The organism is Haloferax sp. S2CR25 (genome assembly GCF_031624535.1).
GTDB lineage: Archaea > Halobacteriota > Halobacteria > Halobacteriales > Haloferacaceae > Haloferax > Haloferax massiliensis.
Window position 1 is genome coordinate 490934 of sequence record NZ_JAMQOO010000002.1, and the last position, 105435, is coordinate 596368.

Sequence of the window (105435 nt, forward strand, 5' to 3'; positions counted from 1 at the left end):
GGTCTTACAGCCGAGTCGCTGCGAGCCGTTGACGAACAGCGCGTCGGACCCGCAGATCGCCTGCCGGCAGGAGTGCCGGAAGGTAAGCGAGGAGTCGTAGTGGTCCCGCGCCCACATGAGGGCGTCGAGAATCGTCATCCCCTGTTTGTACGGGACGTGGAAGTCGTCGAAGCGGGGCTCCTGTTTCTCCGGCACCTCGGGGTCGTAACGGAAGACCTTGAGGTGGTAGGTGTCGTCCGCGGAGCGCGCTTTCTCGGCCGCCTCGGCCTCGCGCTGTTCTTGGACGCGCTCGGCGCGCTCGCGCTTTTTCGCGTCGCGCTTCTGCTTGCCGGCGGACGCGGTTTCGGTGGCCGATTCCTCTTCGACTGATTCGGGAACTTGCGTGCTCATTAGATGGGAACACCTCCGGCCCACGCGAGGGCCGTGCGGACGCCCTGCACGATGAGGAGGACGCTCGCGAGACCGAGAATCGCCTTGACCGCCGTCTTCCGGGTGCCCGAGAGGCCCTGGTTGACGAGGGCGTTGTAGACGCCGTTGACCCCGTGGAACGTCGCGGTGACGAGGAACAGGATCATCAGCGAGAAGTACGTCAGTCGCTCCATGCGCGCCTGCGAGAGCGCGAACGTCACTTCGTCTGCGTGGTTGAGGAAGTGGAGCAGGAAGAAGTGGAACGCCAGCACCACGACGAGGAACGCGGCGGTCAGCCGCTGCCAGAGCCACCGCCGGCCGCCGGGCTCGAAGGACGTGTATCGCTCCGCCATCAGAGGCTCACCCCCGAGAGGAACGTGGGGACGCTCGCGACGACGATGACACCCGTGAGGATGAGCGACGCGTAGAAGCTCCTGTCCTGTGCTTCCAGCCCGACGCCCAGGTCGACGAACAGCAGTCGCAGTCCGTTGAGGATGTGAAACACCGCCACAGCGAGCAGTCCGACTTCGAGAATACGCACGACCAAGAGGCTCTCCAGCGCCTGAATCGTGTTCGTGTACGCCGTCGCGCCCGAGAGGGCCGTCGACAACACGGCGATGTGGGTGAAGAGATACCCCACAAGCACCCAGCCGGTGAACTTGTGGAATATCCAGGCCCACATACCGGCCGAGAACTCCCGCCATCTGCTGAAGTCCTCGATGAGGCCCCGATTGTAAGACTGACTCATGCTCTTGTGAGTGTCGGGAAGGGGAGGGTATAGAACTTACGTGTATGGAGTTTCGTGAGGGTCGGCAAAAATCGCCGGACTCCGTGTGTCTCGGTTCGGGTCGAACGGTCTCACCGCGTCGTCTCGGGGGAGCCGGACTGCTCGCGCTCGACGACGCGCCGAACCTTGTCCTTCAGTTCGACGAGGTGGCAAAGCGGGTTGCCGGGGTAGACGACTGGGTTTTCGAGGACGCCGACGAGCAGGCCCGTGAAGGGGGCGACGACGGTCACGTTGTCGTCCTTGAACGGGTTCGTAATCGTACAGATGCGGTCGCCCTCGTGGACGAGCGCGCCGCGGTCGTGGTGCATGTCGACGATGCCGCCCGCGTCGGCGCGGAGCCACGTCTTTTCGTTTTCGTCCGAGATGACGGTCCGCCAGCCCGGCCAGTTGACCGTCGAGGTTCCCCGGAGGCCGTACTCGGCGAAGACGCTCTCGACGCCCGCGAGCGCCTCGTCGATGAGTTCGCGCTGGAAGCGGTGGGCCTCGCCCATCTCGACGGTTATCGCCGGCGTCCCGTTCGCCGACGACTCGGTTCGGAGCATCCCGCTGGACCCGGAACTGTCGATGATGACGTGCGAGCCGAAGGCGTTGGCGAGGCGCGCGACCGCGGGGTCGGACATGTCGGCGCGGACGTGGAGCATGTTGGTTCGCCCCCGCGTCGAGGTGTGGAAGTCGATGCCGAGGTCGCAGGGCGCGATGAAGTTCTGGTAGATGCGGTGGGCCATCCGCTTTGCCCCCGTCGAGGTCTCGGAGCCCGGAAACGACCGGTTCAGGTCGCGGTCGTAGATGGGGAGGTACCGCTGTTGGGCGAGGAAGGCGGGGACGTTCATCACCGGCATGCAGACGAGCGTGCCCGCGAGGTCCGCGAGGTCCCACTCGTAGGCCACCTCGCGGACGACCTCGATACCGTTCAGTTCGTCGCCGTGGGCGGCGGCGGAGAGGAACACGGTCGGCCCCGCCCGCTCCCCGTTGATGATGGTGACGGGGATGCGAACCGGGTCACCGAGATACGTCTCGGAGATGCCGTACCGGATGTCCTGTGTCTCGCCCGGCTCGACCTTCCCGCCGTTGTAGGTGAAGGCCTCGTTGTCGGCCATGTGATGCGATGGGAGGGCCGGGGTTATAAACGGTCGCGACGGACCGCCCGACGCCGTCCTCGCGGGGTCGAACCACGGAGGCGCGGGTCTCGACCGTCATGTCTTTGAAACCGGAAGGATATCAACTGAGTATGTCCACCACAGACGACGCCGTGCGTGTCGGCGTGCTTTCTCTGCACAACAGCAAGGAGACGAAGGCAATCCTCAACGCGGTCGAAGACCTCGGCCACGAGCCGGTGTGGCTCCGTCGGGAGAACGCGGCGGTCAGCATCGAAGACGGCGAGGTGACAGTCGAGCCTGAGGTGGACATCATCGCGAACCGACTGCTCCTGTCGAACACCGAGGAACCCGCGGAACTCCTCGGGCTGGCGACGACGTTCAACCGCATCCGACCGATGCTCAACGAGCCGGACGCGGTCCTCGCCGCCATCCACAAGTTCGCCACGGCCGCGACGCTCGCCAACTGGAACATCAAGGTGCCCGACGCGCTGCTCGCGCTCTCGAACGACCGGCTGAACAAGGGCCGCGAGCGCTTCGGCGACGTGGGCGTCTACAAGTCCGCCATCGGCACCCACGGCGGCGGGACGTGGAAGGTCGACCTGACCGAGCCCGTCAACCCGAAGGTCGGCAACCGGCAGGCGTTCCTCCAGAAGCTCATCGACCGCGACGGCGACCGCCACCGCGACCTGCGCGTCTACATCGTCGACGGCGAAATCGTCGGCGCGATGTACCGCTACGCCCCGGAGGGCGACTGGCGGACCAACGTCGCCCTCGGCGGCGACGTACTCGACGCGACCGACGAGATGCCCGAGGAGGCAAAGGAGACGGCGCTCTACGCCGCCGAAGTGATGGAGATGGACTACGTCGGCGTCGACCTCGTCGAGGGCGACGACGGCTGGTTCGTCCTCGAAGCCAACCCGACCGCCGGCTTCAAGGGCCTCTATCAGGCGACGGGCAAGAGCCCCGCGCCGCACATCGCCAAGCTCGCAATCGAGCGCGCGGGCGGCGAGGTCGACGAGACGCGCGTCGAGGAACTGTCGGCGACGCTCGACGACTCCGTCCCCTCGTGTGCCCCCAACGAGTCGCCCATCATCGACGGCGAAGCGCCCCTCATCGGCTACATCGAGGAGGTCGTCGTCAACGGGACCAGCGGCTCCCAGCAGACTCTCGCCAAGTCCGACACCGGCGCGACCCGGACGAGCATCGACACGAGCCTCGCCGCCGAAATCGGCGCGGGGCCGATTAAGAGCATGACGCGCGTGAAGTCCGGGAGCCTCAAGAGCGGGAAGGCCCGCCCCGTGGTCGACCTCGTCATCGGTATCGGCGGCACCCAGCACACCGTGACCGCCAGCGTCGAGGACCGCTCGCACATGGACTACCCGCTGCTGCTCGGCCGCGACATCCTCGAACACTACCGCGTGGACGTGCGCCGCCGCGCCAACGCCGACCGCAACGACAGCGACGACGAAGAAGAGGAACTCCTCGAAGAGTAAGTCGGTCCGCCACGCCGCGGCCACCGGCGCGGTCACCGCCGTCGAACCGACCGGCGCCGCATCCGAACAACCGAGACACGCGCACTTTTCTCCCCAACGGCCCAACCACGAGTCGATGAGCGACGACGCCTACCGCGAACTCCGGGCGGACCCCCACCTCGGCGACGTGGTCGACGAACACGGCCCGCTCTCGCTCGACCCGGCCGACGACCCCTTCGAGCGACTGGTCGTCTCGATTGTCAACCAACAGCTCTCGACGACCGCGGCGGCGACGATTCGGGACCGCCTGTTCGACCGCGTCGAGGTCACCCCCGAGGGGATACTGGCCGCCGACGAGGCCGTTCTGCGCGACTGCGGCCTCTCGAACCAGAAAGTGGGCTACGTCCGTAACGTCGCCGACGCGTTCCGAGACGGACTGTCGGCCGAATCGCTCCGGGCGATGGACGACGACGAAGTCGTCGCGGCGCTCACCGAGATTCGCGGGGTCGGCGACTGGACCGCGAAGATGTTTCTCATCTTCGTGCTCGCCCGCGAGGACGTGTTCCCGGTCGAAGACCTCGGGATTCGCCGCGGCATGGAACACGTCTTCGGGTTCGAACGCGACGCCGTCTCCCGCGGCGAGATGCGCGAGCGCGCCGAGCGATGGGCCCCCTATCGGAGCTACGCCAGCCGGTATCTCTGGCGGTGCGTCGACTAACCGTCAGTCGGTGGAAAGCCGACTCGACCGGAGTAATCGACAGACTGCGTCGGGGTTACCCACCGATAGAATAAACGCGAGTTTTGTTTATTTTTCCTGCGAGGGAAACGTTGAAACCGCGACGCAGTATAACGTTCTTCCATGAACGTAGATGACGTCGACAGCATCACCGTTCTCGGAGCGGGCAACATGGGCCACGGCATCGCGGAGGTCGCGGCACTCGCCGGCTACGACGTCGTGCTGCGCGACATCGAAGACGAGTTCGTCCGAAAGGGCTACGACCAAATCGAGTGGTCGCTGAACAAACTCGTCGAGAGAGACCGACTCTCGCAGGAGGACGCCGACGCCGCGCTCGCCCGCGTCTCGACTGCGGTCGACCTCGGCGAGGCCGTCGCCGACGCCGACGTCGTCATCGAGGCCGTCCCCGAGAAGATGGCCATCAAAAAGGAGGTGTACACCGAGTTGGAGGACCACGCCCCCGACCACGCGGTGTTCGCCACCAACACCTCCAGCCTCTCTATCACCGAACTCTCCGAGGTGACGGCGCGACCCGAGCGCTTCTGCGGGATGCACTTTTTCAACCCGCCGGTCCGCATGGACCTCGTCGAGGTCATCTCCGGCGCGCACACCGCCGACGAGACGCTCGACCTCGTCGAAGACCTCGCCGAGTCGATGGACAAGACGCCCGTCCGCGTCCGTAAGGACAGCCCCGGCTTCATCGTGAACCGCATCCTCGTCCCGCTGATGAACGAGGCCGCGTGGATCGTCCACGCCGGCGACGCGACGATGGCCGAAGTCGACGCCACGACGAAGTACGACATGGGCCTCCCGATGGGGAGCTTCGAACTCGCCGACTACGTCGGCATCGACGTGGGCTACCACGTTCTCGAATACATGCACGAGGTGCTCGGCGACGCCTACGAGCCGTGTCCGCTCCTCTCGGAGAAGGTCGAGGCGGGCGACCTCGGCCAGAAGACCGGCAAGGGCTTCTACGACTACGAGGACGGCGAGGGCGCTGAGGTCCCCCACGACGAGGGGAGCGAGGCCGTCAAGAACCGCCTGCTGGGCGTCATGGCGAACGAGGTCGCCGGTCTCGTCGAAAACGACGTGGCCGACCCGGCCGCCATCGACCGCGCGGTCAAACTCGGCGGGCGCTTCCCCGACGGCCCGGCGAAGATGGCCGACGGCGCCGGTATCGACGCCCTTGTCGACGCGCTCGACGACCTGCACGACGAGACCGGCGAAGAGCGTTACGAGGCCGTCGCGTACCTCCGCGACCTCGCGCAGTCCGGCGAGGGCTTCTACGGCGGCGAGGGGTCGTCCGACGACGCTCCCGCGTTCGACGACATCTCCGTCGAGGTTCGCGACGGTATCGGCCACATCACCCTCGACCGCCCGCACCGTCTCAACACGATTAGCATCGAACTGATGGACGAACTCTCCGAGGCGCTCGACGCCCTCGCCGACGACGACGAGGTCCGCGCCGTGCTTCTCACGGGGGCCGGCGACCGCGCGTTCTCCGCCGGGGCCGACGTGACGAGCATCGCCGCGGGCGGCGGCGACGCCGTCTCGGGCGTGGAAATCTCCCGGAAGGGCCAACAGACGTTCGGAAAGCTCGAAGCGCTCGACAAGCCGGTCATCGCCGGAATCGACGGCTTCTGTCTCGGCGGCGGAATGGAACTCGCCATGTGCGCCGACCTCCGCATCGCCACGGAGCGCTCCGAACTCGGCCAGCCAGAACACAACCTCGGGCTCCTCCCCGGCTGGGGCGGCACGGTCCGTCTCCAGCGCATCGTCGGTACCGGCCGCGCGAAGGAGATTATCTTCAGTGCCGACCGCTACGACGCCGAAACGATGGCCGATTACGGCTTCATCAACGAGGTCGTCGAGAACGACGGCTTCGAAGAACGGGCCTACGAGTACGCGAAGCGGTTCGCACAGGGACCGCCGGTCGCCCAGCGCTACACCAAGCGCGCCATGCACAACGGCTGGGAAGACACCGACTCCGGACTGGAAGTCGAAGCACAGGCGTTCGGCCTGCTGTTTACCACCTCCGACCTGATGGAGGGCATCGCGGCCTTCACGAGCGACCGCGACCCCGAGTTCACGGGCGAGTAAGCCGCCGTCGTGGGTGGGTTCCTCTCACTTACCCACGATGGAACGCAACGCTTAAAATAGTCCAACGACCACTCGTGAATGCAGACGCTCGGTTGGTGTAGTCCGGCCAATCATCTTGGCCTTTCGAGCCGAGGACCAGGGTTCAAATCCCTGACCGAGCACTTCTCTGAGGAACAATGTGACGAAGAAGAGCGCACAGTGTAGGGATTTGAATCAGGGAGCAGCTTGCTGCGACTGAGGTTCAAATCCCTGACCGAGCACTTCTCTGCTGAACTTCCTTTCAAGCGACCGCCATCTCCACGCCCAATTAGCTTACACGTTTTTAACGATAGCAATTAAAATACGAACGATAGCATGGAACACGAACGTCCCGAGACGAGGGGTCGGTGATGCTCGAAGAGTTCGTCTCGCAACTCGACCCCGTGGTCGTCCGCCTGTTCGTCGCGGCGGCGTTGGGTATGTTCCTCGGCTTGGAGCGCGAGCGGTCGAAAAAGAGCGCCGGCGTTCGGACGTTCACCCTGACGAGTCTCCTCGGAGGCATCGCCGTCGCGGTCGGGAGCGACGTGCTCCTCGCGGCCGGCGGGTTGTTGGTGGTCGTACAGGCGGTGTTGCTCGGGAGTCGCGGGCTGTTCGACCGCGGGCCCCACGAAAGCGACGCCGGCGGAGCCGACTCGCGGGACGACCGCGACGCCGTCGGTGCGTCCGATTCACACCGCGATGGGAACCACCGCGACGACGCCGAAGTCGCCCGGTTAGACGACCTCGGCGTGAGCCTCTCGCTCACCACGTCCACGTCGCTTCTGGTCGCGTACGCGGTCGGCGCGGCGGTCGTCAGCGGCTTCGTCATCGAGGGGGTCGTCGTCGCGCTCACCTCGTCGCTCCTGTTGGTCCTGCGGCGCGAACTCCACGGGTTCGCCCGGCGACTGACGGCGGACGAGGTCCGAAGCGCCGTCGAGTTCGCCATCATCGCGTTCGTCGTCTACCCGTTGCTCCCCGAGGGGCAGGTCGGCCCGTGGGACGCCGTCAGCCCCCGAACCGTCTGGCTACTCGTCGTCGCGGTGAGCGCCATCGGCTTCGTCAACTACGTCATCATCCGTCGGTACGGCGAGCGCGGCATCGCCATCACGGGGTTTTTCGGCGGGCTGGTGAACTCGACGGCCGTCATCGGCGAGATAGCCGGACGGACCAGTCGAAACCCGTCGATTCGGCCGCTCGCGGCCGGCGCGATTCTCATGGCCGACGCGGCGATGGCGCTCCGGAACCTCTCGCTCGTCGCCGTGTTCGTTCCGGAACTCGCGGTCGAGGTGGGCGTCCCCCTCGGACTCATCGCGCTCGTCGGGGTGAGCTACGCGCTGCACTCCCGGGAGTGGGGCGTCGACCTCGACGTGGCGTTCGAGTCGCCGTTCAGCCTCGAAAGCGCCCTCCGGTTCGGCGTCTTCTTCCTCCTCGTGTTGATCGCCTCCGCGGCCGCACAGGAGTACTTCGGCGCGACCGGGTTCGTCGTGACGAGTTTCCTCGGCGGACTCGTGTCGAGCGGGTCGGTCGTCACGACCGCCGTCACGCTCTACGGCGGCGGCACCATCGGCGAGACGACCGCCGTCGTCGGCGTCCTCGCCGGCACCGCCGCGAGCATCGCGGTCAAAGTCGCGCTCGCGGCGAGCGTCGACCGGGAGCTCCTCGGGCCGGTGGCCCGCCGGAGCGCGCTCCTCGTGGCCGCCGGCGTCGTCGGCGTCGTCATCGTCACCACCGTCGCCGTTCGCTAGGCGAGCCGATGGCTTGAGGTACGCCGGGGGCTATCGTCGCTCCACGTCCAACAAGCGATGATACTCGACTCGACTCGACGTGACCGTGGCGAACCGCGGGGGGAGCGACAGCTACCGGCTCCGGAGCCGAACGGAACGAGGCACGTCCTCGGGAGCGCCTGACCGTGTCGGACGCGACGCGCGCCGCGCTCGCCGCGGGAACCCTCGTCGCCCTCGCCGCGACGAGCGGGAGTCTGTACTTCAGCCTCGGCCTCGGACTGACGCCCTGCGACCTCTGTTGGTACCAGCGCATCCTGATGTACCCGCTCGTCGTGGTGCTCGGTGTCGCCGCGGTCGAGGACCGACCCGGCGTCTGGAAGACGGTACTGCCGCTCTCGCTCGGGGGCCTCGCGCTCTCGGGGTATCACTCCTATCTGCAGGTCGCGCCGGGCGCGACCTGTACCGTCGGCGGCCCGTGTACGTCTATCCAGTATCCCATGCTCGGCGGTCTCCTGACCATCCCGCGACTCGCGTTCATCGGGTTCGCGCTCGTGACGGTCCTCGCGGTCGCCGTCGCCCGCCTCGGCGGGGCCGACGACGCGTGGGGGATGTGACGTGACCGCGGTCGGCCGCACAGGCGGCCGCGAGCGCCGCGTTGTCGTGCAGGCGGAGGTCGCGGCGGAACCACGCGAGCGAAGTTGACTCGGACATCGTCGGCGGCGCTTAGGATGGGGGTGACTTGAGTCGAACGGCAGATTCGGGGCTGGTGGAATCGGGGCGGGTGGAATAGGACGGACCGCGACCGCGTCACCGACCTATGTCCGGCTTCGCGTCTGTAAGCCGAGTTCCGCGCCGGCGACGACCGCGACGGCGGTGAGCGCGAGGCCGGCGACGAGTCGCGGGTCCACGCCGTCGATGACGGGGACGCCCATCCACCCGGCGACGAGGAGCGCGAGGCCGGCGAGACACGTCGCCAGCGACAGGAGCGCCAGCGGCGGCTGTGTCGGCTCCGGGTCGGCCAAGAAGTGGTCGAGTTCCGCCGCGGCCGAGCCCAGCGAGACGGTCTTCGCCCGCGAGTCGTACGCGACGATTCGGAGCGAGTCGAGTTTGGGGAGGTGCGTCTGGTGCAGCGAGATGTAGACGCTCTGCCGGACGTTCTTGGGGGGCGGCGACTCGCCGGACTCTACCTCGGCGATGTACTCCGCGAGGTCGCCGACCGACTCCGGCCCCGGCGCGTCTCGCAGTCGGTCGAGCGCGAGCCGTCGCCGCTCGTTTCTGAGCACGTCGTGGATGTCGGCCTCGTCGAGCGAGTCGTCCGCCGGCTCGTCCACCGACGGCGGCTCAGCGTCGCCCATCGCCCCGCTCAGAGCCAGTCATCGGGCTTCGTGTCGTAGTCGACCTCGCCGGCGGCGATGCGCGCTTCCAGTTCGGCGTCGAGGTCGTGTTCCTCGAACGACTCGCCGTCGTACCGAATCCGGATGGCCCGCTCTTCGGGCGTCGGCTCGCGCCCCCGTCGCCGGGCGACTTCGACCTCGTGTTCGTCGAACTCCTTCGTGATGGTCATCAGGTTCACCGGGCGACCCCAGAGGTGGTAGACGCGCTCTAAGACGCCCTTCGCCTGCTTCATGTCGAGGATGACGCCGTTGTACTGGTGGCCCAAGAGGAGCTCCCCGCGGTTGTCGAAGTTGCCGTCGTACACCGCGATGGTCGGCTTCCCGAAGTTGGTGAACTGGAACAGGAGCTTCTTTTTCACGTCGCGGTACTCCGACGACGAGACGCGGAACTGCTGGGACGACTGGGAGTACTCGTAGGCGAAGTAGTGATTCGCGCGGACGAACTCCTCGGAGAGGAACGCGTCGAGGAACGTCACGTCGTTGTGGCTCTCGCGAATCTCGCGCATGCGGTCCCAGCCGGCGGTCTTGTCCACGTCGGCGACGGCGTCCGCGACGCTGTCGTACACCTCGTCGTCGAACATGTACCGCGAGAGCTGTTCGAGCTCGGAGCGCCGAATCCGGCTGAGGAACCCGCGGTTCTGCGCTTTGACCAGCGAGTAGTGTCGCTCCGCGAGCCCCTCGTAGGTGAGGAGCTTCCACGGGTACGCGTCGAGGTCGAGCGACTCGTCGCCCGACAGCGCCCTGTCGAGGGTCTCGTGGTCGACTCTCGGGTCGTCGGGGCCGAGTTCGGACAGTTCGTCGAGGGAGTCGGCGCTGACGCCGTCGATAGCTGGGTGTGCCCGGAGGAGTTCCTGCACCTCGTCGAAGTCGATCGTCTCGCGGAAGTTGCGCCACGTCACCCCCTTCACGCGCAGGAGCTTGTCGGCGACCGCCGCGCGGTTCGTCGAGTTCTCGATGTACTCCCACAGCTCCTTGCCGAGCTTGTAGGGGTTGAGCCCGGGCGACCCGAGGACGCGCGATTGGTGGTCGGCGTAGGTGATGAACTCGTCCGTGCCCGCGAAGCGCTCGTCGCCCATCATGAGCGACTCCCAGTAGGCCGCCCAGCCCTCGTTCATCACCTTCGTCATCTTCTGGGCGGCGAAGTAGTACGCCTCCTCGCGGAGCATGTCGAGGACGTCCTTCTGCCACGGCTCCATCTCCTCCGCCTTGCCCGTCTCCTCGTCGTACCGCATGCCGTGTTCGCGGACGTACGCGAGCACGTCCTTCCGGGGGTCGGTGAGCTTCGCGGCCTCGCGTTCGGCCTCTTCGACCCCTTCGAGCCACGCGTCGTCGAAGACCTCGCGGCGCACGTCGTCGGAGATGTCGAGGCTGTCCAGTTGGGCGCGGATGTCTCCGGGGATGCGGCCGTCCTCGTCGGCGGCGGCCTCGCGGATGGTCCGGTGCTGGTCGATGGTGTCTTCCAGACAGAGGACGGCGTCGATGAACTTCTCCACGTCGTCCCGGCTGATTTCGGGGTTTTCCACGTACCGCTCGATGGTCTGGGCGTGGCGTTCGAGCATCGCGGCCGCGGCGAACTGCCCCTCGTCCGAGAACAGCCCGAACCACTGGTTGTTCTTGAAGAAGTCCGAGTGCGCCTCGACGTGGGTGATGACGGCCTTCTGGTCGGCCAGCGAGTTCGACTCCTGCAGGAAGGCGTTCGCGGGGTCGTCGTTGTTGACGATTTCGAACGCCTTGCCCATGCCGAACTGGTCGGTCTTGCGCTGGCGGTCGTAGGTCATCCCCCACCGCCAGTGCGGGTAGCGCTCTTGGAACCCGCCGTAGGCGATGAGCTGGTTCATCTCGTCGTAGTTGACCACCCAGTAGTTCACCGGGTAGGGGTCGAGTCCGAGCTTCTTGGCGAGCGCGCCGGCCTCCCGGACGGGCTCGTCGAGTCTGGCGGCCTCGCGCTGTGCGTCTCTGCGGTGTCGTCTGAAACTCATTCTGCTGTCGCCTCCGTGCTGAGGATGGTGTAGATGGCGTCGATGACGTCGTCGGGCTCCGAGACGTACGCGACCACGACGTTGCCCTGCTCGCCGAGGCTCCGTTCGACCTCCTCGGCGTGCGTGGCGTTGATGGCGGTCCCGCCGGGCTGGGTCTCCACGTAGGCGTGGAGGTTCGCGTCTATCTCCTGCATGAGCGGGACGACACGCTCTTTCGTGTCGTTCGAGGAGTTCTCGGAGTCGCCCGCGGCGAAGACGTAGCGGTTCCACTCGCGCCACGGGTAGCGCTCGTCGAGCACTTCCTTCGCCAGCTCGTAGGCCGACGAGATGCGCGTCCCGCCGCCCGAGCGGATGCCGAAGAACTCGTCGCGTTCGACCTCCCACGCCTCGGCGTCGTGGGCGATGTAGACGAACTCGGCGTGGTCGTACTTGCCCGTGAGGTACCAGTCGAGCGGAGTGAAGGTGCGCTCGACGAGTTCGCGCTTCGTCTCCCGCATCGACCCCGACACGTCGCGGATGTTGACGACCACGACGTTCGACTGCTTCTTCTCGATGACCTCGGGGTGGCGGTAGCGCTCGTCCTCGCGGCGGAACGGAATCTCGCGGAGCCCCTCGCGGCGGATGCGCTGGGTGGCCGTCGTCCGCTCGACGTTCTCCTCCATCTCTTCGAAGGAGGCCCACGCCCCGCGCTCGTCGTCCGGGATGCGACCCCACTCGTCTTCGATCCACGCCATCGAGACGAGGATGTTCTGCTCGCGGCACCACTCGAACACCTCGCGGGCGGTGGTGCCCTCGACTTTCATCGCCTCGCGGACGAACTCCTCGTCGAAGTCCATCGCCAGCTTGCGCTTCAGCCCCTCCTTGAACAGGCGCTCGAAGTCGAGGGTGCTGTGGGGGCCGCTCCGGGTGATGTCGGTGAAGTCGCCTTCGACCTCTTCTACGACCTCCTTGCCCTTCGGTTCGAGTTCGAGGCCGAGTTCCTCGTCCAGCGCCTCGGCGAACTGCTCGGGGTCCATCTCGTAGTACTCGTGTTCGGCCCCCTCCTCGCCGGGTTCGCCGTCTTCGCCGTCGCCGTCGCCGGGTTGCGGCTGGCCGAGCGGCTGGCCCACGTCGGGCGTGCCGCCCTTCCCCTGCCCGACGCCGCCCATGTCGAGGCGGTCGTATTTGAACTCCGGCAGGTCCACGACCTTGATTGGAATCTTGATGTCTTTCGAGCCGGACGCGCCGAGGTCGCCGTAGGAGATGAACTCCTTGAGGTCTTCGCGGCGCTCTTCGCCCACTTCGCGGAATCGTTCGAGGTCGTCTCTCAGTCCCATGTGTGGCTCACCTCCTTCATCACGGCGCGGCTGGTCAGTTCGGCCGACGCGGCGGTGTAGCCGCGGTCGACCAGTTCGTCGATGGTGCGGGCTTTCACCCGCGCCGTCTCGGTGTTCGCCGGCGGGTCGTCCCACTGGCGGGGGTCGAGGTCGGAGAACAGCCGGCGCACGTCCTCCCAGTCGTGGGTTTCGAGCACCGTCCGGATGACCGGAATCTCGGTGAGGTCCACGTCGGAGACGGTGAATCCCTCGTCGCGGTTCTCCCACGCGTAGCGGTTGAGCGCGGTGATGACCTTCTCGTTGCGGAACTCCTCGACCGACTCGGAGGGCTCGTTGCCCTCGTAGTCGTCCGGCGAGAAGCGCCCGAGGTGCTCGGTCTCGAACAGCTTCATCAGAAGCGGGTCGGGGTCGACCGGCCCTCGCTCGGTCTCTATCTGCCCCTCGGACGCCCACGCGTAGACGTGTTCGACGTACTCCTCGACCGTCTCGCGCTCGACGCCCTTGTCGGCGAGGAGCGCGTCGAGCACGTCGGCCTCCTGTCGGTCGAAGATGTACTCTTTGACCATCGCGATGCGGCCCTCGTACTCCGAGGACTCCGCCCGCGAGAACACCGGCGCATCGGAGAGTTCGGCGACCATCTCGTCGAGCACGTCGGTCGGCATCACCACCGACGACACGTCGAGGTCTGGATGCCTGCGGTCGACGCGGTCGTGCAGCAGGTCGGCGATGACGTCGCGGGTGAACGTCACGGGAATCCCGTGGGTCCCCTCGGCGTCGCCGACGAACTCGAACGCCGACACCTCGCGGCGCTGGTCGCCGACTTGCAGGTAGCCGCGGTCGAACAACAACGCCTTGTCCACGAGGTCGAACTCCATGTCCGGGTCGCGCGGCACGTCGTCGCCGTCGAGACGGGTCACGACGCTGTAGAGCGCCGCGGCCTCGACCGTGTGCGGGGCGAGTTCGCGGGTTCGGACCTCGCCCGGCCCCTCGCGGACGTCCAATGCGACGGCTTCGGCGACTCGGTCGGCCATCGCCTCGGGGTCGTCGGTCCAGACGCTCGTCTCGTTCGTCAGCTCGCGGCGGATGAGTTCGGCCTCCAGCGAGAGGTTCGTCAGGTAGCGGAACTCGTGTTTGTTGAGCCGGCGCTTGAGCGCCTTCAGCGGGTCGCGGCCGTTCCTGTCCGCGTACTTGTCGAGTTCGGCGTCGAGGTCCGGGTTCGAGATGATGACGAGCTGGGTGTCGATGTCCATCCCGATTCCCTTGTCCAGTTTGACGTGGCCCTCGTCGGGAACGTTCAGGAGTTTCTGGAGCAGGTCGGCGTGCTGGGTGGCGTCCTCGACGATGGTGAGGAGTCCGTTGCCCTGCGAGAGCACGCCGTCGTAGCTGAACGCCTGCGGGTTCTTCCGGCCCCGGGAGTTCAGTTCGCGGAGCATGCTCGGCATCCACGACCCGACCAGTCGCTCCTTGGGCGAGCCGTCGTCCTCCGAGTGGAGGACCCCGACGCCGCGGCCGACGTCGACGACGTAGTTCTTCACCCGGAGGTGTTTCGGGTCGGTGACGGCGCTGAACAGGTCTTGCTTGCCCGCTCTGCGGAACTCCTCTTCGAGGTAGGTGTACGCCTCCAGACAGAACGGGTCGAGGTCCTCGTCCACGTCGACGGGGATGTGGTCGCCGTTCCTGCTGTTGAGGTCGGACAGCAGTCGCTTGCGCACGTCGGCGGGGAACACCGAAAGCGGGTGCGACTGGACCGGGCTCTCGTACCAGTCCTCGTCGGCTGCGTCGACCTCGCCGCCGTAGGACAGCCCGCGGGTGTCGTCGGCGTTGGCGACGTTCCACTCGACGGTGTAGCGCCGCCCCGCGTCGGTCTTCGAGTACTCCCGGAGGCCGTTGATGAGACAGCGTTTCAACTCGGATTTCCCCGTGGCCGTCGGGCCGTCGAACCAGATTATCTTCTCGGCTTTGCCGCGGTCGGCGGCGATGGTCCGCAGGTCGTCGACGAAGGCGTTGAGCACCTCCGTGTTGCCGAGGACCGCGTGCTCGCCGTCGTTGGCGGGGTCGTCGAAAAAGCGGTAGCGCTCTTTCTCTTCGCCCTGTTCGACCACCTGTCTGGTCCCCATCGACTCGATGGCTTCCAAGAGGTACTTCGACGCGTGGGAGGCGATAGACGGCGACTCGAACGCGGCGTCGACGTACTCGCCGAGGCTCATCGGCTCCTCGTAGGTGCCGCGGAGCGCCTCGTCCGCCTCGCGGATGTAGTCTCGCATGGTCACCCTTCGAGCTCGGTCTTCGCCACCTCCGCACCGGCGAACTCAAGCACCTCCCGTGCGCCGTCGCGCGAGTAGCCCTGGTCGACGAGCGCGTCGATCCACGCGTTGCGCTCGTCGTCGTCCAGTTCGTTCGCGCTCACGAGCGCCGAGAAGTTGATGTTGTGCTTCTTGTCCTCCCAGAGCTTGCGTTCGAGGGCGCGGCGGAGGCGGTCGTTGTCCTGCGGGTTGAACGACGTTCCCTCGCGGGCGCGCCGGGAGACCCAGTTGGAGACCTCCTGTCGGAAGTCGTCCTTGCGGTCCTCGGGGATGTTGAGTTTCTCCTCGACGGCGCGGAGGAACTTCTCGTCGGGGTCCTGGTCGCGCCCCGTCAGTTCGTCTTCGACCGTCGCGTCGTCGATGTAGGCCATGACGTGGTCCATGTACTTCTCGCCCTGCCGGCGAATCTCGTCGATGTCGTAGGCGAGGGCGTGGCGCACGTCCTCGATGGCGCGCTCTTTGTACTCCTCGCGGACCATTTCGAGGTAGCGGTGGTAGCGTTCGAGGTTCTCCTCGGGAATCGACCCGTGGTTTTCGAGGTTCTCTTCGAGGTGGGTGAACGAGGACAGCGGCGAGAGGTAGCCCCGGCCGCGGTGGGTCGCGTCCATGATGGCCTCGGCGATTTCGTCGCCGATGAACCGGGCGGAAACGCCGTCCATCCCCTCTGCGATGTCGGCTTTCTTCTCGCCTTCCTCGCGGAGTTTGCGCACGTCGACGTCGTCGCCGTCGTCCAACTCGCCGTTGTAGGCCTTCGCCTTCTGAACGAGCGAGATGGTGTCGGAGTCGGGTTCGACGATGCGGGTGAGGACGCCGAACAGCCCGGACATCTCCAGGGTGTGGGGCTCGACGTGGATGTCTGGCACGTCGGCGTTCCGGAGCATTTTCCGGTAGATTTCGGCCTCCTGTTCGTATTCGAGGACGTACGGGAAGTCGATGCGCTTGGTCCGGTCGTTGAACGCCTCCATCTTCTCGTCGCCCTTCTTCTCGCGGTATTCGGGCATGTTCGTCCGCCCGACGATGACCTGGTCGATGTCGATTCGGGGGTTGTTCTTCGGCTTGATGGTCTGTTCCTGCGAGGCGTGCAGGAAGTCGTAGAGGAACTCCCGCTGGAGCTTCAGCAGTTCCTCGCCGGAGAAGATGCCGCGGTTCGCGTTACAGAACGCGCCGGCGTAGTCGAACGCCCGCGGGTCGGACTCGCCGTACACCGCGAGCTTCGAGTAGTTGACGTCGCCGGTGAGTTCGGTCTCGTCTTGGTTCTTCTTGTCCTTCGGCTCGAACGTCTCGATGCACTGGCGTTTGTTCTCGGAGGCGACGAGCCGGATGATTTCGATGTGGTTCTCGACGACCTCCTCTAGGTCGTCGTCGTAGTGGGCGAGCAGTCGGTCCATGTAGAACTCCGAGGCGGGGTCCAACGCCTGGTCGTTCCGGATGGTGTAGGGCGCGTCGAGGTTCTCGTTCAACTGCTCGATGACCACGTCGCGCTGTTCCTGCGGGAGCAACACGAGCGGGTCCTGATTCATCGGCGACTGGACCACGTCGTCGGACGGGTCCTGGTCGCGGATGACGTCGCCGAGGTTCGTCCACCGGAAGGTGTACATCCGCCCCTCGTCGGACATGGTGTAGTCCTCGAAGTAGCGGCGGGAAATCCAGTCGAAGTGCGACTTCCCGGAGCCGACGGGACCCAAGAGGAGTTTGATGCGCTTTTCGGGGCCGAGGCCGCGGGCCCCCGATTTCACCTTGTTGACGAACTCGTGAATCGACTCGTGGACTTCGCGGCCGTAGAAGACGTTCTCTCCGTCGTGAAGGGGGTCTTCCGAGGCCATGAGGTACTCCACGACGCCCGCGTCCTCGTCGTAACGGGTGCCGTAGAAGTCGAACATGTCCGCCACGCGCTGGTGGGCGTTGCGAGCGATCTTTGGGTGGGCGTAGACCTCTTCCAAGTACCACTCGAAGCTCTTCGCCTCGCGGAGGTCCGCGGGCACGGAGTCTTTGTAGTGCTTGCTCAGGTCTGCGAGTGTTTCAATTTCGCCGGTCATTGTTCGTGGAGCCTCGTCGGACCAGCCGTCCGGAGACGACCGAGGGCGACGCGCCCGCGTTCGCGGGTCGCAGACGACACACCGCGAGCCACGGACCCGCGGCGACAGACCGCGGGGGGTGAATCGAAGTGCGCCGCCGCCGCTACACGCTCACGACGGGTCGGCGACGGGCGACAGAATCGGCGATTTGCGGACGATGCGTGACGGCTCGCTCGGCCCGGGGACCGAGACTACCAATCAATGAGAGACGTTAACATATAACGCTTTCTGTGAAAGTAGTCAACTGATTGTCTCGAACGCCGACCAATCCAGATACGTACCACCTCGGGTGACCCTCCGACTGGCCAACGTATGTCGATTTAATCGGCGATTCAGTCGGTTGGCGGTCCCGTTAATCGGGTCGGTTGGGATTCATGTCGTCTGCGACGGGTCGCTTTCGAGGGGGAAACCACCCCGGTCGAGGCGGCGTCGCGGCGAGCGCGAGCGCGACCAGCGGGCGCGGCGGAAGCGGGAAGGCTTAGGACGCGCGGCGGACTAGCACGCCCATGACCGACCTGCCCGACGGGTGGACCCTCTGGAACGACGAACCCGAGGGGCGGCGCATCCTCGCGTATCGCCCGGACGTGTTCAACGAGAGCGCCTTCCCCGCCGAGTGCATGCCGACCGTCTTCGTGTGGAACGGGTCGCGGGCGAACCGTCCGGGCGCGACGCAGATACGCACCGATACGTGGCACGCCGTGCTCTCTCTCGAACCCGAAATCGAGGTCGTCGTCGAGGCGTTCGACTCCCGCGAGGCGGCCGTCGAGGGCGCGGCCGACATCGCCGGGCGGTTTTCCGACGGCGAGATAGACTACCGGAGCGCCTACCAAGTCCCCCGCGAGGAGTACTTCGAGAAGCTCGACGAACTGACCGGGCGGGAGCCTTAACCGCCTCGCAGGAGAATCCCCGCTATGACCTCCGTCACTCTCGTCGGTGCCCGCCTGACCGACCCCGGCACCGAGTTCGTCTACCACGGTGAATCGAGCGCCTGCGAGGGGTGTCCGTATCGCCGCCAGTGTCTCAATCTCACCGAGGGCGTCCGCTACCGCGTCCTCGGCGTGCGCGAGAACACGCAGGTCCTCGACTGCGCCGTTCACGACGAGGGCGTCCGCGCCGTCGAGGTCGAACCGGCCCCGGTCACGGCGAACGTCCCCTCGAAGGGGGCGTACGCCGGGAGCAAGGCCAGCCTGCAGGGTCCCTGCCCGCACACCGAGTGCCCGAGCCACGAGTACTGCGTCCCCGAGGGCGCGGAGTTCGACCAAGAGTACCGCATCCGCGACGTGGTCGGCGACCCGCCGCACGACCACTGCCACCTCGACCGGAACCTGACGCTCGTCGAGTTCGAACCCGCCGACGAGTAGGGGTTTTTGTGCCCTCCGGCCGCCGGCCCTGATATGACGACCGCCGTCTTCTTCGACCTCGACCTGACGCTCCTCCGCTACACCGCCGACTTCGAGACCATCTTCGACCGGGCGGTCCCGGACGCTCCGGACGGTGCCTACGACCGGTATCTCTCGGTCTTCTTCGACGCGTTCGAGGACCTCGCCGTGGACCCCTACGCGGTCGGCTTCGAGGCGATCACCGACGAGTTCGACATCGGCGACGACCCGGAGGCGCTCGTGGCGCGCTACGCGGAGGCCGAACTCGCCGCCACGACGGTCCCCGCGTCGGCCCGCGAGGCGCTCGTCCGCGTCGCCGACCGCCGACCGACGGGGATTCTCACGAACGGCGCGCCGGCGGTCCAGCGGGCGAAACTCGAACGCCACGGCCTCGCGGGCGTCGTCGACGCCGTCGTCGTCTCGAACGACCCCGCGGTCGCCTCGCGGAAGCCCGACTCGGGCATCTTCGAGGCCGCGGAGACCGCCCTGCCGGCCGACGGCTACGTCTACGTCGGCGACACCTACGACGAGGACGTTGTCGGGGCGCGAGACGCCGGGTGGGAGGCACACCACGTCGGCGACGACGGCCCCGACGACGACCCCGCAGCGGTCGAATCGGTCGCCGACGCGGCCGCTCGAATCCTCGGTGAAGACGACGCGTAGCGCGGGAGAAGCGAGAGAACCGACTACGGGAGCGTGCCGACCTTCTCGCCGGCGTAGCCGAAGATGTCCGCGTAGCCGTACGCCGAAAGGAGAATGGGGTAGAAGTCGCGGTCGGCGACGAACTGCTCGGCGTCGGCGCGGGCGAACGTCTCGCCGGCGGCGACGGGTTCGAAGTTGGTCGCGTGGACCTCGTACTGGTCCGCCGGCGGCTTGGGAAGCCGTTCGAGCAGGCGGAACACGTCGAGGCTGCCCTCCTCGGGGATGCCGAGTTTCAGGCGGTCGTCTTCGGTCTGCGACTCCGACTCCTCGTCGGGCCCGCCGCTCTCGTGACCGCCGTCGCTCGCGACGGCCGGCGCGGGGAGGACGTTCGTCGCGGTGAGGAACGCGCGGATGAGCCAGTATGCGTTGTCGGCGGCCTCGGCGGATTTCTGGAGGCCGGCTTCGACCTCGATAGTGTGGGCGTGTTCGATGAGGCGACCCTCCGCGAAGTGGTTCGTCTCGACGGCCACGTCGACCGGGAGCCGGGGGAGAATCGACCGAGAGATGGCGTCGACGGCGTCCACGATGGCGAAGGGTTCGGCGTACGACTGGGTGGAGTGAAGCGAGAAGGCCGTGGTGCCGCGGACCTCGCGGCCGAGGTCGTGGGCGAGGCGTCGCTCGTGGCTCTCGGCGTTGGGGTCGCCGGGGAACGCCCGGTTGAGGTCCTCGTCGAGATAGCGCGCGTCCGCCGCCAGCGCCTCCTCGTTTGCGACGATGAGCTTCACCGGCCGCTCGACGTCGGGGTCCTCCGCGACGAACCGCTCGATGGCGCGAGCACCACAGGGCTCGTCGCCGTGGATGGACCCGACGACAGACACTTCGGGCGTGCCGTCACCGAGTTCGTAGATTCGCATTGCCGGTTCCTAGAACCGGACGCTAATGGACCTTTAGATTCTCCCGGTTCGAGCCGCTTTCCCGGACGCGCCCGCCGAGGCGGGCGGGGCGGGACCGCCGCGAGAGCGCCCTGACGCGGTCAGTGGTCGAGTCCCTCGACGTACTCGTAGTCGGCGGGGTACGCGGTCGCGCAGTGTCCGTCGAGTTCAATTTGCCAGCCGTGGAGCGCCGTCGGGTCGTCCAGCGCCGCCCGGAGGGTCTCGCGCACGTCGTCCACGTCGACGCCGTAGAAGTCGCCCGGGACGCCGCGGATGTACTCCAGCGCCGTCTCGAACAGCGACCGCATCCCCGCGTCGTTCTCGAAGTCGAAGTGCTTGTACGCGCCGGCGGCGACCTGCACCATCCCGTGGAGGAAGGCGCTTTCCGCGGTCCCCGCGCCGTAGTTGTACCACTCGTCTTCGAAGCAGTCGTGGCTCTCGTGGAAGTCGCCGGCGTTGAACAGTCGGACGCCGTGTTCGACCGCCCGCCGGAGCGTCGCGTGCTCCCACGCCCGCAGTTCGTCGTTCCACCCCGACGGGTTGCCGAGCGGCGGGGCGACGCTCGGGTCGCGGGTGTGTTCGTCCATGTGAGTCAGGGCGACCGGGAGACCGGTAACTCCATCGGTGGGGTAATCGGTCGCGTTGTTTTTCGTGCTGGCGCGGCAACGGTCGGACGTGACGGACGCGATAGAATGCACCTACTGCGGGAGCGACGTTCGGCGTCACGACCCCGTCTTCGTGGAGGAACTCGAAGCCGGCGAGCGCGTGCCGGCGGGCGCGTTCTGCAACTACGCGTGCCTCTCGTCGCACATCGACGCGGCGGGACTCACGACCGGCGCGTCCTGCGAGTGGCGGCCGGAGTAGGAACCGGACTCGCTCGCTCCGGACGACCGGACCGAGAGCTGTGGTCGTCGCAGCGACCCCTGACCTATTTATCCCGATTCGTCCTTTCGAGCGTATGGCACTCGCATCTGCGCTCGTGGCCGGCGGGGTCGTCGGCGTTCGGCACGCGCTGGAAGCCGACCATCTCGCCGCCGTCGCGACGATGGTCGAAGACGACGACCGACCGAGCATCGTCGGCGCGTCGTGGGGCGTCGGCCACTCGATTCCGATCGCCGTCGTCGGTCTCGCCTTCGTCGCGCTCGGCGTCCGCCTACCCGAATCGGTGACGCACTTCTTCGAAGTCGTCGTCGGCGCGGTTCTCGTCGTCCTCGGCGCGCGGATGCTCCTCCGAGCCGCCGGCGTCTCGGTGCCGACGCTCCGCGACCACGACCACGACAGCGGCGTCCACCGGCATCTCTCGCTCGGGAACGTCGCGTTCGGGACGAAACACACGCACGTCCACGACGAGTCGTTCGGGGTCGGCGTCCTCCACGGCTTCGCCGGCAGCGGCGCGCTGGTCATCGCGATGGTCTCGACCGCGCCCGCGGTGGGCCAGGCGCTCGCGTTCCTCGCGGCGTTCAGCCTCCTCACCATCGCCACGATGGCGACCGTCTCGTTCCTCTGGGGCCGCTCGATGGCGGTCGGCGGGACGCGCGTCCTCCGCGCCGCGGCCGGCGTCGTGGGCGTCGCAGTCGGCGGTCTCCTCGTCGCAGAGCAGTTCGGCGGTCTCGTCTGACGTTTCGCAACGTTTTAGCGGTCCCCCTATCGTACTTGAGTACGCGCGAGGGTAGCTAAGTCAGGAAAAAGCGGCGGACTCAAGATCCGCTCCCGTAGGGGTCCGTGGGTTCAAATCCCTCCCCTCGCACTTGTCCCGAGAAACGACGCGACGAGTGGCGAGTGCGTCCCGAGGGAGCCGAGTCAGAGCGCGTACGCGACGCGGTTCGACCCGCTCTCGGGCGGGAACGCGGACGCCGACGCAGTCGGCCGTCAACGTATAAACCCGCTCGCTCGACCGGCGACGCGTCTCCATCGAGCCTCGGCGGTTCTCCGGTCACGCAGCCACCGAAGCGCCGCTGTCCGCATCCCGAACAATTCATCATGAACAGACCGGGTTTCCGGTGAAAACCACCGGAAGCGGCCTATCCGAGGACGACATTGACCGACGAGCGCGTCTGACCGTTCCGCCGGACGGACAGTCAGGGTCCCCAGACTCTCCGAGAAATATCAGAAACGTTCATTATGGTTTCGGACCTACTGTAGTGTTGCCGGAAGCGCAAGGACGCACCGGATGACCAAACCGAATCTGTCGGGCGACGTGAAAGGCGTCGACGACGGTACGCATCGCAAGACGCGGAGGAATGGAATCGACACGAACACCGAGTCTTTCGTAACAGGAAGACGAGGTCAAAGTGCCGAAGAGGAACCGAATCAGCCCCGTAACCGCTCTGCGAGCGAGTGGCAGGAAGACCAAGTACCGGACCACGAGGAATCGGAGTTCGGGAACTCGGCGCAAGCCGAAACGGTCGTGAGGGCTGTGGAAAACGTCTTCCGTCCGGGTTCTAATTGCGGATTCTGGCTTTTCTGATATCCGCCCGCCGAGCGGACAGTCCGCCTCACGGTGCGTGCGGTTCACGACTTGTCGAGTCAGCGGCGCGTCGGCGACGACGTCACGGCCGGACCAACCGGCTCATCAGTCGGAGATACTCCGAGGCGACGAGCGGTTCGGCGGCCGCGGTTCGCTCGACGGCCGCCACGCCGTGTCGCAGTTTCTCCTTGAGCGGACTCGGCGGTACCTTGTGGCCGAGCACGCGCGACGCCGCCTCGACGTGTTCCAGCGCGACCTCGGCGTCGCCGGCTCTGACCGCCGCTCTGGCGTCGTCGAACGACGCCGCGAGCGATTCGCGGACCCGAGCCGGGAGGTCGATAGCGTCTGACACGTCACGAAGTAAACCGTCCATCGACATAAGCCACCGGGCCGCGCCGCCGCCGGGTCGGTGGATATAGGCACCTGCCGGTCCTGCCACGTTCATGAACGAACTCGACGCCCGGGCGGACCGGGCACAGCGCGCGGCCCGCGACGGCGGCGCGGTCGCGCGGCGCGCCTTCAGAACCGGCGTCGCCGTCGAGACGAAAAGCGGGAAGACGGACGTGGTCACGCAGGCCGACAGGGACGCCCAGCGCCGCGTCGTCGACCGAATCCGCGGGGCGTTCCCCGACGACCCCATCGTCGGCGAGGAAGCGGACGAACTCAAATCGGTTCCCGAGTCGGGACCGGCGTGGGTCGTCGACCCCATCGACGGGACGAACAACTTCGTGCGCAACGTGCCGATCTGGGCGACCGCGGTCGCCGCCGTCCGCGACGGGGAACCGCTCGCGGCGGCTAACTACCTGCCCGCGCTCGGCGACTGCTACGCGGCCGACGACGAGACGGCCTACCGAAACGGCGAGGAAATCTCGGTGAGCCAGCGCGACGACCCCGAGACGTGTACGGTCTGTCCGACATTCTGGTGGGACTACGACGACCGCGACGAGTACGCCGCCGCGGCCCGGGCCATCGTCACGCGCTTCGGCGACCTGCGTCGCTACGGGAGCATGCAGGTCGTGCTCTCGTACGTCGCCGACGGCTCGCTCGACGGCGTCATCACGAACAAGCGGGCGAACCCGTGGGACTCGGTCGCCGGCGTACACCTCATACGGACGGCTGGAGGGACGGTCACAGACCTCGACGGCAACGAGTGGCGACACGACTCGGAGGGCCTCGTCGCCTCGAACGGCCGCGTCCACGACGTCGTGCTGGAGGCGGCACGCGAAATCGACGGGCGGTAGACGGACGAAAGCCAGACGGCGCTCGTCGCCGACGCGAGCGAGTCCCCATCCGCAAGTGCGAAGTCACCCCCCATCAGAAGGGATAGCATGGACCTCGACGCGACGGACCGGGCGATTCTCCGGATTCTGATGGAGGACGCGCGGACCCCGTTCAGCGAAATCGCCCGCAGAATCGACATGTCGAGCGCGACGGTTCACGACCGGGTCGGTCGGATGGAAGACGCCGGCGTCATCGAGGGCTACCACGCCCACGTCGACCCGCGGGAGGTCGGACTGGGCACCTCCGCGCTGGTCGGCTTCCGGGTGAAGCAGGGCCGCGAGAAGGAGGCGCTCCAGCAGCTCCGCGACATCGAGGGCGTCCAAGAGATCAACCTCACCACCGGCGAGTGGGACGTGATGCTCCGGGTGTACGCCGAGGACACCGACGCCCTGCGCGAACTCATGTTCGACCACATCGCCGAACTCGACGGCTTCTCGCGGTCCCAGACGATGGTCATCCTCGGAACCGAGTACGACGACCCGGTGTTGCCGATTCGCGAACCGGACGACAGGGACTGACCCCCGCCCGTCGCGGAACTGAGTCGCCGCGCCGAGACCTGCGCGAAGCGTGCGAGAGACCGGAACCCTCAACAGGCCCGCCGTCGGGGTATCGGCTATGGCAACGGTAGCAGAGCGAATGGGTCTCGACCCCGAGCGCCTCTGGGGGCTCGGCGTCGCGGCCATCCTCGTCGCCCTCGTCGGCGGGTCGCTCGCGTTCCCTCGCGTCGTCTACGACGGCTTCATCTGGCACTACTTCTGGGGCCCCGTCCAAGCCGACGCGAACTCGGCCGTCTGCGCGGTTCGGGCGAACGGCGTCACGCAGTACCTCGACACGGCGTCGGCCTGCGCCGCCGCGGCCGAACCCGTCGCGTACCCCGGCTACACGCTCGTCTCCGAGGTCGGGTACATGGTCACGCTCGTCATCGCCCTCTCGGGCGTCGTGTTCCTCCTCCGCCGCCTCGACATCGGCGAGAGCCCCCGGTTCTTCTACGCCCTCTTCCCGTTCATGCTGTTCGGCGGCGCGTTCCGCGTGGTCGAGGACGCCAACGACGCCCCCGGCGTCGCCGACGCCCTCATCACCTACCCGCTGAACACGCTCGTCATCAGCCCGGTCATCTACGTGACCGTCTTCGCAATCACGCTCGTCGCCGTCGTCGGGAGCGTCCTCGCCGAGCGTCGGGGCCTCGTCGACGACTACGTGAAACCCCTGTTCGGGGCCGGTCTCGCCGTGCTCGCGGTCACGCTCGGCTACCTCCTGTGGGCCGGCCTCACCGGCGCGCAGGGCGCGACGTTCTACCCGCAGGTGCTCGTCGTCATCCTCGTCGGCGCGACGCTCGCCGCCGCCGCGACGTGGTGGCTCGTCGAGCGCTTCGCACCGGAGATTAACGAAGGAACCGGCTACATCGGCCTCGTCGTCATCTGGGGCCACGCCATCGACGGCGTGGCGAACGTCGTCGGCCTCAACTGGATGGTCGCACTCGGCGCGGGCAACAACCTCGTCCCGAAGCACCCGGTGAACCAGGCGGTCGTCGACTTCACCGCCTCCACGCTCCCCGAGTCGGTGCTGGCCGTCACGGGCGACGCGTGGCCGTTCCTGCTCGTCAAGCTCGTGGCCGCGACGGCCGTCGTCTGGGTGTTCGACGAGCAGATATTCGAGGACAGCCCGCGCTACGCGATTCTGCTTCTCATCGCCGTCCTCGCGGTCGGTCTCGGACCGGGGAGCCGCGACATGCTCCGCGCGACGTTCGGCGTCTAATCGGCCCGCCGTCGCCTCCTCTCCGGCCGCTCGTTCCCGCTCTCCGACCCCCTCGTACCCCTACCCGGCGAAGCTTCAAGTACCGAGCCGCGGCCACCGCCGCTATTCTGTGACGCACGTCGCACGGCGGCTCGCGGGTGTCCGGCACACCGCCGCGCGGACTCGATTCGGCCCGCCTGCCGCGCGGCCGCCCGTGCCGGCTGTCAGCCACGAACCCCACGAGACGCGCGACTCGCCGGCTACGGGAACGGGTGGAACTCGCGGTCCAGCCGCGGTTCGAAACCGAGGTCCCGCGGTACCGACTCGGCGCGGTCGGCGAAGTACGGCTCGCCGATAAACAGCGGCTGGGCCTCCGGAACGACCGTGCGAACCGCCTCGAAGCCGAGGCGGTCCACGTCGCGCGGGGTGGTCCGCGCCGCGTAAGCGTCGAGGCCGGCGTCGGCGACCGCCGAGACGACGGCGTCGAGTTCGGCCGCGCCCTCGGGAATCTCATCGGGACCGACCGAGTCTGCGGGGATGGTCGCGTCCGGCGAGACGAACGTCCGTGCGGGCTTCGGGAAGTCGGCGTAAGTCGCAATCGCGCCGCCCTGCGTCGCGGCCTGCTCCGGTCCCATGGCGCGCAGTTCGGTCCAGTTCTGAAGCGCCTCGGCCAGCGCGGAGCGAGCGGCGCGGTTCGCGTCGAGGTCCGCGCCGGAACCCATCGCGAACTTCGGCCACTCGGTCTCGCGGTGGACGGCCACCGCCACGACCGGCACGTCCACGTCCTGCGTCACGAGGAGCGCGGTTACCTCCAAGGACTCCGAGCGGGCGCGGGCCGCCAGCGTCTCGAACGTCTCGTCTGTCACGTCCAGCCCGAGCGGGTCGAACGTCGAGTACCACGCGAGCATCGTCGCGTCGCGCTCGACGACCTCGTACAGCCCCGAGAGAATCGCCTCGGTCCCGGAGTTGCCGAGACCGAGACCGGTCGTAATCGACGGCTTGTGTCGCTCCGCCGGCGGGGGATAGTGGACGAACTCCGCCGGGAGCGAAACGGTCGCCCCGGTAGCGAGGTCCTCGCCTTCGACCCACTGAATCGGCTCGTCGGGGTCGGGGTCGCGGAACGAGTCGGGTCTGACGAAGCGACTCGGCGGCACCGCGGCCGGCCGAGACGCCGCGGGAGCGACGGCGAACTCGCTGGTGCGGTAGACGCCCGCCGAGTAGCGTTCCAGCGCCTCGCCGAGCGCCTTCATGTAGGCCTCGTCCCAGCCGGCGGCCGCGCCACCGGCGAGTTCGGCCGCCCGAGCGTCGGCGTACACCGTCGTGTCCGCCGTCTGTGCGACGTAGTACGGAAGCGGGAACGACTCGCGCTCGCCGACCTGCGTGACGATGCCGACGCGGTCGTCGACGGCCGATTCTGCCCGCGCGAGCGCGTCGTCTAACTCGACGGCGCGGAAGTCGCGGTCGAGGGTCCGGTCACGTTCCGTCGGCGACGGCGCGGGGAGAAACGACCGCTCAGGGCCGGGGACTTCGACGACGGTCCCGGCCACGTCGTCGCCCGAGAGGAGTGCGATGCCGCGTCGCCCTGCCACCGCGCCGGCGAGTCGGACGGCCGCGCGGTCGCCGCCGGGGCGGCCGTCCGACTCCGTGGTGGACGCGACCCGCGCCCGGAGGTCAGCGAAGTCGGCGCTTTCGGGGTCGAACGCCGAGACGGCCGCGTCGAGGTCGGCCACGGGGTGACCGCCGACACCACCGATTTCGACCGCGAGCCACCGCGAAGCGGTTTCGTCGGCCGCGTCGAAGGCGTCGCTGCCGACCGCATCGACGACGAAGCCGAGGTCGAACGAGTCGAGCGAGTCGGGGGCCGTCTCCGTGACCGTCGCGTCGATATCGGCGCACGCCGCGCGAATCGACTCGGCGGCGGGGCCGCTCCCGACGAGTCCGATGTCCATGCGCGCGACGAGGAGAGGTGGAGGGAAAAAGCGAGGGGGTCGCGGTCGGTTACGCGTCGAGCAGTTTCTGGGCCTCGTCGGCCAGTTCGTCCGCGCTGGCGGCAACGAGTTCGTCCGCGCCGAGCTTCAGGCGGAGCCGCGGGCGGCCGACGTCGATTGGGACCTTCTCGGTGTCGATGAGGCCGAGTTCTTCGAGCTTCGTCTTCGTCCGGGAGAACGTCGCCTTGCTGGCGATACCCACGTCCTCGCCCCACTTCGAGATGTCGTAGAGGAGGACCTCGTTGCGGGCGGCGACGAGAAGCGAGATGGTAACCTCGTCGAGGCCGTCGCCGTCGCCGCGGGCCGACGGGAGCGAGGCGAGCACGGCGTCGAAGTCCGCGAGGGTCTCCTCGCCGATGTCCTCGCCGAGCGTCTCGCGGACGCGAGCGAGCGGCGGCGTCCGGAGTTTGAACTCGGGGGCGTTCTCCCAGTGGGCCTGGTGGGCCTCGAACGCCGTCTCGACGAACGCCTCGTCGTCGGTGACGAGACCGGCGACCTTGCCCCCGGCGGCGACGAGCGCGACGACCGAGTTCGGCGTGACGAACAGCGTGTTCTCGACTTCGTCCGCGGCGGTCCGCAGCGAGAGCGCGCCGTCGGCGACGAGGTTCGCGGCGTTCGAGGCGACGATGAAGTCGTCGAGCACGTCTTTCAGGATGCCCTCGTCGGCGACGAGACGGATTTCCGGCAGGTCGTCGTCGACGTCGGTCGCCACGGCGACGAGCCCCTCGATGACTTCGGCGGTCGGGTTCGCAACTAACACCTCGTCTTCCGACGAGGAGAGGACGGACTGGATGATGTCTTCTACCCCCTCAGCGAGTAGATTAGAACGAATAGCCATAGGTTGAATATCGCCAGTAATATATTTAATATTAACGCAAGACGACCGGCAGAACGTATTCGAAATCGAGTTGTACCAACGCTGTATCGAGCGAATTGAGAAGCACGTTTCAGAAATTTTACTCCAGCGCGTAACTGGGAAAATCGGATTCGAACCGGACGACTCAGCCGGGAGAAGGTCGTCTCCCGCGAGGGCCGTTCCGAGCGGTCCACTCGGCTCGGAGACACGACGGAGTGAATCGGGCATCGCGCGTTCGTGTATCTGTTCACGGTAGCACGCCACAGAATATACACGGGTGTGCAACACAACACCGGCAGGCGTAGCCAAATGGGACACATTTATGCCGTAATTGCCCCGGATACTACGTATGGACTACAGCCACGTCCGCGACGTCGACCCCGCCGTGGCAGACGCCCTCGACGGCGAGGTCGAACGCCAGCGCGACACGCTCGCGATGATCGCCTCGGAGAACCACGTCAGCGAAGCGGTCCTCGAAGCGCAGGGGAGCGCGCTGACGAACAAGTACGCCGAGGGCTATCCCGGCAAGCGCTACTACGCTGGCTGTGAGTACGCCGACGACGTGGAGAACCTCGCCATCGAGCGCGCGAAGGAGCTGTGGGGCGCAGAGCACGTCAACGTCCAGCCGCACTCCGGTACGCAGGCCAACATGGGCGTCTACCTCGCCATGCTCGAACCCGGCGACAAGATTCTCTCGCTGGACCTGACCCACGGCGGCCACCTGAGCCACGGCCACCCGGCGAACTTCACGGGCAAGCTCTACGACGTCGAGCAGTACGAAGTCGACGCCGAAAGCGGCTACATCGACTACGACCAGCTCGCGGAGAAGGCCGCGGAGTTCGAGCCGGACATCATCGTCTCCGGCTACTCCGCGTACCCGCGGGCCGTCGAGTGGGAGACGATTCAGGAGGTCGCCGACGACGTGGACGCGCTCCACCTCGCCGACATCGCCCACATCACGGGCCTCGTCGCCGCCGGCGTCCACCCCTCGCCGGTCGGCGTCGCCGACTTCGTCACCGGCTCGACCCACAAGACCATCCGCGCCGGCCGCGGCGGCATCATCATGTGCGACGAGGAGTACGCCTCCGACATCGACAGCGCGGTCTTCCCCGGCGGTCAGGGCGGCCCCCTCATGCACAACATCGCCGGCAAGGCGGTCGGCTTCAAAGAGGCGCTCGAACCCGCGTTCGAGGAGTACGCCCAGCAGGTCGTCGATAACGCGAAGGTCCTCGCGGAGACGTTCGAAGACCACGGCCTCAGCGTCGTCTCCGGCGGCACCGACACGCACCTCGTGCTCGTCGACCTCCGCGACTCCCATCCCGACCTCACCGGCGGCACCGCCGAGGAGGCGCTCGAATCGACGGGTATCGTCCTCAACGCGAACACCGTCCCCGGCGAGACGCGCTCGGCGTTCAACCCCAGCGGCATCCGCGCCGGCACGCCCGCGCTCACCACCCGCGGCTTCGGCGAAGACGAGATCCGCGAAGTCGGCGAACTCATCGTGAAGGTCGTCGACGCTCCCGAGGACGACGACGTGCTCGCGGAAGTCTCCGAGCGCGTGCAGGAACTCTGCGACGCCAACCCGCTGTACGAGTAAGCGACGCCCGCCGGCGACCGCCGCGGTCCGGCGCGTTCGGTTTTTCAAACCCCTCTCCCGAGTAACACTATTAGCCGCGCCGCCGTATCGCCGACCGACATGGCTCCGATTCGTCGGCTCGTTCTCGACGTGTTGAAACCGCACAGTCCCTCGACGGTGGAGTTCGCCCGCGAGGTCGCCGACGCGGCCGGCGTCGCCGGCGTGAACGCGACGCTCCTCGAAACCGACCGCGAGGTGCAGAACCTCAGACTCGTCGTGGAGGGCGAGGCGGTCGACGCCGACGAGGTCGAACGTCGCGTCCGCGACCTCGGCGGGACGGTCCACTCGGTCGACGAAGTCGTCGCCGGCGAGGAACTCGTGGCGTACCGGGACCAGCCGCAGGACCCGTCGCCGTCGTGATGTCGGCTCGCCTCGCCGCGCTCCTGCGCGACGACCGCGTCCGCGCCATCTCCCGGCGGTACTTCGTCTCGAACGGCTTCGACGGGGCGCTGACCTGCATCGGCCTCGTCATCGGCGCGTACCTCACCGGCGTCACCGACGGGGTGACGGTCGTGGAAATCGGCGTCGGCGCGGCGGTGGGGCTGACCACCTCCGGCGTCTGGAGCGTCTGGGAGATAGAGCGCGCCGAGAAGCGGGCCGAACTCGGCCGCATCGAGGACGCCATGCTGACCGACCTCGGCGGGACGGCGGTCGAACGCGACAAGGTCGCGGCGCGGGGAATCAACGCGGTCGCCAGCGGGCTCGGCCCGCTCGTCGGCATCGTCGTCCCGCTCCTCCCGTTTCTCGCGGTCGGCACGCTGCTGTCGATGACGTGGGCGACGCTCGCCTCGGTCGCCCTCGGGACGGGCATCCTCTTTTCGTTCGGCGCGTACATGGGGTCGATATCGGACCAGCGGTGGTACGTCGCCGGCCTGCGGATGGCGCTGGCGGGCGTCGCGGTGGCCGCCGTGAACCTGCTGTTCGGCTGAGAGACGATAGCCACATACGTGCATATTTCTGCTATCTCAAGCCCTAGAATACGCACGAATCCGAATCTTTGAAATGGTCGGGGCGCGCTGTCTGAGACAATGACGACCATCATCGACGGCAACGCCGTCGCCGAGGAGATTCGAGACGGGCTGGCCGACGCCATCGACGCGCTCGACGAGGCCGGCGTGAAGCCGGGTCTCGCGACCGTCCTGATGAGCGACGACCCCGCCAGCGAGACGTACGTCTCGATGAAACAGCGCGACTGCGAGGAGGTCGGCATCGAGGCGTTCGACTACGAACTCGACCCCGAGACGCCCGCCGAGGAGCTGTACTCGCTCGTCGACGACCTCAACGACGACGACGAGGTCCACGGTATCCTCGTCCAGATGCCCGTGCCCGACCACGTCGACGACCGGACGGTCCTCCGCCGCATCGACCCCGCCAAGGACGTCGACGGCTTCCACCCCGAGAACGTGGGCCGCCTCGTCGCCGGCGACGCCCGCTTCAAGCCCTGTACGCCCCACGGCGTCCAGAAGCTCCTCGCCGCCGCCGACGTGGAGACCGAGGGCGCTGACGTGGTCGTCGTCGGTCGCTCGGACATCGTCGGCAAGCCGATGGCGAACCTGCTCATCCAGAAGGCCGAGGGCGGCAACGCCACGGTCACGGTCTGCCACTCGCGCACGGACGACCTCGCCGCGAAGACCCGCGAGGCCGACATCGTCGTCGCCGCCGCGGGCGTCCCCGAACTGGTCACCGGCGACATGCTCTCGGAGGGCGTCGTCGTCATCGACGTGGGCGTCAACCGCGTCGACGCGGACAACGAGAAGGGCTACGAACTCGTCGGCGACGTGGAGTTCGACTCCGCGAAGGAGAAGGCCAGCGCCATCACGCCCGTCCCCGGCGGCGTCGGCCCGATGACCCGCGCGATGCTCCTCTGGAACACCGTGAAGGCCGCCGCCGAGGCCGAGGGCGTCGACGTCGACCTCCCCTGAGTCCGGGTCGTGAGCGACTCGTCAGACGCCGACATCGACGGCGAGTGGACGTGCGACCCCGACGGCGTCATCCGGCGTCGAAATCGCCGCGACCTCGACGCCGAGGCGTTCGCCCGCGCCGTCGAGCGCATCGAGGGCGGCCTCGACTGGGGCGTCGGCGCGCTCTGCGAGCGCGACGGCGCGGTGCTTCTCGTCCGGCAGGACGGCCAGTGGGTTCTCCCCGGCGGTGAGGTCGAAGTCGGCGAGTCGAGACGCGAGGCGCTGGTCCGCGAGGTCGCCGAGGAGACCGGCCTCGCCGCCGACGTGGGCGCGCTTCGGGTCGTCACCGAACAGTCGGTTCACCACGGCGACGACGCCGCGAGCTTTCGGTTCGCGATTTACGAGGCGACCGTCGCGGGCGACCTCACCGACGACCCCGGACTCGAAGGCGAGGCCATCGCCGACGTGTCGTGGTTCGAGACGCTCCCCGCGGACACGCTCGACCGCGGGCTGATTCGGTTCCTCCGCGGGCGCTGACCGGCCGCGCGTCCGACTGCGCTTTTTCTTACTCTCTTCACTCGTGGGTCGCCACGAGCAGTCGGTCGCCGTCCCGTCGGACGCAAAAGCGGGTACCGGCGTCCACGTCGAAGCTGTGGGCCTCGCGGCCGGAGATGAGCAGTTGCGAGAAGCCGTCGCCGCAGGCCGGACAGGCCACGTCGTCGCGGTTCTCGACGAGCATCGTGTCGCCGTCGTCGCGGAGCAGTTTCACCCGGTGGCGCACCTCGTGGACGTCGAAGCCGGCAGTCATCGTCGGCGAAGGGTCGCCGCGGGGCAAAAACGTTCGGTGAGCGCGGCGGTCGGGCGGCCTCAGAACAGCGACGCCAGCGTGTCTCGGGCCGACGCGAGCGCGTCGGGGTCGTCGTCGACGAGCGCGGCGTGAAGCTCGCGGGCGGCCTCGACGAGCGCCTCGGACTCCGACAGCGAGACGGCTCCGTCGAGCGCTTCGACGCGCTTGCGGTGGTTCGAGAGGGTTTCGAGCGTGGTCCTTCCCTCGGGGTTCGGGTTGTCGTCGAGCCACGTCGAGAGGTCGCGGCAGTAGGCGTCGATGGCCTCGGCGTAGGCGAGGCCGCGGGCGTCGGCCATCGAGTCGGGGACCGCGTCCGACGCGAGGCGTTCGCCCTCGTCGGCGCGTTGGAGCAGGGAGATGACGTAGAGCTGTTCGTCGTCGGTGGGTCGGTTCGACCGGGCGACCACGTCGACCGCGTGGAGGAGTTCGTGGGCCGCCAGCGGGGTGTCGCCGAGGGGGAGCAGTTCGCCCCCGCGGATGTAGCCCGTCTGCCGGACGTAGTCGCGGAGGTCGGACTTCAGCGCCGGCGCGGCGTCCCGAATCGACCCGTCGCCGACGGCGGCGCGGTGCGCCGAGAGGTCCAGTTCGGCCTGCATGGCGGTGTGGCGCTCCCTGTCGCCGACGCCGACGCTCCGGAGGCTCCCGCACTGCGGGCACGACACGCTTCCCGTCTCGTAGTACGACCATCGGTGGTCGCACTCCTTGCACTCGCGCTCGCCGCGTATCTCCATGCGGTGCGGTTCGTCCCGACGGCGCAAAAGCACGGCGACCCGGAGGGCAGGCCCCACACCGAAACGAGCGGTGCCCCCGAAGCGACCGCCGGGCTACATACGTCCGGGGACCCACCATCGACGCATGCGAAGCGAATCCGAGGTCCGAGAGCAGTACGAGTTCCTGAAGGACGAACTCGACTCCGAGGAGATGCGACACGAGGGCGTCAGAAAACTCATGACGCACTACAAGCGGGCGCTCGGCTGGGTGCTGGAGGAGGAACACATGTGACTTCCCAAACGGAACCGCCGGTCCGGTCGCTTCGCTCACGCCTTCCACGGAGTTCGCGAATTTGGGAATTCGGCGCGCACGTGCCACTCAGATAGACAGTTAGCCGCGTTGTCAACGTTTGGCACGCGTCGTTATCTTTAAGTGAAATCGAACAGTAGCCGTAAGTGACGCTTCGCTTTGGAGGGCCGAAGCGTCAGCGGGGACCAATTCAGGGCGGCATGCCGTGCCGGAGATTTCCGGCACGGCTTGCTTTCCTTCTGTGCGAAACTACGACCCGAGACCGAGAGGTCCGTCTGCCCCGCCGTCCGTGTACGGTGTCCCGTCGTACCGAATCTGTCGAGAAACACACAGGAGAGCCGCGAGTTACTTCGACGCCACGGAGTTCCGGTTCTGACAGCCGAACCATGTTCATAGATAACAATTAACAACATAGTCGCCGTAATTCGTTCGAGTCGTCCATCTGTGGACATATCCAGTCCTCGAAACGGACAGTTCGACAGATTAGTAACTTGGTCAACATAATTGCGGCCGGAAGATTTCGGGGACTGGCGCGTTTTCGAGGGTAAATCGTCGGCCGAGGCCGATATGTTTATCTGAATTAGACAGTAACATACGAGTCGAATTTACCGATGTACGACCTGACAGGATTCCAGCGAGACCTGCTGTACGTCATCGCCGGTCTCGAAGAGCCGCACGGACTCGCCATCAAAGAAGAACTCGAAGCCTACTACGAAAAGGAGATTCACCACGGGCGGCTCTACCCCAACCTCGACACGCTCGTCGAGAAGGGGCTGGTCGACAAGGGCCAGCGCGACCGCCGGACCAACTACTACACGCTCACCCGCCGCGGTCGCCGCGAAATCAAGGCCCGCGACGAGTGGGAAGCGGAGTACGTCCCCGAAGACTTCGAGGCGTGAGCGGGGCGACTCGGGCTACCCGTCCGCGCCGGCGTCGGACGGCGACCGTGAGTCTCGACCTGTTCTCGTCTCGTCTCGGTCGGTAAACGTCTCCGAAGCGCCGGACTCGCCTTCCACCGACCGGTCGGTTTCGGCTGTTTCTCGCGGCGCGTCGTCGCCCTCGTCAGCGGTCAACTCCTCCACCGGTGGCCCGTCGATCAGGTGTCCCGGGTCGACCATGTACGGTCTAATCGGCTTTCCGGCCAGTAGCTCCGGCAGGACGAGTCGGACGAAGTTCACGAACAACACGAGTATCATCGGCATCAGGAAGATGCCGTACCAGCCGAAAAGCAGCGGGCCGAACGTGTACGCGAGCATCACGGCCCCGACGTGGAGGCTCCGACCGGAGACGTACGGCCGGAGCACGAGGTCCGGAATCGTGTCCACGATGACGAACGAGACGGCGGCGAAAAGCAGGACGAACCAGAGTCCGGGCGGGTTCGCAATCGCCGCTTCGATGCCCATGTAGCCCGCGACTGGGACGTAGACGAGTTTCATGCCGACGACGGGGATGAGGCTCGCGACGCCCGCGAGCAGACCGATGAGCGCCGGGGCCGGAATGCGGACGCCGGTCGGCGCGAGGACGTTCAAAAGCGAGTACGCGATGACGCCGATGGTGCCCGTGAGGATGGCGTTCAGGATGTTGCCGAAGAAGATGCTGTTGAAGTCGCGGTCCACGCCGCGCATGTAGGCTTCGAGGATACCGTGGTCGTCGGCGAACATCGACTGGCCCCACCGTCGCAGGAGGTGGCCGTCGCGGAGGAGGTAGAACGCGAACGCGATCATGACGAACAGGTGAATCGCGCCGACCCCGAGAAAGGCGAAGGTGTTGGCGGCGACGCTCAGCGAGTCGAACACGGAGCCGAGGGCCTCGGGCGTCAACACCGACCGGAAGTCGTACTCCAACAGCGCCTGCGGGCTGGCGATACCCTCCACCAGCGCGGGGTCGATGCCGTAGGCTTCGAGGTCGATGGGCACCTCGTCCGACGAGAGTCGGTCGGCGTACCGCAGGAACTCGCGGAGCGCGATGGTCGCGGCGTAGGTGACGAGTCCGAGCACTGGAAGCGCGAGGGCGAAAAGCGCCACGGCGGCCGCGAGGCTCGGGGGCTTCACCCGGCGACGAATCCGCCGGTAGATGGGCCGCGTGGCGTAGTAGATGAAGAGACCGAAGACGAACGTCCCGATAAAAGAGTAGACGACGTAGGTGAGCGCGCCCGCGAGGACCAACGCGAGCGACCACCACATCGCCCGGGAGCGCTGAATGTCAGGGAGAGCCATACCCAATCACGCACGCGGAGGCGTCAAAAGCCTACCGCGGGAGCGACAGGTCACGACGGAACACCGTCACGACCGGCCGGCGAACCGTCGGCCCCCGCGTCGAAACCGACCGACTCGGCCGCGGCGCGGGAGATATTACATCAATAATAACGAACATCTTAACTCGCGCGTCGCCGTACCGAACCGCATGGACCGAGAGACGGCGGTGCCACGCGTCGATTCGATGCCCGGCGAGAAAGCCCGCGAGTGGGTCGCGTACCACCACGAGCACGCCGCGCCGAGCACGTACGTCTACGACTTCGTCTGGGACATCACCGCGGAGTCGGAAGGTCCCTTCTGCACCGACGTCGACGGCAACGTCCTCCTCGATTTCACGAGTCACGTCGCGGCCGCGCCGCTCGGCTACAACAACCCGAAGCTCATGGACCGCATGGCCGAGTTCGACCTCGTCGACCCGACGAAAATCGCCGGCCAGGACTTCTACGTCAGCGACGGCTCCGCACCCGGCGAGGAGCGACTCCCCGGCCCCGCCGCGCTCATGGACAGACTGACCGACCTCACGAGCCACTACGGGATGGACACGGTGTTCCTGTCGAACTCCGGGGCAGAGGCCGTCGAGAACGCCATCAAAATCGCCTACGACCACGCCGACGGCGCGAAGTACGGCATCACCTTCGAGGGCGCGTTCCACGGCCGTACCCTCGGCGCGCTCTCGCTCAACCGCTCGAAGTCAGTCTACCGCCGCACGTTCCCCGAGATTTCGGGCGTCCTCGACGTGCCGTTCTGCGACGACCGGACCTGCTCGCCCGCGACGTGTTCCTGCGGCTTCTTCCCCGACGCCGACTCTGCGGTCTCCAAACTCAGACAGAAGCTCCACCCGAAGAAGGGTCACATCGACGCCGACGAGGTCGCCTACGTCATCGTCGAACCGATTCAGGGCGAAGGCGGCTACCGCTTCCCGTCGGACGCCTTCGCCGAGGAGCTCGCCGCCGTCGTCGACGACTACGACCTGACGCTCATCGCCGACGAGATTCAGACCGGCGTCGGCCGCACCGGCGAGATGTGGGGCTCGGACCACTACCCCATCGAACCCGACATCATCACGGGCGCGAAGGGCCTCCGCGTCGGCGCGACTATCTCGAACGACGAGCTATTCCCCGACGAGACCTCGCGGCTCTCCTCGACGTGGGGCGCGGGCGACATCGTCGCCTCGATGCAGGGCGTGTTCACCCTCGACGCAATCGAGGAGTACGACCTGCTCGACAACGCCGTCGCCCGCGGCCGGCAGTTCATCGAGCGCCTGCGCGACGACGCGCCCGACACCGTCGTCGACGTGCGCGGCAAGGGCCTGCTTCTCGGCGTCGAATTCGACACCAACGCACGCCGCGACGCCGTGCAGGAAGCCGCCCTCAAGCGCGGCCTCCTCACCCTCTCGTGCGGCTACAAGGTGCTTCGAATCCTCCCGCCGCTCGACGTGACCGCCCGCGAAATCGACCTCGGCGCGACGATGCTGGTAGACGCCATCGAGGACGTGTCGTAACGCGGTCGGTCAGGTCGCGTCGCGGCTGACGAGCGGTTCGACCACGTTCCCGAGTTCGCGCATCATCCCGGCACCGACGAGGTAGTACACCGCCGATTCGACGCGCTCTTTCCACGCGGGACCGTCGCCCATTTCGAGACTCACCTCGCCGGCGCGGATAATGCTCGCCGCCTCGTTCGCGACGACGCCCGCGAAGTTCGAGTCGTATTCGTCGCGCGTCGCCCGAAAGTCGCGCATCGCACGGCGTTTCGCCCGGAACGACCGGCCGGAGTCGTAGTCGGTATCGCCGGGGTCCACGTCGAGGGCGTCGAGCGCGAAGTCGTGGGCCCGTCGCGCGAGGAGGGCCTGACCGGTCTTCACGACGCGAAAGACCGTCAGGTCTCGTCGGAGGTCGTTACCGTAGAATCTGAAGCCGTTGTCGAAGCAGAGCATGTACAACCCCCAGCGGGCAGCACCGTAGGGCGACGACCGGTCGAGTTCGAGTTCGTCTTCGAGTTTCGTCCGCATCTCGTCACGTCTCGGGAACCGGTCGGTTTCGGCGAGGAGGCCGCGAAGCGCGTCGTCCAGTCGCTCGCGACGTGGCTGTGGGTCGTCTCCGAGACCCGAGCGATACTGCTCTCGGTAGTGTCGTGCGTTTGCGAGTCGTTGTTCCGCCCGCAACTGCGACCCCCACGTGCTCGCGAGTCCGTGGGGCGAGTACTCGTCTACCGAGTCGGGGTCGCCGCCGACGGACGTCCCATTCCAGTGCGAACTGATTCGGACAAAGGCCAGTTCGCGTTCGATGGCGTAGAGATACCCGAGGTCACGGCCGGGGGCGGAGACACGGTACGCAGAGATGGAGTCCGCAACCGCGTCACTCGCCTCCCGCAGTTCACGGCCGCGTTCGAGACGGGCCTCCGGGTCCTCCTCTCCGAGTGCAATCTTCGCGTAGCCGACGGCTTCGCCGGCGAACAGCATTCCGTAGGTTGCCGAGAAGAGACGGTCACGGGTGTCTCGTTCCTCTTTGGCGGATTCGAGGTGACCGCCCGCCGGCGACCCGCGAAGGTGAAACCGCATCTCCTCGTCCACCGAATCGAGGTCGATGCGCGAGCGGAGTTGCTTCGCCTGCTCGACGGTCTCTTCGAGTCGCCGCACCGCCGCGTCGGCGTGCTCGTCGCTCACCGGCGGCCGCCAGACGTAGTTACTCGGCGGATTGGGATACACCGTCGTCAGCCAGTCCGTAATCGGGTCGGGGAGCCACGTCGGCCTGAACCAGCCGATACCGCCGACCGCGCCCGCGCCGCCGACGAGGCCGAGCAGTTGGCGACGCGAGAGGGAGGAGCGGTCGTCAGAGCGGGGCGCGTCGGAGGGCGAGTCGGAATCGGATTCGGAGTCGTCGCGGGCGCGGACGGCCTCGGAATCGTCGTCCGCGGGCGGAACGTCGTCGGGGGACACACGCCGGAGTTCCGAACCGGCCCGTGTAAACGTGTCGGCGGGCTGTTGGCTCGGCGCGAACGCGGCCTACGTCCAGCGGTCGAGGCCGGTCTGCGTGACCGACTCTTCGATGCGCTCGAAGCCGCGTCGGACCTCCTCGGGGTCGACCTCCCACGTCTCGGTGACGAACTCGCGGGCGGCGGCCACGTCGGGGTCGATGTGGGTGTCGTAGCCGTAGTCGTCGGTGACCGGCGGGTCCAAGAAGAACTCGCGCACCCGGTCGGCGTTGGGGATGGTGTCGCCGCGGGCTTCGAGGACCGACCAGAGGTCGCCGTGTTCCTTGACGACTTTCACGGCCGTCTTCGGGCCGATGCCCGTGATGCCCTCGTTGAAGTCGGTCCCGCAGAGCATGGCGATGTCGACGAGTTGCTCGTAGGTGATGTCGTGTCTGTCGAGCGTCGCGTCGAGGTCCATCAGCTCGGGGTTCCCCTTGCTCGTCAACTGTCGGAGCGTGTACGGTGCGCCGAACAGGAGCGTGTCGTAGTCCTCGCTGCCCACGTAGTCGGCGTCGCCCTTGCGGGCCATGTAGGACGCCTGCGCCTCGCCCTCGGCGGGCGCTTCGACCACCGGCACGTCGAGCAGCGAGAGGAGTTCGCGGCTGGTGTCCTGAATCGTCTCGGTGAGCCGCTGGGTCCGGGCTTCCATCCGGGCGGCCTCGACCGCGTCGCCTGCCTCACGCGCCGCTTCGAGGCGTTCTTCGGCCTTCTCGCGCTGTTCGCGGCGCTTGGCCACCTCGTCGTCTTTCATCTCGGTGACGCCGCCGTCGAAGACGAAGACGGGCGTCAGGTCGTGTTCGAAGAACTTGGGGAGCCCCTGGACGATGCCGACGAGGTTGGCGACCTCTTCTCCCGCGTCGGTCGTGTACTTCTCCGAACTCGTCCACTTGACCGTCGTCGTGAGATACCGGTACAGCCAGTTGTGGGCGTCGACGGCGACGACGCTTCCGGCCACCTCCTCGAACGACACCTCGGAGAGCGCGGCGAGCGTCCGCAGGTCTGCGTTTCCCATTTGCTCGGCCTTCGGGACCCGAGGGTTTCAATCGTGCGAGTGAAGGCCGTCGGTTTCGGGGGGTCCCACGCCCTCGCGCGACGCGAGAAACGCCCGTTCCGGGTCGCCGAGGTCGCGGGCGCGGTAGCGGTCGAGTCCCGACTGGTAGGTCTCGCGGGAGACCGCGGCGGGCGCGTCGGCCGGGCGCTCCAACACCAACTCGGCGACGCCCGTCTCGCGGCCCGTGAAGCCGAATCCGGCCTTGTGGCACGCCTCGTAGGCGAAGGGGTTGTTCGCGGCGATGCGGACCGTCTCGTAGCCGCGGTCGGCGGCGGCCGCGCAGGTCCGGCGGAGGAGGTCGGGGCCGAGACCCTCGCCCCGGCGGTCCCGCCGGACCGTGACGTACCGGAGCCAGAGCGTCGTCGGGTCCGTCCGGTCCTCGTTGAACGCGACGGCGGCCACCACGTCCTCGGCCAACGGCGGCAGGGAGTCGGGGCCGCCGGTCGGCGCGGGCCGGTCGTCGTCGAGCGGCGGGAGGGACGCGCCGGGGTCGCGGAGCACCGTCTTGCCCGTCGCCGCGGTGACGAACTTCCCCGCGTAGGCGAACCGCCGGTAGTCGAGGCGGAGTCGCGGGCCGTCTTCGGGCCACCCGAGCAGGTCGAACTCCATACGGCCGAACTGGGATCGCCGCGCGCAAGAACCTTCCCCGTCGGGGTCGTGGCGTCGGCCATGCACGGCGCTGGCGACGTTCGGTTCTTCGACCGCTTCGCACCCGTCTACGACCTCGTGATGCCGCCCGCGGACCCCGGCGCGCTCGCCGACGCCCTCGGCCGCGCCGACCGCCCGGTCGAGCGCGTCGTCGACATCGGCGGCGGTTCCGGGCGGGCGACCCTCGCGCTCGACGTTCCGGAGCGAGTCGTCCTCGACCGCTCGGCCGGGATGCTCCGCCGGGCGCGCGAGCGGGGCCTCGACTGCGTCCGCGGCGACGCCCGCGGGCTCCCCTTCGCCGACGGCTCCCTCGACGCCGTGACCGTCGTGGACGCCTTCCACCACATGCCGAACCAGCGGGGCGTCGCCGAGGAGGTTCTCCGCGTGCTCGCGCCCGGCGGGGTGTTCGCCGTCAACGAGTTCGACCCCGAGACGCTCCTCGGCCGGGGGCTCGTCGCCGCCGAGCGCGTCGTCGGCTTCGGGTCGGCGTTCGCCGCGCCCGACGAACTCGTGCGCTTTCTCGAACGCGTCGGGTTCGAGGCCGAGGTGGTCGAACGCGGCTTCGAATACACGGTGGTCGGAAAAAAGCGGGAAAGCCATTAGGGGGGCGACGAATCCACGCCTATGGCAACCTCGACGTCGTTCTTAGAGGAGCGACTCGATGCCGGGGCGTTACCCATCGCCGTGGGCGACGTGCTCGCCATCTTCCTCCTCGTCACCGTCGGCGTGATTCAGCACAACGGAGTGTCGTACCTCTCGGCCGACCCGGTCGGGTGGGTGCTCACCGCGGTCCCGTTCCTCATCGGATGGCTCGTCACCGCCCCGCTTTTGGGCGCGTACTCGCCGGGCGCGGCCGAGTCGGCGAAGTCGGCCGTCCCGCTGGGCGTCCGCGCGTGGCTCGCGGCGACCGTCGTCGGCATGGCGATTCGCTGGACGCCGCTTTTCGAAGGCGGCGTCGAACTCACGTTCGTCGCGGTCATGCTGGTGCTCGGCTCCGTCGCGCTCGGCGTCTGGCGGACGCTGTACTTCAAACTCGTCTGAGCGTCGAACGCCGAGCGCCGCGAACCGAACCGAAGAACTGACCGAATCGAACACGGATTTTCTCTCGGCCGTCCCCGCCCGACCCGGAGTCAGGCGGGGGTCGGCCGCCGCCGCAACAGCGTCACGCCGAGGAGCGTCGCGACCGTCGCGAACCCGGCGAGGACCAAGAACAGCGCCGTCGAGTCGGCGACCGTGAGGATGTAGCCGGCGATAGCGCCGCCGAGCGCGCCGACGCCGAACACGCCGAGGTAGGTAAAGCCGTACGAGAGGCCCCGCAGACCGGCGGGCGTGTACTCCGCGACGGTGGCTTGGTAGAACGGCTGGACCATGAACAGGAAGAAGCCGAGCAGCGCACAGATGGCGAGGAGCGGGCCGACGCCGAGGCTCGCCACGGGGAGGAAGGCGACGGCGATGACGGCGAGGGCGGCGAAGCCGGCGACGATGCCGCGTTCGGTCCTGATGCGGTCGGTGAGCTTGCCGCCGACGTACTGCCCGAAGACGCCGACAGTCAGGAGCCCGGCGTAGACGAACAGCTCCACGTCGAGGGTCGGCGCGCCCCCGGCCGACCCGGACGCGAGGGCGACGGGGAGGAGCTCGGAGACCGGAATCGGCTCGATGCCGATGACCGAGCCGAGGAGGTCCGGCAGGAACGTCGTGACGCCGCGGTAGTAGAGCCCCGAGAACATCACGAGCGCGAAGACGAGCGCGAACCCGCCGGCGAAGAGGTGCTTCGACTGCGAGACGAACTCGGCGAACGAGGAGACGCCCGCGCCGGCCTTGTCGTCGCCGCCGGGGTCGGTGTCGGTGCCGTCGTCGCCAGTGTCACCACCCTCACCGCCGTCGGCGGCGGTGACCGCGGCCTGCTCTTCGAAGTTGGCGCGGGTGGCGAGCGCGGCGGCCGCGAGCGCCGGGAGCGCGAGCACGCCGGCGACGAGGTGCCAGTCGAAGAACAACAGCAGGAGCGCGGTGAGGAACGGGCCGAAGCCGATGCCGAGGTTCCCGGCGATGCCGTGGTACGCGAACCCGGTCCCGCGTTCCTCGACGCCGGTGCTGATGAGGCGGAGCCCGGCGGGGTGGTAGACGCTGGCCGCCGCGCCCCAGACGACGAGCGCGAGGGCGACGACGACGAGGTTCGGCGACAGCGCGAGCAGGAGGAACGACCCGGCCATCCCGAGGAGACAGGCGACGATGAGGCGCTTCGAGCCGACCCGGTCGACGAGGATGCCGCCGGGGAGCGCCCCGAGTCCGAACAGCGCGAAGCCGAGGCCGGTCATCACGCCCAGCGAGGCGGTCGTGACGGGAACCGACGCGAGACCGAGGTCGATGCTGGCGAACTCGCCGAGCCAGATGGCCACGAAGATGGGGATGGACAGTTCGTAGGTGTGGACCATCCCGTGGGCGAGCATCACCAGCGCGACGATGGAGCGGTCGTTGCGGTTCACGTCTCCGGCCACGGTACCGACTCCCATAACCGTGTGGAGTTCCGGCAGGCGACGCGAGCGCCACCCGACTGTTCGAACGAGAGGCACAACCCGCAGTATCGGATTTGTGATGTTCTCTCGGCGAGCAAACCCGACGCAGTCCTGCGATTCTCCTCTCATAAGTTATGAGAACGTTATCGAGAGGCCACAAAGAGAATATCAGTCATCTATGGGAAAGAATTATACCACTTACGTCCGTAGTATGGTATATATTATGACCGGATATTACGACTACATTCTTGGGCTCATCCCGCTCGCACTCCTCGGCATCACCGGCACGCTTACCGTCGCCGGGTTGCAGTTGACCACGGCAGTGCCGATGGCCGCGGGCGTGGCCGCGCTCCTCACCGGCCACGCGCTCTTCGTGAACGGGCCCTCGTCGCCGTCCCCCGCTCGCTTCGACGAACACGCCGGTCCCAACGCCGCTGACGCGCCTTCTCCGTCGGTCCTCGACGCCGACTAATCCCCATCGCACGCCCGCCCGGCCGGTTCGCCGGCCCGCAGGGTTTTGACCGCAGGTCTCGTTTTTCCGACCATGACAGCGACGTTGTTCCTCACGAGCGACGAGGTTAGTGGACTGGCGACCCCGGCCGAGTACGTCGAGGCCGTCCGCGAGGGCTACAGACAGCGCGGCGAGGGCGCGCCGGCCGAGCCGCGAACGAAGCTGTTCAACCGCGAGCCGCCGGGGATGCTCACCTCCTACGCGGCCGTGTTGCCCGAGACGGGCGCGATGGGCGGCTACATGTACTCCGCCGGCTTCGGCGCGGAGGACGCGTGGTTCATGACCCCGCTTTTCGACGCCGAGAGCGGCGAACCGCTGGCGCTCCTCGACGGCGCGAGCATGAACCCGTTCAAGACCGGGGCGGCGGGCGGCGTCGCGGTCGACGCGCTCGCCCGCGAGGACGCCTCGACGCTCGCGCTCATCGGGAGCGGCGCGCAGGCCCGCGGCCAGCTCCGTGCGGTTGCGACCGTCCGCGACCTCGACACCGTCTGGGTCTACTCGCCGACGAAGGAGAGCCGCGAGTCGTTCGCGGGCGAGCTGGACCGCACGCTCGACGCCAGCGTCGCGGCCGTCGCCTCCAGCGCCGCGGCCGTCGAGGGCGCGGACATCGTCGTCACGGCCACGACCGCCACGGACCCGGTGTTCGACGGCGACCTGCTCGAACCCGGCACGCACGTCACCGCGATGGGGCAGTACCACCCCGAAAAGCGCGAACTCGACGAGACGACCATCGAGCGCGCGACGTACGTCCCCGACCTCCGCGAGCGCGCCACGATGGACGCCGGGTCGTTCCTCGCCGCCGTCGAGGCCGGCGTCGTGGACGAAGACCACATCCACGCCGAACTCGGCGAGGTCGTCGCGGGCGTCGCCGCCGGCCGCGAGGACGACGAGGAGATAACCGTCTTCGACAGCGGCGGCACGGGCATCGAGACGGTCGCGGCGGCGCACATGCTCTACGAGAAGGCGCGCGACGAGGGACTCGGGACGACCGTCGACTTCTCGCCGGCGAGCGAGTCGCTCACGGGGGAGTAGAACGGACGGAGGTGTCTCGATTGGCGAGCGACTGCTCGCCGACGCGGTCGTCACGGCTTCGCGGCCGCGGAAAAACCGCCGGTAACCGGCGTTCGTGCTCGCTCAGAACGTCGTCGGCCACGGACGGGGGAACGCCTCCGGCAGTTCGGCGTTTCCGGGTGCGTCTGCGACGCGTTCCGGAACGATCGGGCACAGGACGACAACACCGGGTTTCGACACCGTGACCAGTCCGGCGTCCGCCGCCGCCCGAACGTCTTCGACGTCGTCGAACAGCGCCTCGGGATAGTGTTCCGAGACGTACGGCGAGGCGACGATGTCGGCCACCGTCTTCCCCGCCGCCGTGTTGACGAGGTTGACGTTCCAGTGGGGAGAGTACCCGGACTCTCCGGGGACGAACTCGACGACCTGTGCCTGCAACGTCCTGTCGCCGCCGACGAGGTAGATGTCGTTTTCCCCGCGTTCCGTCACGCCCTCCTCCACCCCGTGAGCGACGTAGTATATCTCTTCTTCTTCGTACCACCCGTTCGCGACCGAGACCCCCGCCGCGGCGGTTCCAGTCGCGCCGACGCCGAGGGCGAGTCCGCCAACGAGCAGTCCGGTCGTTCGGAGGAACCGGCGACGGGTCGGCCCCCCGCGATATGCTGTGTTCGTCATGGTTTTCCTTCGGAATCGACGGGTCGGGAGCGGTCCCACCAGACTCGGCGATTCGACCGAACGAGGGACGAGAGAACAGATAGCGGTTTTTCGATATCTCTCACCACTCCGTACCGGGTCTCTTCCAAATCTGGTGTGAATGTCGCCTCACTGTCGGCATCGGGTCGCGTGTCGATACCGAGTCACAGCGTCAGTCGCGCGGCCCGCTCGGTGCCGACGAGGACGACCGGGACGAAAGCCAACGCGCCGACACCGACGACCGCCGGAACGACGACGCCCGGCCAGAACGCGCCCAGTTCGGTCTGTGCGAACGCGCCGAGGAGCGCCGCCCCGCCGACGACGAGGCTGTAATAGGCCGACCGAATCGGGAGCGACGGCAGGTGACCCGGCCGCGGCCACGACCCGGTTCGGACGTAGCCGCCGCGGAACGTCCCGACGGCGACGGCGCTCGCCGCGAGAGCGGTGAGGCCGGACAAAGACACCGCGGCTCTCGGAGTCGCGGCGAGCAGGAACCAGAGCGTCGGAATCGCCAGTACCGACACCTCCCACGCGGCGAAAAACACCTGGTCGAGCCAGCGGTCGACCCGCTTCGTCGCCTCCGAAAGCCCACTCCGCATCACGACTAGACGTGGGTTTCGGGCGGCTAAACGGTTTCTCCGGCGATGGCGGCGATGGCGGCGGTGGTGGCGATGGCGGCGAACGTGGTCTACTGCAGTCGGTACCGGAGGACCGCCGCGATGCCGCCGAGGTTCTTCAACTGCTCGCCGGGCTGGAACTCCGCGGAGAACACGGTGACCTCGCCGCCCTTCTGTTCGACCGAGTCGATGATGTCGTTCACGTCCACGTCCCAGTCGCCGTCGCCCTGTCGCTCCGCGCGGAGCCGCGAGTCGAGGAGAAGCAGGTGTTCGACCGCGCCGAAGTCCGCGGCCTCCGCGACCTGTTCGACGCCGTAGGCCGCCTTCGCGCCCGTCGAGATGTTCTCCATCAGTTCGTCGATGAGGTTGGCCTCCTCGGCGATACGGGTCTGTTTCTGCACGTCGTCGACCGCGCCGCGCTTCAGCACCTCGTGGACGCCGCGGTCGCCGACGCCGGCGGTGTCGACGGTCGTGACGATGGTTTCTGCGACCGCGGGGAAGTTGTCCTCGAAGTAGTCCATCGCGTCGTTCTTCGTGAAGCCCGGCCCGGCGAGGATGATGGCGTCCACGTCGAGATGCGACAGCGCGGAGCCGAGCTCGTCGAACAGTTCCGAGCGCGGGCGGGCGTACTCGCCTTTCCCCGTCGGCTTCGTGAGCGAGGCGTACTCGTCGGTGCCGTACTGGGCGACGGTGTGGATGTAGGCCGCGCCCTCCTCGACGGTTGCGATGGCCACGTCGGGGTTTTCTGCGGCCTGTTCGGCCGTCTCGATGCGGTCTATCTGGTCGGCCTTGAAGTGCTTCTCGATGGTTATCTCGGCGCGTTCTTCCACGTTGAGCGTGTGGTGGTGGCCGAGTTGGTCCTCGCGGGAACAGGAGACGATGACGCCGCCGACGCGGAGGCGGTTGGCGAACCGCGCGAACTCCACGTCGTCGACCTCGATGGTGACGTTGAGGTGCTCGCGCTCGCCGCCGGTGTCCCGCATCTGCTCGTCGTCGCGCTGGATGCGGCGGGTGGTGTCGCCGGAGACGAGGTCACCCGGTTCGAGGACGTACGAGAGGTGCCAGAGGTCGTCGACGTTCTCGGGGACGAGCGTGATTCGCTCGCGCCCCTCCTCGCCGCGACCGCGGCTCGAAATGCGCATACACGTCCGGTCGTCGGGGAACGGAAAAGAGTCCTGCTATCGCGGTCCCCCCGCAATCGCCGCCGACTTACCACCCGGCCGACTGCCGACCCTTGCCGGTGGCGTCGGCGAACCCGCGCGCCCACAGGTAGTACGTCATCACCTGCACGTAGAACAGGATGAAGAGCCCGACGACGATGACCGAGAGGATACTGCCGATGAGGCCGAGCACGGCCGCGACGACGAGCGCGAGCAACCACGCGACGGCGTACTCGCCGGTGAACGCGCCCGAGACGATGGTCCGCACGTCGAAGCCGGCTCCGAGGTTCCCTTCGATGGCGAAGTTCGCCCCGGCGGCCGGCGCGAGGTAGGCTACGAGGAGGCCGAGCGCGAACACGAGGAGGCCGAGGACGACCGAGACGATACCGAGCCCGACGCCGCCCGCGGAAGCCGCCGCCGCGCTCCCCGTCGCCGCCTCGGAGACGGTGAAGGTACTGACGCCGACGATGACCGTGAGGAGCATCGCCGGGACGACAGCCAAGAGCGCCCAGACGAACGTCACCACGAACAGTTTCAGGCCGTCGACGAACAGCCCGCCCCAGTCCGTGAACGAGGGGGCGGACTGCTCGCCGTTCGCGGCCGCCTGCATCGCTCTGACGAAGTAGCCCTGTAGGATAATCCCCGGGAGTATCAGCACAGAGAGCAACGAGAGAACCCCGCCGATAATCGTCGTTGCGAACCAGTCGTCGCTTCGCTTGAGAAACCACAGCGCGTCGGAGAGCATACGTGGTCTCGCGGCGCTATCGGCTTAGATATTCCGTCGAAAAGTCGAATTCTCGCTGATAGTTCAGACGGCGGGCTGTTCGCCCGGGGTCTCGCCCTCGTCCATCATCTCGACGTCGTGGAGTTCGCCCCACGTCCTGCCGATGATGTAGTAGGCGGCGACGGCCGCGTAGAACGTCACGAACGCCCCGACGACGAAGCCGAGAATCGGGATGACGTTCAGGACGCCGACCACGATTGACGACGCGAACAGCACCGCGAACGCCGTGAGCCACGCGGTGGCGTACTTGCCCGAGGTCAGGATGGGCCGGAGCGTACCGACGTCGAACGCCGCGCCCATGCGGTCGGTCTCGGCGTAGTTCGACAGCGCCGCGGGGATGAGGTACGCGGCGAGCAGACCGAGGACGAACGCGAGCAGGAGCCCCACGAGCGCCACGATGCCGCCGACCGCGCCCGCGGCGTCGGAGCCGCCGGCCATTGCGCCGACGATGCCGGCGAAGCCGAACACGCCCGCGATGATGAGCGGGACGATACTGTAGACGAACGCGATGGCGAAGCCTTTCACGCCGTCTATCGCCATGTCGCCCCAGTCGTCGAACACCGGGGGCTCCTCGTCGCCCTTCATCGTCGCGCGAACGACCCGAAGGAGATAGCCGATGACGAGGAACGTCGGGACGATGAGGATGCTCAACAAGCCGAGGACGCCGCCGATGAGGACCGTCTTTACCCAGTCCTCGTCGTTTCGAAGGTAATTGAGGGATTCTGAAATCATGATGTTTCACCGAGCGCCACCACCCACCCACCGGCCGTTCGACCGGGTGAGAACCGCGGGTAGACACACGCGCTCGAAACTACATTACGACGAGAAAGTATATAATCTTGTACCCGATGCGACCGAATAATTGAATATTAAGCCATCTAGCGTTCGATTACCGGAAGGCTGCGGCGACGTTTACTCGTCGACGATATCGCTCCCGCCCGGCGGGAGGAACTCCTGAATCTGGTCGGGTGATGCGATTTTTCTGACGAACGACTTGTCGGCGAAGCGCTCGCGGAGCCGGCGGTAGCACAGTTTCGCGGCGTCGTTCTGGGCGTACTGCCCCGGCGTGAGCGTCAGCGTCGTCTCCGCGCGCGCCTCGATGGCCGACGGCGGGCCGCCGATGACCCGCGTCTCGCCCTCGCACTGGATGCCGACCGCGACCTTCGCGGCCACGTCCTCGAAGTACTCGCGGTCGCCGCGGATGACGAAGCTCCCCTTTTCGATGTACTCGCCCGACTCGGGCGTCTTCGACACCTGCGAGGGTTCGACCATGTAGGCGTCGTCGGCGAAGCGGCCCTCCTTCCAGATGGAGGAGTACGAGACGGCGAACTGCGCGGCCTCGCGGAGCGTCTCGTCGGAGAAGTCGACCGCCTGCGCGGGCTCGCTCGGCCCCGTCGCCTTCAGGAGCGTGACCGGCCCGCCGTGGGCCTGCGTGTGGAAGAAGCGGTCGTGCTTGCTCATGTACTTCTTCACCAACTCCTCGTTCTGGTCGGCGTTGCGGCCGCCGACGACGAGGTAGCCGCTTGAGGTGTGGAACCAGCGGAACCGCTCGAACCAGTGTTCCGTGGACTTGACGGGGACCGAATCGAGCGCCAGCCAGTCGGTCTCCTCGGGTTCTTCGTCCTCGTCGTCCTCGTCGTCCTCGCCGTCGTCGGCCTCCCACTCGTCGCGGCGGCGCTTGGCGGCCTCCAACTCCTCGCGGGTGTCCTCGATGGCGGCCAGCGCGCCCTCCTTTTTCTCCTCGATGCGCTTGGCCTCGGTGTAGAGGCGGTCGGCGTTCTTCTCGACGCCCATCGACACGTCGAGGGTGACGGTCGCGTCGTCGAGGTCGACGGTGACCGTGCCGTTCGCGCCGTCGACGTTCGTGACGGCCTCGGCCTCGGGGATGCCCTGTTCGGCACCCTCCGCGAGCGTCTCGCCGATGTCGTCCCACGGGACGCCCTCCTCGCGCGCGCCGCGGACGGTCGACAGCACGTCGTCGACGAGGTCGTAGTTGGCGTACAGCAGTTCGGCGCGCTCGCGCTCGTCTTCGGCCTGCTGTTCGAAGCCCTCGATTGCGCCCTCCTGTTGGTCGATGATGCGCTCTTGTTTGGCGATTTGCTCCTCGAAGTCCGGGCGGTCCGAGGTCGCCTCCTGCTCGTCGGCGGTCAAATCGAGACGGAAGAAGTACTCGTCGAGCGCGTCGTTGAACGTGTCGTAGGCCTCCTCGTCGAGGCCGGCGTTCTGGTGTTCGCGCAGGGGGAAGGGCGTCACGTCGACGACCTCGCCGTCGTCGTCGAGGTAGAGCCGCGGGTCGAACTCCCCGGCGCGTACCTGCTCGCGGAGATCGACGATGGCGTCGTAGATGTCGTCGTAGTCGTCGTCGGTGGCGTCGGCGATGTCGAGGGTCTTCTCCACGCCGGCGCGGGTACACAGTTCCTCGGCGTAGAGGCCGCCGAGGTTCAACTGGGTGGCGAGCGTCCGCACCACGTCGGTGTCGGACTGCTCCATGTTCCGGCCGAGGGCGTCGCGGCTGACGGTGAGAGGGTCGAGCCGCGAGGCGGGGTACTCGTACTGCGACCCCGGCGCGACCGTCCGCGACTTGAGCCGCACCGTCTCCAGACTGCGGACGACTTCGCCCGTCTCGTCGAGCACCGCGATGTTGCCCTGTCCGAACAGCTCGACGACGATTTTCGTGTTCTCGTCGCCGCGCTCGAACGTGAACGTGAGGATGCGGTCGAACTCGTACTGCTCGACGCCCGCGAAGTCGGCCCCGTTGAGCCGGTTTCTGAGCATCATCGCGAAGTTCGGCGGCCGACCGGGGGCGTCCGGCACGTGCTCCTGTGCGGCGAGGTGCGCGCGCTTTATCTCGCCCACTTCGAGGAGGAGTTCGAGCCGACCGCGGTCGAAGTCCCGCATCTTGAGGCGAAGCAGGTCGTCGCCGTAGAGGTACGCCTTGTCGACCTTCGCGCCCTCGTACCGGTTCAACTCGGTGACGAGGGCCGCGAGGTCGACGCTCGTGAGTTCCCGCTTCGGGTCCATGGACTCGCTTTTTGGCGGCGAACGAAAAGGGGTGTCGTTTCCGCGGATGCGACGCCCGTCCGAATCGGGGAGAAGATTCTTGTCAATCAGTCCGAATGTGTCCGGTGAATGCGTCCTCGCACCCTCGCGCTCGCCGCGCTCGCCCTCCTCGTCGCGCTGGCCGGACTCCCGGTCGGAAGCGCCCCGGCCGAAGCCCGGCCCCCGCCCGAAGCCGTCTGCGGCGTCTGCGGCGAGGCGTTCGAGGAGTCGGCCGCCGCCGCCGGCGTCCCGCTTACCGTCGAGTCGAGCGCGCTCCGAGTCCGCGTCGGCGACGACGGCGTCGGCGTGTGGACCGCCCGCGTCGAACTCGACGGCGAGTCGGCCACGACGTTCCGCGAGAACCCCGACCGACTCGAACGCGTCGTCCGGCGGACCTTCGAAGACTACCGCGTGTTCACCGACGACCGCCGACGCCTCGACACCCGGATGGACGGCGACACCGCGGTCGTGACGTTCGAGGTCCCCGACATGGCGTCCCGCGGCTACGGGGACGTGCTGGTCGTGGACTACTTCCACGACGACGGGGTCAGGGGCACCGTCTACGTCGACGCCGACCGGTTCGTCGTGACCGGCCCCGAGGGGTCGTCGCTCCTCACCGCACCCGCCGAGACTCGGACCAACGAGACGGCCGCCGTCTGGAGCGCCGCCGACGAGGACGCGTCGAGCGTCGGGAGCCAGACGTACCTCACGTTCGGCCCCGACGCGGGGCTGGCGACCACGGCCGCGGCCTACGCGAGTCTCGCCGCCGACTCGGGGCCCGGCGTCCTCACGAACCTCGCGTGGGTCGCGTTCGTCCCGACGCTCGTGCTCACCGTCGGCGTGCTCCTCATCCGGCAGTTCGACCGCCGGTTCGATAGCGGTCGGGGGGCGCGACGCTTCGGCCCCGTCGTCGCGGGACTCGGCGTTCTGTGGGGCCTCTGTCTGCTCGTCCTCCGGGCGTTCTCCGGGAGCGTCGCCGCGATGGCGTGGCTCCTCGCCCTCCAACTGGTCGCGCTCGGCGTCGCCTCGGCCGTCCGCCCCGGGGCGCTCGGGTTCCGTCGCCTCGTCGCCGCGACCGTCGGCCCGCAGGTCGCGCTCGCGGTCGCCACCGCGGTTGCGATGCCGGGACCGAACCCGTGGTTCTCGGTCAGCGCGCTCGCGTTAGAGGCCGCCGTCGTGTTGTTTCTGCCTCTCGGCTACGCGGCCCGGCGCGACGGAGGCACGCGCCCCCTGTCGCTCGCCATCGTCGCCGCGCCCGTGGTCTTCGCGCTTCCGCTGGTCCCCTTCGGCGGCTACGGCGTCTTGTTCGTCGGGATTCTGCTCGTCGTCTGGGTGCTGGTGACGCTCGCAACCGGGTCGCTCGTCTACCGACTCGGCTGGGCGCTCGGCGGCGAGTCGGCTCGGGGTCAGGCCGACGACAGCACGCGAGCGACGGCGTAGCGACCGCCGAAGCCGAGCGCGAACCCGGAGGCTCGCGAGTCCGACGTGAGAAACTCGCTCCGCAACCGTCAGGTAGACCCCCGCGGAACTGCCCTCATGAGCGAACCCGATGTCCGCGTCGCGGTCACCGAGGGCGAGCGCGACGACGCCTTCGCCGTCCGCAAGGCCGTCTTCGTGGACGAACAGGGCGTCGACGAGGAACTGGAGTGGGACGAACACGACGACCCCGACGCCGAGGCCGTCCACTTCGTCGCCTACGGCGGCGACGACCCGGTCGGCGCGGCCCGCCTGCGCGAGTACGAACCCGGCGTCGGCAAGGTCGAACGCGTCGCCGTCCTCGAATCGACCCGCGGCGAGGGCTGGGGGCGGCGACTCATGGACGCGCTCGAAACGGAGGCGCGCGAGCGCGGCTTCGACTCGCTCGTCCTCCACGGCCAGACGACCGCGGAGGGGTTCTACCACGGCCTCGGCTACGAGACGACGAGCGACGAGTTCGACGAGGCGGGGATTCCGCACGTCGAGATGCGGAAGTCGCTGTAGCCGACGCGGACGCCTAATCCTCCGAGACCGACGTCTCGACCGGTCGACTCCGGCGGTCCTCCCGTAGCTGGAAGCCGTCGGCCTCCTCGCGGGCGAGCAGTTCGCGCTGCGGGTAGGGTATCTTGATGCCCTCGCGGTCGAACGCGAGTTTCACGCTCCGCAGGACCTCGGCTTTCGCCTGCGCCCGGCGCGGGGCCGAGGGGTTCGTAATCCAAAAGCGAAGTTGGAGGCCGATGGCGGAGTCGCCGAACGTCGTCGGCATCACCTGCGGCTTCGGCACCTCCTCGACGAACTGGAGGTCCGTTAGCGCCTCGTCGGCCACCGACTCGGCGTGTTCGATGTCGGCCTCGTAGTCGATGCCCACGTCGAGGCGGAGCCGGAGGCGGTTGCGCTTCGTCCGGTTGGTTATCTTCGCGTTGGTCACGCGGTCGTTGGGGAAGACGACCGTCTCGCCGTCGGCGTTGCTCAGCCGGGTGTTGATGATGGTGATGTCGGTGACGATGCCCTCGGCGTCGTCTATCTCCACCCAGTCGCCGAGTTCGAACGGCCGGGAGAACATCAGCACGAAGCCCGCGATGAGCGACCCGAGGGTCTGTCTCGCGGCCATGCCGACCACGATGCCGAGGAAGCCCGCGCCGACGAGCAGGCCGCCGATTCTGACCTGCCAGACCGTGAGCGCCGCCATCCCGACCGCGAGGAGGACGACCAGTTGGAGGACGCGGAAAACGATGCCCTGCTGGTGGGCGTTGATGTTGTCCGAGGCCCTCGCGTACGAGTCCAGTTTCTCTTCGAGGACGTTCGTCCCCACGAGCGCTCCGGCGAACAGCGCGACCGTGGCCCCGAGTTTGGCGGCGTTCGGCACCGCGACGGCGAGCACGTCGGCGAGGTCAGCGGCGAGGCCGGTGTACCCCCAGAGGAGTAACAGCGACAGCGCCGCGCCGACGAACACCGCGAGTTGGAGCGTCCGGATGACGACCGTCGCGGGAAACAGCCACGCCGCGTCGGTGACGGCGTCCGGGACCCGCGGGTGGGCCAACACCCGCGCTCGGAGTTCGGCGGTCGCCCGCGAGACGAGCCGCGGCGCGAGAAAGACCGCGATGCCGAGCGCGAGCGCCACGAGCGCCGCCGAGATACCGATTCGTTCTTCCGTCGAAACGAACTGTGCGAGCGTCGAGCGGAGGTCCTGAAGCCACGTCGCCGCCTGCCCCGAACCCGCCGCACCCCCCTGAGGTGCCATCCTACCGTGTGCGATGGGTCAGACAGTAAAAGCGTGACGGAGCGACAATCAGCGGTGAGAATCGGACGGGACGTTTCGTCGGTTACAGCCGCTTCGACACGTAACGCCCACCTTTTTCCGAGGCTCGCTTCGCTCGCCTCGCAAAAATCTGGACAAAAAACAGCCGAACTAGCCTACAGCCGCTTCGACACGTAACACCCACCTTTTTCCGAGGCTCGCTTCGCTCGCCTCGCAAAAATCTGGACAAAAAACAGCCGAACTAGCCTACAGCCGCTTCGACACGTACGGGCCGTCTTGGTGGTAGCCGAGTTTCTCCTTGTAGTACTGCCGGACGCCGATGCCCGAGATGACCGAAATCTTGTCGTAGCCGGCGTCTCGGGACAGTTCCTCGGCGTGCGCGAGGAGCTTCTTCCCGTAGCCCTTGTGTTGCCAGTCGCCGTCGGCACCGATTCCCGCCTCGGAGCCGTACACGTGGAGTTCGCGGACGAGCGCCGCGTCCCGCAGTTCGCGGCGGACCGGATTGCCGGGGAACCGGAGGCGACAGAAGCCGACGAGCAGGTCCTCGACGGGGTCCTCGAACGAGATGAAGTGCTCCGTGCCGCCGGCGACCTCGTAGGTCATCACGTCGAGTTCGATGCGCTCCGGGTCCGGGTCGGCCTCGTTCATGCCGACCTCGCGGGCGCGGATGTCCCGCTGGACGATGCCGCGCTCCTCGGCGCGCTGGGCGGCCAGTTGCCGGAGGTTGGACTTCCAGACGCCGGCGTCGATGAAGTCCGCGGGGATGTCTCGCTGGACGCGCTGGAGGCGGGTGTACTTCGGAATCATGCCCATGACCTCCGCGACGATGTCGGCGGCCTCCTCGTTGTTCAGCGGGTCGTACTCGTCGCGCCGCCACATGTCGTAGGTGACGGTGTCGCGGACGATGAGCGTCGGGTAGATTTTGAGGTAGTCGGGCCGCCAGTCGCTGTTTTCGAACAACTGGCGGAAGTCCTCCAGACACATCTCCTTGGTCATGCCCGGCTGGCCGGGCATCATGTGGAAGCCGACCTTGAACGCCGAGTCGCGGAGCCGGCGGTTGGCGTCGATGGAGGCCTGCACGCCGTGGCCGCGGTGCATCTCGCGGTTGATGCGCTCGTAGGTCGTCTGGACGCCGACTTCGACCTTTGTCGCGCCCAAATCGAGCATCCGGTCTATCTGCTCGGGGTCGCACCAGTCGGGCTTCGTCTCGAACGTCGTCCCGATGTTCCGGATGTCGTTCGTCTCGTTTTCCGCGATGACGTCCTCGATGTACTTGAACTCGACATCTTCGGGGTCGGGCTTGAACGACCTGTCTTCCGCCGGCTCGGGCTCCTTGTCGAGGTCGTAGTCGTTCATGGCTTCGAGCGCGCGCTTGACGAACCACTCCTGGTAGTCGTGGCTCCGGGCGGTCATCGTCCCGCCCATCAGGATGAGTTCGACCTTGTCCACGGGGTGGCCGATGTGTCGAAGCTGTTCGAGCCGGAGCGTGACCTGTCCGTAGGGGTCGTAGTCGTTCTGGACGCCGCGGGCGGCCGCGGGCTCGTGGCCCGTGTACGACTGCGACGAGGAGAACTCGCTCGCGGGGCCGCCGGGACAGTAGAGGCACTTCCCGTGGGGGCACATGTGCGGCGAGGTCATGATGGCGACCGGCGAGACGCCGGAGGCGGTGCGGACGGGCTTGCGCTGGACGACCTCCTTGACCTCCTCGCGGCGGTCTTCCGGGGCGTACTGCAGAATCTCGGCGTTCTTCGGGACCTTCGGCGAGGAGTGTTCCGAACAGGCGTCGAGCTTTGCCGATTCGAGGTCGTCGCGGTCGACGTCGCCCGCGAGGATGCGCTCGACGAGCGCCTCGCAGGTCCGCTCGAACGCCTCGGACTCCGTCTCGGTCTCGGCGCTCACGGACACACCTCCCGTTCGGCGACGCGGTGACGGTTCATGGGCGCGAATCGGGTCGTTTCGTGGATAAGCGTGTCGCTCGGGAGGCTGGAATACAGCCCTCCGTCGAACCGCGCGAGGAGGAGTCTGGATTGCGGCTTAGAACTGCTCGGCGGCGGCGTCGAGGACGGCTTCGAGCGCCTCGTCGCGCGCGCCGGTCAGGAACTCGATGCGACCTTCGCGGATGCCCGCGGCGGCGAGGCCGGCGGCGGGCGCTTTCTCGGCGGCCGACTCGACGACCGCGCGGAGGTCGAGGTCGCCCGTGGCGCGGAGGTAGAGTTCGTCCATGCCGAGCGCGACGGTCACGAAGGCGTCGCCCTCGCGGGTGCGGCGGTGGAGTTCGTCCACGAGCAGGCCCGTCGGCGGGAAGTCGAAGCGGTGACTGTAGGCGTCGGAGTCGAGGACGGCCGCGGAGATGGCACCGACCTCGCGGCGTTCGAGGTTCGCCTGCGCCGTCTCGATTTCGGCTTCGAGCTTGATGCGGAACTGCTCGGAGACGTGGCCGGCGAGGCCCTCGTCGGCGTCGAACAGCAGGTCGGCGATGAGTTCGCGCTTGTCCTGATACGACTGGTAGTAGGCCTCCAGCGCGACGGCCTCGCGGAGTTCGCTGACGCGGTCGGCGTCGAAGCCGTGCGACTCGGCGAGGTCGAGGTACTGCTGCGGGCAGTTCTCCCAGTAGCTGACGGCGGGGAGGTGCGACACGTCGTCGCGCACGTCGTCGTTGACGGCGACAGAAAGCGTCGAGGCGAGCGCGCCGACCGAGAGGTCGCGGGCGTCGGCTCCCTCGCGGGCGGGGTTGACGAGCACGTCGACTTCCTCGGCGACCTCGTCGTCGGCGGGCGCGGCGTCGACGACGACGCGCTCGGAGCCGTAGACGCCGAGCAGGCCGAGACCGTCGAGGGACTCGGCGGTCGAGCCGGCGCCGAGGAGAAGCACGAGCGGGAGCTTCTCGTCGTGGCGGTCGCGGTCTTCGAGCATCCGCGTCACGTCGTTCGTGGCGGCGTCCATGCCGTAGACGGCCTCTTCGAGCGGCCGGCGGGTGAAGTAGTGGTACTCGGCGTCGTCGCGGGGGTGCTCCTCGCGGATGAGCGGGAGCACGGCGCGCTCGACGGCCGCGCCGGCGACGTAGCCGTCGGCGGTGGCCGTGTGGCGGACGACGATGGGGCGCGATTCGAGGACGGCGCGGCGGATGGCCTCCGCGGCGTCGAGCAGCGACTTGCCGACGGCGGCGACCGGCTCGTGGGCCGCGAGGGGCGCGACGGCGTCCGGGCGGGCCTCGTCCGAGAGGGCGTCCGCGAGGCGCTGGGCCACGGTGTCGGCCTCGTCGCCGCCGAGAATCGTCAGCTCCTCGGTCTCTATCTGGAGTTCGCCGCGGCGGCGCTCGACCTCGCCGTCGATGCGGACGTAGTCGCCCACTTCGACGTCGGGGTACGCGCGGACGCCGGCCTCGACGAAGGCCGCGCAGTCGGCGATGGCCGTCTCGTCGCGGAGTTCGAACACCGTCGGGCCGCCCGTCTGGCGGACGCTGGCGATTTCGCCCTCGACGCGAATCACGTCGCCGACGCGGTCGTCGATGCTGTCGAGCGTCACGCGCGCTGCCTCGGCGTCGTCGGCGTCAGCGTCGGACTCGACTTCCTGCTCGGCGTCGGTGTCGTCCTGCTCGGGCTCCGACTCGGGTTCGCTCTCCGATTCCGTCTCGACTTCCTGCTCGGGCTCGCCGTTGGCGGCGATGTCGTCGACGACGTCGCCGGCGGTCGGCGCGCGGTCCTCGTCTCCGGCGTCGGACTCGGACTCGGACTCGGACGCGGCGTCCTGCTCGGGTTCGGGTTCGGGTTCGGGTTCAGCTTCCTGTTCGGGTTCCGATTCGGGCTCAGACTCGGATTCGACCGTCTCGGACGACGTGCTCGCGCCGGCGGGCTTCGTCGTCTTGCCGGTCTTGGGGCGCGTCTTGACGGTCGCCGGGCCACTGCTCTCGGCTTCCTTCTCGACGGGCTGGCCGTCGGCGTCGCCGTCGGGGTCGTGGATGCGAGCGCCGCGGAACTCCGAGTCGGACTGGCGAATCGACCAGCCGAGGTCGATGTTGCCGTTGTCGCGGACGTTCTTCACCTGGACGAACACCTCGTCGCCCGGCTCCCAGTCGAGGGATTCGAGGCGGCGGTCGAGTTCGCTGCGGTGCAGTAAGCCGGTCACGTTCGAAGCGAGGTCGACGAAGACACCGAAGTCGGCGTAGCCGTCGACGGTGCCTTTGTAAAATCGGCCGGGGACGAGCTGGTGGGGGCTATTGCCCCGGAATTCGAACCAGACGTCCTCCTCGTGCGTAATCCAATCCATTGCGTTGAGCAAACAACCCCTAACTAAAACGATTGTCGAAAAACGCTCAGGCGAAATTCGCGCGTTCGCGGGCGGAAAAACGGCGTTCGGTCGGTCGAAACGGGCGAAATACGGGGGGAGATTGGCTCAGACGAGCGCGAGCGCGGCGGCGAGTTCCGAGAGGGCGCGGAAGCCGCCGAAGGCGTAACCGAAGACCAGACCGGCGGGGACGGCGGCCGCGACCGCGGCCTTCGGAACCGTCGTCCGGTGGACCTCGCTGATGCCGACGACGAGGAGTACCGCCCCGTAAACCGCACAGAGCGCGCGGACGCCGGGAATCGGGAGGCTGGCGAAGGCACAGGGCGCGGCGGCGTAGGCGATGACCTGCACCGTCTCGCTCACCCCCGCGCGGCGGGACAGAAGCGGGATGAGAAGCGCCGTCTGGATGGCCGCCGTCAGGTGGAGCAGCGCCGGCGCGACGAACAGCGCGACGACGAGCAGGGCGACGAGCGCCGACACGAGCGGGCCGCCCTCGATGGCCGGAATCGTCGCCGGCGCGAGGGCGAACCCGAGGCCCTGATAGACGAGCGCGACCGCGATGGCGAACACGAGGCCGGGCGCTTGGTCGCCGGGGGCGACGCCGTCGCGGAAGAACCGGCGGGGGCGAACGACCACGGCGACCCACGCGCGCAGGAGGCCGGTCAGCCCGCGGTCGCGGCCCTCCCGTGGGGTTTCGACCCAAGTAGTCACGCTAGCCTCTAGTCCCGCCGGAGGGTATGACAGTTCCGACACCGCGCCTCGTAGGACTCCTCCGCGCCGACGAGGATGGTGGGGTCGTCCACGTGGGCGGGTTCGCCGTCGATGAGTCGCTGGTTCCGGGTCGCCGGCTCGCCGCAGACGGTGCAGATGGCTTGGAGCTTGTCGACGTACTCGGCGAGCGCCATCAGTTGGGGAAGCGGGTCGAACGGCTCGGCGCGGAACGTCTGGTCGGTCCCGGAGACGACGACGCGCTTGCCGTCGGCGGCGAGCGCCTCGCAGACGTCGACCAACTCGGCCGAAAAGAAGTTCGCCTCGTCGATGGCGACCACGTCTTCGCCGTTGAGTTCCTCGGCGATCTGCCAGACGCCCTCTCCCTCGGAGGGGACGACGCTCGCCTCCCACGAGCGCCCGGCGTGCGAGCCGACCGTCGTTTCCCCGTAGCGATCGTCGAGCTGGGGCTTGAACACCGAAATCTCCTGGCCCGCGATTTCGGCCCGGCGGAGCCGTCGGAGGAGTTCCTCGGTCTTCCCCGAGAACATCGACCCGGAGATGACCTCGATCCACCCGCTCTGCGTGATGGCGTGCATATCCTGACTGGGGGACGAGGAGGGTCAAAACGATTGTTCATCTGCCGCGACCGTCGGGAGTCGCGACGGGTCGTCCCGGACCGTCGGCGCGATAGAGACGGCGTGACGGCACCGCGTGGCCGCGTTTCAGTCGTCAGCGCCGACGTTCTCGCCGCTTTCGAACGTCGGCGGCTCCGGCTCGATGTTGGCGTAGACGACCGCGTCGCGGCCGAGTCGTTCGACCCGCTCGCGGAGGTCTTCGCTCGTGATGTCGTCGCCGTCGAACGACGAGGAGACGCGGGGGATGGCGACCTGATGCGGGAGCACCCACGAGTTCAGCGACCGGCAGACGGACCGGAGGTGTTCGAGGGCGGTCACGGGGAACGACCCGCCGGCGACGGCGAGCAGGCCGACGGTCTTCTCGCCGAACTCGTCGAAGCCGCAGTAGTCGAGGGCGTTCTTGAGGACGCCGGAGTACGAGCCGTGGTAGACCGGCGTGCCGAGGATGACCGCGTCCGCGCCGTCGACGACGCGGACGAGTTCGTCCGAGTCGCCCTGCTCGTCGTAATCGGCGTTCAGCGGCGGGAGGTCGTACTCGCGGAGGTCCACGAGCTCCGTCGTGCCGCCGGCGGCGGACGCGCCTGCGAGGACGTGTTCGAGCGCCAATCGGGTGTAGCTGTGGTCGCGGAGACTGCCGCAGACGGCGACCACGTGTGGTTGCGTCATACCCTGTGTCTCCGTGACTGCGTGAAAACCTCGTCGGCCGCACCCGGTCGTGTCGGACGGGCGCAACACACAGGGAGCCGGGGGACGAAAGCCGGATATGAACGTCGTCTTCCACGTCTCCAGCGCCGACCTCGGCGACTGGCGGCACGCCATCCGCAACGTCCGAAACCTGCTCGACGACGAGACGGTCGAGACAGGGAACATCACCCTCCTCGCGAACGGCGACGCGGCGCTTCTGTTCCTCGCCGACTCGCCCGTCCGCGACCGCCTCGACCCGCTGTTCGAGGCCGGCGTCCGCTGTTGCGCCTGTCGGAACTCCCTCGACGGCCGCGGCGTCGACGCCGACCGACTGGCCGACGGCGTCGAGGTCGTCCCCTCGGGCGTCGGCGAACTCGCGACGAGACAGGCGGCGGGCGACGCGTATCTGAAAGTGCCGTAGGCGTCGGCGCGCTACCCCGAATCGACGAACTCCCGGAGCACCGTCGCCTCGGCTTTTCGAAGCAGTTCGCCGGCCGTGCTCGTCGAGCAGTCGAGCGCGTCAGCCACGTCCGCGACCGACCCCTCGCGAGGGATTTCGTAGTAGCCGGTCGAGACGGCGGTCTCCAGCGCGGCCCGCTGGCGGTCGGTGAGTTGCGACGGGGACCGCCGCCGGTCGAAGGGCCGCACGCGCTCGACCGTGAGTTCGCCCAGCGCCGCGATGTCGTCGTAGAACGCGCTGAGCGCCGACACCTCCCCGACCGCCTCGAACCGGACGGTCCCGGCGGCGTGGAACACCACCGGCGGGAGGAATATCACCCGCGAGTCGGCGATGACCCCGAGAAGCGGGTCCGCGAACTCGTAGTCGCGCTGGTGCAGGAAGCCGTAGGTCCCTCCCGCGCCCTCGACGAAGTGCGCCCGCACGAGCGAATCGACGCCCGAGACGAGCGCGTCGGCCGCGTCTCGGTCGCCGTCGAACCAGAACAGCGTCGTCGCGTCGGCGGTCGGACTCCACATCAACAGCTCCGCCCGGTCGACCGGCGAGTCGCGTATCATCCCCCGCTGGAGCGGATGGACCAGTCGGTCCGGGTAATCGACCGAAAACTGGGCGTGTTTCATTCCGTTTCGGAGAACAGTTCCGCTGACCGATACATCAAACGCGGTGATGCGATTCGGCGGGGGCCGTCGGTTCCGACGGGCCAGCCGAATCGACCGGGTCGAGCGACCGCGCGGCCCGGCGCTGTTCGTCCAGCACGCCGGGAGCGCTTCGGAGGAGCGTCCGGAGGTGGTCCGCGCCGCGTACTTCTCGAAGTCGCGCGCCGGATATCTCCGATTCGAGGCGTCTCACGCCGGCTATCGGGACGTTCGTGTCGGCGTCACCGTGCCACAGGGACACGTCGGTCTCGATGTCGTCGAGGGGGACGTCCCACGGCGCGGCCGCGGTTCGGAAGTCGTCGACGACGCCACGTCGCGACCGACTGACCGCCGCCACGAAGTCGTCTCGGACCACCACGGCGACCCCGTCCGGAACCGTCTCGGCGTCGTCGGCCGTGTACTGCGCGACGACGACTGAGGGGTCGAGCACCCCGGCGAGCCACGCCTGTCCGCGGAAGAGATAGCTGAGGAGCGCCGGCGCGTTCGTCGCCAACCACGACAGGAACCGCTGTGTTCGGGGCGTCTCCTCGCGCGTTTCCGGTGGGACCGCCCCGGCGACGACGCTCACGTGTCGAACCCCGTCCGGCCGCGCCGCCGCGACAGCCAGCGCGTCGCGGCTCCCGCCGGAGAACGCGACGAGCCCCGCCGACTGCGCGCCGATGTCGTCGAGAAGCGCGTCGAAGAAGTCCCCGGAGGGAGTCGGCGCGGACCCCTGGCTCGGGTCGCCCGGTTCCTCGGACGTCGGGCGCGACGACGAACGACCGTAGCCGGGTCTGTCGGGGGCGAGCACTCTGATTCCGCGTTCCTCGGCCGCCGCGTCGAACAGCGCCCCGAGCAGACGCGACCCCGGCGCGCCGTGGAGGAACACAACCGGAACTCCGTCGGAATCGCCGTACTCGGCGTACGTGAGTCGCCGTCCGCCGTCCAGCGCGAGGGTCTTCGCTTCGGCGGACTCGGCGGCTTCACGAGGGTCGGACGGCGACGCGTCAGGTGTTGCCATCGACTGTACGTAGTCGGAGACGGGGAGTGCGACTGGTGCCGGACTAGTGCGGTGGGATAAATGCGGGCGGCGAGTCGGTCGCGGCGAGAACCGCCGGCGGAGCGCGGGCTACTTCGCCAGCGAGACGCGGACGCCGTCGTCACCTTCTGCGACATCGACGAGGCCGTCTGATTCGAGGTCGTCCACGAGGCCGCGGAGCCACTCCGCGCCCGTGTCGCCGCCGTAATCGACGCGGACCCGCGGCCCCAACTCCGAGAGGCCGAGTTCGTCGTACTCGCCGAGCACCCTGACGACCCGCCCGCGGAACTGCCGGCGGCTTCCCTCGAAACTCGGTTGCGTCGGCACGTCGGGCGCGGTGAAGTCGCCCGTCTCGTAGGCGTGGCAGAACCGCCGCCACGGGCAGCCGGACTCGTCGCAGGTCGGCGTCTTCCCGCAGGCGACCCCGCCGAGTTCCATGATGGCGTTGTTCCAGACGCGGGACTCGCCGTCGGGCATGAGTTCCGAGGCGGCGGCCTCGAACGCCGCGTCGTCGTCGGGGACCGCGAAGGCGCGGTGGAGCACCCGCTTGACGTTGGTATCGACCACCGCGTCGCCGTTGTTGAACGCGAAGGAGGCGACCGCGTTGGCGGTGTACGGGCCGACGCCCATCAGTTCCGAGAGGCCGTCGGGCGTCCGGGGGAACTCGCCGCCGTGGTCTTCTTCGACCTGCCGGGCGGCCTCGTGGAGGTACTTCGCGCGGTTGTTGTAGCCCAGTCGATGGTCCGTCCAGAAGCCGACCACGTCGGCGCGGTCGGCCGCCGCGAGGTCGGCCGCCGTCGGCCACTCGTCGAGGAACGCCTCCCACGCCTCGACCACGCGGCCGAGTTGGGTCTGCTGGCTCATCACCTCGGAGACGAGAATCTCGTAGGGGTCGTCGGTGCGCCGCCACGGGAAGTCCCGGTGGTCGGCCTCGTACCACTCGGTGAGCGCGGACTGGACTGCTTCGCGGTCGAGGTCGGCGGGGAGTTCGGACGGCGCGTCGCTCATCGCCCCGGCTTGGGACGGCCCGCGTTTAGCCGTGGCGATGCCGAACGGTCATCAGACGACCGTGTTTACGAGGTCCACTTCGTACGTGGTTCCCTCGTACTCGACGAGCGGGGGACCGCGGCCGGTCGCCCGATTCTCCGATATCTCGTATAGCCGGTCTTTGAGCGCGTCGAAGTCGTCGGAGAGCGGTTCGCACTCGTCTACCTCTCCCTCGATTGCGCGTTCGAACACCGCGCGCTCGGCGTCGGAGAGGTCGTCGAGCGGAACGACGAGTTCCTCGTGAACGAAGGCGGCGAACGCCGCCCGGTCTTCGCCGACCTGTTCGAGCGTGTATCTGAAAGTCTCCTCTTCGACGGTTCGCGTCTCGCCGACGGTCACCTCGAACGGTCGCCCATCGTAGCGTACCCAGACGGTTCCGGCGTCGATGAGTCGAGAGTCGGCACCGTCGGGATAGACGTACGCGTATCCGCCGACCGAGAATCCTCGCGGGCCGTCGCCGTTCTCGAAATTCTCGCTCGGATACGCGGCGAGGAACGCCTCGCGGTCGGCCTTCGGGAGTTCGGCGAAGTCGAAGACGGTCGCTCCAACCGTCGGCGGCGACTCGTTTCGGTCGTATTCGATTCCGACCTCGCGGGCGGTGCGTTCTCGCGTCTCGGTTCGCTCGCGTTCGACGCGGTAGTACGCGCCGTCGTGTTCGACGTAGTCGCCCGAATCGAGCGGGAGATGGCGGTACGTACTGTACGTAGCCTCCCCCTCGTTGGCCGCAGTTGCGACGAGATTCGACACCGTGTCTGCGTGCTCGTGGAAGTCCTGCGTCACGGTATCGACCAGTTCGGGGTCGGAGAGTGCCGTCGCTTCGAGCGAGTAACTGGAGGGACAGCTACTGCCGGGGAGCCCGCCGAGACAGCCCGAGAGAAGGGCCGAACCGGCCACGAGGCCGCCGAGGAGGGAGCGGCGAGAGAGTTCCGGGGACATGCGCGGAAATTGCCGAATCACCAGTAAGTGTCTTCTGTCGGGGACCGCCACCACCGACCGACCGGCGGGACGCACAGCGAACAGCTACCGCGGTCGAAACGCGTATCCCCGTGACGGCCCCATCGCCGGGCGATGACGCTCGACGAACTCACAGACGACGTTGACGCGGCCTACGGAGACCTCGGCGACAGCCTCGACGTGTCGCTCGACCGCGAGACGCGACACGAACTCGCCATGCTCGTCGCCCTGTTCGACCCCGACGACGCGGACGAACTCGTCCGCCGGGCGGTCCACGCGCTGTTCCAGTCGGAACTCGACCGCGGCCAGCTCGACTTCCACCTCCGGCAGGGCTACGACGTGACCTACGACGAGTACCTCGCGGGGATGACCTACGAGGAGATGACCGGGCAGTCGCAGGCCCCGCCGCGGGACGACGTGCGACGCTACCAGATGTAACCGCGGCCGAGGTTGGGTATCTGTAATCGCGGTCGAGACGGGGCGTTCAGACGATTTCGGCCTCGATTTCGACGCCGTCGATGCGGCGGTAGCGGTGGGCTCCGTCGTCGCCGTCGCCGTCGCTGTCGTCGCCCCGGACGACTTCGAACGCCCGGAGGAGCATCACCAGTCGCTCCTCGCCGAGGGTGGCGCGGAGGACGACGCCCTCGCCGGTGACGACCACGTAGGGCGGTGCGGCGACCGGCGGCGCGGCCATCGGCCGGCCGGTGGCAGTCACCGCGTCGGCGAGCGCCCGCGGCAGGCGAGAGAGCGCGCCGGAGCCGTCGAGGGCGCGCCTGAACGGGGGTACGACGCGCTCGCGGTCGGTCACCGAGTCGCCGTCCCACTCGGCGGCGACGGCGATGGCGCACTGGCCGACGACGGTCAGCAGTCGCTCGTGGTCGTCGCGGAGCACGCGGACGGCCTCCTCGGCGGCCCCGGTGGCGGGTGTCACGTCAGTCACGACCCGAGGTGCGTCGTCCCCGGATAAAAACCTCCGTCGAGTCGTCGGGTCGGGCGGCGACGGCGGCGCTAGGGTGCGGCCACGCCGACCACGTCCGACAGCGCGGCGTCGAGGAGGTCGACCGCGAGGTCGAGTTCGCGCTCGGTCACGTCGAGCGGCGGCAGGAGTCGGAGCGACCGCGCGCCGCATCCGAGGGTGAGCAGGCCGCGCTCGAAGGCGGCGTCGACGACCGCGTCACGGCGCTCTTCGGTGTCGAACTCGACGGCGACCATCAGTCCGAGGCCGCGCACGTCGACGACTTCCGCGAGCGACTCGGTCGCCGATTCGAGGCGTGACCGGAGGGACGCGCCCTTTTCAGCCGCGTTGGCCGCGAGGTTCTGTTCCTCGATGAGTTCCAGCGTGAGCGCCCCCTGCATCGCCGCGAGGACGTCGCCCGCGCCCCACGTCGACGAGAGCCGAGCCTCCTCCTCGGGGAAGACGTCGCTCCGCGAGATGGTCGCACCGACCCGGAGCGCCTTGGCGCTGGTGATGACGTCGGGTTCGAGCGCGTAGTGGTCCGAGGCCCACATCTCGCCGGTCCGCGCGACGCCCGACTGAATCTCGTCGGCGATTATCGTGATGTCGTGGGCGTCGCAGAGCGCGTTCACCTCGCGCATGAACTCGTCGCTCGGGACGCGGTAGCCGCCTTCGCCCTGCACGGGTTCGAGGATGAGAAACGCAACTTGGTCGGCGGGGAGATGCCCGTTCGCCCCGTCGAGTTTGGCGCGCAGTCGCTCGACGCCCTCCATGGAGTACGGCACGTCGACGATGCCCGACACCTCCGGGAACTTCCGGCGGTGGACCGACTTCGAGCGGTTGAGCGAGAGCGCGCCGAGGGTGCGGCCGTGGAACGCGCCCTCGAAGGTGATGCCGTACTTCGGCGTCTCGCAGTTGTCGTAGGCGATTTTGATGGCGTTCTCGACGGCCTCGGCCCCGGAGTTCGACAGGAACACCGTGTCCATGTCGTACTGGCCCGTGACCTCGGTCAGGAGGTCCATCAGGTGCGCCGGCCCCGGGAGCGACGTGTCGTCGGGCGTGCCGCCCGTGCTGACGTAGAAGTCCTGACCGGCGATTTTCATCGGATCGACGAGGTCGAACTCCCGCAGTCGGTCGATGAGGTCCGGGTTGTTGTAGCCGAGCGGCGCGGCCGCGACGTGGCTCGTGAAATCGAGGAGGACGTTGCCGTCGGGGTCGGTACAGAACGGACCGACCGCGTCTCTGGTCACGTCCCAGACGAAGTCGTAGACGTACGTGCTCGGCGCGGCGGACCGCTGGTGGTACGAGACCCACTGCTCCGCCTTCGGGCCGGGGAACTCACCGACGCTCGGCTCGACCGTGTCTCGGTTCATACGCAACAGATTGGACATACATACATAAAATTTTGCTAAGCAGGCGTATTAGAGCAAGTAATTGTCCGAATGGGTGTTGTTTGTTTCTAAATATCGGAGATGTATTTGATATATACAGGCGGTTCGTCGAGCGTCGACCGGTGCGTTCGTTCGACGGTCGGACGTGGGTCCGGGCGAACAGCGACCAATCGCGGGGGACGGTGTCACACGACACGGCGCGCGCGGTCGCTCTCTCGTTTGATATATCCAGACGCGGCGAACTCGAACGCCGGGGTCACCGATTTCGCTCGAAAACCGCGGTTTCGAGGTTCAGTTCGATGAGATTCGCCGTCTCCGTCACGAGTTCGGGAACCTCGGTCTCGAACCGCTCGCCGGTGAGTCTGCTGGTCGGCGCGGTCACGCTGACCGCGCCGCAAACCGCGCCGTCGACGCCGCGAACCGGCGCACCCACCGAGCGCATCCCGCGGATTTCCTCCTCGTCGTTGACGGCGTAGCCGCGTTCGCGGACCCGTTCGAGTGCTGCGAACAGTTCGTCGCGGTCCGTAATCGTGTTCTCGGTCTGGCCGACGAGGCCCTCGCTGTCGAGTATCGACCGGACCCGGTCGTCGTCGAACTGCGAGAGGAGCGCCTTCCCGCTGGCGCTGTAGTGGAGGTGTTGGGGCGTCTCCCGCATCCTGAGGTGGTAGTCGGTGGCGACGGCGTCGTCGCCGCGACTCTCGTAAATCGTCACCTCGCGGCCCCGGTGTTCGACCGTGAGATGGGCGTACTCGTGGGTGGTGGCGGCGAGCGCGTCGACCTCCTCTTTGCCCGCGCGGTACAGCGGCGTCTCGTTTCTGACGCTCTCGCCGAGGGTGACAAAGCGGAAGCCGAGCCGATAGGACTGCCCCGTTCGCGTGAGGAACCCCTCGTCTTCGAGCGTGGCGAGGTAGGTGTGTATCGTCCCCTTCGACGCGTCGAGTTCCGCGCAGATCTCGCCGAGCGTCGGGTTCGAAAGCCGCTGGACCACGGAGACGATTCGGCTCGCGGTCTGGACCGACTTGATTCGCCGCGGCTCGTCTCCGGCGTCTCCCTCGCTCATCGCTCCTCGACGTGGAACGTCACGCTGTCTGCCAGTGCCTTCGGTTCCGCGTCGGCGACCAGCCGGGCGTTCGCGCCGGAGAGGTACGGAGCGACGAGGTCCGCGGCCTCGGACCCCTCCGCAGCCGCCCCGCCCCGACTCGCTGTGTCGTCCGGACTCATGAGACGACCCGTCGAGGCGCGCCGAGTTATAGCTATCCGAACCCCGACGACGGACCCTCTCATACGAGGGGGCTGACTTTTGCCCGAAAGATGACCCAGCTACAGTATGCATCTGACCGAACGCTACGAGGGCCCCGTCGAGACCATCGTCTTCGCGGAGGGGGCCTTCGGTGAGACGGCGGGAAAGACCGCCAACGGCGTCGTCGCCCACGGGACCCTGTTCGACGTTCGGGCCGTCGTCGACTCCGAGAAAGCCGGCCGCGACGCCGCCGACGTGCTCGGAACCGACCTCGCTGCGCCGCCCGCGGTCGTCCCCTCCGTCGCGGCCGCGTTGGAGGAGGCCCCCGACGCCGAGGCGCTCGTGCTCGGCGTCGCGCCCGTCGGCGGGAGCCTCCCGCGAGACTGGGTTCCGGACATCGAGGCCGCCATGGACGCCGGCTGTGACGTGGTCTCCGGCCTCCACGAGTTCCTCAGCGACGACCCCGAGTGGCGCGAGCGGGCCGCCGCCGCCGGCGTCTCCCTCGTCGACGTTCGAAAGCCGCCCGAAGACGACCTGCGCGTGGCCGACGGGCGCGTCGACGACTGCGACGCCGACGTGGTGTTGACGATGGGGACCGACTGCGCCGTCGGCAAGCGGACGACCACGTTCGAACTGTATCGCGCCGCGCGCGAGGCGGGCCTCGACGCCGGCTGGGTCGCCACCGGGCAGACCGGCGTGATGATCGGTGCCGACGCCGGCGTCGTCATCGACCGCGTCCCGGCCGACTTCGTCGCGGGCGTGGTCGAAGACCTCGTCTGCGACGTGGCCGAGGACCGAGACCTCGTCTTCGTCGAGGGGCAGGCCGCGCTCTCCCACCGCGCCTACTCGGCGGTGACGCTCGGACTCCTCCACGGGGCGAACCCCGACGCGGTCGTCGTCGCCGACGAACCAGGCCGGGACTCGCGCGACGACTTCGACCGCTTCGAGGTCGAACCGCTCGCGGACGAAATCTCGCTCATCGAACACCTGTCTCCGGCGACGGTGGCCGCGGTTTCGACGTGGGGCGACGCCGACGCGGTGACCGCCGAAACCAGCCTCCCAGCCGGCAACGTGTACGCGGACGGCGGGTCCGAGGTGCTCCTCGACGCCGTGTTGGAGGCGCTGTGAGCGACATCGTCTCGGTCGGCGTCGAGGCGCTCGACCTGCCGCTCGTCGAACCGTTCGAAATCGCCCTCGGAACGCAGTACGAGGCCCCGAACGTCCTCGTGACGGTCGAGACCGAAGCCGGCGTCGTCGGCTACGGCGAGGGGTCGCCCGACCACTACGTCACCGGCGAGACGCAGGGCGCGACGCTCGACACGGCGAGGCACGCCCGCGACCTCCTCGTCGGCCGCGACGTGGCGGACTACCGCGCCGTCATCGAGTCGTTGCACGCGACGTACCCCGGCGCGGTGTCGGCGCTGTTCGCCCTCGAAACCGCGATTATCGACGCCTACTGCCGGGAGCGCGAGCTACCGATGTCGGAGTTCTTCGGCGGGACGCCCGACCCGGTGCGGACCGACATGTCGATACCGATTCACCCGCCGGAAGTCGCGGCCGACCGCGCGGCGGCCGCCGCCGAAGCCGGCTTCGAGACCATCAAGGTGAAAGTCGGACAGCGCGTCGAGACCGACCTCGAACGGCTCCGCGCCGTCGCCGAGGCCGCGCCGGACGCGACGCTCACCGTCGACGCGAATCAGGGCTGGTCCGTCTCGGAGGCCGTCCGGTTCGACGACGCCGTTCACGACGCCGGCATCCCGCTTTCCCTGCTCGAACAGCCCGTCACCAAGACGGACGTCTCCGGGCTCGCGAGCGTCAGAGACCGGACGAAGACGCCCGTCGCGGCCGACGAGACCGTGTTCACGCCCGAAGACGCCGTGCGCGTGGTCCGCGAGGACGCCGCCGACGTCATCAACGTCAAACTCGGGAAGTCGGGACTCCTCGGCGCGGCCGACATCGCCGCCATCGCCCGCGCGGCGGGCCGCGACCTGATGGTCGGCTGTATGCTGGAGAGTTCCATCGGCATCCACACCAGCGCCCACCTCGTCTCCGGTATCGGCGGCTTCTCCCACGTCGATTTGGACGCGACGCGACTCCTCGCCGAGGACGTGGTCCCGAAGGAGACCGGCCCCGTCCACGCGCTCGACGGTCCCGGCCACGGCATCACGCCGAGCGTCTGAGCACCGCTCGTTCGCCCGCGACCGATGCACCGACCGCTTCCCGGACGCTTTTTGCCGGCGCGGGCCGCCAGTTGGGACATGGAACTCTCCGCAATCGAGGACCTCATCGAATCGCACATCGAGGACGCCGACGCGACGGTCTCGCGGCCCCGGACGGTCGATCAGGACCACGAGGACGACCACTACGCCGCCGTCGTCGTCTCGCCCGCCTTCGAGGGGAAGTCGCTCGTCCAACAGCACCAGCTCGTCTACGACGCCCTCGGCGACCACATGACGACCGACATCCACGCGATGGAACTGAAGACGTACACGCCCGAGGAGTACGCGGCGCGAGAGGAGTAACTGCGCCGTCGCGGTCGGCGCACTGACGGACGCCGACGGACGCCGACGAGCGCCGGCGGTCGCGGCTGTCAGCGGGGCGCACGGACCAATGGATTTTACCCCCTGCCAAAACGACCCCCGAATCATGGGCGACGATGATTATCGAATCGAGCGGGACAGTCTCGGCGAGATGGAAGTGCCTGTCGACGCCTACTGGGGCGCACAGACCCAGCGGGCGGTCGAGAACTTCCCCATCTCCGGTATCACCTTCGGGCGGCGGTTCGTCCGCGCGCTCGGCGTGGTGAAGAAGGCCGCCGCGCAGGCCAACCGCGACCTCGGCATGATAGACGAGGACGTCGCGGCCGCCATCGTCGAGGCCGCCGACGAGGTCATCGCCAGCGAACTCGACGACCAGTTCCCCGTCGACGTGTTCCAGACCGGCTCGGGCACCTCCTCGAACATGAACGCCAACGAGGTCATCGCCAACCGCGCCGCGGAGATCATGGGCGAGGGCATCGGCGACCGCGTCGTCCACCCGAACGACCACGTCAACTTCGGCCAGTCCTCCAACGACGTGATTCCGACGGCCATGCACGTCGCCTCCCTCGAAGCCGTCGAGAAGGACCTGCTTCCCGCGCTGGAGACGCTCGCCGAGGCGCTCGGCGACAAGGAAGACGAGTTCGACGGCGTCGTCAAGACCGGCCGCACCCACCTGCAGGACGCCACGCCCGTCCGCCTCGGACAGGAGTTCGGCGGCTACCGCACGCAGGTCGAAAAGGGCATCCGCCGCGTCGAGAACGTCCGCGAGCACCTCGGCGAACTCGCGCTCGGCGGCACCGCGGTCGGCACGGGACTCAACACCCACCCCGAGTTCCCGGCGAAGGCCGCCGAGTACATGTCCGAGGAGACCGGCGTCGAGTTCCGCGAGGCCGACAACCACTTCGAGGCGCAGGCGGCCCACGACGCGATGAGCGAGGCCCACGGCGCGCTCCGCACGGTCGCCGGCTCCCTCAACAAAATCGCCAACGACCTCCGTCTCTTGGCGTCCGGCCCGCGCAACGGCCTCGGCGAACTCGAACAGCCCGAGAACCAGCCCGGCTCCTCCATCATGCCCGGGAAAATCAACCCGGTCGTCGCCGAGGCGGTCAACCAGGTCCACAAGCAGGTCGTCGGCAACGACGCCGCCGTCTCCGCCGGGGCCGCCGAGGGCCAAATCGACCTCAACCTCTACAAGCCCGTTCTCGCGCACAACTTCCTCGAATCGGCGAAACTGCTGGCGAACTCCTCTGAAGTGTTCGCCGAGCGGTTCGTCGCCAAGCTCGAAGCCAACGAGGAACACTGCGAGACGCGGGTCGAACAGTCGATGGCGCTGGCGACGGCGCTCAACCCCGCAATCGGCTACGACAAGGCCTCGAAGGTCGCGAAAAAGGCGCTCGCTGAGGACAAGAGCGTCCGGCAGGTCGCCGTCGACGAGGGCTACCTCACCGAGGCGGAAGCCGACGAGGTGCTCGACCCCGAGAAGATGACCCATCGCGGCATCCTCGGCGACGACTGAGCGGGCCGAAAAAACAGTCCACTTTTTGATACGTCGGGGTGAGCGGGTGAACCGCTCTGTTCGGGTCGCGTTCGCGTCGATTTCGGTCAGTTCAGCCGCGGAGACGGTTATATTTACTCGGCTTGCGGTAGCAATCGCACCCCCGTGACGCCGTGACAGTCGCTCCCGAGTGAAGAACTGTCACGAAATCTCGAAAACCGGTATTTTGAAGCTTGATTTTGACGATTATACCAGTATGGCCGGACTGCAACAGCAGCGGGCCCGCGGGCGAGACATGTTGGAGTGTCGAGGTTGTGGGGCCGTATTCCCGGAGGGACGAGCGACGAACGACGGGTGGACGTACGTCTGTCCCGAGTGTGAACAGGTGGAAGGTATCGGCGAGGGTCTGCGCCGTCTCTGACGGCAGACTGAATCCTTTTTTACTCCCCCCGAACGCAGGGAGTACCAATGACCGAGTACGACTACGACTACGAGGACCTCGGCCTCGTGGCTGGGCTGGAGATTCACCAGCAACTCGACACCGAGACGAAGCTGTTCTGCGGGTGTCCGACCGACCTCCGCGAGCCAGACGAGGCGGCGCGCACGTTCTCGCGGTTCCTCCATCCGACCAAGAGCGAACTGGGCGAGCTCGACGACGCCGCGCTCGAAGAGAGCCGCGTCGAACGCGAGTTCGAGTACCTCGCCTACGACTCGACCTGTCTGGTCGAAGAGGACGACGAGCCGCCGCACGAACTCGACCACGAGGCGCGCACGGTCGCCATGCAGATCGCCGAACTGCTCGACATGAACGTCGTCGACGAGGCGCACGTGATGCGCAAACTCGTCATCGACGGCTCGAACACCTCGGGCTTCCAGCGCTCGTCGCTCATCGCGCAGGAAGGCGAGATTCAGACCAGCGACGGTCCCGTCTCCGTCGTCGACCTCATGCTCGAAGAGGAGTCCGCCCAGCGCGTCGAAGAGCGCGATGACGGTGTCCTCTACAGTATCGACCGCCTCGGCATCCCGCTCGTCGAAATCGGCACCGGTCCGGACATCTCCTCGCCCGAGCAGGCGCGCGAGGCGGCCCAGACCATCGGCATGCTCCTGCGCTCGACGGGCAAGGTCAAACGCGGCCTCGGCACCATCCGACAGGACGTGAACGTCTCCATCGCCGACGGCGCGCGCGTCGAAATCAAGGGCGTGCAGGCGCTCGACCAGATCGACGAAATCGTCCGCTTCGAGGTCGGCCGACAGGCGGAACTCGTCGAGATTCGCGACGAACTCCGGTCGCGCGACGCTTCCGTCGGCGACGTGGCCGACGTGACCGACGTGTTCGAGGACTCTGACTCCGGCGTCATCCGCGGCGCGCTCGACGCCGGCGGGAAGGTCACGGCCGTCCCCCTGTACGGCTTCGACGGCCTCGTCGGCCGCGAACTCCAGCCCGACCGCCGCCTCGGAACCGAACTCTCCGACCACGCCAAGCGCCACGGCGCGGGCGGCATCTTCCACACCGACGAACTGCCGGCTTACGGCGTCACCGAGGCCGAAGTAGAGGCGCTCCGCGACGCCGTCGACGCCGGCCCCGAGGACGCGGTCGCCATCGTCGCCGACGACGCCGAGACGGCCGACCTCGCCATCGACGCGGTCGCAGAACGCGCCGCCGTCGCCATCGAGGAAGTCCCCGAGGAGACCCGCGGTGCCAACGACGACGGCACGACGCGCTACCTCCGCCCGCTCCCCGGCGCGGCCCGGATGTACCCCGAGACGGACGTGCTCCCCGTCGACCTCGACCCGAGCGACGTGGAGACGCCCGAACTCCTGACCGAGAAGGTCGACCGCTATCAGGCCGAGTTCGGCCTCGACGCCGGCCTCGCGGAACAGGTCGCCTACGGCCGGAAGATGCCGCTGTTCGAGGAGGGGGTGGACGCCGGCATCGACGCGACGTTCGCGGCGGGCCTGCTCGAATCGACGCTGACCGAACTCCGCCGCGACGACGTGGCCGTCTCCGAACTCACCGACGACCACCTGCTCGCGGTCATGCACCTCGTCGAGGACGGTGACCTCGCCAAGGAGGGCGTCAACGACGTGCTCGCCACCATCGCCGCGGACCCGAGCCTCACGGCCGAGGAAGCCGTCGAGGAGGCCGGCCTCTCCGGCGTCTCCGAGGACGAGGTCCGCGAGGCCATCGCCGAGGTCGTCGAGCGCAACGCCGACCAGGTCGAACAGCAGGGCATGGGCGCGTTCTCCGCGCTCATGGGCGAGGCGATGGGCGCGCTCCGCGGCAAGGCCGACGGCGAGGTCGTCAGCGACGTGCTCCGCGAGGAGATTCAAAAGCGCGCCTGAATCGGCCCCGACTGTTCTCGCCGACCGTCTTTTCTCCCCGTTCTCACGACGTCGAGCGCCCGCCGTCGCGGACGAACCGCCGCCGGACCCACCGACCCGCGTACTCGACGCCGGCCGCGGCGACGAGGAGGACCAACAGCGCAGGTCCGAAGATGAGGAACATCCCGAGCGCGTCCGTCTCGCCGCGGACGTGGAGGAACGCCCACCAGACGAGTTCCGTGACGCCGAACAGGGCGACGAGCGGCGCGACCAGCCCCCGGCGAGCGAACAGCAGGGCCGCGACGACGACGAACCCGGCGAGCAGGAGGAACGAGAACCCGAGGAAGCCCGCCGCGGCCAGCGGGTCCTCGACGAAGCCCGAGGGGAACGCGTCGGTGACGAGTCGCGCGACAGTCCAGACGGCGAGCGCGGCGAGGGCGTAGCCGCCACCGAGGAGCGCGGGCGTCAGAAAACCGCGGGTGCTCCGAGCGCGGGTCGCGTAGACGACGCCGACGGTCGTGAGCGCGGCGGCGACGGCGACGACGTGGGTGAGAAGCCAGTCGCCGAGCACCGGGTCGGGCGAACCGGGCATCTCACCGCACCTCGATTCGCGTCATCGACTCGTCGGCCATCGCGGCCAGCCGCTCGACGCGCTCGTCGGTCGAGGGGTGGGTCGAAAGCAGGTCCGACACCGGGTCTTCGACCTCGACCTCGCCGTACACCCACAGCGGCGACAGCCCGAGTTGCGGCCGGGCGGCCCGCTCTAACTTCCGCAGGGCCGACGCGAGCGCCATCGGCTTGCCCGTCACCTCGGCGGCCCGCGCGTCGGCCGCGAACTCCCGCTTTCTCGACTGCGACCGGACGAACACGGTGAGGCCGAAGCCGAACAGGCCGACGAACTCGTCCAGTCGGAGGCGAATCCGTCCGGCGAGCGTCTCGGGCCACGACCCCGGTCGGCCGCGCATCCACGCCGAGCCGAGGGCGAGCCCCGTCGTCAGGAACGTCACCGGCGAGACGAACAGGTAGCCGACGCCGACGACCGTCTGGAGGACGCTCGCCACGAGCGACTGGACCAGCCCGTCTTTCCGTTCGAGGTGCGCGAGTTCGTGCGCCAGCAGGGCCTCGAACTCGTCGGCGTCGAGGAGGCGGAACAGCGCGGCGTCGAAGACGACCACGTCGCGGCCCATCGGGTCGAGCGCCAGCGCGTTCGGCGCTGAAAAGCGCGCGAGCTTCAGCGTCGGCGGGTCGATGTCCATCCGCTCGGCGAGTCGGTCGCGCAGGCGGTGGACCGACGGCGACTCCGCGGGCGACATGTCCCGCGCGTCGAGTTGGCTGAGCAGGCGCACCGTGCCGAAGCGGAAGCTCAGATAGCCGAGGACGACGGCGACTGCGACGCCGACGACGGCGGCGGTCAGGGGGTCGGGGCGGAGTCGCCAGAGCGTCACCACCGCGAACGCGCTGAGCGCGCTGAGCGAGAGGTAGAACGCGAGGACGACGACGCCGACGGCGACCATCGGGAGGCGAGAGCGACGCGGGGACGTTGCCATCTCGCGTGAGGGTAGGACGCCGGGTCGCAAAAGCTGTCTGGCGCGTCGGGGAAGCGAAGTCGCCGAACGCGACCGGGGGAGCGCGTCGCCCGGACCGCCGGCACCGCTACTTTCTCCACGGGGCCAGTCGAAGTGGGGTCATGCAGTTCTTCGAGGATTTCGCGGTCGGCGACACTCACGAGTTCGGCGCGTACGACGTGACCGAATCGGAGATTCTGGAGTTCGCCGAGCGGTACGACCCGCAGTGGTTCCACACCGACACGGAGCGCGCCGAGGCCGAATCCATGTACGGCGGGGTCATCGCCAGCGGCTGGCACACCACGGCGATGACGATGCGCCTGCTCGTGGACGGCTTCCTCGCCGACTCCGCGTCCCTCGGCGCGAAGGGCGTCGACGAGCTTCGCTGGTGGAAACCGGTGTACCCGGGCGATACGCTCGTCGTGGAAGCCGAAGTGCTGGAGACGACCGTCGAGACCGACAGTCGCGGCCTCGTGGAGATTCGGACGACGACCCGCGCCGAACGCGAGTCGGGCGAGGTCGAGAAGGTCTGTTCGTTCGTGAGCTACGTGATGTTCGCCCGCCGGGACGGCGACGCGGAGTAGCGCGGGGCGCGCCGCGTCAGTCCTCGTCGTCGCGGAAGCGGTCCGGGTCGCGGACGGCCTCGGCGGCCCGGCGGAACACGCCCGTCAGCGTCGCGGCCTCGCGCTCGGTCGGGTGGGCGCGCCCGAGCAGTCGGCGCATCATCCGCGAGGTCTTGGTCCGCTTGTGCTCGCGGTAGTCCACGGCGTCGAGCAGGTCGTCGAAAAAGCGATAGACGACCTCGATTTCGTCCTCGGAGGCGCGCTCGCGCTCCACGTCGGGGAGTTGCGTCTCCTCGACCGTAAAGCGGCGAAGCTCGTACATGAGAATCGTCGCCGCCTGCCCGAGGTTTAACACGGGGTAGCGGTCGTCCGCGGGGATGCAACAGACCTCGTCGAGCATCGCCAACTCCTCGTTGTCGAGGCCGGTTCCCTCGCGGCCGAACACGAGCGCGGTCTTCGTCTGCACCGACTCCAGCGAGTCGGCGATTTCGACCGGCGTCTTGAACGGGTAGCGGACGTGCCGGGTGGAGTCCTCGTGGGAGACCGCGGTCGTCCCGACGGTGTGGAACTCCTCGACGACTTCCTCCAAGGTCGTCTCGGTGGCGTTCGGGAGCACGTCCTCGCGGGCGTGGCCGGCGAAGCCGTACGCCTCGCCGTCGGGGTCCAGTTCCGGCGGGTCGACGAGGCGGAGGTCGTAGATGCCGAAGTTCTTCATCGCCCGCGCGATGGTCCCGACGTTGCCGGGCGTCTCGGGTTCGACGACGACGACGACGAACTCGCGGCCCCGGTCGGCGTCGGCGTCTCGGTCGCCGCTCATCTCGTCGGGTAGTCCGTGTCGAGGTCGACGCCGTCGAGGTCGTCTTCGGTCAGGGGCGTCGCGTCCTCGTCGTCGTCCGCGTCGGGACCGTAATCGCGGAGGTCGATGCGCTCGCCCTCGACGAAGTTCTCCTCCAGCCGGCGCTGTATCTCGTTCGCGTCCGGCGGCGACGGCAGTTCGTCGGGTTCGGTGTCGACGTACTCCAGTCCGCCGTAGCCCTCGGGGGCGCGGCCGCCGTCGGCGAACCACTCGTGGAAGGCGTCGGCGAACACCGCGTCGCCGACGAGGTCGCGGCCGTCCTCCTCGCGGAACCAGTAGAGGAAGTCCGGCTCGTGGTGTTCGCAGAGGAGCACCTCCTCGCGGGGCTCGCCGTAGACGATGGACGCCTGTCGGCACTGCTGTATCTCCTCGTCGCCGTGAATCAGATAGCAGGCGTCGCACGGCTCCTCGACGAGCGAGACGAGGCGCACGAGTCGCTCCCGCGGGTCCTCGGGAATCTCGTCGAGCGGTTTGAACTCGCCCTCGTCGGTGAATATCTCGGCCTCCTCGAACCGCCATCCGCGGAGTCCGACGCTGACCTTCGCCATGGGCCGAGATAGCCGAGCGGCGGATAAAAATGGCGTGATGCCGGTCAGCCGTCCGCGAGGAGCGCGTCCAGCCGGTCGAGGTTGTCGGCGGCCGCCTCCTCCGTGACGGGCACGTAGCCGACGACCGCCGGCTCCGACGTGGACCGTTCGAGGTAGTAGCGGACGAACGCGGCGACCTCCGGACGCGACAGCGCCTCGCGGGCGACGTAGACGTACAGGGGTCGCGAGAGCGTGTCGTAGGTCCCGTTCTTCGCGTTCGCGGGCGACGGGAGGGCGCATCCGTCGGGCTCGGAAATCGGGACCGCGCGGACGGTGTCGCGGTTCTGGAGGTAGTACGCGAGGCCGAAGTAGCCCATCGCGTGCGGGGAGTCGCCGACGGTCTTGGCGATGACCGTGTCCTGTTCGGTCGTGAGGTGGTCGGTCCGCTGGACCGCGCTCGGGAGGACGGCGTCGGAGAAGTAGTCGAACGTGCCCGAGGCGGTCGTCGGGCCGGCGAGGCGAATCGGCTCGTCGGGCCACTCGGGTCGGACGTCGCTCCACGACGAGGCCCCGCCGACGCGCCATATCGCGGCGAGTTCGGAGAGCGTGAGGCAGTCCACCCAGTCGGCGTCGGGGTTGACGACGACCGAGACGGCGTCGGTGGCGATGCGGAACTCCACGGGGCCGATGCCGGCGGCCGCACACGCGTCGCGCTCGTCCGCCTCGATGGCCCTGCTCGCGTCGTTCACGACGGTCCGGCCCGCACAGAAGAAGTCGGCGAACCCCCCGCCGGTCCCGGTCGAGGCGACGGACACCGTCACGTCCGGGTGCGCCTCCGAGAACGACTTGCCGAGCGAGAGCGTCAGCGGGTAGACCGTACTACTTCCGGCGATAGCGATACGCCCCGAGAGCGCGTCGTCGGCCGTCGCGGTCGCGGTCCGACTCGCGGTCGGCCCCGGCACCGACCCGACGCTCCCGAGACAGCCCGCGAGCCCGACTGCCCCGGCCGCCCCGAGCGCGCCGAGGAACCCGCGCCGACTCGCTCCGTCTCCGCCCCGACAAGGTGGCTTCACGGTCGGTCGTTTCTCGCGTCCGGTCATGGTGGTTGCTAAGTGGGGTATATAGTCACACGAGGGAGACGGCGTCGTCGGCACCGCCGCCGACATGCTCGACGCCGCTGAGTTCGAACCGCGCGCCGCCGGTCGCCGACTCGCAGAGCGCGAGGTCCCAGCCGTGGGCGTCGGCGACCTGCAGGACGATTGGGAGGCCGAAGCCGGTCCCGCCGCCGGCGCGGTTCGTCGTGTAGCCCGGTTCGAGCACGCTCGCCCGGTCGGCCTCCGGGATGCCGGGGCCGTCGTCTTCGACGTAGAAGCCGGGGGCGTCGCAGAGCGCGCCGACGGTGACGGTCACTCCGTCTGGGTCGCCGTGCTCGACGGAGTTCCGAAACAGGTTCTCGAAGACGTGGGCCGCGAGGTCGGGGTCGGCGGCGAACCGGGCGTTCTCCTCGACGACGAGCGTCGCGTCCCCCGTCTCCACGTGCCCCCACGCCCGCCGGGCCGCGTCCGACAGCGCGACCGGGAGCGTGTCTTCGACCCGCCGCTGGAGCGCCAACACGAGCGCGTCGTCGATGATGGCGTCGATGCGGTCGAGCGACTCGACGAGCGGTTCGACGTGGTCGCTTTCGGTCTCGTCGGCGAGGAGTTCGGCCCGGCCGACCGCGACGTTGAGTGGGTTTCGCAGGTCGTGCGAGAGCACGTTCGAGACGGTTCGGAGCTGTTCGTTTCGCTCCTGTACGTCGGCCATCATCTCGTTGAACGAGCGGGCGACCTCGGCCATCGCCTCGCTCTCCTCGTCGGGCTCGATTCGCTCCGCGAGGTCGCCGTCGGCGCAGGCCCGCATCACCTCGCCGTAGGCCTCCGCGGTCCGTTCGAGGTGGCGGCGGCGGCGCTCGGAGGCCTCCTTTTCGGCCCACGCCACCCCTCTCGCCGCCTCGGCCTCCTCGCGGGCGCGCTCGGCTTCGAGAATCTGGTCGCGCAGGGAAACCCGCATCACGTCGAACGCCTCGTAGAGGTCGCCGAACTCGTCCTCGCGGTCGCGGTCGATTGAGACGTCGAGGTTGCCGTCGGTGAGTTCCCGCGCGTTCGACCCGAGGGTCCGAACCGCGTCCACGGTGTCCCGACCGATGGTGACCGCCAGCAGGGCCGCGCCCGCGCCGACGACGAACAGGGTCGCGAGTATCTGCGTGAGGATGTCCGTCCGCAGGGCGTACGCCTCGCCCGTGGGGACGCGGGAGGTGACGACCCAGTCGTGGGTCTCCATCCGGGCGAACCCGACCTCGGTCGACGAGCCGGCGAGCGACTGCCCGGGGACGAACCCCGACGCGGCGTCGTATCGGGTCGTGTCGAGCGCGTCGGTCTCCAACAGCCGCGACTCGTCCTCCGCGAGGACGACCGTCCCCGCCCCGTCGACGACGACGAACCGGCCGGCGTCGATGTCGTGGAGATGCGTCTCGGAGATGTCTCGGAGGTTCGCCACGGCGATGACGGCCCGGTTCGGGCGGTCGGGAATCGTCGTCGCGAAGAGGACGACGGGCGCGGCCCCCTCGGAGGGGCGGAACGGGTCCGAGACGACCACGTCGCCGTGGGACTGCTGGGCGAGCGCGGTGAACTCCCGGCGGCCGTAGTACGTCGTCACCGACTCGGCCGAGGCGACGCTGGCGCTCCCCGTGCTCGTGAGAACCGTCTCGTTTCTCGTGTCGATGTAGTACGCGGCGTCGATGTCGCGGTCGCGTTCGACCACCGACCACAGATAGAGGTTGATGTCGCGGTCGTCGCCGGACTGGAACGCCGCGGACTCAGATATCGACCGCATCTGCACCTCCATCCGCGTGAGCCACTCGTCGAGGTTCTGCGCCTGAATCTCGGCGTTCGTCACGAGGTCGTCGCGCGTCTCGTCGCCGATGACCTCGTTGGCGTGGAGATACGAGTAGCCGCCGACGGCCGCGATGGCGAGCGTGACGAGACCGACCGCGAGCGCGAACTGCACCGCGTACCGCTTCCTGACGAACCGCGGCAGGAGGCGTCGCGTCACGGCCGGTCGAGCCTCCGGTCAGTCATCCGAAGTCGAGCGCCGCCTCCTCGAACGCGTCGTCGAGCAGTTCCGCGCGGGCGTCGTCGGCGCGGGCCGCCGCGTCATCGACCGAGGCGGTGAGTTCGCGGTACGACGCCGACTCTTCGAGCGTCTCGCGGTCGTAGGTGGACTCCAACACGGCCCGCTTGCGGGCGAGCGCGAAGTACTCGCGGAGCAGGTCGTTGTACGACCCGCGGACCACGAGCGAGCGGACGGCGCGGCGGACCTCCAGTTTTCCGACCGGCTTGACGAGGTAGTCGTCGAACGGCATCTCGACGATGTCGGTGTCGGGGTCGACGCCGGTCACCATCACGACCGGGAAGTCGTGGTCGCGCGCCCGGAGTTCGGACAGCACCTCGTCCCCGGTGCCGCCGGGCATCTGCCTGTCGAGCATCGCGGCGTCGAACGACTCGTCGGCGACGAGTCCGAGCGCCTCCTCCGCGCTCGAAGCCGTCTCGACGCGGTAGTCGTCCGCGAGCCACGCCTCGTACAGCGTCGTCAGGGACGGTTCGTCGTCAACGGCGAGTATCGTCGGTGGTCCGTCGCCAGTCATAATCCTGTGTGGGTGCGCCCGGAAGGCACCCGGTTGGCTGTGTAGTCCAGAGAGCGCTATTAAGCGGTTGCTATGAGGACTCAATAGCCCTCAATTCCGTCGCATGCGGCTTCGTACTCGACGAACTCGCCCGCCTTCCGCGACCGGTCGGCATATAATCGTGTGGTCCAACCGACGGGTATGCGAACCGTCGATGCGGCAGGACTCGAAATCGGCGACGACCACCCGCCCCGAATCATGGGTGTGCTGAACGTCTCCAAGGAGTCCCCGTACAAGCCGAGCGTGTTCAACGACCCGAGCGAGGCCGCCGAATACGTCGACCGCGAGCTCATCGACGAGGGGGCCGACATCGTCGACGTCGGCCTCGAATCGGCGAACAAGCGCCTCGACGTGCTGTCGGCCGAAGACGAACTCGACCGCCTCGACACGGCGCTTTCGGTCCTCGACAGCGTCTCCGGCGACGCCGTCTTCTCCATCGAGACGCGCTACCACGAGGTCGCCGAGGCGGCGCTCGACGGCGGCTTCGACATGGTCAACGACATCTGCGGCTTCGCCGACCCGGAGATGCCCCGCGTCTGCGAGGAGTTCGACGCCGCGGTCGCCAAGATGGCCAGCCCCCCGGACCTCACTCGCCCCGGCGCGATAGAGGAGGTCGACGACATCTACGACGCCCTCGAACTGAACGGCTTCACCGACAAGACCATCGTCGACCCCGCCTTCGGCGGCTGGTCGGAGGCGAAGACGCTCGAACACGACCGCGAGACGTTCGACCGCCTGCGGGAGTTCCGCGGCTACGGCCACCCCATCTTGGTCTCCATCAACCGCAAGAACTTCCTCCGCGACGTGGCCGGCCGCCCGACCGAGGAGGCCTTGCCCGTCAGCCTCGCCGCCACGTCGATGGCGGTCGAGCGCGGCGCACACGTCGTCCGGACCCACGACGTGAAAGAGACCCGCGACGCCGCCCTCATCGGCCACGAGTTCAAGCGCCGCCGCGTCCGCGAACCCGGCGACGTGTCGGTCGAGGAACTCGACGTGACGACGCCCGGCGAGGCCGCGAGACACCTCGACCGCGTCGGCGCGAACCGCGAGGTCGCCGCCGAGAGCGTCACGCGCGTCTTCGAACTGGAGGGGCTCGGGGCCGACGACCGGGAGGCCCTCGCCGCCGCCGCCGGCGACGCGGGAGCCGTCTTGGCCGGCGGCGACACCGGCGCGCTTCTGGTCGGGACGCCCGCCGCGCTCGCCCGGCTTTCGGCGCTCGTCACGGACGCGTCCGACGCCCTCGAATCCGCCCTCGAAACGGTCGAGCGGGCGACGCGTTAACCGGTTCGAGAACCCTTCACAGACCCGTCTGCCCGTCTGACGTTCGGCAGACGTTGACCGTTCTACTAAGAGAAAACTTATACCATCCGACTCTAAAACGGTCCTGTGGACGCCGGAAGGGCACGCGGGTAGGGGTACACGAGTGCCGTTCCGGCCCATACAGTTACATTCTGAGCGACAGCTACACCATGGATTTCACCACGTGGGAACCCGTCTACGGGCGGATTCTCGATGACTTCGGCTTCGACCGAACCGGCGACGAGCGCGCCAGAGACGCGCTCGCGGACCTCGTGGAACCGTTCGACCGCGACCGACTGGACTGGGCGGGCGCGACCGTCGCCGTCTGCGGGGCGGCCCCGACGCTCGACGCCGAACTCGACCGGCTCGACGGCCCCGACGTGGACGTCGTCGTCGCCGCTTCCACCGCCGCCGACGCGGTTCGAGACGCCGGGTTCGACCTCGATTTGATGGTGACCGACCTCGACAAAAACCCCGAGACGGCGGTCGAACTGACCGAATCGGGCGTGCCCGTCGCGGCCCACGCCCACGGTGACAACCTCCCCGCGGTCCGCGAGTGGGTGCCGCGGTTCGATACCGACCACGTCCTCGGGACGACGCAGGCGGCCCCGGTCGGTCCCGTCGTCAACTGGGGCGGCTTCACCGACGGCGACCGGGCGGCCTTCACCGCCGACGAACTCGGGGCGGACCGGCTCGTCTTCGTCGGTTGGGACTTCGACGACCCGACCGTGGACGCCATGAAAGCGCAGAAACTCCGGTGGGCAGAACGACTGCTCAGGTGGCTCGAACGACGCCGCGGGGAGCGGTTTTCGGTGCTCGACGGGCGACGCGACGGCATCGACCCGCTCCCCTGAGAGCGCCCGCGCCAACGCGTCCCCGGCGAGCGGTGAGCGGTCGCCCGGCTACCTCGTGTTCTGCGGATGCACGCCGGCCCCCTCCTCGGACCCGGACTGCTCGCCCGCCGACTGCTCGACGACGCCGTCGAACAGGGACGCGTCACAGCCGCGGCAGGTCGCCGAGACGCGCCGTTTCGTCCCACCGCGTTCGGCGCCCGCAACTCGCTTCGTCTCGACCGAAACCGCGCCGTCGCAGGTCGGGCAGGTCCGGAGACACAGCCGAAGCGCTCCGAGGACGCGGTTCCGGTCCGCCGTCGAGAGCCGCCACCACTCGGGGTAGTACCGCCGGAACGTCGCGACCGCCGTGAGGTCGGCGACGAACGCGGCGCGAGAGGCCCACCGGCCCACGGTCCCGCGGTCGAGGCGCGCGAACAGCCCCCGCTCGTCCCACCCCAGTTCGATTCTGTCCGGATCGACGCCGAGGAGTCCTGCGAGCGCCTCGCGGTCGTGGTCCCGCCCCTCGGTGTCGAGCACGCGGGCGCGCCACTCTTCGGCGAACTGCGGCGACAAAGAGAGCGTGCCGTCCGCGTCGGCCGAAAAGACGCCCGCGCCGTGCAGGGCGGCCGCGAGGTCGACCCGGCCGTCGAGCGAGAGCGGCGGCGACGGTCGCGCCGACGGGAGTCGCGGGGGCGACGGCGGCGGCGACGAGAGTTCGGCGAGCGCGAAGCCGAAGACGACGACCGGCGGCAAGACGCCGAGGAACACGCCGTAGGGGACCCAGACAAGCCACCCGAGCGTGCCGCAGACGAGCGTCAAGAGGAAAAGCGGAAACACGAGCGGGGAACGGAGACGCGGCTGTCGGACCCCGGAGTCGGGAAGGAAGCGATGCCCGGACATACCAGAACCGTGGGTACGACGCCGTATAGGTATGAACCGGGTACACCAGATAGCAAGAACGTAAACGTGCTCCGGTCCGGGAATTCGGTCGATAACATCACATTACCCGCGACAGTCGCGTCGCCGGGAGTGTCGGCTGTCGTACCACATTCATGCCAACGGGCGTCCGAAAACGAGCGACTGCCGCCGCGAGACGCGGTAGGAAGCCGTTTCCAGCGTCTCCGGGCGATTAAGCTCAGTCGAACGAGCCGGTCGAGCGGTTTTCCCGCCTGTCGGCGGCCGACTGCCGCTACATTGACATAGACGCCGTCCTGAGGCGCGGCTATGCAACTGCACTGGCACCGCCGGGACCTGCGCGTCGCGGACAACCGCGGCCTCGCCACGGCCGCGGAGGCGGGGCCCGTCGCCCCGCTTTTCGTCTTCGACCGGGACGTGCTCGACCACGCCGGCGCGCCCCGCGTCAGGTACTTGCTCGACGCGCTCGCCGAACTCCGCGAGGCGTACCGAGAGCGCGGGAGCGACCTGCTCGTCGCCCGCGGCGACCCGCGGACGGTCGTGCCGGCGGTCGCGGCGGCGCTCGATGCGAAACGGACCGTGTGGGGCATCGACTACTCCGGACTGGCCCGCGAGCGCGACGCCGACGTGCGGCTCGCCCTCGACGACGCCGGCGTCGCCCGCGAACCGGTCCACGACGCCATCTTCCACCCGCCGGGGAGCATCACGACGAACGCGGGGGACACGTACTCCGTCTACACCTACTTCTGGAAGAAGTGGCGCGACCGCGACAAGCCCGAGCCGTACTCGGAACCGGAGGCCGGAGACCTCGCCGACGCCGGAACGCTCGAATCCGCAGCCGAACGCCTCGCCGACGGAGACGCCGAGTTCGACATCGCCGTCGGCGACCTGCCGACCGTCTCGGACCTCGGCTTCGAGGAGCCGACGGCGGCGGTCCAGTCGGCGGGGACCGAGGCGGCCCGCGAGCGCCTGTCGGCGTTCTGCGCGGACGCCATCTACCGCTACGCCGACGACCGCGACTACCCGACGCGGGACGCCACGTCGCGGCTCTCGGCGGACCTCAAGTTCGGGACCATCGGCATCCGCGAGGTGTACGCGGCGACCGCGGCGGCCCGCGAGGGCGTCGGCGGCGAGCGAGACGAGTCGGTCGAGGAGTTCCAGTCGCAGTTGGCGTGGCGGGAATTCTACGCGCACGTCCTCCGAGAGCACCCGAACGTCGTCACGGAGAACTACAAGGAGTACGAGGAGGACATCGCGTGGCGCGACGACGCCGAAGAGCTCGCGGCGTGGAAGGCGGGCGAAACCGGCTATCCCATCGTCGACGCCGGGATGCGACAGCTCCGCGAGGAGGCGCACATGCACAACCGCGTCCGGATGATCGTCGCGTCGTTCCTCACGAAGGACCTCCTGTGCGACTGGCGACACGGCTACGCGCACTTCCGCGAGCACCTCGCGGACCACGACACCGCCAACGACAACGGCGGCTGGCAGTGGGCCGCCTCGACCGGGACCGACGCCCAGCCGTACTTCCGCATCTTCAACCCGATGACGCAGGGCGAGCGCTACGACCCCGACGGCGAGTACATCAAGCGGTACGTCCCCGAGCTATCGGACGTGACGGCCAACGCCATCCACGAGTGGCACGAACTGACCGACCTCGAACGCGAGCGCCTCGCGCCCGACTACCCGGCCCCGGTCGTGGACCACTCCGAGCGCCGCGAGCGGGCGATTTCGATGTTCGAGGCCGCCCGCGGCGACGACTGAGCGTCGGCCGAATCAGTCCGCGTTTCTCCGCCCGCGGTCGCCGCGGCACGAACGGCTTTCTCCTCGGGCACCGACTCCGGAAGCGTGCACGTCTCTATCATCCTCTACGACGGCTTCGACGAACTCGACGCCGTCGCGCCGTTCGAGGTGTTCCAGAACGCCGGCGCGGCCGGGGCCGACTGCGCGGCCGAACTCGTCGCGCTCGACGACCGCGAGTCCGTGACCGCGAACCACGGGATGCGCGTCGGCGTCGACGGCGTCCTCGACCCCGAGACCGACCGCCCGGACCTCCTCGTCGTCCCCGGCGGCGGCTGGAACTCCCGCGCCGAACAGAGCGCGTGGGCCGAAGCCGAGAAGGGCGAGATTCCCGACGCCATCGCCGCGCTCCACGAGGCCGGGACCACCGTTGCGGGCGTCTGTACCGGCGGGATGCTCCTCGCCCGCGCCGGCGTCCTCGACGGTCGCCCCGCGGTCACCCACGGCGGCGCGCTCGCCGACCTCCGAGAAACGGCCGCGGAAGTCGTCGAAGCGCGCGTCGTCGACGACGGCGACGTGCTCACCGCGGGCGGCGTCACCTCCGGACTCGACCTCTCGTTACACGTCGTCGAGCGCGAGTTCGGGTCAGACATCGCCGACGCCGTCTCGACCGAAATCGAGTACGAGCGCCGGACGGACCCGTTCGACGGCTGACACGCTCGCGCGAACCGGAGTTTCTCGAACGGGAGAAATCGACCGACAGCGGTCTCTATACCGTGGTTTGTGCTAGCATACCTCTCCTCAAGTTTTAACAGGATTCCGCCCCACCCGTGATACGGAGGTTACACATTATGAGCTACGAACTCGACCCGCTTCCGTACGAGTACGACGCCCTCGAACCGCACATCTCCGAGCAGGTGCTGACGTGGCATCACGACACCCACCACCAGGGCTACGTCAACGGCTGGAACGCGGCCGAGGAGACCCTCGCCGACAACCGCGAAGCAGGCGAGTTCGGCTCGTCCGCCGGCGCGCTCCGCAACGTCACGCACAACGGCTCCGGTCACATTCTGCACGACCTGTTCTGGCAGAACATGTCGCCGGAAGGCGGCGACGAGCCCTCGGGCGCGCTCGCAGAGCGCATCGCGGAGGACTTCGGCTCCTACGAGGCGTGGAAGGGCGAATTCGAAGCGGCGGCCGGCGCGGCCGGCGGCTGGGCGCTCCTGGTGTACGACTCGTTCTCGAACCAGCTTCGGAACGTCGTCGTCGACAAGCACGACCAGGGCGCGCTCTGGGGTAGTCACCCGATTCTCGCGCTGGACGTCTGGGAGCACTCGTACTACCACGACTACGGCCCGGCCCGCGGCGACTTCGTGAGCGCGTTCTTCGAAGTCGTCGACTGGGACGAACCCGCCGCTCGCTACGAGCAGGCCGTCGAACTCTTCGAGTAAACCCGATACATCCCGACTTTTCTTTCGGACGCCACGCCGCCAGCGACGGCGCTATTCGCGTCGAATAGAGTGTTGAGAGCCGTCAGAGCCGTCTCTCTCGGATTGCGGTCCGCCGCTCAGAACTGTCCGTCGCGGGCGGTCGGGTCGGAGAACAGCTCTGTGCCGCCGAACTCCTCGTTCAGCGCGCAGACCCGGTCGTACAGCGCGGCGAAGTCGCGGCCGTCAGTTCCGCGGTCGAAGCTGGCGAGGACGCCGGTGGGGCGGTCACCGACGAACGTCCGGAACTGCTCGAACGAGTCGAATCCGCGGACGGTGTAGCCGTAGTCCGCGTAGTACAGCGTCTCGTAGGTGTCTCTCGTGACGTAGCCGAACCGCTCGTTGTCGATAAATCGGGAGACGTCGAGGCATTCGAGCGCATCGGACACGTCCGCCCTGAGATAGAGGTGTTCGTACCCGTGGTGGTCGAAGACCCAGAGGTCTCGGAGGTCGTCCCCGCCGAAGCTTCGGAAGGCCTCGACGAGTCGTGCGGCGGCGTCGCTCATCGTTTCGGGTCTCGCGGCACGGATGATAAGCCTACTCATGGGCCCGTGGAGGCTCGTGCGGGCGTCACGGGGGCGCTCACCGCCCGCAGTGCCGTCGTCTCCCCCGCGCGTCGCCCGCTGTCGTCGGGGTTTTGACCGTCGGCCGAGAAGCGTGCGGTATGCCCAAGCCGAAAGACGAGTTCGACACCCTCTACGGGTATCTGCTGTACGAACCCGCCGACATCCTCGACCCCGACTACATGTACACCGTCGGCGAAATCGCCCGCCTGATGCAGGGGCTGTCGCCGCAGGACGACCTCAGCGAGGAGACCGAAGACCGCATCGTCCAGTGGACGATTCCGTGGATCGTCGCCAATCAGGAGGACTTCGTCATCAACGACCCCCGGAGCGACGAACCGGGCTACTTCGGCCTCCACCCCGACGCCGTCCCCGAAGAAGACGAGGAGTAGCCGCCGCCACACACTCACCGCGCTGGTCGCCGTCCCCGACATTCTCCCGACGCGAGAGTCGCACAAACGGTTATCTGTCAGGTTGTTGTGTTCTCTATCGTACTATGGCTCAGTTCGACACCGAAGTCGCGGTTGTAACAGGCGCTGGCTCTGGAATCGGTCGCGCGACGGCGGAGGCGTTCGCCGCGGAGGGCGCGCGCGTCGTCGTCTCCGACGTGAACGTCGAGGGCGGCGAGGAGACCGTCGCGCGCATCGAGGAGGCCGGCGGGACGGCGACGTTCGTCGAGACGGACGTGACGGACGGCGACGCCGTCGCCGCGATGGTCGAGACGGCGGTCTCGGAGTACGGGCGACTGGATTTCGCCTGCAACAACGCGGGCGTCGGCGGCGCGCAGAAACCGGCCGCCGACCTCTCGTTCGACGAGTGGCAACAAGTCATCGACGTGAACCTCAACGGCGTCTGGCGGTCGATGCGACACGAGATTCCCGCGATGCTCGGCGGCGACGGAGGCGTCGTCGTCAACATGGCGTCGATTCTCGGAAAGGTCGGCTTCGCGAACGCGAGCCACTACGTCGCCGCGAAACACGGCGTCCTCGGGTTGACGAAGACCGCGGCCATCGAGTACGCCGAACAGGGCGTCCGCGTCAACGCGGTGTGTCCGGGGTTCGTTGACACGCCACTACTCGGCGAGGGCGGCCTCGACGACCCCGAAGCCCGGAAGGGCATCGAGTCGCTCCACCCGATGAACCGCCTCGGCGACGTGGACGAAATCGCCTCCGCGGTCGTCTGGCTCTGTTCCGACGGCGCGTCGTTCACGACGGGCGAGGCGCTCACCGTCGACGGCGGCTACACGAGTCGGTAAGAGGCGTCGGGGCGTCGGTAACGTCGATACGGCGACTCACCTCGTCCGCGCCGCGCGCGCCGCGAGTTCGAGGTCCTCGCTCGGGCGAGTCGTGACGCTCGGGCCGTGGCCGGTGTGGAGTTCGGTCAGGTCGTCGCCGACGACCTCGCGCAGGCGGTCGATGCTCTCGACGAGCGCGCCGCGGTCGCCCTCGGGGAGGTCGGTTCGGCCGAAGCCGCCGTCGGCGAAAACGAGGTCGCCCGCGAAGCAGACGCCCGACCCGCGGGAGAAAAAGCACAGGTGGTCGTCCTTGTGCCCCGGTGTGTGGACCGCCTCGAACACGTCGTCGCCGATTTGGACGCGCTCGCCGTCGTCGATACGCTTATCGACGGCGAGGTTGCCGGTGTCGTAGCCCCACGTCTGTACGTCGAACGCCTCGCGGACGGCGTCCACGTTTCCGATGTGGTCGGGGTGCGTGTGGGTGAGGTACACCGCGTCGAGCGAGTCGGTGACCTCCCGGACCTTCGGCACCACGTCGAAGTTCGCGCCGGCGTCCACGAGCGCGGTGGTCTCGCCGTCGACGAGGAAAACATTGCTCGTGAAGGCCCGGATATCCCCTGCGAGGTTGCGAATCATGGGCACAGGTACGAAAAGCGGGGTATTCGGTGTTGTGGGCGTCGCGGAAATCCGCGCTGATACGGGGAAGTTTAGTATGGTCCGACCACGACCAACAGCCAATCAGGGCACCTCTCATGCGCCAATATCTCGACCTCGTGACAGACGTTCTCGGCACCGGGCGACACAAACCCAATCGGACCGGAGTAGACACCATCTCGGGCTTCTCGAAGCACTACACCGTCGACCTACAGGAGGGTTTTCCGCTGCTCACGACCAAGGACCTCTCGGGCTTCCGCTGGAACTCGCTCATCCACGAACTGCTGTGGTACCTCTCGGGCGAAGAGCACATCCGCACCCTCCGCGAGGAGACGGGCATCTGGGACGCGTGGGCCGACGAGGAGGGCCACCTCGACACGGCCTACGGTCGGTTCTGGCGGCGCTACCCGGTCCCCGAGGAAGAGCTTTCGGGCGAGGCGTGGCCCGACGACGACCACCGCTGGATGAACGACGAGGGGACGTTCGACCAGCTCGCGTACGTCCTCGACACGCTCGAAGAGAACCCGAACTCCCGACGGCTTGTCATCAACGCGTGGCACCCCGCGAACGCGGCCGTCTCGACGCTTCCGCCGTGTCACTACACGTTCGTCTTCAACGTGCAGGGCGACGAACTCAACCTCCACCTGACCCAGCGCTCCGGCGACATCGCGCTCGGCGTCCCGTTCAACCTCGCGGCGTACGCCATCCTCGCGCAGGTCGTCGCCCAGCGCGCCGGATTCGAACTCGGGTCGTTCGCCCACACCATCGTCGACGCCCACGTCTACTGCGGCACGGGCGAGCGCGGCGCGTGGTACGGCGACCACCTCGACGAACTCCAGTCCCGCCTCGCCGACGTGGAGTCCCCCGAAGGGTACCTCGACGTGCGCGAGTGGCTCCTCGACGCGGCCCCCGAGGAAGCCGACGGCGAGGAGGACTACGACCACGTTCCCGGACTGCTCCTGCAGGCCTCGCGCGAACCCCGCGAGCGCCCCGCGCTCGACGTGGCCGACGTGCCGCTCGAAGAACTCTCGTTCGAGGACATCGTCCTCCGAGACTACGACCCGGCCGACGGGATTCGCTTCGCGGTGGCCGAATGAGCGGCGAGGAGTCCGGCGAGTCTGGGGCCGCCGTCGACCCCGCGGCCGACGTCGCCACCGCCACCGACGCCGCGGTCCGGTTCGTCCTCGTCGCCGCCGTCGCCGACAACCGCGTCATCGGCCGCGACGGCGACATGCCGTGGCACCTCCCCGAGGACCTCAAACACTTCAAGCGGACGACGACCGGTCACCCGGTCGTGATGGGTCGCACGACCTACGAGAGCATCGCCCGCCAGCTCGGCGGCCCGCTTCCGGACCGTCACAGCGTCGTGCTGACGACCCGCGACCTCGACCTCCCCGAGGGCGCTGAAGCGGTCGATTCGGTCGACTCCGCGGTCGCCGCCGCCGAGGCCGCGGCCGCCGAGATGGGCGTCGAGACGGTGTACGTCGTCGGCGGCGCGACCGTCTACGAGCAGTTCCTCGACCGCGCGGCGGGGCTGATTCTCACCGAACTCGACGCGGCCCACGAGGGCGACACGCGGTTCCCCGAACGGGACCGCGAGGAGTGGGTCGAGACCGCCCGCGACGACCGCGACGGCTTCTCGTTCGTCACGTACGAGCGCCGGGAACGCGGGGACCCCGCCGCGGCCGGTGGAGCCGAGTGCGACCCGGAGGAGTCCGATGACTGACCCCACCGCCCCCGGCGGCGAGTGGGAGTACAAAATCGTCCGCACGGCCGACGGCGGCCTGTTCAGCGGCGATACCGCGCCGATGGAAGACGCCCTCAACTCCCTCGGCGGCGAGGGGTGGGAGCTCGTGGACACGATTTCCGACTCGCGCGGTGCCGGCGCGAACAGCGGGCAGACGGCGCTCGTGTTCAAGCGGCCGACGCGCTGAGACGCCGGGCGTCGCGTCTCGCGGCGACACTCGTGAACGACCCGTGCTCCCCGCGACGTGTCACGAGTAGCTTTATTGACGCGAACGACCTCATAGGAGGGAACGAAGCTTTCCCGCCCGCCATGACAACCTCGACACTCGCAGACCGACTCCGCCAACCCGAGTACACCGGCGAGAACCGGTGTACCCCGTGTACCATCGTGAACGTCGTCATCGCCGCCGCGTTGAGCCTGTTGCTCGGCGTCGCGTGGCCGCCGCTCGCGCTCGTCTCGTTCGCCCTCTTCGCGGGCGCGATTTATTTCCGCGGCTACCTGATTCCCGGCACGCCGACGCTCACGAAGACGTACTTCCCCGACCGGGTCCTCCGGTGGTTCGACAAGGAGCCGACGCCGGCCCACGTCGGGGCCGCCGCATCCGCGCCGGCCGCCGGTGACGACGTTGACGCCGAATCCCCGAGCGAGGAGGTCGAAACGGGGCAGTTAGACGGCGATGGCGCGTCGGCCGCGGCGTTCGACGTGGAGGCGGCCCTGATGGACGCCGGCGCGTTGGAGTTGGACGAGAGCGGCGACGAACTCCGCCTCGCACCGGCGTTCGAATCGGCGTGGAACGACGAGATTGCGCGCACCGACGAGGACGTCGCGCGACGGTGGCTCGCCCGCATGACCGGCGTCGACGAGGCCGACGTCACGCTTGAATCCCGGGCTCGGAGCCGGTGGGTCGTGGCGATGGCCAACGGCACAACACTCGGCACATGGGAGTCGGACGGCGCGCTCGTCGCGGACGTGGCCGCCGACGCCACCCTCGACGGTCGCCTCGACGACTGGGACCGCCTGACGGCCGAGCAGCGGAGCGCGCTGGCGAGGGGGGTCCGCATCTACCTCGACCGATGTCCGACCTGCGGCGGCGACGTCCGGTTCGGCTCGGAGACCGCCGAGTCGTGCTGCCGGTCGTGGGAAGTACTCGCCGTCCGCTGTGAGGACTGCGAGGCGCGACTGCTGGAAGTCGACGCCGAGTCGCTCGAACCCGAAGCCGCCTGAGGCGACCGGGCCGACGCGTCCGCCGCGACGCTCGCAAGTACACTTTTGTTCGTTGACAGCAATTTCACGGTATGAGCAAGGCGCACTTCGAGGTGTTCGTCGACGCGGCGGACAAGTACCGATGGCGGCTCGTCCACGACAACGGGAATATCCTCGCCGATTCTGGCGAGGGATACGCGTCGAAGCAGAAGGCGAAACAGGGCATCGAGAGCGTCAAGCGGAACGCGCCCGACGCGGCCGTGATAGAGGAGTAGCTCCGGGGAACTGCGCCTCCGAGTCGCCGTGCGTTCGCGGGACGGCCGCCGATTCGAGAGTGAACCCCACACCGCTGCCGGGTGTGGAGGCTTTTTCCGCCTCCGGGACTGACCAGAGAGTAATGACGAACGCCGCCGACGCGAGCGAGGAGGTCGCACGATGAACCGAAACGACAAGCAGGCCTACGACCGCGGGACGTCGCTTTTCTCTCCCGACGGTCGCATCTATCAGGTCGAGTACGCCCGCGAGGCCGTCAAGCGCGGCGCGCCGGTGCTCGGCGTCCGCACCGCCGACGGCGTCGTGCTGGCGGCCCTCCGGTCGACCCCGTCGGACCTCATGGAAGCCGAAAGCATCGAGAAACTGCACAAGCTCGACGACGCGCTCGGCGCGGCCACGGCCGGCCACGTCGCCGACGCGCGGAAGCTCGTCGACTTCGCGCGGACGACCGCCCAGCGCGAGCACCTGCGCTACGGCGAGCCCATCGGCGTCGAGACGCTCACGAAGACAATCACCGACAACATCCAAGAGAGCACGCAGTCCGGCGGCACCCGCCCGTACGGCGCGTCGCTCCTCATCGGCGGCGTCGAGAACGGCTCGGGTCGCCTCTTTGCGACCGACCCGTCCGGGACGCCCCAGGAGTGGAAGGCGGTCGCCATCGGCGGCCACCGCGAGGACGTACAGGCCGCCCTCGAAGACGGGTACGCCGAGGACCTGTCGCTCGAAGACGGCCTCGCGCTCGCCGTCGAGGCGCTCGTCGCGGCCGACGACGAAATCGAAAGCGACGAGCTGAACCTCGTCACCGTCTCCGAGGCGGGCTACGAAATCGTCGACGAGGAGACCATCGCCGAGCTGTTCGCCGACGCGACCGCGGACGCCGAGTCCGACGACGCGGACGAGACGGGCGAAAGCGAGGAGTAGATGACAGACGGGAGCCCGGTTGACGACGGCTCGCCGGCGACGACGACCGCCGGCGCGGCGGCCGTGACGCTCGACCGCATCGCGGTGTATCCGGTGAAGTCGCTCGACGCCGAGTTCGTCGACGCCGCCGACATCGTCGAGAACGGCGGGCTCCGCGGCGACCGCGAGTACGCGATGTTCGACGAGGACGGCGAGTACGTCAACGGGAAGCGCGAACGGGCGGTCCACCGCATCCGAAGCGCCGTCTCGCTCGCCGACGGCACGGTCGAACTCTCGGCCCCCGAGATGGACGACTACGACGGCCCGATAGACGAGGCCGACGGCTGGCTCTCTGAGTACTTCGGCTACCCGGTCGAACTCCGCCGCGACCCCGCCGGCGGGTTCCCCGACGACACCGAGGCCAGCGGGCCGACGGTCATCTCGACGGGGACGCTCGACGCGGTCGCCTCGTGGTTCGACGGCGTCGACGGCGGCGAGATGCGCCGTCGCCTCCGGCCGAACCTCGTCCTCGACGCGACCGAACCGTTCTGGGAGGACCATCTGTTCGACCGGCGCGGGAGGGTCGTCGAGTTCAGCGTCGGAAGGGTCGCCTTCGAGGGCGTCAACCCCTGCCAGCGCTGTGTCGTCCCGAGCCGCGACCCCGACACGGGCGAGGAGACGCCCGACTTCCGGACGACGTTCATGACGAAGCGCCGGGAGGCGCTCCCCGAGTGGTCCGGCGGCGACTGGTTCGACCACGACTTCCGACTCATGGTCAACACCGCCGTCCCGGAGTCGTCGTGGGGCGAGACGCTGTCCGTCGGCGACGTCGTCACCGTCGGCGACGTCGTCCCCGAGTGAGTCGGTCAGTTTTTACGTCGCGTTCGAACGCCCCGCAGTCGGGCGGTTCCACCTCGCCGACACCCGCGGCTTTACGTCGTCTGCCTCGGTTGAGAGAGGCATGTTCACGCTGACCGGCGTGCGGGTCGTCGACGCCGACGGGGCCCGCGAGGCGAACGTGGTGATAGACGAGTCGACCGGGCGCATCGCGTCCGTCGGCGACGAGACAGAAGGCGAGACGCGGAACCTCTCGGGTTCGGTCGTCGCGCCGGGGCTCGTCGACGCCCACGTGCACCTCATGATGGACGGCCGCCCCGACGTGGCCGCCTACCAGTCCGAACCGGTCGAACGCGCCTGCTATCGGGCCGCGGCCAACCTCCAGAAGACGCTGGAAGCGGGCGTCACGACCGTCCGCGACCTCGGTTCGCCCGGCGACCTCGCGACGAGCGCGAAGGCCGCCGTCGCCGACGGCGAACTCGACGGGCCGCGCGTCCTCGCCGCCGGGGAGAACGTCACCATGACCGGCGGCCACGGCCACTGGTTCGGCCGGGAGGCCGACGGCCCGAACGAGGTTCGCAAGGCCGCCCGAGAGCAGCTGAAACGCGGCGCAGACGTGGTGAAGTGCATGGCGACCGGCGGCGTCCTCACCACCGGCGCGGTCACGGGCGCGCCCGAGTTCACGGAAGCGGAGATTCGCGCCCTCGTCGACGCCGCGAGCGCGAAGGGCGTCCCGACCGCGGCCCACGCCCACGGCGAGGCGGGTATCAAGAACGCCGCCCGCGCGGGGATTTCGAGCGTCGAACACGGGATGTTCATGGACGAGGAGGCCGCGGCGCTCATGGTCGAACACGGCACGTACTGGGTGCCGACGGCCTCGGCGGTTCGGGAGATCGTCGAGGCGGGCGTCGAGGCCGGCATCCCACCGGAGGCGGTCGCGAAGGCCGAAGACGCCGCCGAGCGCTTCGAAGTCGCGTGGGAACACGCGCTCGACGCCGGCGTCAAAATCGCCATGGGAACCGACGCGGGCACGCCGTTCAACGACCACGGCGAGAACGCGCTCCGCGAGATGGAACTGCTCGTCGAGTACGGACTGTCGCCCGCCGAGGCCCTCGAAGCCGCGACCGTCGGCGGCGCGGACCTCCTCGGACTGGACGACGCGGGGAAAGTCGCCGAGGGCTACGTCGCGGACCTCGTCGTACTCGACGCCGACCCGAGCGAGGACGCGGGGGCGTGGCGGACGGTCCGGCAGGTGTACCGCGAGGGCGAGCGAGTCGTCTAATCGCAACACGGCAGTCGGTATCACACCCGATTTGAAGCGACAACCTTTTACAATCACGAGCAATACGAAAGGATGTACCAACGTGCTCTGTTGGTGTAGTCCGGCCAATCATATCACCCTCTCACGGTGATGACCAGGGTTCGAATCCCTGACGGAGCACTTCTCTCAATCCCCGAACCGCGAGCGACAGCGAGCGTGTTCGGTTCCGAAATGCGACGAAGGGTTCGACCGACGAGCGTTCCCGCTATCGTCCGTCGTCGTTCCGGCTTCGAACCGACGGAGTGGCATCGGCCGCCGGTTACGCCTCCGGGTCGCCGAGTTGCGACATCACGAGGTCTTCGGCGGTTCGCAACCGGTACTGGACCGTCGAGCGCGGCACGTCGAGCACCCCGCTGAGGTCCTCGACGGTCACCTGCCGCGGGCGCTCGTAGTAGCCGTGTTCGACGGCGGTTTCGAGCGCCTCCCAGTGGGCCGCCGAGAGGTCGGCCGCGATGCGCGCCTCGGCGTCCCAGTTGCCGGCGTTCGTGAGATGTTCGACGTCCAGTTGCAGGCCTTCCCTGAGTTGCGCCTCGATGGTCTCGTACAGTTCGCCGAGCGGGTGGTCGCCCGGGTAGAGGATGCGCCAGCGATACGCGCCCGCGCTGCGAGACGACTCGAAGATGACGCCCGGACCGACGTGTTCGAGGACGTACCGGGGAATCGAGTGGCAGTCGCTCACCTCCTCGCGGTAGGTGTAGACGGTCATCGAGTTGTCCGAGCGGTCGAGGACGTGGTAGTCGCGGTGGGTGTGACAGTCGGGGGCGTCGAGGCACTCGTTGCACCGCGTCTCGTCGGTGAACACCCCCTCGAACGCCGACAGCGCCTCCGGCGTGCCGACGACGTGGTCGACCCGCCACATCACGTCCTCGGTGGACGAACAGACCGACGACCGGGACCGCAGGCTCGGGTACTCGTAAAACAGGTCCATCAGTTCGTCGGTCCCCTCGGAAAAGCGAACGACGAATTCGAACTCGCGCATTCGGTCTTCGTTCTGTCGCGGAGCGACTTAGCATGTACTAATCCGACATCTGTCGTTTTCGAGGCCACTTCCGGGCTATATTCGTCTTCGTCACCACCTCTCCGGCCGGAGTTAGCAGGTGCTAACGAAATCGTGAGGGATATTTGGCACGGACTGGAAGACGCAGCGAGCGGACACCGGTGCGACACGGCAGACGCGGGGTCCACCCGCGATTCGAGAACGTACGGTCGCGCGGGCCGCTCGCTCGCGGGGACGGTTCCGACCGTCCCCGCTCCACCACCGACCGCAACCGTTCACTCCAACCAACCTCGGACGGCGACCGGGTCACCACCTATTTCACGACCGGTCGTCTACCCGCACGAGGATGTTACTCGCGGGAACGGTGGTCGCCGACGCGGCCACCATCATCGAAGAGGGTGCCGTCGTCGTCGACGGCGACCGCATCGTCGCGGTCGGAGCGCACGCGGACCTCGTTGACGCGTACCCCGACCACGAGCGACGCGAGTTCGGTATCGTCGCGCCCGGACTCATCGGCGGGCACGTTCACTCCGTGCAGTCGCTCGGCCGCGGCATCGCCGACGACACCGAGCTCTTGGATTGGCTGTTCGACCACGTGCTCCCGATGGAGGCCGGCCTCGACGCCGAGGGGATGCGCGTCGCCGCCGAACTCGGCTACCTCGAATGCATCGAGTCCGGGACGACGACGGTCGTCGATCACCTCTCTGTCCGACACGCCGAAGAGGCGTTCGAAGCCGCGGGCGAGATGGGCATCCGCGGGCGCATCGGGAAGGTGCTCATGGACACGAACGCCCCCGAGGGATTACAGGAAGACACCGACGCCGGCCTCGACGAGTCCGAGCGCCTCATCGAGCGCTATCACGACGGCTTCGACGGCCGCATCCGGTACGCCGTCACGCCGCGGTTCGCCGTCACCTGCTCGGAGGCCTGTCTCCGGGGCGTCCGCGAACTCGCAGACCGGTACGACGGCGTCCGCATCCACACCCACGCGAGCGAGAACCGCGACGAAATCGCCACCGTCGAGGCGGAGACGGGCATGCGCAACATCCACTGGCTCGACGAAGTCGGCATCACCGGCGACGACGTGGTGCTGGCCCACTGCGTCCACACCGACGAGTCCGAGCGCGAGGTGCTCGCCGAGACCGGCACGCACGTCACCTACTGCCCGTCGTCGAACATGAAGCTCGCGTCGGGTATCGCGCCGGTTCCGGACTACCTCGACCGCGGCATCAACGTCGCGCTCGGCAACGACGGCCCGCCGTGTAACAACACGCTCGACCCCTTCACCGAGATGCGGCAGGCCAGCCTCCTCCAGAAGGTCGACGCGCTCGACCCGACGAGCACGCCCGCCGCAACCGTCTTCCAGATGGCGACCCGAAACGGCGCGAAGGCCGCCGGCTTCGACCGCGTCGGCGAACTCCGCGAGGGGTGGAAAGCCGACATCGTCGGCATCGACACCGACCGCACGCGAGCGACGCCGCTCCACGACGTGCTGTCGCATCTCGTGTTCGCCGCCCACGGCGACGACGTGGTGTTCACCATGGTCGACGGCGACGTGCTCTACGACGGGGGCGAACACGTCCGCGCGGACGCCGACGACATCCGCGAGCGGGCGCGGGCGGTCGCCGACGGCCTCGACGCGGCACCCACGAGCGACTGAGCGCCCCCCGCTCACGAGACCGCCTCGCACGCAGGACCGGCCGCACCCGCGAGGCCCGCCGCCATCGTCGCCTCTTTCTCTCCGCGCGACTCCACCTGTGTCATGACTGTCCCTGTCCGCCTCCGCGCGGCGACGCCGTCCGACCTCCCCGCGATACGAGAGATTTACGCGCCGTTCGTCCAAGACACCGCGATTTCGTTCGCATACGACCCGCCGAGCGTCGCGGACCTCGAATCGAAACTGGAGAAGAAGACCGACTACCCGTGGCTCGTCTGCGAACTCGACGGCGAGGTTGCCGGCTACGCCTACGCCGGCGCGTTACGAGAGCGCATCGCCTACCAGTGGACCGTCGAGACATCGATTTACGTCCGCCCGGACTTCCAGCGCCGCGGCGTCGCTCGCGGTCTCTACACGGCGCTTTTGGACCTGCTCGAACGACAGGGCTACGTCTCCGCGGTCGCCGTCATCACGACGCCGAACCCCGCGAGCATCGACTTCCACGAGTCGTTCGGGTTCGAACGCGTCGGCCGCTTCGAGCGCGTCGGCTACAAACGCGACGCGTGGCACGACGTGGAGTGGTGGAGTCTCGACCTCGGCGACCGACCCGACGACCCCGATGCGCCGCTGTCCGTCGCCGACGCTCGCGAACGTGACTGGTGGGACGATGCGCTCGCACGCGGTGCGGCGCTCGTCGAAGACAGCGCATAGCAAGCAGTCCCTCCCAAACCGGAGTCCCCACGTCTCCCGGTTCAGCCCGCGCGTTCAGACGCCGGCTTCGAGGGAGTCTTCCACCTCGGTATCCGTCGAATCGCTTCCGTCGGTCGTATCGACCTCGTCGACCGTTTCGACCTCGTCGGCCGTATCGGCCGCCCGTTCGCCGGCCCTCGCCTGTTCGAGCACGTAGCGCTCGACGCCGGCGGAGAGCATCCCCTGCCAGTCGTCGAACTCGGTGTTCGACTCGACGTACCGGTCCCACTCGTGGGGCGGTATCGACTCGAAGGAGTCCTGATCTTCGACCGCGAACCCGCTCTCTTCGAGGAATTCACTGATCGATGCAGCCTGACAATGCGACTCGACCCACGACGACGGGAACAAGTCGGCCAGCGTCACCTCGCCGCCGAGTCCCCCAATCTCGACGTCGAGTGTCGCGGCCGTCGTTTCGGCCTCACCCATACCCGGGTGCTACAGCCACGGATATAACGGTGTTGCGGTTGGCGTCCGAGAGAGTCAGTTCGTCGAGACGATTTCGACCACGTCGCGGTGTGTGAGTTCGTGGTCCGACCCGATTTGCCGCTTCGAGTGGCAGTCGATGCCGTGGAGGAGGCCGTCGCCGATGTCCGAGTGCAGATGGTACGCGAAGTCCTCGGTCGTCGAGCCCTCGGGGAGGATAAAGCAATCCCGGAAGACGCCCTGCGAGTCGCTCTTGCCGTTCGCGCTCCCGGGGAAGATGGCGATGGCACCCATCACGTCGAACAGCGCGTTTTCGAGCGACTGCTGGACGCCCGTGCCGCCGAACTCGGTGACGAACCCGCGAATCTGTTCGAGACCCGCCTCCTGCTCGTCGCTCACGTCGCCGACGATATCGAAATCGTCGTCGCCGGGGCGGTAGTCGACGACGCCGCCCTCGGCGGCCTTCTTCAGCGCCTTCTCCGCGTGCGCCGAGGTCGGAACGAACGTCAGGTGCTCGTAGTCGGGATCAGCCGTGATTTCCTCGTAGTTCTCCTGGGAGATGGGCTTGTCCATCTTGTTCGCCGCGATGATGATGGGCTTCGTCCGCTTCCGAATCTCGCGAGCGAGCGACTCCTTGTCCGCGTCGTCCCACTCGTCGGGGTCGAGCTCTAGGCCGAGCGAGAGGATTATCTGCTTGATCTCGTCTTTGTTCGTCTTGAACGCGGACATCTGCTCCGCGAGGTCGACCTCGATGTCCTTGTCCTCGCCGTGGTAGCCCGAACGGTAGCGGTCGATTCCCTTCTCTAAGACGCCGAGGTACCACATGTCGAGTTCGTTTTCGAGGAAGTCGATGTCCTCGCGGGGGTCGTGGCCCTCCGTCGCCTCGCCCTCGATGTCCGTCTCACCGGAGAAGTCGACGACGTGGACGAGCACGTCCGCCTCGTTGAGGTCGGTGAGGAACTGGTTTCCGAGACCCTTACCCTCGTGCGCGCCGGGGATGAGCCCCGCCACGTCGACGAGTTTGACCGGAACGAACCGCATCCCGTGGTCGCAGTAGCCGACCGAAGGCGTACACGACTCGTCGAACTCCGGGGCCGCACACTCGACGCGGACGTACGCCTCGCCGATGGAGGGGTCGATGGTCGTAAACGGATACGCGCCCTCGGGCACGTCGTTCATCGTCGCCGCGTTGAAGAAACTCGACTTCCCGACGGACGGTTTTCCGACGAGACCGATCTTGTAACTCATTCGTTGGTCGGACTGGTGTCTCGAACGCTAATAACCGTTCGACGTTCGTCTCGCTGTGCGTGAAATTCACACGCTATCGGGGCCGAGGAGGACGATTTCCCGCGCTCGACTCCCGGGTTCGAGCGCCGGGGACGCGACTGCGTCGGCGAGTTCGCGGCGGGTGAGAGCAAAGTTGCACCCGCGAACCGACGGCCGTTCCGCGTCCGGGTTCGGTCCCTTCGGCTCACGTCCGGTGCATCTTTGTCTTCAGGTCCCCGACTGCCGGGCATGACCAGCCCCGACGAGACGGCGAGCGAACCCGCGCCCGCGTCGAACACGGACTCCGACGCGGCGGCCACCGACCCCTCGCCGGGCGACACGACCGACGCGGACACGTTCCGCGTCGGCATCCACGTCACCGAGACCGAACTCCGATTCGTGGTCAACGTCCCGTCCGACATCGACTCCGGATGGACCGACCCCGACGCGTTTCAGCGCCTCGTCGAACGCGTCACGTGGGAACAACTCGACCAGCGGGCGACGCTCCAGACCGTCGCGACCAACGCCGACGAGGGCGAGACGGTATTCCTCGGCACGGTGACGCTCCGCCCAGACGAGACCGTCGTCGACCACTCTCTCCGCGTGCCGCCGCTCGACGGGGCGTGACCCGACTCAGCGTCAGATGACCGAACCCACGACTGAGACCGCGATTCGAGAGATTCAGGACGCCGCGCTCAGCCGCGCGCTCACCGACGACGACCACGCGCGGCAGTCGCTGGCCGTCGCCGGCGCGCTCGAAACGGCCAGAACGGAAGCGACCGACGCGGCGTTCGACGACGGCGGCGTGACGCTCGCGGCGTCGCTCGCGTTCGTCTCCACGCTGTTCGCACACCGTCGCCTCCGCGAGTCGCTCCGGTCGAGCGTCCGCGCGTCCGACGATTCGGCGTGGTATCCGAGCGGCGCGCCCGCCCGCGTCGACGACGACCTCGTGGTCGCGGGCGCACGGCTCGCGGTTCGACGGTTCGACGTCGACCCGGCGCTCGTCGGCGCGCTCGGTGACGTTTCGATAGAAAAAATCGCGTCGGGCGAGTGAGTAACCCGACCGTCAGGCTCTGACAAAACGGTCGGGGACGTAGTGGGATGGGGTGCCTCTGATCCACAGTACCCGCCCGGACGCGGACGGCTGAAACCCAAGCCCACGCTCGATGCGTGGGGAATCCGTGTCCGATTAGTTAGTTGTTGGCGTGGTCCGGCGGGCCACCGCCGTTGCCGTTGCCGTTCGATTCGTCGTCGTCCGAGGAGTCGTCGTCCGAGGAGTCGTCATCCGAGGAGTCGTCATCCGAGGAGTCGTCATCCGAGGAGTCGTCGTCCGAAGAATCGTCGTCCGAAGAGTCGTCCGCGGTCTCGGTCTCATCGTCGTCGCTCTCCTGGTCTTCCTCGTCGCTCACCTTGTCGTTGTTGGCGTGGTCCGGCGGGCCGCCACCGTTGCCGTTCTTGGCGTTGGCGGAGTTCCCGGGGGCGTCCCCGTCGTCGTCAGCGTCGTCGCTGTTCTTCGGACCGGCGTGGTCCGGGCGCTTGTCGTCCGCGTTACCCGGGTTGTTCTCGGTCACGAAGTCGGAGACTGCCTGCCCGAGCGGACCGTCACTGCCCGTGTCCTTGAGACGCTCGACGAAACTGCTGACGAGCTGTCCGAACGGGTCTTCCGCGGCGACCTCACCCTGCAGGGTGACGGTCGTCTCGGCGGAGAGACCGTCGTACTCGGCGGTCACGTCGACCGTGACGGTCTGCAGCGGCGAGATGAGGTCGACGGTACCGTTCGCGTCCGTCTCGTACTCGCCCGCGTCCGTGTAGTTCCCGTCGACCGCGACCGACGCGTTCTCGACGGGTTCGCCGTCCTCGGTCACGGTGATGGTGACCGACTCGTTTCCGTCCTGCGAGACGGAGACGTTGAGGTCGTCGGTCTCGACGGCGACCGTCGTCTCGGCGGTGAGGCCGTCGGCGGTCGCGACGAACGTCAGGTTCGTCGTGGTCGTCGGCTCCGCGACTTCGACGGTGCCGTTCGCGTCCGTCTCGTACGTTCCGTTCCCGGCGTAGTCGGTCCCGTTGACCTGAACCGACGCGTTCTCGACGGGTTCGCCGTCCTGCGTGACGGTAGCGACGACCGTGTCGTTGGCGTCGTCAACCTCGGCGGAGACCGAGAGGTCGTCACCCTCGACTGCGACCGTCGTCTCGGCGGTGAGGTCACCCTCCATCGCGACGAACGTCAGGTTCGTCGTGGTCGTCGGCTCTGCGACCTCGACGGTGCCGTCCGCGTCCGTCTCGTACGTCCCGTTGTCGGCGTAGTCGGTCCCGTTGACCATGACGGACGCGCCTTCGACGGCGTCACCGTACTGGGTGACGGTGGCGACTACCGTGTCGTTGGCGTCGTCGGCCTCGACGGACACGTCGAGGGACTCGTCGAGCGGGACGAGGACGACGGACGTGCTAGTCGTGTTGTTCCCCTCGGTGACGGTGAACGTCGCGTTCACGCGTTCCTGCGGGTTGGGGAGGTCGACGGTGCCGTTCGCGCCTGTCGCGTACGTTCCGTTCCCGGCGTAGTTACCGCTCGATTCGACGACGACCGTCGCGTTCTCGACGGCCGTCTCGTTCCGTGTCACGGTCACTGTCGCGTCGCCCGTGCCGGCGTCCTGCGTGACGCCGACATGGAGGGCATCGGTACTCGCTGCACCGACGGTCCCGGGGACCATCGCGACGGCGAGCATCGCAACGACCATGACTACGGTAAGGTGTTTGCTGCCGCGCATGCAAGCCTCCCTTCTGGCCCCGATACGGTAAAAGGGGACAATCGTAACCCCGGTTTTCGCTGAATTTCACCCCAATCAACGCGTTCGAAATCGGGCCTTCGTCTGTCGATTTCGTCGAGTTTCGCACCGAACGACTAACTGGCTCGTATCGGAACTCCCCCCACGTCGTATTCGAGGTGCCAGCGGAGGCACCCCGCGCTGCGAGAGCGTTGCCACTCTCGAACGACGAGGAGACGCGACCAGAACGCGGTCGCTCTGAGTGTGTGCGTGCGAGCGGACGTCCGCTCGCTGTAAATGAAAAAAGCCCACTGGACCGAAGTCCAGCGGGCTCTGTATGAGTGGGGGCGGCGAACTGGATTTCCCAGAGGATC

The 105435-nt window shown here is 68.1% G+C and carries 110 protein-coding genes, 3 tRNA genes and 1 pseudogene (1 of these 114 running past the window's edge); 58 read left to right on the forward strand and 56 right to left on the reverse strand.

From position 1 onward, the window contains the following. From NDI65_RS07945 to NDI65_RS07960, 4 genes are all read right to left on the reverse strand, one after another. Window positions 1-390, reverse strand: partial view of a succinate dehydrogenase/fumarate reductase iron-sulfur subunit gene (locus NDI65_RS07945; protein ID WP_089777487.1) — the 5' end (the start) only. It extends 492 nt beyond the left edge of the window; the window shows 390 of its 882 coding nt (coding positions 1-390); the start codon lies at window positions 388-390; its stop codon lies beyond the left edge, outside the window. Further along, window positions 390-761 (reverse strand): succinate dehydrogenase hydrophobic membrane anchor subunit, encoded by a 372-nt coding sequence (locus NDI65_RS07950; protein ID WP_089777488.1) that lies wholly within the window; start codon window positions 759-761, stop codon window positions 390-392. The genes NDI65_RS07945 and NDI65_RS07950 overlap by 1 nt, the downstream gene beginning before the upstream one ends. Further along, complete coding sequence (sdhC, locus tag NDI65_RS07955) at window positions 761-1156, reverse strand: succinate dehydrogenase, cytochrome b556 subunit (RefSeq protein WP_089777489.1); 396 nt, start codon at window positions 1154-1156, stop codon at window positions 761-763. Before sdhC ends, NDI65_RS07950 begins: the two co-directional genes overlap by 1 nt. Window positions 1157-1266: 110 nt before the next feature. Then, a complete protein-coding gene (locus tag NDI65_RS07960; protein ID WP_310893542.1) occupies window positions 1267-2292 on the reverse strand; it encodes a succinylglutamate desuccinylase/aspartoacylase family protein in 1026 nt (341 codons plus the stop codon). Window positions 2293-2423: 131 nt separating this feature from the next. Between NDI65_RS07960 and NDI65_RS07965 the strand changes: the two genes are divergently transcribed. The 6 genes from NDI65_RS07965 (at window position 2424) to NDI65_RS07990 (ending at window position 8956) form a co-directional block, all read left to right on the forward strand. Then, window positions 2424-3785 (forward strand): RimK/LysX family protein, encoded by a 1362-nt coding sequence (locus tag NDI65_RS07965; protein WP_089777491.1) that lies wholly within the window; start codon window positions 2424-2426, stop codon window positions 3783-3785. 115 nt (window positions 3786-3900) lie between these two features. Then, window positions 3901-4482, forward strand: a complete 582-nt coding sequence (locus NDI65_RS07970; protein ID WP_089777492.1) for a DNA-3-methyladenine glycosylase — start codon at window positions 3901-3903, stop codon at window positions 4480-4482. A gap of 141 nt (window positions 4483-4623) precedes the next feature. After that, window positions 4624-6600, forward strand: a complete 1977-nt coding sequence (locus NDI65_RS07975) for a 3-hydroxyacyl-CoA dehydrogenase/enoyl-CoA hydratase family protein (RefSeq protein ID WP_089777493.1) — start codon at window positions 4624-4626, stop codon at window positions 6598-6600. Window positions 6601-6686: 86 nt separating this feature from the next. Continuing rightward, window positions 6687-6761, forward strand: a tRNA-Glu gene (locus NDI65_RS07980). Between the two features lie 228 nt (window positions 6762-6989). Next, on the forward strand, window positions 6990-8363 hold the full coding sequence (locus tag NDI65_RS07985; RefSeq protein WP_089777528.1) for an MgtC/SapB family protein: 1374 nt from the start codon (window positions 6990-6992) through the stop codon (window positions 8361-8363). Between the two features lie 164 nt (window positions 8364-8527). Further along, entirely contained in the window at window positions 8528-8956 is a 429-nt protein-coding gene (locus tag NDI65_RS07990; RefSeq protein WP_089777529.1) for a disulfide bond formation protein B, read from the forward strand. Window positions 8957-8963: 7 nt separating this feature from the next. On the opposite strand, the pseudogene NDI65_RS07995 reads toward NDI65_RS07990, so the two are convergent. The 6 genes and pseudogenes from NDI65_RS07995 to NDI65_RS08020 all read right to left on the reverse strand — a co-directional run. After that, a pseudogene (locus tag NDI65_RS07995) lies at window positions 8964-9053 on the reverse strand (deoxyribodipyrimidine photo-lyase); the annotation flags it as partial. A 104-nt stretch (window positions 9054-9157) separates the two neighbouring features. Next, window positions 9158-9697: a hypothetical protein gene (locus NDI65_RS08000; RefSeq protein ID WP_310893543.1), complete on the reverse strand. Its 540-nt coding sequence runs from the start codon at window positions 9695-9697 to the stop codon at window positions 9158-9160. An 8-nt stretch (window positions 9698-9705) separates the two neighbouring features. Then, window positions 9706-11715, reverse strand: a complete 2010-nt coding sequence (locus tag NDI65_RS08005; protein ID WP_089777532.1) for a SpoVR family protein — start codon at window positions 11713-11715, stop codon at window positions 9706-9708. Then, window positions 11712-13031: a YeaH/YhbH family protein gene (locus NDI65_RS08010; protein WP_089777533.1), complete on the reverse strand. Its 1320-nt coding sequence runs from the start codon at window positions 13029-13031 to the stop codon at window positions 11712-11714. Before NDI65_RS08010 ends, NDI65_RS08005 begins: the two co-directional genes overlap by 4 nt. Then, the gene (locus tag NDI65_RS08015) at window positions 13022-15295 is read right to left on the reverse strand and encodes a kinase anchor protein (protein ID WP_089777534.1); all 2274 of its coding nucleotides are present in this window, start codon (window positions 15293-15295) and stop codon (window positions 13022-13024) included. The genes NDI65_RS08010 and NDI65_RS08015 overlap by 10 nt, the downstream gene beginning before the upstream one ends. Window positions 15296-15297: 2 nt before the next feature. Then, a complete protein-coding gene (locus NDI65_RS08020; protein ID WP_089777535.1) occupies window positions 15298-17370 on the reverse strand; it encodes a serine protein kinase PrkA in 2073 nt (690 codons plus the stop codon). A gap of 545 nt (window positions 17371-17915) precedes the next feature. On the opposite strand from NDI65_RS08020, the gene NDI65_RS08025 reads away from it, so the two are divergent. From NDI65_RS08025 to NDI65_RS08035, 3 genes are read left to right on the forward strand one after another with little or no spacing between them, the layout of a single operon-like run. Then, on the forward strand, window positions 17916-18296 hold the full coding sequence (locus tag NDI65_RS08025) for a DUF5820 family protein (protein WP_089777536.1): 381 nt from the start codon (window positions 17916-17918) through the stop codon (window positions 18294-18296). Window positions 18297-18320: 24 nt separating this feature from the next. Further along, window positions 18321-18770 (forward strand): UPF0179 family protein, encoded by a 450-nt coding sequence (locus tag NDI65_RS08030; protein ID WP_089777537.1) that lies wholly within the window; start codon window positions 18321-18323, stop codon window positions 18768-18770. A gap of 33 nt (window positions 18771-18803) precedes the next feature. Further along, window positions 18804-19451, forward strand: coding sequence for an HAD family hydrolase (locus tag NDI65_RS08035; RefSeq protein ID WP_089777538.1), 648 nt, complete (start codon window positions 18804-18806; stop codon window positions 19449-19451). Between the two features lie 23 nt (window positions 19452-19474). Here the strand turns inward: NDI65_RS08035 and NDI65_RS08040 are convergent, their stop codons facing one another. Together NDI65_RS08040 and NDI65_RS08045 are read right to left on the reverse strand one after the other, a co-directional pair. Further along, window positions 19475-20344: a succinylglutamate desuccinylase/aspartoacylase family protein gene (locus tag NDI65_RS08040; RefSeq protein WP_089777539.1), complete on the reverse strand. Its 870-nt coding sequence runs from the start codon at window positions 20342-20344 to the stop codon at window positions 19475-19477. Between the two features lie 119 nt (window positions 20345-20463). Beyond that, window positions 20464-20949: a DUF309 domain-containing protein gene (locus tag NDI65_RS08045; protein ID WP_089777540.1), complete on the reverse strand. Its 486-nt coding sequence runs from the start codon at window positions 20947-20949 to the stop codon at window positions 20464-20466. 88 nt (window positions 20950-21037) lie between these two features. On the opposite strand from NDI65_RS08045, the gene NDI65_RS08050 reads away from it, so the two are divergent. The 3 genes from NDI65_RS08050 to NDI65_RS08060 all read left to right on the forward strand — a co-directional run bounded on the left by NDI65_RS08050 (window position 21038) and on the right by NDI65_RS08060 (window position 22109). Continuing rightward, window positions 21038-21226 carry a hypothetical protein gene (locus tag NDI65_RS08050; protein ID WP_089777541.1) on the forward strand — a complete coding sequence of 63 codons (189 nt, stop codon included), beginning with the start codon at window positions 21038-21040 and terminating at the stop codon, window positions 21224-21226. A gap of 94 nt (window positions 21227-21320) precedes the next feature. Continuing rightward, a complete protein-coding gene (locus NDI65_RS08055; protein WP_310893544.1) occupies window positions 21321-21980 on the forward strand; it encodes a high-affinity nickel-transporter protein in 660 nt (219 codons plus the stop codon). A gap of 45 nt (window positions 21981-22025) precedes the next feature. Next, a tRNA-Leu gene (locus NDI65_RS08060) sits at window positions 22026-22109 on the forward strand. Between the two features lie 802 nt (window positions 22110-22911). On the opposite strand, the gene NDI65_RS08065 is transcribed toward NDI65_RS08060, so the two are convergent. Continuing rightward, window positions 22912-23181: a hypothetical protein gene (locus NDI65_RS08065; protein WP_089779837.1), complete on the reverse strand. Its 270-nt coding sequence runs from the start codon at window positions 23179-23181 to the stop codon at window positions 22912-22914. Between the two features lie 91 nt (window positions 23182-23272). On the opposite strand from NDI65_RS08065, the gene NDI65_RS08070 reads away from it, so the two are divergent. The 3 genes from NDI65_RS08070 to NDI65_RS08080 all read left to right on the forward strand — a co-directional run bounded on the left by NDI65_RS08070 (window position 23273) and on the right by NDI65_RS08080 (window position 25865). After that, window positions 23273-24070, forward strand: a complete 798-nt coding sequence (locus tag NDI65_RS08070; RefSeq protein ID WP_089777543.1) for an inositol monophosphatase — start codon at window positions 23273-23275, stop codon at window positions 24068-24070. Window positions 24071-24157: 87 nt separating this feature from the next. Beyond that, a complete protein-coding gene (locus NDI65_RS08075) occupies window positions 24158-24628 on the forward strand; it encodes an Lrp/AsnC family transcriptional regulator (protein ID WP_089777544.1) in 471 nt (156 codons plus the stop codon). A 118-nt stretch (window positions 24629-24746) separates the two neighbouring features. Then, window positions 24747-25865 (forward strand): DUF63 family protein, encoded by a 1119-nt coding sequence (locus NDI65_RS08080; protein WP_193310943.1) that lies wholly within the window; start codon window positions 24747-24749, stop codon window positions 25863-25865. A gap of 239 nt (window positions 25866-26104) precedes the next feature. On the opposite strand, the gene NDI65_RS08085 is transcribed toward NDI65_RS08080, so the two are convergent. Both NDI65_RS08085 and NDI65_RS08090 read right to left on the reverse strand, forming a co-directional pair. Continuing rightward, entirely contained in the window at window positions 26105-27793 is a 1689-nt protein-coding gene (locus NDI65_RS08085; protein WP_089777546.1) for a YcaO-like family protein, read from the reverse strand. A gap of 49 nt (window positions 27794-27842) precedes the next feature. Beyond that, window positions 27843-28670: a DUF5821 family protein gene (locus NDI65_RS08090; RefSeq protein WP_089777547.1), complete on the reverse strand. Its 828-nt coding sequence runs from the start codon at window positions 28668-28670 to the stop codon at window positions 27843-27845. A gap of 367 nt (window positions 28671-29037) precedes the next feature. Between NDI65_RS08090 and glyA the strand changes: the two genes are divergently transcribed. The 5 genes from glyA to NDI65_RS08115 all read left to right on the forward strand — a co-directional run bounded on the left by glyA (window position 29038) and on the right by NDI65_RS08115 (window position 32762). Further along, window positions 29038-30285, forward strand: coding sequence for a serine hydroxymethyltransferase (gene glyA / locus NDI65_RS08095; RefSeq protein ID WP_310893545.1), 1248 nt, complete (start codon window positions 29038-29040; stop codon window positions 30283-30285). Window positions 30286-30384: 99 nt separating this feature from the next. Continuing rightward, on the forward strand, window positions 30385-30684 hold the full coding sequence (locus NDI65_RS08100) for a DUF211 domain-containing protein (protein ID WP_148414316.1): 300 nt from the start codon (window positions 30385-30387) through the stop codon (window positions 30682-30684). Further along, the gene (locus NDI65_RS08105; RefSeq protein ID WP_310893546.1) at window positions 30684-31253 is read left to right on the forward strand and encodes a VIT1/CCC1 transporter family protein; all 570 of its coding nucleotides are present in this window, start codon (window positions 30684-30686) and stop codon (window positions 31251-31253) included. Before NDI65_RS08100 ends, NDI65_RS08105 begins: the two co-directional genes overlap by 1 nt. Before the next feature lie 99 nt (window positions 31254-31352). Next, window positions 31353-32246 carry a bifunctional methylenetetrahydrofolate dehydrogenase/methenyltetrahydrofolate cyclohydrolase FolD gene (folD, locus tag NDI65_RS08110; protein ID WP_089777549.1) on the forward strand — a complete coding sequence of 298 codons (894 nt, stop codon included), beginning with the start codon at window positions 31353-31355 and terminating at the stop codon, window positions 32244-32246. Between the two features lie 9 nt (window positions 32247-32255). After that, window positions 32256-32762, forward strand: a complete 507-nt coding sequence (locus tag NDI65_RS08115; protein ID WP_089777550.1) for an NUDIX hydrolase — start codon at window positions 32256-32258, stop codon at window positions 32760-32762. 37 nt (window positions 32763-32799) lie between these two features. Here NDI65_RS08115 and NDI65_RS08120 read toward each other — a convergent pair whose 3' ends face one another. Both NDI65_RS08120 and NDI65_RS08125 read right to left on the reverse strand, forming a co-directional pair. Continuing rightward, entirely contained in the window at window positions 32800-33033 is a 234-nt protein-coding gene (locus tag NDI65_RS08120; RefSeq protein ID WP_089777551.1) for a flagella cluster protein, read from the reverse strand. A 59-nt stretch (window positions 33034-33092) separates the two neighbouring features. Further along, a complete protein-coding gene (locus NDI65_RS08125; protein ID WP_089777552.1) occupies window positions 33093-33803 on the reverse strand; it encodes a hypothetical protein in 711 nt (236 codons plus the stop codon). A 124-nt stretch (window positions 33804-33927) separates the two neighbouring features. Here NDI65_RS08125 and NDI65_RS08130 point away from each other — a divergent pair, with 124 nt between their 5' ends. Both NDI65_RS08130 and NDI65_RS08135 read left to right on the forward strand, forming a co-directional pair. Further along, window positions 33928-34074, forward strand: coding sequence for a hypothetical protein (locus NDI65_RS08130; protein ID WP_004061251.1), 147 nt, complete (start codon window positions 33928-33930; stop codon window positions 34072-34074). Between the two features lie 629 nt (window positions 34075-34703). Further along, window positions 34704-34991, forward strand: coding sequence for a PadR family transcriptional regulator (locus NDI65_RS08135; RefSeq protein ID WP_004044685.1), 288 nt, complete (start codon window positions 34704-34706; stop codon window positions 34989-34991). A 15-nt stretch (window positions 34992-35006) separates the two neighbouring features. On the opposite strand, the gene NDI65_RS08140 is transcribed toward NDI65_RS08135, so the two are convergent. After that, window positions 35007-36275 (reverse strand): AI-2E family transporter, encoded by a 1269-nt coding sequence (locus tag NDI65_RS08140; protein WP_089779840.1) that lies wholly within the window; start codon window positions 36273-36275, stop codon window positions 35007-35009. Window positions 36276-36495: 220 nt separating this feature from the next. Between NDI65_RS08140 and NDI65_RS08145 the strand changes: the two genes are divergently transcribed. Then, a complete protein-coding gene (locus NDI65_RS08145) occupies window positions 36496-37848 on the forward strand; it encodes an aminotransferase class III-fold pyridoxal phosphate-dependent enzyme (protein ID WP_089777553.1) in 1353 nt (450 codons plus the stop codon). A 9-nt stretch (window positions 37849-37857) separates the two neighbouring features. Here the strand turns inward: NDI65_RS08145 and NDI65_RS08150 are convergent, their stop codons facing one another. The 3 genes from NDI65_RS08150 to NDI65_RS08160 form a co-directional block, all read right to left on the reverse strand. Then, complete coding sequence (locus NDI65_RS08150; RefSeq protein WP_089777554.1) at window positions 37858-39282, reverse strand: transcriptional initiation protein Tat; 1425 nt, start codon at window positions 39280-39282, stop codon at window positions 37858-37860. Between the two features lie 66 nt (window positions 39283-39348). Beyond that, the gene (fen, locus tag NDI65_RS08155; protein ID WP_089777555.1) at window positions 39349-40329 is read right to left on the reverse strand and encodes a flap endonuclease-1; all 981 of its coding nucleotides are present in this window, start codon (window positions 40327-40329) and stop codon (window positions 39349-39351) included. Window positions 40330-40356: 27 nt separating this feature from the next. Beyond that, entirely contained in the window at window positions 40357-40977 is a 621-nt protein-coding gene (locus tag NDI65_RS08160; protein WP_089777556.1) for a GNAT family N-acetyltransferase, read from the reverse strand. 60 nt (window positions 40978-41037) lie between these two features. On the opposite strand from NDI65_RS08160, the gene NDI65_RS08165 reads away from it, so the two are divergent. Together NDI65_RS08165 and NDI65_RS08170 are read left to right on the forward strand one after the other, a co-directional pair. Then, entirely contained in the window at window positions 41038-41619 is a 582-nt protein-coding gene (locus tag NDI65_RS08165; protein ID WP_310893547.1) for a methyltransferase domain-containing protein, read from the forward strand. Window positions 41620-41640: 21 nt separating this feature from the next. Then, window positions 41641-42057 carry a DUF3054 domain-containing protein gene (locus NDI65_RS08170; protein ID WP_089777557.1) on the forward strand — a complete coding sequence of 139 codons (417 nt, stop codon included), beginning with the start codon at window positions 41641-41643 and terminating at the stop codon, window positions 42055-42057. An 89-nt stretch (window positions 42058-42146) separates the two neighbouring features. On the opposite strand, the gene NDI65_RS08175 is transcribed toward NDI65_RS08170, so the two are convergent. Beyond that, window positions 42147-43526 (reverse strand): MFS transporter, encoded by a 1380-nt coding sequence (locus NDI65_RS08175; protein WP_089777558.1) that lies wholly within the window; start codon window positions 43524-43526, stop codon window positions 42147-42149. A gap of 226 nt (window positions 43527-43752) precedes the next feature. Here NDI65_RS08175 and NDI65_RS08180 point away from each other — a divergent pair, with 226 nt between their 5' ends. Further along, complete coding sequence (locus tag NDI65_RS08180; RefSeq protein ID WP_089777559.1) at window positions 43753-44001, forward strand: hypothetical protein; 249 nt, start codon at window positions 43753-43755, stop codon at window positions 43999-44001. A 72-nt stretch (window positions 44002-44073) separates the two neighbouring features. Beyond that, window positions 44074-45072, forward strand: coding sequence for an ornithine cyclodeaminase family protein (locus NDI65_RS08185; protein WP_089777560.1), 999 nt, complete (start codon window positions 44074-44076; stop codon window positions 45070-45072). Between the two features lie 102 nt (window positions 45073-45174). On the opposite strand, the gene NDI65_RS08190 is transcribed toward NDI65_RS08185, so the two are convergent. From NDI65_RS08190 to rqcH, 6 genes are all read right to left on the reverse strand, one after another. Next, on the reverse strand, window positions 45175-45726 hold the full coding sequence (locus NDI65_RS08190; protein ID WP_089777561.1) for a hypothetical protein: 552 nt from the start codon (window positions 45724-45726) through the stop codon (window positions 45175-45177). Window positions 45727-45908: 182 nt separating this feature from the next. Then, window positions 45909-46343 (reverse strand): hypothetical protein, encoded by a 435-nt coding sequence (locus tag NDI65_RS08195; protein WP_089777562.1) that lies wholly within the window; start codon window positions 46341-46343, stop codon window positions 45909-45911. An 89-nt stretch (window positions 46344-46432) separates the two neighbouring features. Beyond that, entirely contained in the window at window positions 46433-47503 is a 1071-nt protein-coding gene (locus tag NDI65_RS08200; RefSeq protein WP_004969282.1) for an mRNA surveillance protein pelota, read from the reverse strand. A gap of 67 nt (window positions 47504-47570) precedes the next feature. Beyond that, window positions 47571-48266, reverse strand: a complete 696-nt coding sequence (locus tag NDI65_RS08205; protein WP_310893548.1) for a DUF4013 domain-containing protein — start codon at window positions 48264-48266, stop codon at window positions 47571-47573. A 63-nt stretch (window positions 48267-48329) separates the two neighbouring features. After that, a complete protein-coding gene (locus tag NDI65_RS08210) occupies window positions 48330-49037 on the reverse strand; it encodes a DUF4013 domain-containing protein (RefSeq protein ID WP_089777564.1) in 708 nt (235 codons plus the stop codon). A gap of 180 nt (window positions 49038-49217) precedes the next feature. Next, window positions 49218-51326, reverse strand: a complete 2109-nt coding sequence (rqcH, locus tag NDI65_RS08215; RefSeq protein WP_310893549.1) for a ribosome rescue protein RqcH — start codon at window positions 51324-51326, stop codon at window positions 49218-49220. A 108-nt stretch (window positions 51327-51434) separates the two neighbouring features. Here rqcH and NDI65_RS08220 point away from each other — a divergent pair, with 108 nt between their 5' ends. Further along, on the forward strand, window positions 51435-52784 hold the full coding sequence (locus NDI65_RS08220) for a hypothetical protein (RefSeq protein ID WP_310893550.1): 1350 nt from the start codon (window positions 51435-51437) through the stop codon (window positions 52782-52784). A 96-nt stretch (window positions 52785-52880) separates the two neighbouring features. Continuing rightward, on the forward strand, window positions 52881-53324 hold the full coding sequence (locus NDI65_RS08225) for a GNAT family N-acetyltransferase (RefSeq protein WP_310893551.1): 444 nt from the start codon (window positions 52881-52883) through the stop codon (window positions 53322-53324). Between the two features lie 13 nt (window positions 53325-53337). On the opposite strand, the gene NDI65_RS08230 is transcribed toward NDI65_RS08225, so the two are convergent. The 6 genes from NDI65_RS08230 to NDI65_RS08255 form a co-directional block, all read right to left on the reverse strand. Next, window positions 53338-54561: a mechanosensitive ion channel family protein gene (locus tag NDI65_RS08230; RefSeq protein WP_089777568.1), complete on the reverse strand. Its 1224-nt coding sequence runs from the start codon at window positions 54559-54561 to the stop codon at window positions 53338-53340. A gap of 264 nt (window positions 54562-54825) precedes the next feature. Beyond that, window positions 54826-56484 (reverse strand): tRNA uridine(34) 5-carboxymethylaminomethyl modification radical SAM/GNAT enzyme Elp3, encoded by a 1659-nt coding sequence (locus NDI65_RS08235; RefSeq protein ID WP_089777569.1) that lies wholly within the window; start codon window positions 56482-56484, stop codon window positions 54826-54828. 129 nt (window positions 56485-56613) lie between these two features. After that, entirely contained in the window at window positions 56614-58845 is a 2232-nt protein-coding gene (locus NDI65_RS08240; RefSeq protein WP_089777570.1) for an OB-fold nucleic acid binding domain-containing protein, read from the reverse strand. Window positions 58846-58971: 126 nt separating this feature from the next. Further along, window positions 58972-59499 (reverse strand): YIP1 family protein, encoded by a 528-nt coding sequence (locus NDI65_RS08245; RefSeq protein WP_089779842.1) that lies wholly within the window; start codon window positions 59497-59499, stop codon window positions 58972-58974. A gap of 83 nt (window positions 59500-59582) precedes the next feature. Beyond that, on the reverse strand, window positions 59583-60170 hold the full coding sequence (locus NDI65_RS08250; protein WP_004061202.1) for a thymidine kinase: 588 nt from the start codon (window positions 60168-60170) through the stop codon (window positions 59583-59585). A 126-nt stretch (window positions 60171-60296) separates the two neighbouring features. Then, window positions 60297-60875, reverse strand: a complete 579-nt coding sequence (locus NDI65_RS08255) for an NADPH-dependent FMN reductase (RefSeq protein ID WP_310893552.1) — start codon at window positions 60873-60875, stop codon at window positions 60297-60299. A 97-nt stretch (window positions 60876-60972) separates the two neighbouring features. Here NDI65_RS08255 and NDI65_RS08260 point away from each other — a divergent pair, with 97 nt between their 5' ends. After that, a complete protein-coding gene (locus tag NDI65_RS08260) occupies window positions 60973-61314 on the forward strand; it encodes a DsrE family protein (RefSeq protein WP_310893553.1) in 342 nt (113 codons plus the stop codon). 11 nt (window positions 61315-61325) lie between these two features. Here NDI65_RS08260 and NDI65_RS08265 read toward each other — a convergent pair whose 3' ends face one another. The 4 genes from NDI65_RS08265 to NDI65_RS08280 all read right to left on the reverse strand — a co-directional run bounded on the left by NDI65_RS08265 (window position 61326) and on the right by NDI65_RS08280 (window position 65007). Then, window positions 61326-61970 carry a helix-turn-helix domain-containing protein gene (locus NDI65_RS08265; RefSeq protein ID WP_310893554.1) on the reverse strand — a complete coding sequence of 215 codons (645 nt, stop codon included), beginning with the start codon at window positions 61968-61970 and terminating at the stop codon, window positions 61326-61328. Window positions 61971-62004: 34 nt separating this feature from the next. Further along, window positions 62005-63006 (reverse strand): alpha/beta hydrolase, encoded by a 1002-nt coding sequence (locus tag NDI65_RS08270; RefSeq protein ID WP_089777574.1) that lies wholly within the window; start codon window positions 63004-63006, stop codon window positions 62005-62007. Window positions 63007-63114: 108 nt separating this feature from the next. Continuing rightward, window positions 63115-64032 (reverse strand): A/G-specific adenine glycosylase, encoded by a 918-nt coding sequence (locus NDI65_RS08275; protein WP_089777575.1) that lies wholly within the window; start codon window positions 64030-64032, stop codon window positions 63115-63117. A gap of 51 nt (window positions 64033-64083) precedes the next feature. Then, window positions 64084-65007 carry a hypothetical protein gene (locus tag NDI65_RS08280; protein ID WP_089777576.1) on the reverse strand — a complete coding sequence of 308 codons (924 nt, stop codon included), beginning with the start codon at window positions 65005-65007 and terminating at the stop codon, window positions 64084-64086. Window positions 65008-65139: 132 nt separating this feature from the next. Between NDI65_RS08280 and NDI65_RS08285 the strand changes: the two genes are divergently transcribed. After that, on the forward strand, window positions 65140-65463 hold the full coding sequence (locus NDI65_RS08285) for a hypothetical protein (protein ID WP_004969267.1): 324 nt from the start codon (window positions 65140-65142) through the stop codon (window positions 65461-65463). A gap of 46 nt (window positions 65464-65509) precedes the next feature. On the opposite strand, the gene NDI65_RS08290 is transcribed toward NDI65_RS08285, so the two are convergent. From NDI65_RS08290 to NDI65_RS08305, 4 genes are all read right to left on the reverse strand, one after another. Continuing rightward, on the reverse strand, window positions 65510-65965 hold the full coding sequence (locus NDI65_RS08290) for a hypothetical protein (RefSeq protein ID WP_089777577.1): 456 nt from the start codon (window positions 65963-65965) through the stop codon (window positions 65510-65512). Between the two features lie 68 nt (window positions 65966-66033). Then, window positions 66034-67353 (reverse strand): aminotransferase class III-fold pyridoxal phosphate-dependent enzyme, encoded by a 1320-nt coding sequence (locus tag NDI65_RS08295; protein WP_089777578.1) that lies wholly within the window; start codon window positions 67351-67353, stop codon window positions 66034-66036. 274 nt (window positions 67354-67627) lie between these two features. Beyond that, window positions 67628-68431 carry an IclR family transcriptional regulator gene (locus NDI65_RS08300; RefSeq protein ID WP_089777579.1) on the reverse strand — a complete coding sequence of 268 codons (804 nt, stop codon included), beginning with the start codon at window positions 68429-68431 and terminating at the stop codon, window positions 67628-67630. Beyond that, the gene (locus NDI65_RS08305) at window positions 68428-68592 is read right to left on the reverse strand and encodes a hypothetical protein (RefSeq protein ID WP_167344109.1); all 165 of its coding nucleotides are present in this window, start codon (window positions 68590-68592) and stop codon (window positions 68428-68430) included. Before NDI65_RS08305 ends, NDI65_RS08300 begins: the two co-directional genes overlap by 4 nt. A gap of 106 nt (window positions 68593-68698) precedes the next feature. On the opposite strand from NDI65_RS08305, the gene NDI65_RS08310 reads away from it, so the two are divergent. The 6 genes from NDI65_RS08310 to gatE all read left to right on the forward strand — a co-directional run bounded on the left by NDI65_RS08310 (window position 68699) and on the right by gatE (window position 74989). Further along, on the forward strand, window positions 68699-69739 hold the full coding sequence (locus NDI65_RS08310; protein WP_089777580.1) for a DUF1611 domain-containing protein: 1041 nt from the start codon (window positions 68699-68701) through the stop codon (window positions 69737-69739). Then, window positions 69736-70791 (forward strand): dipeptide epimerase, encoded by a 1056-nt coding sequence (locus NDI65_RS08315; RefSeq protein ID WP_089777581.1) that lies wholly within the window; start codon window positions 69736-69738, stop codon window positions 70789-70791. Before NDI65_RS08310 ends, NDI65_RS08315 begins: the two co-directional genes overlap by 4 nt. 78 nt (window positions 70792-70869) lie before the next feature. Beyond that, on the forward strand, window positions 70870-71133 hold the full coding sequence (locus NDI65_RS08320; RefSeq protein ID WP_089777582.1) for a BolA family protein: 264 nt from the start codon (window positions 70870-70872) through the stop codon (window positions 71131-71133). A 124-nt stretch (window positions 71134-71257) separates the two neighbouring features. Next, the gene (locus tag NDI65_RS08325) at window positions 71258-72667 is read left to right on the forward strand and encodes a class II fumarate hydratase (protein WP_089777583.1); all 1410 of its coding nucleotides are present in this window, start codon (window positions 71258-71260) and stop codon (window positions 72665-72667) included. A 235-nt stretch (window positions 72668-72902) separates the two neighbouring features. After that, window positions 72903-73067, forward strand: a complete 165-nt coding sequence (locus tag NDI65_RS08330) for an HVO_2901 family zinc finger protein (protein WP_013035362.1) — start codon at window positions 72903-72905, stop codon at window positions 73065-73067. Window positions 73068-73114: 47 nt separating this feature from the next. After that, entirely contained in the window at window positions 73115-74989 is a 1875-nt protein-coding gene (gene gatE / locus NDI65_RS08335) for a Glu-tRNA(Gln) amidotransferase subunit GatE (RefSeq protein ID WP_310893555.1), read from the forward strand. Window positions 74990-75032: 43 nt separating this feature from the next. Here the strand turns inward: gatE and NDI65_RS08340 are convergent, their stop codons facing one another. Together NDI65_RS08340 and NDI65_RS08345 are read right to left on the reverse strand one after the other, a co-directional pair. After that, window positions 75033-75560 carry a hypothetical protein gene (locus NDI65_RS08340; protein ID WP_310893556.1) on the reverse strand — a complete coding sequence of 176 codons (528 nt, stop codon included), beginning with the start codon at window positions 75558-75560 and terminating at the stop codon, window positions 75033-75035. A 1-nt stretch (window position 75561) separates the two neighbouring features. After that, complete coding sequence (locus tag NDI65_RS08345) at window positions 75562-76482, reverse strand: M48 family metalloprotease (protein ID WP_089777586.1); 921 nt, start codon at window positions 76480-76482, stop codon at window positions 75562-75564. 173 nt (window positions 76483-76655) lie between these two features. Here NDI65_RS08345 and NDI65_RS08350 point away from each other — a divergent pair, with 173 nt between their 5' ends. Continuing rightward, the gene (locus tag NDI65_RS08350; protein WP_089777587.1) at window positions 76656-77117 is read left to right on the forward strand and encodes a MaoC family dehydratase; all 462 of its coding nucleotides are present in this window, start codon (window positions 76656-76658) and stop codon (window positions 77115-77117) included. A gap of 16 nt (window positions 77118-77133) precedes the next feature. Here the strand turns inward: NDI65_RS08350 and NDI65_RS08355 are convergent, their stop codons facing one another. From NDI65_RS08355 to NDI65_RS08375, 5 genes are read right to left on the reverse strand one after another with little or no spacing between them, the layout of a single operon-like run. Then, a complete protein-coding gene (locus NDI65_RS08355; RefSeq protein WP_089777588.1) occupies window positions 77134-77913 on the reverse strand; it encodes an RNA methyltransferase in 780 nt (259 codons plus the stop codon). After that, window positions 77910-78500, reverse strand: coding sequence for a hypothetical protein (locus tag NDI65_RS08360; RefSeq protein WP_007273325.1), 591 nt, complete (start codon window positions 78498-78500; stop codon window positions 77910-77912). The genes NDI65_RS08355 and NDI65_RS08360 overlap by 4 nt, the downstream gene beginning before the upstream one ends. A gap of 44 nt (window positions 78501-78544) precedes the next feature. Next, entirely contained in the window at window positions 78545-79552 is a 1008-nt protein-coding gene (locus tag NDI65_RS08365) for a PstS family phosphate ABC transporter substrate-binding protein (RefSeq protein WP_226908707.1), read from the reverse strand. Window positions 79553-79604: 52 nt separating this feature from the next. After that, entirely contained in the window at window positions 79605-81569 is a 1965-nt protein-coding gene (locus NDI65_RS08370) for an ATP-binding protein (RefSeq protein WP_007273327.1), read from the reverse strand. A 22-nt stretch (window positions 81570-81591) separates the two neighbouring features. After that, on the reverse strand, window positions 81592-82161 hold the full coding sequence (locus NDI65_RS08375; RefSeq protein ID WP_007273328.1) for a response regulator: 570 nt from the start codon (window positions 82159-82161) through the stop codon (window positions 81592-81594). Between the two features lie 180 nt (window positions 82162-82341). On the opposite strand from NDI65_RS08375, the gene NDI65_RS08380 reads away from it, so the two are divergent. Together NDI65_RS08380 and NDI65_RS08385 are read left to right on the forward strand one after the other, a co-directional pair. After that, window positions 82342-83481: a dihydropteroate synthase gene (locus tag NDI65_RS08380; RefSeq protein WP_089777591.1), complete on the forward strand. Its 1140-nt coding sequence runs from the start codon at window positions 82342-82344 to the stop codon at window positions 83479-83481. Between the two features lie 188 nt (window positions 83482-83669). Further along, window positions 83670-84353, forward strand: a complete 684-nt coding sequence (locus NDI65_RS08385; protein WP_089777592.1) for a 6-hydroxymethylpterin diphosphokinase MptE-like protein — start codon at window positions 83670-83672, stop codon at window positions 84351-84353. Window positions 84354-84401: 48 nt separating this feature from the next. Here NDI65_RS08385 and NDI65_RS08390 read toward each other — a convergent pair whose 3' ends face one another. Further along, window positions 84402-85169 carry a hypothetical protein gene (locus NDI65_RS08390; RefSeq protein ID WP_089779844.1) on the reverse strand — a complete coding sequence of 256 codons (768 nt, stop codon included), beginning with the start codon at window positions 85167-85169 and terminating at the stop codon, window positions 84402-84404. 387 nt (window positions 85170-85556) lie between these two features. Between NDI65_RS08390 and NDI65_RS08395 the strand changes: the two genes are divergently transcribed. The 3 genes from NDI65_RS08395 (at window position 85557) to sod (ending at window position 88438) form a co-directional block, all read left to right on the forward strand. Next, window positions 85557-87011, forward strand: a complete 1455-nt coding sequence (locus NDI65_RS08395) for a deoxyribodipyrimidine photo-lyase (RefSeq protein ID WP_089777593.1) — start codon at window positions 85557-85559, stop codon at window positions 87009-87011. 84 nt (window positions 87012-87095) lie between these two features. Beyond that, window positions 87096-87701: a DJ-1/PfpI family protein gene (locus tag NDI65_RS08400; RefSeq protein ID WP_089777594.1), complete on the forward strand. Its 606-nt coding sequence runs from the start codon at window positions 87096-87098 to the stop codon at window positions 87699-87701. A 137-nt stretch (window positions 87702-87838) separates the two neighbouring features. Further along, entirely contained in the window at window positions 87839-88438 is a 600-nt protein-coding gene (sod, locus tag NDI65_RS08405) for a superoxide dismutase (RefSeq protein WP_310893557.1), read from the forward strand. 116 nt (window positions 88439-88554) lie between these two features. Here sod and NDI65_RS08410 read toward each other — a convergent pair whose 3' ends face one another. Continuing rightward, a complete protein-coding gene (locus NDI65_RS08410; protein ID WP_089777596.1) occupies window positions 88555-88980 on the reverse strand; it encodes a hypothetical protein in 426 nt (141 codons plus the stop codon). Window positions 88981-89138: 158 nt separating this feature from the next. On the opposite strand from NDI65_RS08410, the gene NDI65_RS08415 reads away from it, so the two are divergent. Further along, entirely contained in the window at window positions 89139-89429 is a 291-nt protein-coding gene (locus tag NDI65_RS08415) for a DUF5827 family protein (protein WP_058826157.1), read from the forward strand. Between the two features lie 104 nt (window positions 89430-89533). Next, window positions 89534-90292: an SDR family oxidoreductase gene (locus NDI65_RS08420; RefSeq protein WP_310893558.1), complete on the forward strand. Its 759-nt coding sequence runs from the start codon at window positions 89534-89536 to the stop codon at window positions 90290-90292. Between the two features lie 36 nt (window positions 90293-90328). Here NDI65_RS08420 and NDI65_RS08425 read toward each other — a convergent pair whose 3' ends face one another. Beyond that, window positions 90329-90907 (reverse strand): MBL fold metallo-hydrolase, encoded by a 579-nt coding sequence (locus tag NDI65_RS08425; protein ID WP_089777598.1) that lies wholly within the window; start codon window positions 90905-90907, stop codon window positions 90329-90331. Window positions 90908-91023: 116 nt separating this feature from the next. Between NDI65_RS08425 and thyA the strand changes: the two genes are divergently transcribed. From thyA to NDI65_RS08470, 9 genes are all read left to right on the forward strand, one after another. After that, complete coding sequence (thyA, locus tag NDI65_RS08430; protein ID WP_089777599.1) at window positions 91024-92022, forward strand: thymidylate synthase; 999 nt, start codon at window positions 91024-91026, stop codon at window positions 92020-92022. After that, window positions 92019-92651, forward strand: a complete 633-nt coding sequence (locus tag NDI65_RS08435; RefSeq protein WP_089777600.1) for a dihydrofolate reductase — start codon at window positions 92019-92021, stop codon at window positions 92649-92651. Before thyA ends, NDI65_RS08435 begins: the two co-directional genes overlap by 4 nt. Continuing rightward, complete coding sequence (locus NDI65_RS08440) at window positions 92644-92859, forward strand: DUF4177 domain-containing protein (protein ID WP_089777601.1); 216 nt, start codon at window positions 92644-92646, stop codon at window positions 92857-92859. Before NDI65_RS08435 ends, NDI65_RS08440 begins: the two co-directional genes overlap by 8 nt. A gap of 122 nt (window positions 92860-92981) precedes the next feature. Further along, window positions 92982-93896 (forward strand): hypothetical protein, encoded by a 915-nt coding sequence (locus tag NDI65_RS08445; RefSeq protein WP_089777602.1) that lies wholly within the window; start codon window positions 92982-92984, stop codon window positions 93894-93896. 71 nt (window positions 93897-93967) lie between these two features. Next, window positions 93968-94150 carry an HVO_2922 family protein gene (locus tag NDI65_RS08450; RefSeq protein WP_089777603.1) on the forward strand — a complete coding sequence of 61 codons (183 nt, stop codon included), beginning with the start codon at window positions 93968-93970 and terminating at the stop codon, window positions 94148-94150. Window positions 94151-94310: 160 nt separating this feature from the next. Next, window positions 94311-95069, forward strand: a complete 759-nt coding sequence (psmA2, locus tag NDI65_RS08455) for a proteasome subunit alpha (RefSeq protein ID WP_089777604.1) — start codon at window positions 94311-94313, stop codon at window positions 95067-95069. Continuing rightward, the gene (locus NDI65_RS08460; RefSeq protein WP_089777605.1) at window positions 95070-95909 is read left to right on the forward strand and encodes an MOSC N-terminal beta barrel domain-containing protein; all 840 of its coding nucleotides are present in this window, start codon (window positions 95070-95072) and stop codon (window positions 95907-95909) included. Between the two features lie 100 nt (window positions 95910-96009). Beyond that, window positions 96010-97167: an amidohydrolase family protein gene (locus NDI65_RS08465; RefSeq protein WP_089777606.1), complete on the forward strand. Its 1158-nt coding sequence runs from the start codon at window positions 96010-96012 to the stop codon at window positions 97165-97167. A gap of 84 nt (window positions 97168-97251) precedes the next feature. Then, window positions 97252-97326 (forward strand) — tRNA-Glu (locus tag NDI65_RS08470). A 139-nt stretch (window positions 97327-97465) separates the two neighbouring features. On the opposite strand, the gene NDI65_RS08475 is transcribed toward NDI65_RS08470, so the two are convergent. Then, window positions 97466-98185: a helix-turn-helix domain-containing protein gene (locus tag NDI65_RS08475; protein WP_089777607.1), complete on the reverse strand. Its 720-nt coding sequence runs from the start codon at window positions 98183-98185 to the stop codon at window positions 97466-97468. A 364-nt stretch (window positions 98186-98549) separates the two neighbouring features. Between NDI65_RS08475 and NDI65_RS08480 the strand changes: the two genes are divergently transcribed. After that, entirely contained in the window at window positions 98550-99863 is a 1314-nt protein-coding gene (locus NDI65_RS08480) for a 5'-deoxyadenosine deaminase (RefSeq protein WP_089777608.1), read from the forward strand. Between the two features lie 102 nt (window positions 99864-99965). Continuing rightward, complete coding sequence (locus tag NDI65_RS08485; RefSeq protein ID WP_089777609.1) at window positions 99966-100571, forward strand: GNAT family N-acetyltransferase; 606 nt, start codon at window positions 99966-99968, stop codon at window positions 100569-100571. A 54-nt stretch (window positions 100572-100625) separates the two neighbouring features. Here NDI65_RS08485 and NDI65_RS08490 read toward each other — a convergent pair whose 3' ends face one another. Both NDI65_RS08490 and NDI65_RS08495 read right to left on the reverse strand, forming a co-directional pair. Then, window positions 100626-101036 (reverse strand): hypothetical protein, encoded by a 411-nt coding sequence (locus tag NDI65_RS08490; protein ID WP_042664393.1) that lies wholly within the window; start codon window positions 101034-101036, stop codon window positions 100626-100628. Between the two features lie 54 nt (window positions 101037-101090). Beyond that, window positions 101091-102281, reverse strand: a complete 1191-nt coding sequence (locus NDI65_RS08495) for a redox-regulated ATPase YchF (protein ID WP_089777610.1) — start codon at window positions 102279-102281, stop codon at window positions 101091-101093. Window positions 102282-102548: 267 nt separating this feature from the next. On the opposite strand from NDI65_RS08495, the gene NDI65_RS08500 reads away from it, so the two are divergent. Both NDI65_RS08500 and NDI65_RS08505 read left to right on the forward strand, forming a co-directional pair. Then, window positions 102549-102926, forward strand: a complete 378-nt coding sequence (locus tag NDI65_RS08500) for a hypothetical protein (RefSeq protein WP_089777611.1) — start codon at window positions 102549-102551, stop codon at window positions 102924-102926. A 16-nt stretch (window positions 102927-102942) separates the two neighbouring features. Beyond that, the gene (locus tag NDI65_RS08505; protein WP_004969223.1) at window positions 102943-103353 is read left to right on the forward strand and encodes a hypothetical protein; all 411 of its coding nucleotides are present in this window, start codon (window positions 102943-102945) and stop codon (window positions 103351-103353) included. A gap of 139 nt (window positions 103354-103492) precedes the next feature. Here the strand turns inward: NDI65_RS08505 and NDI65_RS08510 are convergent, their stop codons facing one another. Beyond that, window positions 103493-105064, reverse strand: coding sequence for a hypothetical protein (locus NDI65_RS08510; protein ID WP_310893559.1), 1572 nt, complete (start codon window positions 105062-105064; stop codon window positions 103493-103495). Window positions 105065-105435: the final 371 nt, after the last annotated feature.

Excerpts from the sequence above, each read along its gene's own strand:
- NDI65_RS07950 (WP_089777488.1), bottom strand. The coding sequence starts at position 761 with ATGGCGGAGCGATACACGTCCTTCGAGCCCGGCGGCCGGCGGTGGCTC.
- sdhC (WP_089777489.1), bottom strand. The coding sequence starts at position 1,156 with ATGAGTCAGTCTTACAATCGGGGCCTCATCGAGGACTTCAGCAGATGG.
- NDI65_RS07960 (WP_310893542.1), bottom strand. The coding sequence starts at position 2,292 with ATGGCCGACAACGAGGCCTTCACCTACAACGGCGGGAAGGTCGAGCCG.
- NDI65_RS07965 (WP_089777491.1), top strand. The coding sequence starts at position 2,424 with ATGTCCACCACAGACGACGCCGTGCGTGTCGGCGTGCTTTCTCTGCAC.
- NDI65_RS07970 (WP_089777492.1), top strand. The coding sequence starts at position 3,901 with ATGAGCGACGACGCCTACCGCGAACTCCGGGCGGACCCCCACCTCGGC.
- NDI65_RS07975 (WP_089777493.1), top strand. The coding sequence starts at position 4,624 with ATGAACGTAGATGACGTCGACAGCATCACCGTTCTCGGAGCGGGCAAC.
- NDI65_RS07985 (WP_089777528.1), top strand. The coding sequence starts at position 6,990 with ATGCTCGAAGAGTTCGTCTCGCAACTCGACCCCGTGGTCGTCCGCCTG.
- NDI65_RS08000 (WP_310893543.1), bottom strand. The coding sequence starts at position 9,697 with ATGGGCGACGCTGAGCCGCCGTCGGTGGACGAGCCGGCGGACGACTCG.
- NDI65_RS08005 (WP_089777532.1), bottom strand. The coding sequence starts at position 11,715 with ATGAGTTTCAGACGACACCGCAGAGACGCACAGCGCGAGGCCGCCAGA.
- NDI65_RS08010 (WP_089777533.1), bottom strand. The coding sequence starts at position 13,031 with ATGGGACTGAGAGACGACCTCGAACGATTCCGCGAAGTGGGCGAAGAG.
- NDI65_RS08015 (WP_089777534.1), bottom strand. The coding sequence starts at position 15,295 with ATGCGAGACTACATCCGCGAGGCGGACGAGGCGCTCCGCGGCACCTAC.
- NDI65_RS08020 (WP_089777535.1), bottom strand. The coding sequence starts at position 17,370 with ATGACCGGCGAAATTGAAACACTCGCAGACCTGAGCAAGCACTACAAA.
- NDI65_RS08025 (WP_089777536.1), top strand. The coding sequence starts at position 17,916 with ATGACCGACCTGCCCGACGGGTGGACCCTCTGGAACGACGAACCCGAG.
- NDI65_RS08030 (WP_089777537.1), top strand. The coding sequence starts at position 18,321 with ATGACCTCCGTCACTCTCGTCGGTGCCCGCCTGACCGACCCCGGCACC.
- NDI65_RS08035 (WP_089777538.1), top strand. The coding sequence starts at position 18,804 with ATGACGACCGCCGTCTTCTTCGACCTCGACCTGACGCTCCTCCGCTAC.
- NDI65_RS08040 (WP_089777539.1), bottom strand. The coding sequence starts at position 20,344 with ATGCGAATCTACGAACTCGGTGACGGCACGCCCGAAGTGTCTGTCGTC.
- NDI65_RS08045 (WP_089777540.1), bottom strand. The coding sequence starts at position 20,949 with ATGGACGAACACACCCGCGACCCGAGCGTCGCCCCGCCGCTCGGCAAC.
- NDI65_RS08055 (WP_310893544.1), top strand. The coding sequence starts at position 21,321 with ATGGCACTCGCATCTGCGCTCGTGGCCGGCGGGGTCGTCGGCGTTCGG.
- NDI65_RS08070 (WP_089777543.1), top strand. The coding sequence starts at position 23,273 with ATGAACGAACTCGACGCCCGGGCGGACCGGGCACAGCGCGCGGCCCGC.
- NDI65_RS08075 (WP_089777544.1), top strand. The coding sequence starts at position 24,158 with ATGGACCTCGACGCGACGGACCGGGCGATTCTCCGGATTCTGATGGAG.
- NDI65_RS08080 (WP_193310943.1), top strand. The coding sequence starts at position 24,747 with ATGGGTCTCGACCCCGAGCGCCTCTGGGGGCTCGGCGTCGCGGCCATC.
- NDI65_RS08085 (WP_089777546.1), bottom strand. The coding sequence starts at position 27,793 with ATGGACATCGGACTCGTCGGGAGCGGCCCCGCCGCCGAGTCGATTCGC.
- NDI65_RS08090 (WP_089777547.1), bottom strand. The coding sequence starts at position 28,670 with ATGGCTATTCGTTCTAATCTACTCGCTGAGGGGGTAGAAGACATCATC.
- glyA (WP_310893545.1), top strand. The coding sequence starts at position 29,038 with ATGGACTACAGCCACGTCCGCGACGTCGACCCCGCCGTGGCAGACGCC.
- NDI65_RS08100 (WP_148414316.1), top strand. The coding sequence starts at position 30,385 with ATGGCTCCGATTCGTCGGCTCGTTCTCGACGTGTTGAAACCGCACAGT.
- NDI65_RS08105 (WP_310893546.1), top strand. The coding sequence starts at position 30,684 with ATGTCGGCTCGCCTCGCCGCGCTCCTGCGCGACGACCGCGTCCGCGCC.
- folD (WP_089777549.1), top strand. The coding sequence starts at position 31,353 with ATGACGACCATCATCGACGGCAACGCCGTCGCCGAGGAGATTCGAGAC.
- NDI65_RS08120 (WP_089777551.1), bottom strand. The coding sequence starts at position 33,033 with ATGACTGCCGGCTTCGACGTCCACGAGGTGCGCCACCGGGTGAAACTG.
- NDI65_RS08125 (WP_089777552.1), bottom strand. The coding sequence starts at position 33,803 with ATGGAGATACGCGGCGAGCGCGAGTGCAAGGAGTGCGACCACCGATGG.
- NDI65_RS08130 (WP_004061251.1), top strand. The coding sequence starts at position 33,928 with ATGCGAAGCGAATCCGAGGTCCGAGAGCAGTACGAGTTCCTGAAGGAC.
- NDI65_RS08135 (WP_004044685.1), top strand. The coding sequence starts at position 34,704 with ATGTACGACCTGACAGGATTCCAGCGAGACCTGCTGTACGTCATCGCC.
- NDI65_RS08140 (WP_089779840.1), bottom strand. The coding sequence starts at position 36,275 with ATGTGGTGGTCGCTCGCGTTGGTCCTCGCGGGCGCGCTCACCTACGTC.
- NDI65_RS08145 (WP_089777553.1), top strand. The coding sequence starts at position 36,496 with ATGGACCGAGAGACGGCGGTGCCACGCGTCGATTCGATGCCCGGCGAG.
- fen (WP_089777555.1), bottom strand. The coding sequence starts at position 40,329 with ATGGGAAACGCAGACCTGCGGACGCTCGCCGCGCTCTCCGAGGTGTCG.
- NDI65_RS08160 (WP_089777556.1), bottom strand. The coding sequence starts at position 40,977 with ATGGAGTTCGACCTGCTCGGGTGGCCCGAAGACGGCCCGCGACTCCGC.
- NDI65_RS08165 (WP_310893547.1), top strand. The coding sequence starts at position 41,038 with ATGCACGGCGCTGGCGACGTTCGGTTCTTCGACCGCTTCGCACCCGTC.
- NDI65_RS08170 (WP_089777557.1), top strand. The coding sequence starts at position 41,641 with ATGGCAACCTCGACGTCGTTCTTAGAGGAGCGACTCGATGCCGGGGCG.
- NDI65_RS08175 (WP_089777558.1), bottom strand. The coding sequence starts at position 43,526 with ATGGGAGTCGGTACCGTGGCCGGAGACGTGAACCGCAACGACCGCTCC.
- NDI65_RS08180 (WP_089777559.1), top strand. The coding sequence starts at position 43,753 with ATGACCGGATATTACGACTACATTCTTGGGCTCATCCCGCTCGCACTC.
- NDI65_RS08185 (WP_089777560.1), top strand. The coding sequence starts at position 44,074 with ATGACAGCGACGTTGTTCCTCACGAGCGACGAGGTTAGTGGACTGGCG.
- NDI65_RS08190 (WP_089777561.1), bottom strand. The coding sequence starts at position 45,726 with ATGACGAACACAGCATATCGCGGGGGGCCGACCCGTCGCCGGTTCCTC.
- NDI65_RS08195 (WP_089777562.1), bottom strand. The coding sequence starts at position 46,343 with ATGCGGAGTGGGCTTTCGGAGGCGACGAAGCGGGTCGACCGCTGGCTC.
- NDI65_RS08200 (WP_004969282.1), bottom strand. The coding sequence starts at position 47,503 with ATGCGCATTTCGAGCCGCGGTCGCGGCGAGGAGGGGCGCGAGCGAATC.
- NDI65_RS08205 (WP_310893548.1), bottom strand. The coding sequence starts at position 48,266 with ATGCTCTCCGACGCGCTGTGGTTTCTCAAGCGAAGCGACGACTGGTTC.
- NDI65_RS08210 (WP_089777564.1), bottom strand. The coding sequence starts at position 49,037 with ATGATTTCAGAATCCCTCAATTACCTTCGAAACGACGAGGACTGGGTA.
- rqcH (WP_310893549.1), bottom strand. The coding sequence starts at position 51,326 with ATGGACCCGAAGCGGGAACTCACGAGCGTCGACCTCGCGGCCCTCGTC.
- NDI65_RS08220 (WP_310893550.1), top strand. The coding sequence starts at position 51,435 with ATGCGTCCTCGCACCCTCGCGCTCGCCGCGCTCGCCCTCCTCGTCGCG.
- NDI65_RS08225 (WP_310893551.1), top strand. The coding sequence starts at position 52,881 with ATGAGCGAACCCGATGTCCGCGTCGCGGTCACCGAGGGCGAGCGCGAC.
- NDI65_RS08230 (WP_089777568.1), bottom strand. The coding sequence starts at position 54,561 with ATGGCACCTCAGGGGGGTGCGGCGGGTTCGGGGCAGGCGGCGACGTGG.
- NDI65_RS08240 (WP_089777570.1), bottom strand. The coding sequence starts at position 58,845 with ATGGATTGGATTACGCACGAGGAGGACGTCTGGTTCGAATTCCGGGGC.
- NDI65_RS08250 (WP_004061202.1), bottom strand. The coding sequence starts at position 60,170 with ATGCACGCCATCACGCAGAGCGGGTGGATCGAGGTCATCTCCGGGTCG.
- NDI65_RS08255 (WP_310893552.1), bottom strand. The coding sequence starts at position 60,875 with ATGACGCAACCACACGTGGTCGCCGTCTGCGGCAGTCTCCGCGACCAC.
- NDI65_RS08260 (WP_310893553.1), top strand. The coding sequence starts at position 60,973 with ATGAACGTCGTCTTCCACGTCTCCAGCGCCGACCTCGGCGACTGGCGG.
- NDI65_RS08265 (WP_310893554.1), bottom strand. The coding sequence starts at position 61,970 with ATGAAACACGCCCAGTTTTCGGTCGATTACCCGGACCGACTGGTCCAT.
- NDI65_RS08270 (WP_089777574.1), bottom strand. The coding sequence starts at position 63,006 with ATGGCAACACCTGACGCGTCGCCGTCCGACCCTCGTGAAGCCGCCGAG.
- NDI65_RS08275 (WP_089777575.1), bottom strand. The coding sequence starts at position 64,032 with ATGAGCGACGCGCCGTCCGAACTCCCCGCCGACCTCGACCGCGAAGCA.
- NDI65_RS08280 (WP_089777576.1), bottom strand. The coding sequence starts at position 65,007 with ATGTCCCCGGAACTCTCTCGCCGCTCCCTCCTCGGCGGCCTCGTGGCC.
- NDI65_RS08285 (WP_004969267.1), top strand. The coding sequence starts at position 65,140 with ATGACGCTCGACGAACTCACAGACGACGTTGACGCGGCCTACGGAGAC.
- NDI65_RS08295 (WP_089777578.1), bottom strand. The coding sequence starts at position 67,353 with ATGAACCGAGACACGGTCGAGCCGAGCGTCGGTGAGTTCCCCGGCCCG.
- NDI65_RS08300 (WP_089777579.1), bottom strand. The coding sequence starts at position 68,431 with ATGAGCGAGGGAGACGCCGGAGACGAGCCGCGGCGAATCAAGTCGGTC.
- NDI65_RS08305 (WP_167344109.1), bottom strand. The coding sequence starts at position 68,592 with ATGAGTCCGGACGACACAGCGAGTCGGGGCGGGGCGGCTGCGGAGGGG.
- NDI65_RS08310 (WP_089777580.1), top strand. The coding sequence starts at position 68,699 with ATGCATCTGACCGAACGCTACGAGGGCCCCGTCGAGACCATCGTCTTC.
- NDI65_RS08320 (WP_089777582.1), top strand. The coding sequence starts at position 70,870 with ATGGAACTCTCCGCAATCGAGGACCTCATCGAATCGCACATCGAGGAC.
- NDI65_RS08325 (WP_089777583.1), top strand. The coding sequence starts at position 71,258 with ATGGGCGACGATGATTATCGAATCGAGCGGGACAGTCTCGGCGAGATG.
- NDI65_RS08330 (WP_013035362.1), top strand. The coding sequence starts at position 72,903 with ATGGCCGGACTGCAACAGCAGCGGGCCCGCGGGCGAGACATGTTGGAG.
- gatE (WP_310893555.1), top strand. The coding sequence starts at position 73,115 with ATGACCGAGTACGACTACGACTACGAGGACCTCGGCCTCGTGGCTGGG.
- NDI65_RS08340 (WP_310893556.1), bottom strand. The coding sequence starts at position 75,560 with ATGCCCGGTTCGCCCGACCCGGTGCTCGGCGACTGGCTTCTCACCCAC.
- NDI65_RS08345 (WP_089777586.1), bottom strand. The coding sequence starts at position 76,482 with ATGGTCGCCGTCGGCGTCGTCGTCCTCGCGTTCTACCTCTCGCTCAGC.
- NDI65_RS08350 (WP_089777587.1), top strand. The coding sequence starts at position 76,656 with ATGCAGTTCTTCGAGGATTTCGCGGTCGGCGACACTCACGAGTTCGGC.
- NDI65_RS08355 (WP_089777588.1), bottom strand. The coding sequence starts at position 77,913 with ATGAGCGGCGACCGAGACGCCGACGCCGACCGGGGCCGCGAGTTCGTC.
- NDI65_RS08360 (WP_007273325.1), bottom strand. The coding sequence starts at position 78,500 with ATGGCGAAGGTCAGCGTCGGACTCCGCGGATGGCGGTTCGAGGAGGCC.
- NDI65_RS08375 (WP_007273328.1), bottom strand. The coding sequence starts at position 82,161 with ATGACTGGCGACGGACCACCGACGATACTCGCCGTTGACGACGAACCG.
- NDI65_RS08380 (WP_089777591.1), top strand. The coding sequence starts at position 82,342 with ATGCGAACCGTCGATGCGGCAGGACTCGAAATCGGCGACGACCACCCG.
- NDI65_RS08385 (WP_089777592.1), top strand. The coding sequence starts at position 83,670 with ATGGATTTCACCACGTGGGAACCCGTCTACGGGCGGATTCTCGATGAC.
- NDI65_RS08395 (WP_089777593.1), top strand. The coding sequence starts at position 85,557 with ATGCAACTGCACTGGCACCGCCGGGACCTGCGCGTCGCGGACAACCGC.
- sod (WP_310893557.1), top strand. The coding sequence starts at position 87,839 with ATGAGCTACGAACTCGACCCGCTTCCGTACGAGTACGACGCCCTCGAA.
- NDI65_RS08410 (WP_089777596.1), bottom strand. The coding sequence starts at position 88,980 with ATGAGCGACGCCGCCGCACGACTCGTCGAGGCCTTCCGAAGCTTCGGC.
- NDI65_RS08415 (WP_058826157.1), top strand. The coding sequence starts at position 89,139 with ATGCCCAAGCCGAAAGACGAGTTCGACACCCTCTACGGGTATCTGCTG.
- NDI65_RS08420 (WP_310893558.1), top strand. The coding sequence starts at position 89,534 with ATGGCTCAGTTCGACACCGAAGTCGCGGTTGTAACAGGCGCTGGCTCT.
- NDI65_RS08425 (WP_089777598.1), bottom strand. The coding sequence starts at position 90,907 with ATGATTCGCAACCTCGCAGGGGATATCCGGGCCTTCACGAGCAATGTT.
- thyA (WP_089777599.1), top strand. The coding sequence starts at position 91,024 with ATGCGCCAATATCTCGACCTCGTGACAGACGTTCTCGGCACCGGGCGA.
- NDI65_RS08435 (WP_089777600.1), top strand. The coding sequence starts at position 92,019 with ATGAGCGGCGAGGAGTCCGGCGAGTCTGGGGCCGCCGTCGACCCCGCG.
- NDI65_RS08440 (WP_089777601.1), top strand. The coding sequence starts at position 92,644 with ATGACTGACCCCACCGCCCCCGGCGGCGAGTGGGAGTACAAAATCGTC.
- NDI65_RS08445 (WP_089777602.1), top strand. The coding sequence starts at position 92,982 with ATGACAACCTCGACACTCGCAGACCGACTCCGCCAACCCGAGTACACC.
- NDI65_RS08450 (WP_089777603.1), top strand. The coding sequence starts at position 93,968 with ATGAGCAAGGCGCACTTCGAGGTGTTCGTCGACGCGGCGGACAAGTAC.
- psmA2 (WP_089777604.1), top strand. The coding sequence starts at position 94,311 with ATGAACCGAAACGACAAGCAGGCCTACGACCGCGGGACGTCGCTTTTC.
- NDI65_RS08460 (WP_089777605.1), top strand. The coding sequence starts at position 95,070 with ATGACAGACGGGAGCCCGGTTGACGACGGCTCGCCGGCGACGACGACC.
- NDI65_RS08465 (WP_089777606.1), top strand. The coding sequence starts at position 96,010 with ATGTTCACGCTGACCGGCGTGCGGGTCGTCGACGCCGACGGGGCCCGC.
- NDI65_RS08475 (WP_089777607.1), bottom strand. The coding sequence starts at position 98,185 with ATGCGCGAGTTCGAATTCGTCGTTCGCTTTTCCGAGGGGACCGACGAA.
- NDI65_RS08480 (WP_089777608.1), top strand. The coding sequence starts at position 98,550 with ATGTTACTCGCGGGAACGGTGGTCGCCGACGCGGCCACCATCATCGAA.
- NDI65_RS08485 (WP_089777609.1), top strand. The coding sequence starts at position 99,966 with ATGACTGTCCCTGTCCGCCTCCGCGCGGCGACGCCGTCCGACCTCCCC.
- NDI65_RS08490 (WP_042664393.1), bottom strand. The coding sequence starts at position 101,036 with ATGGGTGAGGCCGAAACGACGGCCGCGACACTCGACGTCGAGATTGGG.
- NDI65_RS08495 (WP_089777610.1), bottom strand. The coding sequence starts at position 102,281 with ATGAGTTACAAGATCGGTCTCGTCGGAAAACCGTCCGTCGGGAAGTCG.
- NDI65_RS08500 (WP_089777611.1), top strand. The coding sequence starts at position 102,549 with ATGACCAGCCCCGACGAGACGGCGAGCGAACCCGCGCCCGCGTCGAAC.
- NDI65_RS08505 (WP_004969223.1), top strand. The coding sequence starts at position 102,943 with ATGACCGAACCCACGACTGAGACCGCGATTCGAGAGATTCAGGACGCC.
- NDI65_RS08510 (WP_310893559.1), bottom strand. The coding sequence starts at position 105,064 with ATGCGCGGCAGCAAACACCTTACCGTAGTCATGGTCGTTGCGATGCTC.